106 protein-coding genes and 1 tRNA gene (2 of these 107 running past the window's edge) are annotated in these 115,343 nt (G+C 65.0%); 36 read left to right on the top strand and 71 right to left on the bottom strand.

Going from position 1 to position 115,343, the window contains the following annotated elements; all coding sequences use genetic code 11:
* The 11 genes from hypA to BLW40_RS08780 form a co-directional block, all read right to left on the bottom strand.
* On the bottom strand, positions 1–70 hold the beginning of the coding sequence (gene hypA / locus BLW40_RS08730; RefSeq protein WP_074767634.1) for a hydrogenase maturation nickel metallochaperone HypA. It extends 272 nt beyond the left edge of the window; the window shows 70 of its 342 coding nt (coding positions 1–70); its start codon is at positions 68–70; its stop codon lies off the left edge, out of view.
* Positions 63–1,106, bottom strand: coding sequence for a nickel-dependent hydrogenase large subunit (locus BLW40_RS08735; RefSeq protein ID WP_074767636.1), 1,044 nt, complete (start codon positions 1,104–1,106; stop codon positions 63–65). The genes hypA and BLW40_RS08735 overlap by 8 nt, the downstream gene beginning before the upstream one ends.
* The gene (gene hybE / locus BLW40_RS08740; RefSeq protein WP_074767638.1) at positions 1,103–1,588 is read right to left on the bottom strand and encodes a [NiFe]-hydrogenase assembly chaperone HybE; all 486 of its coding nucleotides are present in this window, start codon (positions 1,586–1,588) and stop codon (positions 1,103–1,105) included. Before hybE ends, BLW40_RS08735 begins: the two co-directional genes overlap by 4 nt.
* The gene (locus BLW40_RS08745) at positions 1,585–2,391 is read right to left on the bottom strand and encodes a hydrogenase expression/formation protein (protein WP_074767640.1); all 807 of its coding nucleotides are present in this window, start codon (positions 2,389–2,391) and stop codon (positions 1,585–1,587) included. Before BLW40_RS08745 ends, hybE begins: the two co-directional genes overlap by 4 nt.
* A gap of 22 nt (positions 2,392–2,413) precedes the next feature.
* Complete coding sequence (gene hypC, locus BLW40_RS08750; RefSeq protein WP_074767949.1) at positions 2,414–2,725, bottom strand: HypC/HybG/HupF family hydrogenase formation chaperone; 312 nt, start codon at positions 2,723–2,725, stop codon at positions 2,414–2,416.
* Between the two features lie 5 nt (positions 2,726–2,730).
* Entirely contained in the window at positions 2,731–3,315 is a 585-nt protein-coding gene (locus tag BLW40_RS08755; RefSeq protein WP_244511111.1) for a HyaD/HybD family hydrogenase maturation endopeptidase, read from the bottom strand.
* A gap of 4 nt (positions 3,316–3,319) precedes the next feature.
* The gene (gene cybH, locus BLW40_RS08760) at positions 3,320–4,045 is read right to left on the bottom strand and encodes a Ni/Fe-hydrogenase, b-type cytochrome subunit (protein WP_074767642.1); all 726 of its coding nucleotides are present in this window, start codon (positions 4,043–4,045) and stop codon (positions 3,320–3,322) included.
* A gap of 65 nt (positions 4,046–4,110) precedes the next feature.
* Positions 4,111–5,901, bottom strand: a complete 1,791-nt coding sequence (locus tag BLW40_RS08765; protein ID WP_074767644.1) for a nickel-dependent hydrogenase large subunit — start codon at positions 5,899–5,901, stop codon at positions 4,111–4,113.
* 17 nt (positions 5,902–5,918) lie between these two features.
* A complete protein-coding gene (locus tag BLW40_RS08770; RefSeq protein ID WP_074767646.1) occupies positions 5,919–7,040 on the bottom strand; it encodes a hydrogenase small subunit in 1,122 nt (373 codons plus the stop codon).
* 296 nt (positions 7,041–7,336) lie between these two features.
* Positions 7,337–8,779, bottom strand: coding sequence for an SDR family oxidoreductase (locus tag BLW40_RS08775; RefSeq protein ID WP_244511112.1), 1,443 nt, complete (start codon positions 8,777–8,779; stop codon positions 7,337–7,339).
* Positions 8,780–8,850: 71 nt separating this feature from the next.
* Positions 8,851–9,159, bottom strand: coding sequence for a hypothetical protein (locus BLW40_RS08780; protein WP_074767648.1), 309 nt, complete (start codon positions 9,157–9,159; stop codon positions 8,851–8,853).
* A 133-nt stretch (positions 9,160–9,292) separates the two neighbouring features.
* On the opposite strand from BLW40_RS08780, the gene BLW40_RS08785 reads away from it, so the two are divergent.
* Together BLW40_RS08785 and BLW40_RS08790 are read left to right on the top strand one after the other, a co-directional pair.
* Entirely contained in the window at positions 9,293–10,042 is a 750-nt protein-coding gene (locus tag BLW40_RS08785) for an MgtC/SapB family protein (protein ID WP_074767955.1), read from the top strand.
* A 12-nt stretch (positions 10,043–10,054) separates the two neighbouring features.
* On the top strand, positions 10,055–10,378 hold the full coding sequence (locus BLW40_RS08790; RefSeq protein WP_074767650.1) for a hypothetical protein: 324 nt from the start codon (positions 10,055–10,057) through the stop codon (positions 10,376–10,378).
* Here the strand turns inward: BLW40_RS08790 and BLW40_RS08795 are convergent.
* From BLW40_RS08795 to BLW40_RS08815, 5 genes are all read right to left on the bottom strand, one after another.
* Positions 10,375–12,813 (bottom strand): mechanosensitive ion channel domain-containing protein, encoded by a 2,439-nt coding sequence (locus BLW40_RS08795; RefSeq protein ID WP_074767652.1) that lies wholly within the window; start codon positions 12,811–12,813, stop codon positions 10,375–10,377. The genes BLW40_RS08790 and BLW40_RS08795 overlap by 4 nt on opposite strands.
* Before the next feature lie 103 nt (positions 12,814–12,916).
* On the bottom strand, positions 12,917–14,059 hold the full coding sequence (locus tag BLW40_RS08800) for an ABC transporter permease (protein ID WP_074767654.1): 1,143 nt from the start codon (positions 14,057–14,059) through the stop codon (positions 12,917–12,919).
* Positions 14,056–15,012 carry an ABC transporter ATP-binding protein gene (locus BLW40_RS08805; RefSeq protein WP_074767656.1) on the bottom strand — a complete coding sequence of 319 codons (957 nt, stop codon included), beginning with the start codon at positions 15,010–15,012 and terminating at the stop codon, positions 14,056–14,058. The genes BLW40_RS08800 and BLW40_RS08805 overlap by 4 nt, the downstream gene beginning before the upstream one ends.
* Positions 15,009–15,968 carry an HlyD family secretion protein gene (locus BLW40_RS08810; RefSeq protein WP_074767658.1) on the bottom strand — a complete coding sequence of 320 codons (960 nt, stop codon included), beginning with the start codon at positions 15,966–15,968 and terminating at the stop codon, positions 15,009–15,011. The genes BLW40_RS08805 and BLW40_RS08810 overlap by 4 nt, the downstream gene beginning before the upstream one ends.
* Entirely contained in the window at positions 15,965–16,633 is a 669-nt protein-coding gene (locus tag BLW40_RS08815) for a TetR/AcrR family transcriptional regulator (RefSeq protein ID WP_074767660.1), read from the bottom strand. The genes BLW40_RS08810 and BLW40_RS08815 overlap by 4 nt, the downstream gene beginning before the upstream one ends.
* Before the next feature lie 108 nt (positions 16,634–16,741).
* Between BLW40_RS08815 and BLW40_RS08820 the strand changes: the two genes are divergently transcribed.
* The 5 genes from BLW40_RS08820 (at position 16,742) to BLW40_RS08840 (ending at position 24,575) form a co-directional block, all read left to right on the top strand.
* Entirely contained in the window at positions 16,742–17,803 is a 1,062-nt protein-coding gene (locus BLW40_RS08820) for a hypothetical protein (protein ID WP_244511113.1), read from the top strand.
* A gap of 130 nt (positions 17,804–17,933) precedes the next feature.
* Positions 17,934–18,608 carry a DUF2760 domain-containing protein gene (locus BLW40_RS08825; protein ID WP_244511114.1) on the top strand — a complete coding sequence of 225 codons (675 nt, stop codon included), beginning with the start codon at positions 17,934–17,936 and terminating at the stop codon, positions 18,606–18,608.
* Between the two features lie 24 nt (positions 18,609–18,632).
* A complete protein-coding gene (locus BLW40_RS08830; protein ID WP_074767666.1) occupies positions 18,633–20,465 on the top strand; it encodes an Hsp70 family protein in 1,833 nt (610 codons plus the stop codon).
* 41 nt (positions 20,466–20,506) lie between these two features.
* Complete coding sequence (locus tag BLW40_RS08835; RefSeq protein WP_074767668.1) at positions 20,507–23,269, top strand: hsp70 family protein; 2,763 nt, start codon at positions 20,507–20,509, stop codon at positions 23,267–23,269.
* A 76-nt stretch (positions 23,270–23,345) separates the two neighbouring features.
* Positions 23,346–24,575: an MFS transporter gene (locus tag BLW40_RS08840; protein ID WP_244511115.1), complete on the top strand. Its 1,230-nt coding sequence runs from the start codon at positions 23,346–23,348 to the stop codon at positions 24,573–24,575.
* Here BLW40_RS08840 and BLW40_RS08845 read toward each other — a convergent pair.
* Both BLW40_RS08845 and BLW40_RS08850 read right to left on the bottom strand, forming a co-directional pair.
* The gene (locus BLW40_RS08845; protein WP_074767672.1) at positions 24,570–26,270 is read right to left on the bottom strand and encodes a DEAD/DEAH box helicase; all 1,701 of its coding nucleotides are present in this window, start codon (positions 26,268–26,270) and stop codon (positions 24,570–24,572) included. The two genes, BLW40_RS08840 and BLW40_RS08845, sit on opposite strands and share 6 nt — an antisense overlap.
* Before the next feature lie 208 nt (positions 26,271–26,478).
* Positions 26,479–26,829, bottom strand: coding sequence for a hypothetical protein (locus BLW40_RS08850; protein ID WP_074767674.1), 351 nt, complete (start codon positions 26,827–26,829; stop codon positions 26,479–26,481).
* A gap of 247 nt (positions 26,830–27,076) precedes the next feature.
* Here BLW40_RS08850 and BLW40_RS08855 point away from each other — a divergent pair, with 247 nt between their 5' ends.
* On the top strand, positions 27,077–28,228 hold the full coding sequence (locus tag BLW40_RS08855; RefSeq protein WP_139305544.1) for an acyltransferase family protein: 1,152 nt from the start codon (positions 27,077–27,079) through the stop codon (positions 28,226–28,228).
* Between the two features lie 85 nt (positions 28,229–28,313).
* A tRNA-Gly gene (locus tag BLW40_RS08860) sits at positions 28,314–28,387 on the top strand.
* A gap of 1,076 nt (positions 28,388–29,463) precedes the next feature.
* On the opposite strand, the gene BLW40_RS08865 is transcribed toward BLW40_RS08860, so the two are convergent.
* Together BLW40_RS08865 and BLW40_RS08870 are read right to left on the bottom strand one after the other, a co-directional pair.
* Positions 29,464–30,027 carry a MerR family transcriptional regulator gene (locus tag BLW40_RS08865; protein WP_074767678.1) on the bottom strand — a complete coding sequence of 188 codons (564 nt, stop codon included), beginning with the start codon at positions 30,025–30,027 and terminating at the stop codon, positions 29,464–29,466.
* A 69-nt stretch (positions 30,028–30,096) separates the two neighbouring features.
* Positions 30,097–30,798 (bottom strand): hypothetical protein, encoded by a 702-nt coding sequence (locus tag BLW40_RS08870; RefSeq protein WP_074767680.1) that lies wholly within the window; start codon positions 30,796–30,798, stop codon positions 30,097–30,099.
* A gap of 160 nt (positions 30,799–30,958) precedes the next feature.
* Here BLW40_RS08870 and BLW40_RS08875 point away from each other — a divergent pair, with 160 nt between their 5' ends.
* From BLW40_RS08875 to BLW40_RS08905, 7 genes are all read left to right on the top strand, one after another.
* Positions 30,959–31,180 carry a transcriptional regulator gene (locus BLW40_RS08875; RefSeq protein ID WP_074767682.1) on the top strand — a complete coding sequence of 74 codons (222 nt, stop codon included), beginning with the start codon at positions 30,959–30,961 and terminating at the stop codon, positions 31,178–31,180.
* Between the two features lie 156 nt (positions 31,181–31,336).
* On the top strand, positions 31,337–31,699 hold the full coding sequence (locus tag BLW40_RS08880) for a helix-turn-helix domain-containing protein (protein ID WP_074767684.1): 363 nt from the start codon (positions 31,337–31,339) through the stop codon (positions 31,697–31,699).
* The gene (locus BLW40_RS08885) at positions 31,696–32,886 is read left to right on the top strand and encodes a phage protease (RefSeq protein ID WP_083386709.1); all 1,191 of its coding nucleotides are present in this window, start codon (positions 31,696–31,698) and stop codon (positions 32,884–32,886) included. The genes BLW40_RS08880 and BLW40_RS08885 overlap by 4 nt, the downstream gene beginning before the upstream one ends.
* 6 nt (positions 32,887–32,892) lie before the next feature.
* Entirely contained in the window at positions 32,893–33,822 is a 930-nt protein-coding gene (locus tag BLW40_RS08890; protein WP_074767688.1) for a Mu-like prophage major head subunit gpT family protein, read from the top strand.
* 34 nt (positions 33,823–33,856) lie between these two features.
* The gene (locus BLW40_RS08895) at positions 33,857–36,400 is read left to right on the top strand and encodes a phage tail tape measure protein (RefSeq protein WP_074767690.1); all 2,544 of its coding nucleotides are present in this window, start codon (positions 33,857–33,859) and stop codon (positions 36,398–36,400) included.
* A 299-nt stretch (positions 36,401–36,699) separates the two neighbouring features.
* The gene (locus tag BLW40_RS08900) at positions 36,700–37,020 is read left to right on the top strand and encodes a type II toxin-antitoxin system RelE/ParE family toxin (RefSeq protein ID WP_074767692.1); all 321 of its coding nucleotides are present in this window, start codon (positions 36,700–36,702) and stop codon (positions 37,018–37,020) included.
* A gap of 7 nt (positions 37,021–37,027) precedes the next feature.
* Complete coding sequence (locus BLW40_RS08905) at positions 37,028–37,390, top strand: HigA family addiction module antitoxin (RefSeq protein WP_074767694.1); 363 nt, start codon at positions 37,028–37,030, stop codon at positions 37,388–37,390.
* A 637-nt stretch (positions 37,391–38,027) separates the two neighbouring features.
* Here the strand turns inward: BLW40_RS08905 and BLW40_RS08910 are convergent.
* On the bottom strand, positions 38,028–38,924 hold the full coding sequence (locus BLW40_RS08910; protein WP_074767957.1) for an AraC family transcriptional regulator: 897 nt from the start codon (positions 38,922–38,924) through the stop codon (positions 38,028–38,030).
* A 149-nt stretch (positions 38,925–39,073) separates the two neighbouring features.
* On the opposite strand from BLW40_RS08910, the gene BLW40_RS08915 reads away from it, so the two are divergent.
* Positions 39,074–40,093, top strand: coding sequence for an aldo/keto reductase (locus tag BLW40_RS08915; protein WP_074767696.1), 1,020 nt, complete (start codon positions 39,074–39,076; stop codon positions 40,091–40,093).
* Positions 40,094–40,145: 52 nt separating this feature from the next.
* Here BLW40_RS08915 and BLW40_RS08920 read toward each other — a convergent pair whose 3' ends face one another.
* From BLW40_RS08920 to BLW40_RS08965, 10 genes are all read right to left on the bottom strand, one after another.
* The gene (locus tag BLW40_RS08920) at positions 40,146–41,267 is read right to left on the bottom strand and encodes a ParA family protein (protein WP_074767699.1); all 1,122 of its coding nucleotides are present in this window, start codon (positions 41,265–41,267) and stop codon (positions 40,146–40,148) included.
* Positions 41,267–41,785 carry a hypothetical protein gene (locus tag BLW40_RS08925; RefSeq protein WP_074767701.1) on the bottom strand — a complete coding sequence of 173 codons (519 nt, stop codon included), beginning with the start codon at positions 41,783–41,785 and terminating at the stop codon, positions 41,267–41,269. Before BLW40_RS08925 ends, BLW40_RS08920 begins: the two co-directional genes overlap by 1 nt.
* A 64-nt stretch (positions 41,786–41,849) precedes the next feature.
* Entirely contained in the window at positions 41,850–42,902 is a 1,053-nt protein-coding gene (locus tag BLW40_RS08930) for a protein-glutamate methylesterase/protein-glutamine glutaminase (RefSeq protein WP_074767703.1), read from the bottom strand.
* A gap of 8 nt (positions 42,903–42,910) precedes the next feature.
* Positions 42,911–43,546, bottom strand: a complete 636-nt coding sequence (gene cheD / locus BLW40_RS08935) for a chemoreceptor glutamine deamidase CheD (RefSeq protein ID WP_074767705.1) — start codon at positions 43,544–43,546, stop codon at positions 42,911–42,913.
* Positions 43,543–44,352: a CheR family methyltransferase gene (locus BLW40_RS08940; RefSeq protein ID WP_074767707.1), complete on the bottom strand. Its 810-nt coding sequence runs from the start codon at positions 44,350–44,352 to the stop codon at positions 43,543–43,545. The genes cheD and BLW40_RS08940 overlap by 4 nt, the downstream gene beginning before the upstream one ends.
* A gap of 101 nt (positions 44,353–44,453) precedes the next feature.
* Entirely contained in the window at positions 44,454–46,883 is a 2,430-nt protein-coding gene (locus BLW40_RS18060) for a methyl-accepting chemotaxis protein (RefSeq protein ID WP_280139902.1), read from the bottom strand.
* 60 nt (positions 46,884–46,943) lie between these two features.
* Positions 46,944–47,423, bottom strand: a complete 480-nt coding sequence (locus BLW40_RS08950) for a chemotaxis protein CheW (RefSeq protein ID WP_083386710.1) — start codon at positions 47,421–47,423, stop codon at positions 46,944–46,946.
* A gap of 40 nt (positions 47,424–47,463) precedes the next feature.
* Positions 47,464–49,626 (bottom strand): chemotaxis protein CheA, encoded by a 2,163-nt coding sequence (locus BLW40_RS08955; protein ID WP_074767711.1) that lies wholly within the window; start codon positions 49,624–49,626, stop codon positions 47,464–47,466.
* A gap of 27 nt (positions 49,627–49,653) precedes the next feature.
* Entirely contained in the window at positions 49,654–50,019 is a 366-nt protein-coding gene (locus tag BLW40_RS08960) for a response regulator (protein WP_074767713.1), read from the bottom strand.
* Positions 50,012–50,338, bottom strand: coding sequence for an STAS domain-containing protein (locus tag BLW40_RS08965; protein WP_139305545.1), 327 nt, complete (start codon positions 50,336–50,338; stop codon positions 50,012–50,014). The genes BLW40_RS08960 and BLW40_RS08965 overlap by 8 nt, the downstream gene beginning before the upstream one ends.
* Positions 50,339–50,463: 125 nt before the next feature.
* On the opposite strand from BLW40_RS08965, the gene BLW40_RS08970 reads away from it, so the two are divergent.
* On the top strand, positions 50,464–50,844 hold the full coding sequence (locus tag BLW40_RS08970; protein WP_074767717.1) for a hypothetical protein: 381 nt from the start codon (positions 50,464–50,466) through the stop codon (positions 50,842–50,844).
* 28 nt (positions 50,845–50,872) lie between these two features.
* Here BLW40_RS08970 and meaB read toward each other — a convergent pair whose 3' ends face one another.
* A complete protein-coding gene (gene meaB / locus BLW40_RS08975; RefSeq protein ID WP_074767719.1) occupies positions 50,873–51,862 on the bottom strand; it encodes a methylmalonyl Co-A mutase-associated GTPase MeaB in 990 nt (329 codons plus the stop codon).
* A 7-nt stretch (positions 51,863–51,869) separates the two neighbouring features.
* Positions 51,870–52,196, bottom strand: a complete 327-nt coding sequence (locus tag BLW40_RS08980; protein ID WP_074767721.1) for a hypothetical protein — start codon at positions 52,194–52,196, stop codon at positions 51,870–51,872.
* Positions 52,197–52,380: 184 nt separating this feature from the next.
* On the opposite strand from BLW40_RS08980, the gene BLW40_RS08985 reads away from it, so the two are divergent.
* From BLW40_RS08985 to secF, 6 genes are all read left to right on the top strand, one after another.
* The gene (locus tag BLW40_RS08985) at positions 52,381–52,812 is read left to right on the top strand and encodes a PAS domain-containing protein (protein ID WP_074767723.1); all 432 of its coding nucleotides are present in this window, start codon (positions 52,381–52,383) and stop codon (positions 52,810–52,812) included.
* Position 52,813: 1 nt separating this feature from the next.
* The gene (locus BLW40_RS08990; RefSeq protein WP_074767725.1) at positions 52,814–54,766 is read left to right on the top strand and encodes a DNA translocase FtsK; all 1,953 of its coding nucleotides are present in this window, start codon (positions 52,814–52,816) and stop codon (positions 54,764–54,766) included.
* 209 nt (positions 54,767–54,975) lie between these two features.
* Positions 54,976–55,569: a class I SAM-dependent methyltransferase gene (locus BLW40_RS08995; protein ID WP_074767727.1), complete on the top strand. Its 594-nt coding sequence runs from the start codon at positions 54,976–54,978 to the stop codon at positions 55,567–55,569.
* Between the two features lie 196 nt (positions 55,570–55,765).
* The gene (yajC, locus tag BLW40_RS09000) at positions 55,766–56,137 is read left to right on the top strand and encodes a preprotein translocase subunit YajC (RefSeq protein ID WP_074767961.1); all 372 of its coding nucleotides are present in this window, start codon (positions 55,766–55,768) and stop codon (positions 56,135–56,137) included.
* Between the two features lie 46 nt (positions 56,138–56,183).
* Complete coding sequence (gene secD, locus BLW40_RS09005; protein ID WP_074767729.1) at positions 56,184–57,752, top strand: protein translocase subunit SecD; 1,569 nt, start codon at positions 56,184–56,186, stop codon at positions 57,750–57,752.
* Between the two features lie 107 nt (positions 57,753–57,859).
* Positions 57,860–58,804, top strand: a complete 945-nt coding sequence (gene secF / locus BLW40_RS09010) for a protein translocase subunit SecF (RefSeq protein WP_074767731.1) — start codon at positions 57,860–57,862, stop codon at positions 58,802–58,804.
* A gap of 186 nt (positions 58,805–58,990) precedes the next feature.
* On the opposite strand, the gene BLW40_RS09015 is transcribed toward secF, so the two are convergent.
* The 12 genes from BLW40_RS09015 to BLW40_RS09070 all read right to left on the bottom strand — a co-directional run bounded on the left by BLW40_RS09015 (position 58,991) and on the right by BLW40_RS09070 (position 75,299).
* Positions 58,991–60,664, bottom strand: coding sequence for a tetratricopeptide repeat protein (locus tag BLW40_RS09015; protein WP_074767733.1), 1,674 nt, complete (start codon positions 60,662–60,664; stop codon positions 58,991–58,993).
* Positions 60,665–60,760: 96 nt separating this feature from the next.
* Positions 60,761–62,797: a flagellin N-terminal helical domain-containing protein gene (locus BLW40_RS09020; protein ID WP_083386712.1), complete on the bottom strand. Its 2,037-nt coding sequence runs from the start codon at positions 62,795–62,797 to the stop codon at positions 60,761–60,763.
* A gap of 201 nt (positions 62,798–62,998) precedes the next feature.
* Positions 62,999–63,412, bottom strand: coding sequence for a DUF4167 domain-containing protein (locus BLW40_RS09025; protein WP_425283706.1), 414 nt, complete (start codon positions 63,410–63,412; stop codon positions 62,999–63,001).
* 217 nt (positions 63,413–63,629) lie between these two features.
* On the bottom strand, positions 63,630–64,484 hold the full coding sequence (gene prmC, locus BLW40_RS09030; protein ID WP_074767739.1) for a peptide chain release factor N(5)-glutamine methyltransferase: 855 nt from the start codon (positions 64,482–64,484) through the stop codon (positions 63,630–63,632).
* A gap of 1 nt (position 64,485) precedes the next feature.
* Positions 64,486–65,562: a peptide chain release factor 1 gene (gene prfA, locus BLW40_RS09035; RefSeq protein ID WP_074767741.1), complete on the bottom strand. Its 1,077-nt coding sequence runs from the start codon at positions 65,560–65,562 to the stop codon at positions 64,486–64,488.
* 48 nt (positions 65,563–65,610) lie between these two features.
* Positions 65,611–66,864, bottom strand: coding sequence for a glutamyl-tRNA reductase (gene hemA / locus BLW40_RS09040; RefSeq protein ID WP_074767743.1), 1,254 nt, complete (start codon positions 66,862–66,864; stop codon positions 65,611–65,613).
* Positions 66,861–68,117, bottom strand: coding sequence for a histidine--tRNA ligase (gene hisS, locus BLW40_RS09045; RefSeq protein WP_074767745.1), 1,257 nt, complete (start codon positions 68,115–68,117; stop codon positions 66,861–66,863). Before hisS ends, hemA begins: the two co-directional genes overlap by 4 nt.
* Positions 68,118–68,122: 5 nt before the next feature.
* On the bottom strand, positions 68,123–69,241 hold the full coding sequence (gene ispG, locus BLW40_RS09050) for a flavodoxin-dependent (E)-4-hydroxy-3-methylbut-2-enyl-diphosphate synthase (protein WP_074767747.1): 1,119 nt from the start codon (positions 69,239–69,241) through the stop codon (positions 68,123–68,125).
* 112 nt (positions 69,242–69,353) lie between these two features.
* The gene (locus tag BLW40_RS09055) at positions 69,354–70,577 is read right to left on the bottom strand and encodes a helix-turn-helix domain-containing protein (RefSeq protein ID WP_074767749.1); all 1,224 of its coding nucleotides are present in this window, start codon (positions 70,575–70,577) and stop codon (positions 69,354–69,356) included.
* A gap of 74 nt (positions 70,578–70,651) precedes the next feature.
* Positions 70,652–72,919 (bottom strand): phosphoenolpyruvate--protein phosphotransferase, encoded by a 2,268-nt coding sequence (gene ptsP, locus BLW40_RS09060; protein WP_074767751.1) that lies wholly within the window; start codon positions 72,917–72,919, stop codon positions 70,652–70,654.
* 28 nt (positions 72,920–72,947) lie between these two features.
* The gene (locus BLW40_RS09065) at positions 72,948–73,994 is read right to left on the bottom strand and encodes an NAD(P)H-dependent flavin oxidoreductase (protein ID WP_074767753.1); all 1,047 of its coding nucleotides are present in this window, start codon (positions 73,992–73,994) and stop codon (positions 72,948–72,950) included.
* Positions 73,995–74,078: 84 nt separating this feature from the next.
* Positions 74,079–75,299: an aspartate kinase gene (locus BLW40_RS09070; RefSeq protein ID WP_074767755.1), complete on the bottom strand. Its 1,221-nt coding sequence runs from the start codon at positions 75,297–75,299 to the stop codon at positions 74,079–74,081.
* 179 nt (positions 75,300–75,478) lie between these two features.
* Between BLW40_RS09070 and ubiG the strand changes: the two genes are divergently transcribed.
* The 4 genes from ubiG (at position 75,479) to BLW40_RS09090 (ending at position 79,530) form a co-directional block, all read left to right on the top strand.
* Positions 75,479–76,222, top strand: coding sequence for a bifunctional 2-polyprenyl-6-hydroxyphenol methylase/3-demethylubiquinol 3-O-methyltransferase UbiG (ubiG, locus tag BLW40_RS09075; protein WP_425283707.1), 744 nt, complete (start codon positions 75,479–75,481; stop codon positions 76,220–76,222).
* Between the two features lie 166 nt (positions 76,223–76,388).
* A complete protein-coding gene (locus tag BLW40_RS09080) occupies positions 76,389–78,077 on the top strand; it encodes a methyl-accepting chemotaxis protein (protein ID WP_074767759.1) in 1,689 nt (562 codons plus the stop codon).
* Positions 78,078–78,147: 70 nt separating this feature from the next.
* On the top strand, positions 78,148–78,945 hold the full coding sequence (xth, locus tag BLW40_RS09085) for an exodeoxyribonuclease III (RefSeq protein ID WP_074767761.1): 798 nt from the start codon (positions 78,148–78,150) through the stop codon (positions 78,943–78,945).
* A 15-nt stretch (positions 78,946–78,960) separates the two neighbouring features.
* Positions 78,961–79,530: a hypothetical protein gene (locus tag BLW40_RS09090; protein ID WP_074767763.1), complete on the top strand. Its 570-nt coding sequence runs from the start codon at positions 78,961–78,963 to the stop codon at positions 79,528–79,530.
* Positions 79,531–79,549: 19 nt separating this feature from the next.
* Here BLW40_RS09090 and cydC read toward each other — a convergent pair whose 3' ends face one another.
* The 8 genes from cydC to BLW40_RS09130 all read right to left on the bottom strand — a co-directional run bounded on the left by cydC (position 79,550) and on the right by BLW40_RS09130 (position 89,603).
* Positions 79,550–81,199, bottom strand: a complete 1,650-nt coding sequence (gene cydC / locus BLW40_RS09095) for a thiol reductant ABC exporter subunit CydC (RefSeq protein ID WP_074767765.1) — start codon at positions 81,197–81,199, stop codon at positions 79,550–79,552.
* Positions 81,196–82,890, bottom strand: a complete 1,695-nt coding sequence (gene cydD, locus BLW40_RS09100; RefSeq protein ID WP_074767767.1) for a thiol reductant ABC exporter subunit CydD — start codon at positions 82,888–82,890, stop codon at positions 81,196–81,198. The genes cydC and cydD overlap by 4 nt, the downstream gene beginning before the upstream one ends.
* Positions 82,887–82,997 (bottom strand): cytochrome bd-I oxidase subunit CydX, encoded by a 111-nt coding sequence (cydX, locus tag BLW40_RS09105; protein WP_074767769.1) that lies wholly within the window; start codon positions 82,995–82,997, stop codon positions 82,887–82,889. The genes cydD and cydX overlap by 4 nt, the downstream gene beginning before the upstream one ends.
* A gap of 19 nt (positions 82,998–83,016) precedes the next feature.
* Entirely contained in the window at positions 83,017–84,171 is a 1,155-nt protein-coding gene (gene cydB / locus BLW40_RS09110) for a cytochrome d ubiquinol oxidase subunit II (protein WP_074767771.1), read from the bottom strand.
* A 17-nt stretch (positions 84,172–84,188) separates the two neighbouring features.
* A complete protein-coding gene (locus BLW40_RS09115) occupies positions 84,189–85,766 on the bottom strand; it encodes a cytochrome ubiquinol oxidase subunit I (protein WP_074767773.1) in 1,578 nt (525 codons plus the stop codon).
* Positions 85,767–85,912: 146 nt separating this feature from the next.
* Positions 85,913–86,548 (bottom strand): response regulator transcription factor, encoded by a 636-nt coding sequence (locus BLW40_RS09120; RefSeq protein ID WP_074767775.1) that lies wholly within the window; start codon positions 86,546–86,548, stop codon positions 85,913–85,915.
* A gap of 633 nt (positions 86,549–87,181) precedes the next feature.
* A complete protein-coding gene (locus tag BLW40_RS09125) occupies positions 87,182–89,275 on the bottom strand; it encodes a methyl-accepting chemotaxis protein (protein ID WP_074767777.1) in 2,094 nt (697 codons plus the stop codon).
* A gap of 16 nt (positions 89,276–89,291) precedes the next feature.
* Complete coding sequence (locus BLW40_RS09130) at positions 89,292–89,603, bottom strand: STAS domain-containing protein (RefSeq protein WP_074767779.1); 312 nt, start codon at positions 89,601–89,603, stop codon at positions 89,292–89,294.
* A gap of 176 nt (positions 89,604–89,779) precedes the next feature.
* Between BLW40_RS09130 and BLW40_RS09135 the strand changes: the two genes are divergently transcribed.
* Together BLW40_RS09135 and BLW40_RS17950 are read left to right on the top strand one after the other, a co-directional pair.
* Positions 89,780–90,574 carry an undecaprenyl-diphosphate phosphatase gene (locus BLW40_RS09135; protein WP_074767781.1) on the top strand — a complete coding sequence of 265 codons (795 nt, stop codon included), beginning with the start codon at positions 89,780–89,782 and terminating at the stop codon, positions 90,572–90,574.
* Between the two features lie 232 nt (positions 90,575–90,806).
* Positions 90,807–91,163: a DUF4870 family protein gene (locus BLW40_RS17950; RefSeq protein ID WP_074767783.1), complete on the top strand. Its 357-nt coding sequence runs from the start codon at positions 90,807–90,809 to the stop codon at positions 91,161–91,163.
* 68 nt (positions 91,164–91,231) lie between these two features.
* Here BLW40_RS17950 and BLW40_RS09145 read toward each other — a convergent pair whose 3' ends face one another.
* Together BLW40_RS09145 and BLW40_RS09150 are read right to left on the bottom strand one after the other, a co-directional pair.
* A complete protein-coding gene (locus BLW40_RS09145) occupies positions 91,232–92,920 on the bottom strand; it encodes a cation acetate symporter (RefSeq protein WP_074767785.1) in 1,689 nt (562 codons plus the stop codon).
* Positions 92,920–93,270: a DUF485 domain-containing protein gene (locus BLW40_RS09150; protein WP_170834553.1), complete on the bottom strand. Its 351-nt coding sequence runs from the start codon at positions 93,268–93,270 to the stop codon at positions 92,920–92,922. Before BLW40_RS09150 ends, BLW40_RS09145 begins: the two co-directional genes overlap by 1 nt.
* 454 nt (positions 93,271–93,724) lie before the next feature.
* Between BLW40_RS09150 and BLW40_RS09155 the strand changes: the two genes are divergently transcribed.
* Positions 93,725–95,167, top strand: coding sequence for a DUF294 nucleotidyltransferase-like domain-containing protein (locus BLW40_RS09155; RefSeq protein ID WP_074767789.1), 1,443 nt, complete (start codon positions 93,725–93,727; stop codon positions 95,165–95,167).
* A gap of 63 nt (positions 95,168–95,230) precedes the next feature.
* Here the strand turns inward: BLW40_RS09155 and grxD (BLW40_RS09160) are convergent, their stop codons facing one another.
* Both grxD (BLW40_RS09160) and grxD (BLW40_RS09165) read right to left on the bottom strand, forming a co-directional pair.
* Positions 95,231–95,599 (bottom strand): Grx4 family monothiol glutaredoxin, encoded by a 369-nt coding sequence (gene grxD, locus BLW40_RS09160; protein WP_074767791.1) that lies wholly within the window; start codon positions 95,597–95,599, stop codon positions 95,231–95,233.
* Between the two features lie 416 nt (positions 95,600–96,015).
* Positions 96,016–96,348, bottom strand: coding sequence for a Grx4 family monothiol glutaredoxin (gene grxD / locus BLW40_RS09165; RefSeq protein WP_074767793.1), 333 nt, complete (start codon positions 96,346–96,348; stop codon positions 96,016–96,018).
* Positions 96,349–96,851: 503 nt separating this feature from the next.
* Here grxD (BLW40_RS09165) and BLW40_RS09170 point away from each other — a divergent pair.
* Positions 96,852–97,127, top strand: a complete 276-nt coding sequence (locus BLW40_RS09170; RefSeq protein ID WP_074767795.1) for a hypothetical protein — start codon at positions 96,852–96,854, stop codon at positions 97,125–97,127.
* A 271-nt stretch (positions 97,128–97,398) separates the two neighbouring features.
* On the opposite strand, the gene pufC is transcribed toward BLW40_RS09170, so the two are convergent.
* The 10 genes from pufC to BLW40_RS09220 form a co-directional block, all read right to left on the bottom strand.
* Positions 97,399–98,433 carry a photosynthetic reaction center cytochrome PufC gene (gene pufC / locus BLW40_RS09175; protein WP_074767797.1) on the bottom strand — a complete coding sequence of 345 codons (1,035 nt, stop codon included), beginning with the start codon at positions 98,431–98,433 and terminating at the stop codon, positions 97,399–97,401.
* Positions 98,430–99,407, bottom strand: coding sequence for a photosynthetic reaction center subunit M (pufM, locus tag BLW40_RS09180; RefSeq protein WP_074767799.1), 978 nt, complete (start codon positions 99,405–99,407; stop codon positions 98,430–98,432). Before pufM ends, pufC begins: the two co-directional genes overlap by 4 nt.
* Positions 99,408–99,422: 15 nt before the next feature.
* A complete protein-coding gene (pufL, locus tag BLW40_RS09185) occupies positions 99,423–100,247 on the bottom strand; it encodes a photosynthetic reaction center subunit L (RefSeq protein WP_074767801.1) in 825 nt (274 codons plus the stop codon).
* Positions 100,248–100,364: 117 nt separating this feature from the next.
* Positions 100,365–100,550 (bottom strand): light-harvesting antenna LH1, alpha subunit, encoded by a 186-nt coding sequence (gene pufA, locus BLW40_RS09190; protein WP_002727459.1) that lies wholly within the window; start codon positions 100,548–100,550, stop codon positions 100,365–100,367.
* A gap of 15 nt (positions 100,551–100,565) precedes the next feature.
* The gene (pufB, locus tag BLW40_RS09195; protein ID WP_040566219.1) at positions 100,566–100,796 is read right to left on the bottom strand and encodes a light-harvesting antenna LH1, beta subunit; all 231 of its coding nucleotides are present in this window, start codon (positions 100,794–100,796) and stop codon (positions 100,566–100,568) included.
* A 107-nt stretch (positions 100,797–100,903) separates the two neighbouring features.
* Complete coding sequence (bchZ, locus tag BLW40_RS09200) at positions 100,904–102,358, bottom strand: chlorophyllide a reductase subunit Z (RefSeq protein WP_074767803.1); 1,455 nt, start codon at positions 102,356–102,358, stop codon at positions 100,904–100,906.
* 2 nt (positions 102,359–102,360) lie between these two features.
* Entirely contained in the window at positions 102,361–103,794 is a 1,434-nt protein-coding gene (gene bchY, locus BLW40_RS09205; RefSeq protein ID WP_074767805.1) for a chlorophyllide a reductase subunit Y, read from the bottom strand.
* A 14-nt stretch (positions 103,795–103,808) separates the two neighbouring features.
* Complete coding sequence (locus BLW40_RS09210; RefSeq protein WP_074767807.1) at positions 103,809–104,810, bottom strand: chlorophyllide a reductase iron protein subunit X; 1,002 nt, start codon at positions 104,808–104,810, stop codon at positions 103,809–103,811.
* Positions 104,807–105,745, bottom strand: a complete 939-nt coding sequence (bchC, locus tag BLW40_RS09215) for a chlorophyll synthesis pathway protein BchC (protein ID WP_074767809.1) — start codon at positions 105,743–105,745, stop codon at positions 104,807–104,809. Before bchC ends, BLW40_RS09210 begins: the two co-directional genes overlap by 4 nt.
* A 370-nt stretch (positions 105,746–106,115) precedes the next feature.
* Complete coding sequence (locus BLW40_RS09220) at positions 106,116–106,982, bottom strand: polyprenyl synthetase family protein (protein WP_074767811.1); 867 nt, start codon at positions 106,980–106,982, stop codon at positions 106,116–106,118.
* A gap of 346 nt (positions 106,983–107,328) precedes the next feature.
* Here BLW40_RS09220 and BLW40_RS09225 point away from each other — a divergent pair, with 346 nt between their 5' ends.
* Positions 107,329–108,414: a carotenoid 1,2-hydratase gene (locus BLW40_RS09225; protein WP_244511118.1), complete on the top strand. Its 1,086-nt coding sequence runs from the start codon at positions 107,329–107,331 to the stop codon at positions 108,412–108,414.
* A gap of 48 nt (positions 108,415–108,462) precedes the next feature.
* Here BLW40_RS09225 and BLW40_RS09230 read toward each other — a convergent pair whose 3' ends face one another.
* Together BLW40_RS09230 and BLW40_RS09235 are read right to left on the bottom strand one after the other, a co-directional pair.
* Positions 108,463–109,620: a pyridoxal phosphate-dependent aminotransferase gene (locus BLW40_RS09230; RefSeq protein ID WP_074767813.1), complete on the bottom strand. Its 1,158-nt coding sequence runs from the start codon at positions 109,618–109,620 to the stop codon at positions 108,463–108,465.
* Entirely contained in the window at positions 109,620–111,245 is a 1,626-nt protein-coding gene (locus tag BLW40_RS09235) for a gamma-glutamyltransferase (RefSeq protein ID WP_074767815.1), read from the bottom strand. The genes BLW40_RS09230 and BLW40_RS09235 overlap by 1 nt, the downstream gene beginning before the upstream one ends.
* On the opposite strand from BLW40_RS09235, the gene BLW40_RS09240 reads away from it, so the two are divergent.
* A complete protein-coding gene (locus BLW40_RS09240) occupies positions 111,232–112,599 on the top strand; it encodes a M48 family metalloprotease (RefSeq protein ID WP_074767817.1) in 1,368 nt (455 codons plus the stop codon). The genes BLW40_RS09235 and BLW40_RS09240 overlap by 14 nt on opposite strands.
* A 68-nt stretch (positions 112,600–112,667) precedes the next feature.
* Here BLW40_RS09240 and BLW40_RS09245 read toward each other — a convergent pair whose 3' ends face one another.
* A complete protein-coding gene (locus tag BLW40_RS09245; RefSeq protein WP_074767819.1) occupies positions 112,668–113,387 on the bottom strand; it encodes an SIMPL domain-containing protein in 720 nt (239 codons plus the stop codon).
* Positions 113,388–113,558: 171 nt separating this feature from the next.
* Between BLW40_RS09245 and BLW40_RS09250 the strand changes: the two genes are divergently transcribed.
* On the top strand, positions 113,559–114,065 hold the full coding sequence (locus tag BLW40_RS09250; protein WP_074767821.1) for a hypothetical protein: 507 nt from the start codon (positions 113,559–113,561) through the stop codon (positions 114,063–114,065).
* 1 nt (position 114,066) lies between these two features.
* Here the strand turns inward: BLW40_RS09250 and BLW40_RS09255 are convergent, their stop codons facing one another.
* On the bottom strand, positions 114,067–114,744 hold the full coding sequence (locus BLW40_RS09255; RefSeq protein WP_074767823.1) for an extensin family protein: 678 nt from the start codon (positions 114,742–114,744) through the stop codon (positions 114,067–114,069).
* Between the two features lie 181 nt (positions 114,745–114,925).
* Here BLW40_RS09255 and BLW40_RS09260 point away from each other — a divergent pair, with 181 nt between their 5' ends.
* Positions 114,926–115,343, top strand: the beginning of a protein-coding gene (locus BLW40_RS09260; RefSeq protein WP_074767825.1) for a class 1 fructose-bisphosphatase. It continues 602 nt past the right edge of the window; only the first 418 of its 1,020 coding nucleotides appear in the window; the start codon lies at positions 114,926–114,928; the stop codon falls past the right edge of the window.

A 115,343-nucleotide genomic window follows, 5' to 3' on the forward strand; every position in this document is an offset into this window, starting at 1 on the left:
TCACCCCGTTGGCGCGGGCGGCGTCCTCGACCAGATCGACCACGCCTTCGGCCAGGGCCATCTCATGCATGGCTCACCTCGATCTCGCAGGCGACACAGGGGTCGAACAACGTCGCCAGCCGGGCGATGCTGCGCTCGGCGGGGACGCTCGCGCTTGGACGCAGACGGGTCAGCGCGGCGGCGAACGGCCCGTCGGGGGCAAAGGTCCATTCGGTGGGGGCCAGGATCAGATAGCGGGCCAGCCCGCCGTCGCGGTCGAGGGCAACAAGGTGATGCAGCCGCCCGCGCGGGCTTTCGACGGCGGCAAAGCCGATGCCGGGGCCGACCCGATCCGACCGCAACCAGGAAGCCTCGGGTGGCTCCTCCCCGGCCAGCAACCGCCCCGCCTGGGCGATCTCGGCGAAGCGAGCCGACAGCGGCGACCGGAGCGGGCGGGCGGCCAGAACCGAGCGGGCGAGTGGGCCGGTCTGCACCCGACGACCGGGCAGAGCGGGACGCGCCGCGAACGCCTCGCCCGCCTGACTGAGCGCGGCAACCACTGCCTGATCGTCGGCGGGGCCAAGCGGATCGACCGGGGCGTCCTCGGAAACGGCGATTTCGGCGGCACAACAGGCGATGCGGGCCGCCCACGAGCCCGGCGGCGGAGCGGCGGCAACCCCCAGCCGGTCCAGCCCCGCCGCAATCGCGGCACCGTCCCCTTCGGCCGCCCTCCCGGCCAGACGGACCGCCCCGGCGGCCAGGATTTGACGCAGCGCCCCGGTTTCTTCCGCGTCGGGCGTCACCACGTCGGCAAAGCCAATCGCGGTCGCCCGCAGCAATTCGACCAGACGCTCGGCGGCGAGACGGGGCTGCACCGCCAGGGCATCGACCGGGTCGAGTCCCGCTCCCGCCGCCGCCAGCGCCGCCCGCGACGCCAGCGCCTGCGACACCGCGCACAACGCATGGAGACGGCCGACCAGATCGGGAATCTGGTCGAGCGGGTGGCGGGCGAACAGGGCTCCCAGGCTTTGTGGACGCTCGCAGGCGACGCGGGCGGCGGCAACGGCTCCATCATCGGCCAGGGTGGCGGCGATACGGACGCAACCGGCGGAAAACGGCGCGGTCACGACGCGGCGGCTCCCCGCCCGAACAGAAGGTCGCGGCGGTTGCGGGGCGCGGCCAGGGTCGCGGCGGTGCCGGACGGCACCGGTTCGAACAGCGCCGTCACCGCCGCCGCCGCCGTCACCCGCGTTACCGCCGGATCGTCGAACGAGGCCATCGGCGAGAACAGCGACAGCGAATCCAGCCGCCCGAATCCCTCGACGTCGCCGACAACGAACTCAAGCGACCCAACCGGCAGATCGAGAGTGTGGGACTCGCCCGGCCCGGCGGCGGGGAGCGGCGGCCCGGCCGGGATGGCGGCCAGCACCAGATTCATGAACCACGGAGTCACCAGCGCCCCCAGCGCCCAGCCCCGATAGGGACGAAAACCGACCGTCTGCACCTCCAGGCACGGATTGTGGATCGGCAGGCCCCGCATCGCCCGCGCATCGATGGCGCGATAGAGCGTGTCCAGCCGCTCGGCCACCTCGCGCGCCGGATCGGTCATGTGAAATAGGTCCGTTCGATCTCGGCCAGCCGCAAGGCCGAATCGGCAATGTCCTCGTCGGTCGCCGCCGCCGCCGCCGGGACGTCGCCGACCTCCAGCGTATCGAGCATCACCGCGCCGTTGGGATCGAGATATTGCACCGACCAGACATGGCGGGTCGCGGTCGAGACCACCCGACATCGGGCATAGCCGCGCGACAAGATCTGGACCGGGCCGGTGCCGAGCCGGTCTTGCAGAAAGGTCATGTCCTCCTGCGGCACCGGCAAATGCGAAATGGTGACAATCCGGTTGGGCTGGCCCGGACGCCAGGTTTCGAGATGGGCGCGCAACTCGGCGATCAGCACGGCGGCGGTGGACAGACCGTCGAGCGGAGCCTCCAGCCAGATATTGGGCTGGGTCAGCATCAGCGCGGCGCCGCGCACCGCTTCGGGGATCGCCGCGACGTCGAGGCTATCGGCGACAATCCGCCCGTCGGCATCGACGCAACGGACCCGCCACAGCCCGGCCATCACCGCTTCCTCGATCTGGACGACCAGCCCGTCGGGCAGGGTGACGATGGCCGAGACCTCGCCCTCGCCCAACACGTCGGCGATCAGGGTCAGTTCCAATTCGTCGAGCCCGGCCAGATCGAAACGGTGATCGGCCTCCCCCGCCCCCCGCGCCGCCAGCGCCTCGGCCAGACGGGGCAACAAAGCAGCGACGCGGGGACAGCGCGCCACCGCCTCCTCGGCTCCGGCTCTGGACAGAAACGCCAGCGATGGGGCGCGGTTCCCCGCGCTTTCCTCCAACCGATCCAGCATCATCCGTGTCTCTCCAGGATCGTTGTTACGCACCCGAAGCCGTCTTGGGGCGCAGGAAGTCGGGCAATTGCGGCTCGCGGTCGATCAGATCGGCGAACAGATGGTCGAACGGCAGCCCTTCGGCGGCGGCGGCGACTCCGTCCAGGGCGTCGTCGATCAGCCGCGCCTCGTCGTCGTCGAGCACCCGCACCGCCGAGCCGAGATGGACCAGCAGCGCCGTCCCGGGCGGCTGCGGCCCGACCAGCATCAGCGAAACCCGCTCGGAGGCGCCACGGCGGTCGCATTCGGCAAAGTACGCGTCGCCCCCCACCACCCGCATCGGCAGTCCGATACACATCCCCATTACTCCCCGGCGCGGCGTTCGAAATTGACGGAATCGATATCGTGGGACAGCAAGCCCGGCCCCTCGTCGCCCTCCGGACGCGGGCTGGCGACGATGCCCCATTCGGCCAGGATCGACAGCGCGGCCTTGAGCGCAGGCTCCAGCGCCGCCCGCACCGGGGGCGTCAGCGGCCCGCCCCAATCTTCGAGATCGAGCGGCTGGCAGCCGACCAGGGCAAGATGGCGCGGGTACGAACCGAGCAGGTCGGCCGCGCTCAACACCTCCTGAAAGCCGGTCTGATGCAGGCTCATCTTCTTCGCGCCGGTGAATTTCGGCACCTCGTCGTCGCGGACGATCTTCACCGTACCGGGCTCGAGCCCGTAATCAATCGCGTCGAACACCAAAAGCCGGTCGGCCTCGCGGACGAACTGGACGAGATACAGCCCCTGCGTCCCGCCATCGAGCAAGGTAACCCCGTCCGGCAAGGCATAGCGGCGGTGGAATTCCTCCACCGCCCGCACTCCGAACCCTTCGTCGGCCCACAAGATATTGCCGATGCCAAGAACCAGAATCCTGGCATCGGCGGTTTGAATCGTCGTCTCCACCGCTTTAGTTCCGGAAATCGTCGCGGAACACGCGCTCGCCCGAGACGATCGACGAGATCGTGCTTTGACGCGACAAGATGTCTTCACGAATTGCGGCATAGACGTGGATGATCGCAAAGATCACGATCGACCACATCCCGAGATGGTGCCAGGTATGGACGTCCTGGGCGTTGGGCCAGATGCTGAACACCCAGCCGAACAGCGCGAACTGCCAGCTATCGTTGCCCGCCCCTTGCGAATACAACGCAAAGCCCGAGCAGATCATAAAGATCAGCACGACGACGAAGCTCGACATCGCCGCATGGCCCAACGGATTGTGCCCGATATACTTTTTCGGGTCTTTGACCAGGAACAGATACCATTTCAGCTCATAGACCAGTCCCCACCGCCACAGCTTGTTCCACACCGGCGGAACGAAGATCTGTTTGGAATAGCGGTTACCGACAAAGGCCCAATACAGCCGGAACAAGAACCCGATCGCGAGCACGTATCCGGCGGAGAAATGAGCAAAGCGGATATAGCCCATCAGATAATAGGCGCTGGCCTCGCCCGGCACCGATGGCGGCGGCGAGCCGATCAGATAACCAGAGATGCAAAGCACGGTAATCGCCAGCGCGTTGATCCAGTGCCACAGCCGAACCGCCGTTTCATAGACATAGACGGTTTGGCGGCTGACGGCGCGCTCGCCCTGGCTGTCGATCGCCCCTTGGAGTTTGGTCACTTCCTGCATGGCCGTTCCCCTTCCGACTTGGGTTGATGTCGTGACGGTGGATGGTACGGGGGTCACCGTGCGCCTCAGCGCACGGTGACCTTGGCCATTTCCTGTCCGTCCGGGCTCATCACATGGGTCGAGCAGGCAAGACAGGGGTCGAAGGAATGCAGCGTGCGGATGATCTCCAGCGGCTGGTTGGGATCGGCCACCGGGGTGTCGAGCAACGAGGCCTCGAACGCGCCGATATTGCCCTTGGGATCGCGCGGACTGCCGTTCCAGGTGGTGGGAACGACACATTGGTAATTGTCGATCTTGGTATCCTTGATCCGGATCCAATGGCCGAGCGCGCCGCGCGGCGCTTCGGTGAAACCAACGCCCTTGGCCTCTTTCGGCCAAGTGGTGGGGTCCCATTTATCGACATTGGCGGTCGACAGATTGCCCGCCTTGATGCTGCCGATCAGCTTGTCCTGGAAATAACGCATCTTGTGCGCCGCCCACTGGCATTCCAGAGCGCGGGCAGCGGTGCGGCCCAGCGTCGAGAACAGCGCCGTCAGCGGCAAACCGAGATCGGACAAAAGCTTGTCGGTCGGTTCCTTGAACTCCGCCTTGCCCTGGGCATAGCCGATGATGTAGCGGGCCAGCGGGCCGACCTCGACGGCGTTGCCCTTCCAGCGCGGCGATTTGATCCAGGAATATTTGGCGGATTCGTCGATCGACTGGATGTCGGTCTTGCTGCCCTTCGATTTCGGGCCAAGCTGGTAATTGGGCTCGGTCACCCCGTCATAGGGATGCAGGCCGACCGTCTCGTCCGGATATGTGTACCAGGAATGGGCGACGAATTCCTGGATCTGATCCGGGGCATTGAGGTCGATCTCGTGGATTTCCTTCAGATTGCCGTTCAGGATCACGCCGCGCGGCAACAGCAGGCTTTTATCGGTGTAATCGTTGGCATATTCGGGAATGTCGCCATAGGACATCACCGATTTCGACGACAGCCCGCCACCATACAGCCAGTCCTTGTAGAACCCGCCGATCGCGACGACATCGGGCAGATAGACCTGCTCGACGAACTCCAGGGCCCGGTCGATCACCGACGACACCAGATTGAGCCGCTCGATATTGATCGCGCCGACCGCCCCGGTCCCATCGACATTGATCGAACAGGGCACGCCGCCGACCAGCCAGTTGGGGTGCGGGTTCTTGCCGCCATAGATCGTGTGGATCTTGACGATTTCTTTCTGGAAATCGAGCGCTTCGAGGTAATGGGCCACCGCCAGCAGATTGGCCTCGGGCGGCAGTTTATAGGCGGGATGGCCCCAATAGCCGTTCTTGAACGGACCCAACTGGCCGGATTCGACGAACTTGCCCAGCCGGGTCTGAAGATCCTTGAAATAGCCGGGGGACGACATCGGCCAGCGCGAGATCGATTGCGCCAACGCCGAGGTCGCCTTGGGATCGGCCTTCAACGCCGACACCACATCGACCCAGTCGAGGGCGTGGAGGTGATAGAAATGCACCAGATGGTCGTGGACCTGAAGGGCCAGCTGCATCAGGTTGCGGATGGTGTTGGCGTTTTCCGGGATGCTGATCCCCAGCGCGTTTTCCACCGCCCGGACCGAGGTCAAAGCGTGGGTGCCGGTGCACACGCCGCAAATCCGCTCGGTGAAGGCCCAGGCGTCGCGGGGATCGCGTCCTTTCAGGATCACTTCGATCCCCCGCCACATCGTCCCGGTCGAAACGGCATTGCGGATGACGTTGCGCTCGTCGACGTTGACTTCAACGCGCAGATGACCCTCGATCCGGGTCACGGGATCGACGACGATCCGCTTGCCGGACGCGTCGAGGGAAAAGCCATTCGGTGTCTGGGCGCCCATGACGATGTATCCCCCTGTCAGCCGGCGTTCGGATTGGTCGGATCGGACGATATTGTCTTGATATTGTCCCGAGGCTTGGTGGTCAGCTGGCGCACGGCGGTAATCCCGGCATGGACGGCGATACCCGCGCCAACCACGCCAACCGCGGCCAGACCGATCTGGTCGGCATTGCGCTCGACCCCAAAGGCATTGATCCCGGTCAGGCGGTCATAGAACGACCCCTTGTCCCAGAATCCGTCCTCGGAACACCCGATACAACCGTGCCCCGACTGGATCGGGAAAGACACCCCGCCATTCCACCGTGTCGTCGAACAGGCGTTGTAGGTGGTCGGCCCCTTGCACCCCATCTTGTAGAGACAGAAGCCCTTGCGCGCGCCATCGTCGTCCCATTCCTCGACGAACTGACCCGCGTCGAAATGCGGGCGGCGGTAACATTTGTCGTGGATACGCTGGGAATAGAACATCTTCGGCCGCCCCTGGCGGTCGAGATCGGGCAAACGCCCGAACATCGTCACAAAGGTGATGACGCCGGTCATCACCTCGGCGATCGGCGGGCAGCCGGGGACTTTGACGATCGGCTTGTTGCGGATCACCTTGTCGATCGGCACCGCATGGGTGGGATTGGGCTTGGCCGCCTGGACGCAGCCCCACGAGGCGCACGTCCCCCAGGCCACCACCGCCATCGCGTCGCTGGCCATTTCGGTCAGCCGTTCGACGAAGGGACGGCCGCCGTCGATACAGAACATCCCGTCCTCGTTCAAAGGCGGGTTGCCCTCGACGGCCAGGATGTACTGGCCTTTGTACTTCTGCCGGGTTTCCTGCAAAATCGCCTCGGCCTGATGACCGGCCGCAGCCATGATCGTGTCGTTGTAGTCGAGCGAGATCATCGACAGCACGACATCCTTGGCCAACGGATGGGCCGAGCGGATGAAGCTTTCGGTGCAGCAGGTGCACTCCAGCCCATGCATCCAGATGACCGGCACGCGCGGCTTGGTTTCCAGCGCCTGGGCCACCGAGGCCGCACCGGTGGGACCAAGTCCAAGGCTGGCCGCCGTCAGACTACAAAATTTCACGAAGCTTCGACGGGTAATACCCTGACGACGGATCAACTCGTAGAACGTCTCGATCTGAGCGCTCATCGGCTATCTCTCCTCGACGTGTCGTGCCTACCAATCTTTTTTTATTATTAGAGCGTGCGAGCGACCCATTTTGCCTCGGGAAACCGCCACCCGTCTGAAGGGTAACGCACAATCCGCGTCGCTGCAAAGAGGGGAAAGTTATCTCGATCACGAATTCTTACACAGCACGGCCCCATGCCGCACCGCCATGATGCGACAAAGTAGACCGTGTCCGGGATATTCTGTAATTTCAATCGGAGTGCGCCAGACTTGCGTTTCTCCTAATATTCATCTCGGTTCAGCTTGGCCTGGAGCGGTTACGACGAGGCAACGGCCCGACGGGCGATCTCGCGCACCAGCCCATGGAAAATGGCGGCATGGACCGGAAGCAGCGCATTCCAATAGGTGATGCCCAGCGACCCGGCAGGATGGAAATAGGCCGTCACCGTAATCAGAACCCGGCCCGGCCCGGCCGGACTGATTTCGAAATCAAGCGTTGCCGATCCGGGAAGACGCATCTCGGCCAGCAAGGTCAAGCGCTTGAGCGGTTGAACGGTGATCACCCGCCAGAAATCGATCACGTCGCCGACCACGACCGTCTCGGACGACGGACGTCCCCGGCGCATCCCGACGCCCCCCAACAGGCCGTCGATCATTCCCCGCGCCTGCCACAGCGAATCGAGAAAGTAATAGCCGTTATCGCCACCGATCCGGACGATCTGGGCCCAGACATCCTCTGCCGACGCCGTCGCGGTCGCCTCGGCCCGATAGAATTTGGCGTAATAGGCGAAATCGGGACGGTTTTGCCGATGCCGCATTGATCCTTCGACCCAGCGGGGCGGCTCGCTGGCGGTCCGCTCGGCATCCAGGGCCGCCTGGGCCGCGTCGCGGTACGCTTTCAACGGAAGCGGGATTAGGGCGCGGATCGCCGCATCGTCGGCCAGCACGTCGTGTTCCAATCCACCGATCAAGGCGCGGGCGATATTGGCGGGGACCGACGTCACCAGAGCCAGCCAATAAGACGACAGACGCGGCGTTAAAAACGGAACCGGGACAATCACCGGATGACGGCCGACCAGATCGCCGAACTCATGCATCATGTCCTGATAGGTCAAAATCTCTGGCCCGCCCGCATCATAGATTTCACCGGCGGACTGGGCAAAGTCGGGGAGCTTGATCAGATAGGTCAAAATATCGTCGAGCGCGATCGGCTGCGAGCGGGAATGAACCCATTTGGGGGTTACCATCGCGGGCAGATGGAACACCAGATCGCGGATCACCTCGAACGCCGCCGAGCCGGGACCGATAATGATTCCCGCCCGAATTTCGGTGACCGGCACCGAGCCGCCTCGCAGCACATCGCCGGTTTCCGAGCGCGACGCCAGATGGGTCGAACGCCCTCCTTTGGGCTGCAACCCGCCCAGATAAATGATCCGCCCCACCCCCGCTTTTGCCGCCGCGTCGCGAAAGGCAAGGGCGGCCCGGCGGTCGATCTCGGGGAAATCACTCCCCGCCGCCATCGAATGAACCAAGTAATAAGCGACATCGATATCGACCAAGGCCGCCGCCAGAGTCTCGGGACGCAAGGCGTCGGCCTGGACACACTCGACACCGGGCCATTCCCGCGCCTCGATTGCCTCAAGGCGGCGGGCGGCGGCACGGACGACGTGACCGGCGGACACCAGAGCCGGAACCAGATTGGACCCGACATAGCCCGAGGCACCAAACACCACTGTACGCATCGCCAGAACCCCGCTCATCAAGAGGGACGTCCGGAGAGCATACGCCTATTGATAGGCTTAACCTCTTGCCTATTTAACGCATTTGGGAATCAGTTGGCCCGACGACCGGGCGGCGGCGCGGACGGGCGAGCGGCGGGATGGTGGTCGTCCTCGTCCTCGGTACTGCGGACCCGGACGACGAAGCCCTGCAAGGCCCAGCCGATCAGGAAGAAGCCGAGGCCGAACAGCCAAGCCCCCGACACCGCGAACACGATGGCCCGTTTCAGCGCAACGTCATCAACGCCGAACAGTCCGAACGACCACAGAATCGGGGTGAGGAACAGGCACAGCACCGCCCCGGCCAGACCCAGACGAGTCCAGCCCGAGGAACGGATGAAAGAAACGCGGTATCCGGTCATCAAGCTCTCCCGTCGGTCGGCATCGTCTAGCTTTACGCCGCCGCTACGATAGCACACAGAGCGGCGAAATCAGTTCATATCGCCGACGCTTGATCGCACAATGGACCCGACCTCGCTTCAGGACACCCCGCGGATGACCGTACAGAGCCTGACCGACCTTGCCGTCGTTTACTGGTCCGACCGGGTGGTGCAGGACAATCTGCTGGCCTGCCTCACCATCGTCGGCGCGCTGCTGCTCGGACTGGTGGTCGGCTACGAGCGCACCTGGAACGGACGCGCGGCGGGGATGCGCACCTATGGCTTCGTCTGCATGGCCTCGGCCGCGCTGACCGTCGTCGTCGGCCATCCCGCCTCGTGGTATGGGGGCAGCGTCACCAATGCGCTGGTCGGCGATCCGACCCGGGTGATCCAGGGCATCGTCACCGGGATCGGCTTTCTGTGCGCCGGAGTCATCATGAAGGATGGCTTCACCATCAGCGGCCTGACCACCGCCGCCTCGATCTGGACGGCCTCGACGATCGGGATCGTCGTCGGCATCGGCTATTACGCCACCGCCTTCGTGCTGACCCTGCTCGCCACCGTCGGCATGCTGGCGTTGCGGCAGGTCGAATGGCGGTTGCCGTCGAATCACGAACTGGCGGTGCGGCTGCGCTGCACCACGGCCGGGGCGTTGTCCGAGATCGAGTTGCACCAACTGATCGCCGCCCACGGCTTTGCCTTAAGCCCGGAATCCCTGTCGATCGAGCTCGCCCCGGATTGGACGGAATGGCACTTCCTGGCCTCGTCCCGCCATACCGGAATCCCCTCGATCGACCGGCTGGCCACCACCCTGGCCGCCCTGCCCGGCCTGGAGGGGCTGCAAATCTCCCATGCCAAGAATTAGAACCCAACCGCGATGAGCCACGCCCCCCTGCTCCGCACCCGCATCCTGGCCTTAGACGCAGAAGCCGATCCGGCAACCCTGGCGCGGATCGCGTTGATTCCAGGCGTCACGGAGGTCCGCCCCCAAGATTGCGGGCATCGGATCGCACTCTGCTACGACCTGCAACGCGCAACGCTGACCGAGTTGGAGCCACACCTGACCGCCGCCGGGCTGGTGTTGTCCCGCCGCCGCCTGCACCGCCTCAGCCGGGGCTGGGCCGCCTTCCAGGACGACAATATCCGCTCGAACGCCCGGCTGCGGCACCAATGCTGCTGCACGCCGCCCGACGCGCCCTAACCCGCCTCGGGAGCGGACACGGGCTCTTTCTGCTTCGCCAGAGCCGGAACAGACGGTTTCTCCGGAGCCGGAGCCGGAGCCGGAGCCGGAACCGGAACCGGAACCGGCTCGTCCGGGAGTCGGTGAAGATGCACCACCCGCTGCGGGTAGGGAAGCGAGATTCCTGCCTTGGCGAGGTCGGACGCCATCATGAAGCGGATTTCCGAGGCGATTTTCGAACTGTCGGCTCCGCTGGCATAATCAATCCAGTAACGCAGGATGAAATTGATCGAATCCGCCCCGAAATTGTCGAGCAGAACGCAGGGCGGCGGGTCTTCCAGCACCGATGGATGCTTGCGCGCGATCGTCATCAGCACTTCGGCGACCTTTTCCGGCGGCGAAGCGTAATCGGTTCCAACCGCGACCGAACGGCGGACCTTGGCATTGCTGTAGGTCCAGTTGGTGACGTTGTTTTCGATGAAGGTCGAATTCGGCACCAGGATCTCGATCCCGTCCGAGGTCCGCACCGTCGAGGAGCGAATGTTGATATGGGTCACCGTGCCGCTGACCGCGCCGACCTCGACGATATCGCCGACCCGCAGCGGGCGTTCGAACAGCAAGATGATGCCGCTGATGAAGTTCTTCAGGATCACCTGGGTGCCAAAGCCGACGCCGATCGCCAGCGCACCACCCAGGAAGGCGAACACCGTCAGCGGGATGTTGGCGACATAAAGGGCGACGATGAACAGCATCGTGACGATGACGATGTGCAGCCAGCGGACCAGGGTGTTGGCGTGGTCCTTGGGCAGACGGAACTGGCTGACCGCGATCGCGCCCAACATGTTGAGGAGGCGGCGGCTGAGAATCGCCCCCAACACCACCAGCAAGATCACGCCCAGGCTTTTGCCGATGGTGACGCTGCGGACGGCGGTGATGCGCCGTCCATCGACCTCCATACTGTCCTCGGCCGAGAACAGTTCGAAATCCCACACCATGCGGACGGTATGGACCACCGAGGACCAGCCCTCGCGCGCGACGGAGGACAGCGGCTTTTCGCCGTCGCGGACCTGAAGATCCTGCTCCCAACTGCGGAAGGTGTGGAGCAGGGCATCGACCAGCTTGACCGCGTCGCGCAGGATCACCGCCCGCTGGCGCGACGCGTCGCGCAAAGCGGCGTTGTCCTGGGCATCGGCCCTCGATTGCGCCGCCGCCAGCGGCGTGCTGTCATCGCCGCCGAACGGCGTGGTGCGGGCGAGTTCGTCGCGGAGGTAATGCTGCCAGTTCTCCAGCTTCTGCACCGTCAGGGCCAGATTGGCCTCGGCCTCGCGCAGCTTGTCGCGGTCGTCCTTGCCGTTGAACAGATACCAGCGGAACTGCCACCCCGCCCGCTCCCAGCCGCGCGCCTCGATCATCCGGCGCAGGGTATCGTCGGCCAGATCGTCGGTATCGACCTGAAGACGGCGCAGCGCCACCTCGCGCTCCAGCTTCTTCAACCGCTGTTCCATCACGCTGCCCTTGGCGGGGATCGCCGGGTTGGCGGCCTTGAACGCGGCCAGCGCCCGCTGGGCTTGATCGAACTGACGGTGCGACTGGGTGCTGACCGATTGCTGGCGGATCAGCCGGGTCTGCAACGGCGCGATCTGGCGGTCGAGATCGGCCAGCACCGCGTTCAGTTCGGCCTCGGTGAAATGCTCGTTGCGGCGCATTTCGGCCAGTTGCAATTCCTGCACTTGGGCCAAGGCGCGCAGTTCGGCGATTTCGGCATGGTCGATGCTTTTGGCCGCCTTGGCCTCGGCCATGCTGGCGGCAGCCGAGCGCGAGCGCAGCCGGGCCACATCGCGCAGCCAGGTTTCGCGGGTCTTGTCCGCGTCGGTCTGGGCCGCGTCGATCCGTTCCCCCTGCTGGCGGACGAGAATCTCGTTGGCCTTCAGTCGCTTTTCCTCGCCCGCGATCTGCTGGTCGCGAAATCCCTCGCGCTGGGTCGCCGCCTTCAGCCGGGCGCGGGTGTCTTCGAGCAGATCGCGCTGGTGATCGACCGCCAGGATCGACACCGGCGGCGGAGTCGGGTTGGCGGTCCAGGCGCGGGTCTTCTCCTCCTGATCGGCAACCCGGCGCAACGCTTCGGGCAGACGGGCGATGATGTCGAGATGGCGTTCCAGCGCCGCCATCAGTTCACCCAACAGGTAATCGCGTTCGACCACTTCGGCGGGCAGCGCCGCCGCCGGAGCGGTGGCTTTGCCGAGGCGGGCGTAATCGACCCGGGCCTCGTCCAGTTCGGCCTGAAGCGAGTCCACCTGGGCTTGGGAATCGGCGGCGGCATCCTGGGGCGTCGCCGTCGCCGCGGGCGGAGCCGAGGCCGCTCCACCCAGGGAGGGCAGCCCCTGCGCCACGGCACCGCCATTGAACAACAGCAGCAGCAGGGCGACCAGGGCGACGATCGGGCGGGGGGAGGTCATCGGGCGGGGAATCCTGTTGGCGAAGATCGAGCGGTTAAACTTAGGCGAAAAGTACCGATGCGCCAGCCCCGGTCAGGGATGCCCTGGGCGCAAGGTCATAAGGTCAATCCAGCGTCTGGCGATAGCGCCGCACCGCGACCACGCTGACCACCAGCAAGATCACCGCCAGGGCGGCGACCTCGGCGGCGATCTCGCCCGGTCCGTTGCCTTTCAGCATGATGCCCCGCACCACCCGGAGGAAATGGGTCAGCGGCAGGATTTCGCCCAGATATTGCGCCCATAGCGGCATGCCCCGGAACGGAAACATGAAGCCCGACAGCAGGATCGAGGGCAGGAAGAAGAAAAAGCTGAGCTGCATCGCCTGGGTCTGGTTCTTCGCCACCGTCGAAAAGGTAAAGCCGATCGCCAGATTGGCGGCGATGAACACGACGCTGGTCAGGGTCAGCAGCCACAGACTGCCGACAATGGGGACAGCGAACACCAGCCGGGCCGTAATCACGATCACCGCGACCTGGATATAGCCGACGACGACATAGGGCGCGATCTTGCCCAGCATCACCTCGATCGGGCGCAACGGCATCACCAGCAGGTTTTCCATCGTGCCGCGCTCGCGCTCGCGGGTCACCGCCAGCGCCGTCATGATCACCAGGGTCATCGTCAGCACCACCCCCATCAGACCGGGGACGACGTTGTACTGGGTATCGGCTTCCTGGTTATAGCGGCGATGAATCCTCAACTCGAACGGCGGGGCCGAGGCTTTCAGCCCGGCCAGCGAGCCGGTGAGGTCGCGGTCGAGCGCGGTGCGCGCCATCGTCTCCAGCGCCCCCAACGCGCCCAAGGTCGCCGCCGGATCGGTGGCGTCGGCTTCGACCAGCAGCGCCGGGCGCTCGCCCCGGGCGACGCGGCGAGAAAAATCGACCGGGATCGAGACGACGAACTGGACCTTGCCCTCGGCCAGCAATGCGTCGGCTTCGTCCTCGGAGGCGACAAAGCGGACCAGATCGAAATAGCGCGACGTCTGCATCGACGCGACCAAAGCGCGGCCGAACGGCCCCCGGTCGGAATCCAACACCGCCATCGGCAGATGGCGAGGGTCGGAATTGATCGCAAAGCCGAACAGAATCAACTGGATCAGCGGAATCCCGACCATCATCGCGAAGGTCAGGCGGTCGCGCCGCATCTGGATGAATTCCTTCAAGATCATCGCCCACAGCCGGTGGGCCGAGGCACCGAAGCGGATTGTCATCGCGCCCCCCCGGCGAAATTGTCGGTCGAGCGTCCCATCAGATGGATGAAGACGTCTTCCAGGGTCGGCGCATCCTCGCGCCAGACGAAATCAGGGTTGGCGAGGAAGGGGGCAAGGCTGTGGCGCAGCAAGGCGGCATCGCCGCCGCCGACATGAAGCGCCGACCCGAACGGCGCGACCAGATCAAGCCCCGGCAGCCCGGCGAGCGCGCGGGCCAGATCGGCGATCCGCATCGCTCCGGTGCCGGAATCCTGGGCGGTAAAGGTGGTCAGCCCGGCCGCCGCGATCACCTCGGCGACGGTGCCGCGCGCCAGCAGGCGGCCATAGGCGAGATAGGCGATTTCGTGGCAGCGCTCGGCCTCGTCCATGTAATGGGTCGAGACCAGCACGGTCAGCCCGTCGGCGGCCAGGGCGTGAATCTGCTCCCAGAACTCGCGCCGGGCCTTGGGATCGACCCCGGCGGTCGGCTCGTCGAGCAGCAGCAGGCGGGGTTCGTGCAGGATGCAGGCGGCCAGGGCCAGACGCTGTTTCCAGCCCCCCGATAATTGCCCGGCCAGTTGGTCGCGGCGGTCGGCCAGCCCCAGCCGCTCCAGCGTCGCGGCGACCTTGCGCTTGCGGTCGGCCAGATCGAACACGCGGGACACGAAATCCAGATTCTCGACAATCGACAGATCCTCGTAGAACGAGAATTTCTGGGTCATATAGCCGATCTGACGGCGGATTTCGGGCGATTGGGTCAAGATGTCGAGGCCAAGACAGGTTCCCCGCCCGCTATCGGGGGTCAACAGCCCGCACAACAGCCGGATCGTCGTGGTCTTGCCCGATCCGTTGGGGCCGAGAAAGCCCATGATCTTGCCCGCCGGAACCGTCAGCGACAGCGCATCAACCACCGTTCGCCCGCCGAACGATTTACTCAATCCCTCGACCGCGATGGCAGGAGCGGCGGCGGTCATTTCGCCGCACCATTCGACGGCGGCAGGGTGACCGAGACCGGCTGGCCCGGCCGCAGCCGGTCGGCCGAGGCGGTCGGCCGCGCCTCGACCAGGAAGGCCAGTTTGTTCTTGTTATCGCGGGAATAGAGGATCGGCGGAACGTAGCTGGCCTCCCGCGCGATGAAGCTGACCGTCGCGGTCTGGTCGTCGGCACAGCCGGTGCAGGACAGCGCCACCACCGCCCCCATCCCGATCCGCCCGACCTGATCGGGATGAAGATAGAAGCGGACCAGGATATTACCGGGCGGCAGCAGGCTGACCACCGGCTGACCGGCGGCGACGGTCTCGCCGGGGCGGAACAGCACGTCCTCGACCCGCGCCGCCTGGGGGGCCTCGGCGCTGCGCTGGCGCAACCGGGCCTGGGCCTGATCGAGCGCGGCCTCGGCCGCCCCCATCGCTGCCTCGGCGGCCAAAATCTCGCTGCTGCGCCCGCCCTCGCGGGCAAAGGCCAGTTGGGCCGACAATTCGCCGACCCTGGCCCGGTCGCGCTCGACGATGGCGCGGGCATTGTCGAGGCTGGCCTGCGAGGTGGTTTCGGTGCGGATCAGCGCCTCCTGCCGCCGCACCTGGATTTCGGCCAGCCGCAGATCGGCTTCGGCCTGGGCGCGCTGCGCCTCGATTGCGCGCAATTCCAGCCGCCGCTTGCCGGTCAGCAGATTGTCGCGCTGATGACGGGCCTGCTCCAGCCGGGCCTCTGCCTCCGCCACCGCCGCCTGTTCGGCGCTGCGGTCGAGCGAGAACAACGGGTCACCCGGTTCGACCCAGCCGCCGCGCGCGACCTTGATCTCGGCCACCTGCCCGGCGGTAGGCAGGCCGATCCGCAGGTAATCGCCCTCGGCATAGCCCTGGACCGAGGCAGTTTCGTCGCCGCAGCCCGCCAGCAGCATCAGACCGACGATCAGACCAAGCCGTGTCATCTTGCTTCCTCCCGCACCCGGATTCCGTCGAGCAGAAACCGCGCCGCCTCGGCCGCGATCATCTCGGGATCAAGTGGCCGTCCCACCGCCGGGCCGATCGACTGGTTCCACAGCGCCAGCATCAGCATCGGCGAGAACAGCACGATCACCGCCTCGGCCCGGACCGGGGTGAACTCGCCCGCCGCGACACCGCGATCAAGGATTGAGCGCATCACCGCAAAGGCGCGCTCGACCACCTCGCCGATCCAGAACTGGGCCAGTTCGGGAAAGGCGGTCGCCTCGCTGATGATGATCTTCGGCATCCGCCCCACCCGGTGAGTCGAAAAGAGCCGGGCGATCCGGGCCAGCAATCCCTGGAACATCTCGGTCGCCGAGCCGTCGAACGCGGCGGCCCAACGCTCCATCTCGCCGACATTGGGCAAAACGGTCTGGCGCACCATCGCCTTGAACAGCTCTTCCTTGCTGGGGAAGTAGAGGTACAGCGTCCCCTTCGAGATGCCGGCCAGCGCCGCGATCTCGTCAGGCCGTGCCGCCGAAAATCCCTTAGCGCTGAACACCTCCAGCGCGGCGTCGAGAATCTCACCCGGCCGCGCCTCCTTGCGGCGGCGGCGACGGGGCGGAACCACGGACGGCTCGGACCCAAGGGGGACGGAAGGGACGGGCATGGCGAGACTCGAATTAATGACTAACCAGTCAGTAAGTTGCGCCCGTCACCCCTGCCCTGTCAAGAGCGGCCCCGGCCCGCTATAGTGCCGCTCCAACCGGGACAGCGGATGAAATTACAGATGTATACCGACCAGGATATCGACGCGGCGGTCGCCGCCGGAGCGATCAGCCCCGAAGCGGCAGCGGAATTGCGAAACTTCATCGCCCGGCGCGCCGCCGCCCCTGCCGCCGACGAAGAGCATTTCCGCCTGCTGACCGGCTTTAACGACATTTTCGTCGCCATCGCCCTGTTGCTGATGCTGACCGCCGCCGGATGGCTGGGCGGTCAGACCGATGCCAGCGGCGGCGGGCTGCTGGTCGCGCTGTTAAGCTGGGGACTGGCCGAATATTTCACCAGACGGCGGCGGATGGCGCTGCCCAGCATTCTGTTGCTGCTGGGCTTTGTCGGGGGCGTGTTCTTCGCCGCCGCCGGGCGGGTCGCCTCGTCCGATCTGCTGTTCGGAACCGATATGGGCTATCCCCTGGCCGGATGCGCCGCGCTGGCCGCCGGAGCCGCCTGGCTGCACTGGCGTCGCTTCATGGTGCCGATCACCGTCGCCGCCGGAGCCGGGGCCGCGATCCTGACCGCCGCCGCCTTGCTGCTGGCCTTGGTGCCGCCGCTGCGGTTGCATGGGGGAATGCCGCTGATGCTGGCGGGCGGTCTGGCCGCCTTTACCCTGGCGATGTGGTGGGATACCAGCGACCCCACCCGCACCACCCGCCGCTCCGACGTCGCCTTCTGGCTGCATCTCGCCGCCGCCCCCCTGATCGTCCATCCAATCTTTTCGATGCTGGGCGTGATTGATGGCGGATCGGGCGAAGCGGTCGCGGCGGGAATCGCCCTGCTGGTCTATCTCGTCCTCGCTTTGGTTGCCCTGGCGGTCGATCGCCGCGCCCTGTTGGTCTCGGCGCTGGCCTATGTGTTCTATGCGATCAGCGCCCTGCTCGAAGCCGCCGGAACCCCCGGCGCGACCGAGGCGATGGCCGCCCTGGTGATCGGCTCGGCCCTGCTGCTGTTGTCGGCGTTCTGGCAGCGGGCGCGCCGCCCGGTTCTCGCCTTGCTCCCCGCCGCGATCCAGGCGCGTCTGCCGCCGCTGGCCGCGCCAAGCGGGGCCAGACTCCGGCGTTGACAGCGGTGACGGGGGGAAATATGGATGAGCCCAGGGAATTGAACCACAGCCCCCGTCTCGCAACTCTGCCAGTTTACCCCGCATCGTCGCGGAAGGGTCGTGCCGGGGGCTAGAAGGGGGGTCGGGGTCCGTGCGAATACTTATTATCGCTGTCGCGTTCATCCTCGTCGTCTTAACCACGCTCGGCCTGGTGCCCGCCGCCCTGCTCGCCCCCTATGACGGGGCGATCCACGGTGTGCTGCCCAAGGCGATGTCGCTGGCGGCGTCGGTGCTGTTCCTCGCTTTGTTGGCCGAACGGGTGCGAATCGCGCCGGTCACCGTCGCCTCGCGGGCCGAGCCCGAGCCGGAACCGGCTCCCGAACCGGCCCGGCCGCTGCCCGCCGCAGCCCCCCTGCCGCCCGCGCCCGCTGCCGTCAACAGCGATGCCGAAATCGTCAGCTTCCTGGCTTTGTTGCAGGACAAAGGCCGTCTGGTCGATTTCCTGATGGACGATGTCACCCCCTATAGCGACGCCCAGGTCGGCGCCGCCGCCCGGGTGCTGCACCAGGGCTGCCGCGCCGTGCTGTCCGAGCATTTCACCATCCAGGCGATCCGGACCGAGGCCGAAGGCGACCGCGTCACCGTCCCGGCCGGATTTGCCGCCGACGAATATCGTCTGGTCGGGCGGATCGGCGGAGAAGCCCCCTTCACCGGCACCCTGGTCCATCACGGCTGGCGGGTCGAGGCGGTGCGGCTGCCGCGTCTGGTCCAGGCCGATCCGGGCCGTCTGCCCGCGATCGCTCCGGCCGAAATCGAGCTTCGCTAGTCTTCCAACGATACGGCGGATTCCATGACCCAGCGTTTCAGCCTCGGCATCGATCTCGGCACCAGCAACAGCGCGGTGGCGCGGACCGGGACCGACAGCGCGGACACCGAGATCCTGGGCATCACCCAGGTGCTTGGCCCCAACCAGATCGGCGAGCGCCCGACCCTGCCGTCGGCGCTGTACCTGCCCCATCCCGATGAGTTCCCCGCCGGGGCCTTCCCGCTGCCCTGGCCCGAGACCGCGCCGGGGAGCGCCATCGTCGGTCAGTTCGCCCGCGATCATGGCGCGCTGGTGCCCGACCGGCTGGTGAGTTCGGCCAAATCCTGGCTGTCGAACCCGCATATCGACCCGCGCCAGCCGGTGCTGCCCTGGCTGTCCGAGAGCGTCGAGGCCAAGCTGTCGCCGTTCGAATGTTCGCGCCGCTATCTCGACCATCTCCGCCGCAGCCTGTCGCAGACCGTATCCGAGGCCGCGCTGGCCGAGGGTCTGGTGGTGCTGACCGTCCCCGCCTCGTTCGACGAGGTGGCGCGCACCCTGACCGCCGAAGCGGCCGAAGCCGCCGGTCTGGGCCGGGTCACCCTGCTGGAGGAGCCGCTGGCCGCCTTCTATGCCTGGGCCGATCAGGCCGGGCGGGACTGGCGCGGCCAGATCGGGCCGGGCGATATCGTCCTGGTCTGCGATGTCGGCGGCGGCACCGCCGATTTCAGCCTGATCGCGGTATCGGAGACCGAGAGCGGCGAACTTGACCTCGACCGCGTCAGCGTCGGCGAACATATCCTGCTCGGCGGCGACAATATGGACCTCGCTTTGGCCTATGCGCTCCGCGCCGGGCTGGAGGCCGAGGGCAAGCAGATCGGCGATGTTCAGTTCCTGTCGCTGGTCCATTCCGCCGCGCGGGCCAAGGTCGCGCTGCTCGAAGACGAGTCGTTGGCCGAGGTGCCGATCACGGTGCCGTCGCGCGGCTCCAGCCTGTTCGGCGGCTCGATCTCGACCCGGCTGGATCGCGCCACACTCCAGGCGATCGTGCTGGACGGCTTCTTTGCCCGCACCGGGATCGACGACCAGCCCAAGGCGGCCCGCCGGGCCGGGTTGCAGGAATTTGGCCTCGCCTACGCCGCCGATCCGGTGATCAGCAAGCATCTCGCCCGCTTCCTGGTCCGCAGCCTGGAAAACGTCCGCGCCAGCGAGGCGCTGTCGGCGCGGATCGGGTCCGAACGTCTGACCGGCCGTTTCCTCGCCCCCACCGCCGTTCTGTTCAATGGCGGGGTGTTCAAGGCCCAGCCGATCCGGGTCCGGGTGCTGGACTTGCTGCGCGAGTGGAGCGGCGGGGCGGCCGTGCGCGAACTGGCCGGGGCCCAGCCCGACCTTGCCGTTGCCAAAGGGGCGGCGGTGTTCGGCCGTATCCGCCTGACCGGCAAGGGTATCCGGGTCAAGGCCGGGGCGGCACGGTCCTATTACATCGGCCTCGAATCCTCGATGCCGGCGGTGCCCGGCTTCACCCCGCCGTTGAAGGCGCTGTGCGTCGTGCCGCAGGGGATGGAGGAAGGCAGCGAGATCGTGATCGAAGGACGCGATCTGGCCCTGCTGACCGGCCAGCCCGCCGAGTTCCGCTTCTTCGCCTCCGACATCCGCAGCGGCGACGTCCCCGGCACCGTGCTGCCCGATGCCGAGCGCGAATTGCAGGAGGTCAGCCTGCTTGAAATCGTCCTGCCCGAGGTCGATGGCGTGCCGCCCGGCCAGCCGGTGCCGGTTCAGGTCAATGTCGTCGTCACCGATGTCGGCACCCTGGAAGTGTGGATGAAGCACACCCGCTCCGACCGCCGCTGGAAAGTCGAGTTCCAGGTCCGCACCGAATAGCGGACATTCGTCCTTTTCCTCCTGTGCGGTGTGTTCGTGTGATGGCCCAGCCTCGTTTCAGCATCGGGATCGACCTCGGCACCAGCAATTCCGCCCTCGCCTTCTCGGCCCTGGACGGCGACGGGACCACCGAGATTTTGCCGGTTCCGCAATGGGATGGCGAGACGACCCGGACCGAGGCGGCGACGCTGCCCTCTGCCCTCTATTGGCCGGAAACCCCGCCAGACGGTGCGGCTCCGGGCTGGATCGTCGGACGGCTGGCCCGGCGCAAGGCGGGCGAGGTGCCGGGACGAGTGGTGCTGTCGGCCAAATCCTGGCTGTGCCACCACGCCGCCGACCGCTCGGCCCGCTTCCTGCCCTGGGGCGGCGACGAGATCGCCATTGCCGACAAGATTTCCCCGGTCGAAGCCTCGGCGCTGATCCTGCGCCATCTGTGGTCGGCCTGGGATGCCCGCTTCGCCGCTCAGGGGCCGGATTATTGCTTCGAGGCCCAGGACATCACCATCACCGTTCCGGCCTCGTTCGACGCGGTGGCGCAACGCCTGACCCTTGACGCCGCCCGCGACGCCCGCTTCCCCGAGCGCACCCGCCTGCTCGAAGAACCCCAGGCCGCCTTTGCCTGGTGGCTGGAACAGCGTCACGGCGGCGGCGACATCTGGGCGGCGCTGCCCGATCCCGACAACGCCCGCCACCATGTCCTGGTCGTCGATGTCGGCGGCGGCACCACCGATTTCAGCCTGTTCGAACTGCGTCGCGACGAGGACGGCTCCGCCGCCCCCCGCATCGTCCGGGTCGCGGTCAGCGACCATATCCTGCTCGGCGGCGACAATATCGACCTTGCCCTGGCCCATCTGATGGAACCGCGCCTGACCCGGGGGCTGGCCCCGCTGTCGGCCGGGCAATGGGATCATCTGGTGTCGTCCTGCCGTGCCTTGAAAGAGCGGGCGTTGAGCGAGGACGGCGGCCCCGACGAGGTGTTTACCCTGTCGGTGCCGGGACGCGGTTCGGGCCTGATCGGCGGCGCGCTGACCGCCGATTTGACCCGCGCCGATCTCGACACGCTGTTGTTCGACGGCTTTTTCCCCGCCTGCGGCCCCGACGATGGACCCCAGCGCGCGGCGACCGCGATCAAGGAATGGGGGCTGCCCTACGCCTTTGACGGCGCGGTCACCCGCCACCTTGCCGACTTCCTGCGCGACCGCCCCCGGATCGACGCGGTTTTGTTCAATGGCGGCTCGCTGACGCCCCGGCGGCTGCGTGCTCTGCTGTGCGAGCGGATCGCGGACTGGCAGGACGGTCAAGCGCCCCAGGTGCTGGAGAACGGCCAGCTTGACCTTGCGGTCGCCCGCGGTGCCGCCTATTCCGGCTGGCTGCGCCATCGACAGAGCGGCGCGATCGAGGCCGGAGCGGCCCGCGCGGTGTTCATCGAGGCCCATCGCGGCGAGGACAGCGATGGCGAGCGCTCGCTGGTCTGCCTGCTGCCCCACGGCGCGGCGGTCGAGCGCGATTTCGAACCGTCGGGGCTCGATCTCAGCTTGCGGCTCGACCGGATGGTCAGCTTCCGCGTCCATACCTCGACCCGCCATGACCGGGTCCGGCTGGGCGAGATCGTCGCGCTCGATCCCGACCGCTTCCGCGCCCTGCCCCCGCTGGAAACGGTGTTGCAAGCCCCGGAGGGAAGCAACGCCGAGACGATTCCGGTCGGGCTGGTCGCCCGCGTCAACGAATTGGGGCTGTTGCAGGTGTCGATCCGCAGCCGCGCCCCCGGTCTCGACCAAGTCTGGCCGCTCGATTTCAACCTGCGTCAACAGGACCGCCCCGATGCCTCGGCCGACGCCCCGGTTCAGGCCGAGGCCAACGCGCCCTCCGACAAGATCGAGGCCGCCGCCGCCCGCATCCGCGCCGTGCTGGGCCGCCCCGCCGCCAAGGGCGACAAGCTGACCGCGCCCCGGCTGCTGCAAAGCCTGGAACAGATTTTGGGGATACCGCGCGGCACCTGGAACGCGGTGCTGCTGCGCAGCTTGTGGCCCAGCCTGGACGCCTGCGGCGACCAGATCGGCCTGTCGGTCGAGCATGAAGAGGCGTGGCTGACCCTGGCCGGGTTCCTGCTGCGGCCCGGCTTTGGCGTCGCCCAGGACGAGTCCCGGATCGACGCGCTGTGGCGGCTGCGCGAAGTGGGTGCCCGCTTCCCCGGCAAGCGCATCCGGGTCCAGGAACAGATTTTGTGGCGGCGGCTGGCGGGCGGATTGTCGCGCGAGCGGCAAGAGGCGCTGGCCCGCTCCGAGATGGAGCGGATCGTTCAGGCCAAATCCGCCGCCCCCGAACTGATCCGGATGGTCGGCGCGTTCGAGCGGCTTGGCCCCGATTTGAAGGCCGATCTGGTCCGCCGCTTCATCGACAGCGCGGCGGCGCTGGCGGCCGAGCGCAAGCATTGCGCCCCCTATCTGGCGGCGCTGGGATCGCTGCTGAATCGCACCCCGTTCCATTCCGGCCCCGAGGCGGTGATGCCTGCCGCTTTGGTCGAGCGGGCGTTCGAGGCCCTGCGCGGCTTTGACTGGGCCGACCCCGAACTGGTCGAGGCCCAGACCCTGTTCCTGCGCGCCGGTCGTGCCGTCGCCGACCGCACTATCGACCTTGGCGAATCGCTGCGGTTCAAGATCGCCAACCGACTGGAGAAATGCGGCATCGCGCCTTCGCGGACGGCGCGGCTAAAATCGGTGGTGCCGGTCGAACGCGCCGACCTGATCGGCTATTTCAGCGACGACGTCCCGCCCGGCCTGATCCTGACGCCCCCCGCGCGATAACCGCCAACGGGTCAAATCGAGGATTGGCCGAGAGTACGCTCGCTCGGGCGCGGGTGGGTCTTTGACGGAGACTGCCTTGTTCGACCTCCTGATCGGAAACCGCAACGTCCGGGCCTTTGCCGGAATCCGGGCCTGCCTCGCCTTAGCCGGGCAGATGCAGACCGTCGCCATCGGCTGGTATGTCTATACCCTGACCGGCAGCGCCTGGCATCTGGGCTTCATCGGGCTGGTCCAGTTCCTCCCCGGCGTGCTGTTGTTCCCGCTGATCGGCCATGTTGCCGACCATTATGACCGCCGCCGCGTTGTCGCCGCGACGCTGTGGACCCAGTCGCTGGCCAGTCTGGCCCTGATCGTGGTGGTTGCCCTGCCAGATCCCAGCCTGTGGGCGCTGTATCTGATCATTGTCGTGATCGGCGGGGCCAGGGCGTTCACGATGCCCGCTTTGTCGTCGCTGCTGCCCAATCTGGTCGATGCCGAGACCTTTCCCCGCGCCGTCGCCACCGGCTCGTCGGCGTTCCAGGTCGCCACCATCGTCGGACCGGCGATCGGCGGATTGCTCTACGTCCTCAACCACCTCGTCACCTTCGGCCTTGCCGCCGTGATCTATCTGGCGGCGATCCTGCTGGTGCTGGGGGTAAAAACGGTGCGGGGCGATGCCACCCCGGCCCGCGCCGCGCCGGGCGAAGACGACGGCGTGCTGGCCGGATTGCGCTATATCCGCACCAATCCGGTCCTGCTCGGCGCGATCTCGCTCGACATGTTCGCGGTGCTGCTGGGCGGAGTCACCGCGCTGCTGCCGATCTATGCCAGCGATATCCTGAAGGTCGGGCCGACCGGTCTTGGCCTGCTGCGCAGCGCTCCGGCGATCGGGGCGACCGTCGTCGGGCTCTATCTCGCCCAGCACAGTATCGAGCGGCGGGCGGGCGCGCTGATGCTGGCCTGCGTCGCCGGGTTCGGCGTCGCGACGATCGTCTTCTCGCTCTCGACCTCGCTGTGGCTGTCGGTGGCGGCGCTGATCGCACTCGGCGGCTTTGACATGGTCAGCATGGTGATCCGCCAGACCCTGGTCCAGCTCTCGACCCCCGACGCGATGCGGGGACGGGTCAGCGCCGTCAGTTTCCTGTTCATCGGCGCGTCGAATCAGTTGGGGGAGTTCGAATCCGGCGCGACCGCCGCGCTGATGGGAGTGATCCCGGCGGCGGTGCTGGGCGGAGTCGGAACCTTGGTGGTGGTGGGGCTTTGGACGGTGCTGTTCCCCAGCTTGCGCCGGATTGACACGCTGTCCAAAGCCCCCGACCGATTATGACGTCCGGGGCGGAGTCCGGGGCCGCGAAGCGGGCCGTTCGCTCCGCTCGGTCCGAGCCGGGCGGCCTTCGCCGCCTTCGGCCGGGCCGGAATCGCCCAGCGGTTCGATGCGGACGTCGCCCCGTTCGATCCGCGCGACCGAGGCGAGGAACTTGTCCGCCGCCGCGACGTCGATCTCGAACCGGGTCTCGCGCTCGAAGATGCGGATCGCGCCGATCTCCTGCTTGGTGATCTTGCCCTGGCGACAGATCATCGGGATCAGCCAGCGCGGATCGGCGTTCTTCTGCCGACCGACATTGAGGCGGAACCACACATGCTGTCCCGGCGTGCTTTCGCGCCGGGGACGGCGGGGTTCGGCGGGATCGCGCGGCGACGGCCCGCCCTCGCCCGGATCGAACACATCCTCGGCGGCAGGCAGGTGCGAGCGGTACATCCGCACCAGCGCGGCGGCGATGTCCTCGGGCGAGCGTTCGGCCAGCAGGGCCTTGGCCATCGCCAGATCGTCCTCGGTCAGATCCTCGGTGACGAACGGGCTTTGCAGCAGCCGCTCCTGATCGAGCTTGCGGATGTCGTCGGCCGACGGGGCACCGCCCCAGATGGCATGAACCCCGGCCGACTGAAGCAATTGCTCGGCCTTGCGACGGCGCGACAACAGCACCAGCAGGACGCTGATCCCCTTGCGCCCGGCGCGGCCGGTACGGCCGCTGCGATGCTGCATCGTCGCGGCGTTCTGCGGCAGTTCGGCATGGATCACCAGCCCGATATTGGGCAGGTCGATCCCGCGCGCGGCGACGTCGGTGGCGACGCAGACCCGGGCCCGGCCGTCGCGCAGCGCCTGAAGCGCCTGATTGCGCTCGTTCTGGCCCAACTCGCCGGACAGAGCGACGGCGGCGAATCCGCGTTCAAGCAAGATCGCCTGGAGATGGCGGACCGAATCGCGGGTGTTGCAAAAGACCAGCGTCGCCGGAGATTCGACATAGCGCAGCAGATTGACCACCGCGTGCTCGACCTCGTTGGGAGCGACGCGGACGGCGCGGTATTCGATGTCGGCATGGCCCTGTTGCCCCGCCGACACCGCGATCCGCCAGGCGTCGCGCTGGTATTGCTTGGCCAGAGCGACGATCGCCTTGGGCAGCGTCGCCGAGAACAAAAGGGTGCGGCGATTCTGCGGCGTCGCCTCCAGGATGAATTCGAGATCCTCGCGGAAACCGAGATCGAGCATCTCGTCGGCTTCGTCGAGCACCACCGCCTTCAACCGGGTGATCCGCAGCCCGCCGCGCTCGAGATGGTCGCGCAGGCGGCCCGGAGTCCCGACGACGATGTGCGCGCCCTTTGCCAGCATCCGCTGTTCGGCGCGCGGGTCCATCCCGCCGACGCAAGACACCACCCGGCCGCCGGCATGCTGGTACAGCCACGACAATTCGCGCTGGACCTGAAGCGCCAGTTCACGGGTGGGGGCGACGATCAGGGCGATCGGTTCGTCGGCCGGTTCCAGCGTCAGGGCATCGCCCAGCAGGGTATCGGCGATGGCGAGACCGTAGGCAACCGTCTTGCCCGATCCGGTCTGCGCCGAGACCAGCAGGTCGCGGCCCTTCGCACCGGGGTCGAGCACCGCCGTCTGGACAGCGGTCAATTCAGTATAGTCGCGCTCGGTCAGAGCTTGGGTGAGCGGGTGGCCCACAGGAAAAAAGACCATGTTTGGAGCGTTGCTTTCGTGCGTTGGGAGCATCAATGCCTAGTGCGGGACCGGCCCGACGCCGGTGCCTCTGGACCAGGAACGAGTCGACCGCGGCGCGCGATGCCGACCCAAGCGATTGGATAGCACGTTTCCCGCCGCCGTCACCCGAAATTCACCATTCCCCGAGCGGGAGACCGATCCGATCCGCCCCTCCGCCCTTCGACGGTCACGGCACCGAGCGCATTTTCTCGATCCAGCCGTGGCGGGCGAAGCAGCCGCGCACGACCTGATCGCGCAGATCGGCGTTGGCGTCCTCCTGCCGATAGGATGGCGGGGTCACGGTGTCGTAGGTGGTGCAGTTGCGGCGGCTTTTGTCGCAATAATGCGAGGTACGCGAACTGCCGGGATCGAGGACATAGACGGGAACAACCGGAACCTTTCCTGCCCCTTCAAGCATGCAGGCCGCCTTGACCTGCTCCCACTCGCCCGGAGTACCGCCGGGCTTTTCCCAATAGCGCTCGACGCACCCCGCAAGCAGAAGAGCCGATCCAACCGCAACAAAGATTGGCCTTACCATCGCCGACACCGCCTCGTCATCGTCTTGTCCCGCAACCCAGCCTACACGAGCGCCCCCGTCGTGAATACGGCGCTATCGCCGTCCCGAAACGCCATCGCCCGCATTGCGGTTTATACGGATGTCGGCGTATGGTTCGCCTCCTATGCGATCGGATTGAATCCTGTCCGATCCAGCCCCGATTGCCCTCGCGCTCCGACGGCCCCGGCGGGCGTTCTGTTGCGAGCGGGATCGGTTGACCCGGATGAATATGACGCTAGTCTCCCTGTTGCCCACCCTGCCCACCCTGGCGGGATTGGGCTCGGTCGCCCTGCTGATTTTCCTGCTGGCGGGGGGATTGCTGAAAGCCTGTCCCCGCCTGTCCGAGGCGGTCCTGGGCAGTGCGGCGGGCCGCGCGGGCGAACTGGACGGGCTGCGCGGCGCGCTCAGCCTGCTGGTGGTGCTCCATCACAGCCTGATCGTCCAAGCCTACTGCGCCACTGGGCGGTACGAGCCGCCGCCCGGCAATTTCAACAATCTGGCGGGCGAAGCCGCCGTGGCGTTGTTCTTCATCATCACCGCCTCGTTATATTGGAAGCGGCTGCTCGGCGGGGCGCGGTTCGACTGGCCCCGGCTGCTGCTGGGGCGGTTGCGCCGGTTGGGGCCGATGTATGCGGTGGCGGTGGCGATCCTGGTGGCGATCGTGATGGCGGAAACCGGCTTTTCCCTGCGGGTGACCCCGGCCGAACTGGCCGCCGAGATCGGGCAATGGCTCAGTTTCGACTTCCTGTCGCTGCCCGACATCAACGGCCGCCCCGAGACCTATTTCATCGAAGTGGTGGTGTGGACCCTGCGCTATGAATGGCAATTCGTGCTGTGCCTGCCGCTGCTGGCCCTGTTCGCCCGCGGCCGCCGTCCCTGGCTGCTGTACGCCGCCGGGGTGGCCCTGGCCGCGTTCGGTTCGGCCGATACTCTGCTCTACGCCTATTTCGCCGCCGGTCTGATCGCCGCCGACCTCAATGCTCGCAAGGTGCTGCCGCCCCGGGTCTGGGCCGGGCTGGGACTGGTGGCGCTGGGGGTGCTGCTCGCCTGCTATCACGATATCTACGGCCTGCCCCAGGTCGGGCTGATCACCCTGATCTTCCTCGGCGCCTCCTCCGGATGTGGTCCGTGGGCGATCCTGCGCGCCCGCCCGCTACGCTTTCTCGGTCTGATCAGCTACAGCATCTATCTGCTGCATCACATGGTGTTGCATCTGGTCGCCGAGCAGATCTTCGGTGCCGACCGCTTCGCCGCCCTCGACGGCTGGGCCTTCCAGGGCGCGGTGCTGATGGTCGGAACCACCGCGATCCTGCTCTCGATCCTGACCTATCTGACGGTGGAGCGCCGCTGGCTCCACCCCGCCCCGGCCCGGGCCGCTTAAACGACGGACTTGCCATCCGCCGCCGTTCTGGCATAATGCCGCTCCTTCCGCGGGAAAGCGCAGAGATGTCCTTTCTCGCCCGGTCGCGGGTGTAGCTCAATGGTAGAGCAGAAGCTTCCCAAGCTTACGACGAGGGTTCGATTCCCTTCACCCGCTCCAACGACTCACCAATAAATCAGCTCGTTAGCGCCCCCGCAGGAATACCGGGGCATGCCGCGTTGTGCCTGCAAATGCCGGATGATCGCTTACAGGGGCGGTTACAACGGGGGATTCGCCATGGCTCGCATTCGCCTTACCAAGCGGTTGGTCGATGATTTCTTGTGTAACCCGGCATTGGGTTTTGGACGAAAGGATGGATGTGGGATGAGGCCGGATAAGCCGGGACAAGCCGGGATAAGGCCGGATAGAATCGAGGAAATACGCCGGTTTCGGGGGGCTAAAAGGGAACGATTTTCCTCAGCGCGCGGAGAATCGCCTTTTGGACGGATTCTGCATAATTCAGGGGAATCGGCTGTCGATTTTGGACGAATCTATTTATCTGGACTTCCCCCCAATTTCGCAAGCTGGCACGGGTGTTCCGCCTTGCGCTCTCGATTCCATCTTGTGTAAAAATCAATACAAATCAAATAGATGTGTCGCTTCCAATCTTTGCTGAGCGGCATCGCAGGATGGAATCAAGGGAGTTAAAGCGACGACATTCATCGCTTAAACCCCATATTTAAGCGAAAACGCCACATTAAAGCGAACACTATCTTTTTGATAATAAAGGTGTTTTTGGTAAAAAACGTGATCGGGTTCTCTGCCGATCACTTAAACACAAGATCGAGAACAAAGCCCTCTTGATACCTCCAGGTGGGAGGAGTGGAAGCCCTGTGATGAGAGTCCGACTTCCGGAGGGCAAGTCGGACTCTCGCGTCCGACCTATCGGGTAGCGTCTGACTTAAGCCAAGCTATTGATTAATATTACAAATCAAACCTGTGAGGCCCTGGCCTGCACAGCCACAGGTCGGACTCAGGCTGGTATTCGTCTAAATGAAACAGTGCCATACAAGGGCATTATATTGTCGTTTCAGCGACAAGATTTTTCGCTCAGACAGGATGTACGACCGAAGCCCCCGCGTACGAGCGAAAGCAAGCCATTGATGTATTTTTACAAATAGCGCAAATGCGTCGCGCCCGTTCCGGCGTTCGCTCGAACGGGCGCGCATTACGCGAATCATGGATATTACGAGTGTTTACCCCACCATGCCCAGTCGCCGCAGGGCGACGGTGGCCTCTTCCAGTGTCGGGCAGGACACCCCCTTCGGCAGGTAACGCGGTAGTAGCTCCATCGCTTCGTTGACGGTGGCCGGGGCCTCCGAGCGGATCACTCGCATCAGTGGCAACAGCCAGGGCGGCGCCGTGTCGGTTTCGGGTGCCTCGGGCGGAAGCGGAGGCGGCGCGAAGGCGGGGACTTGGTTTCCCGGATCCTCGGGGGTCGCTGGGGCGATTACCCGGTCGATCAGCGCCTCAAACGTCCGCCGGGGCAGGGTCGAGAAGTGGTATTCGTTGCGGCCGCCCGGTCGTGTTGTCCATCCCTGCTGGCGGGCCTGCCGGGTGATCGCTCCCTTGCCCAGGGACAGGCCGGGCAACCGTAGTTCCGCCAACTCGGCAGCAGTAAACCATTCCTTGATCCCCCGCTGACCGCGCAGCACCTGAACCAAGGTCGCTTCGAGATAGGTGACTCGGCGGCGTAGCGCCCCCAACTCTGCGGCCGGAAGTGAGACAGTCAGGGAGAATCCATCCTTGTCGGTTGTCATGTCGATTCCCTTCCGTGGATCGGACACGAAAAGGGCGGACCTGTCGGCCCGCCCCTTCGTGCGTGATGCTCAGGCACTGGCGGCGATGCCGCCGTGCTCGGCCTCGGTAAGGGGCTCGGTCAGGTCCGGAATGGGGCCGGTGTCGGCGGGTGGTGCGTCGTCGTCGCGGCGATCCGCGCCATCCTCGTTCAGGATAGGGGGGTGAAGGGGGGCGATATCCGTCGGAAAATCATAAGCGACATCGACCATTCCTTGCGCCAAATCAGAGATATCGCGGTAGGCATCTTCATTATGAATTCCATGCCTTCTGAGACCACGGCGATAGCCGATGGAGCATCCCATCCGCGCCCACCATTTAAGAGTCTCACGCCCGACGGGGGAGCCGCTGATCGGAGCCGACTGCGTCCCGATTGAGAAGCCGTCGCCGTAGCCACGCCGATAGGCTTCATCGACCTGTTCGGCGCTGGCGTTGGCCTCGGCCAGTTCGTTCTGTGCCTGCTCGAGGCCGATCGTCGCCTCTTCCATGCTCTCGCGCAAGAAACCGATGATCTGGGCCATCCCATCGGCACCGGACGGCGAGAGCCGAAAATCGATGGACGTGTCGCGGGAGAGGATCAGATCGGATAGCAGACTTGCCAGGGATTGCGCTGTATCAAGGGTATCCAGACGGTTGGGGCTGGAGCTGGTCAGGGCCGCTTTGAACCCGCTTTGAAGATTATCGGGAGGGTTGGTGCGGTTGGTGAACGTCGTGCTATGAATCGTCTCAGCCATTATCCGATTCTCCGTATCGGGTTGTGGTCAGGCCGGGCGGGGTGTTGCAAGCGCCCCGTTCGGCCGTTTTTGTTTGCCCCATTATCGCAACACAGTTACCATTACCGGGTCAAGTAGAAACCGCAACAGGGTTGCGAAAGTGCTGCCAGTTCAATGTCGCATGGCCAGGATTGCCGTTGAATGGGGGGTCCGGGATTTAGCCGCAGCGGCGTGCCTGTCCACCAACACCGTTGCGCGGTTTGAGCGGGGAGAAGAGTTGAAGCCCGCAACCGTGGAAGTCATTCGCGCAGCCCTTGAGGCGGCGGGGGTCGAGTTCATTGAGCGCGGTGTTCGGTTGCGGGAAGACATCCAGCCCTCGGCCAAACCCGAGACCGCCGCGTAGGCGGCAGGCACCGCCTGCCCCGACCAAGCCCGCGCCGAGAGTCATGCTCTTCCACAGAAGACATGACCGCCCCTGAAATCCTTCAGGGTTTGAAATTCATCATGGTTGACATAACCTTCCCTTAACATTTCTTCGCGAAATGAACGGGATGGCGACATGAGCGAATACATTCAGTTCTCAGAATTAAAATCTATTATCGGGATTGATGCCGCTCTCTTTCTTTCCTATGAAGTCGGTGGGACTGAACTTTATATTAGCTCCCCGCAACGCATGACCGATCGATCGAAGCTGGCGCGGTTGATCGGGCTGGAAATGGCGGTGGCGTTGGCCACGACGTTTGGCTCCGGACACGTCATTATCCCCAGTGGACCGGGGCGCCGGGCCTTGATCTGGAAATTGCACGAAGAGGGCCGGTCCAAGAATGCGATCGCCTTGAAGGTCAAATGTTCGGTACGAACCGTCTATAACGCCCTCAATGGTGCACGCCCCAGTTTTCTTGGGAGCGCGGCCCCCAAATGACCGAGACCCCGAATTTCCCGAGAGGCGATTTAAGTCCCGCTGAAGGCATTTCCCTCTCTTCGGCTACAGGGGTGGCCGGAAATTTCTTAAACGCCAATTTGAACGTCCTGGCGGGGAATGGCGGGCATCCGAATACCCGCTCAATGGCCTCTGAACTTACGGCCACATGCTCGGTTGCCCTGGCCGATGGCGCGGTGGGGAGTGTGCACCTCATGCCGTTCGGCCGGAACACCGGCCGCGACGGACGCGGCCCTTTCGTCTTGCGGGACAAGGTGCATGCTGCCCAGGTGATCAAAACCACCGTCGCATATCAGCGCGGGGCGGACTTGCCGATTGATTACGAGCACCAGACCCAGCGTGCCCCCCGCCATGTCCAGCCCCGTCCCGCCGCGGGATGGATCAAGGCGGATGGATTGCACGTTGGTCCAAACGGCATCTGGGGCCGGGTGGAATGGACCACCACCGCGTCGCAGCACCTCAATCGGCGGGAATACCGATATCTGTCGCCGGTATTCCAACATGCCATGGACGGGTCCGTTCTACGGATCGTCGGTGCCGCCCTGACCAACCTCCCCAACCTCGAATTGACTGCCCTCGCCAGCCAAGGAGCGACCATGGATACCCTCACCAGCGCCAAGACCCTGTTGGGCCTGGATGGTGCCGACGATGCCACCTTCCTGAAGACCTGCGACGACTTGGCCAAGCTGACGCAGGCTTTCGTCAAGCACCTGGGCTTGCCCTCGGGGACCGGTGCCGCCGGGGTGATGGACGCGCTGATGAAGCGGACAACGGCGGATACCACCGCCACCGCATCGCAATCCCCCGATCTATCCGCCAGCGTCGCCGCGATCCAAGCCGTTGCCAGCCAAGCCGAAACCTATCGTCAGCAGCTTTCTCAAGCGCAGATCGACACGGCGGTAGCTGCGGCGATGCAGGCCGGGAAGATTTCCCCGGCGATGCGCGAGTGGGCAACGGCGTTGGCCAGCCAATCGCCCGAGTCGTTCCAGGCATTTACCTCGTCAATGCCGCCGGTCTTCTCCCATTTGTTTGCCTCGGATTTCTCCGGACGTCCCCCGTCGCCGCTCAAGGATGGCGATGCCAATGACGGGCTGGCTCCCGGTCAGATTGCCGTGTGTTCACAAATGGGCTTGTCGCCCGACGACTATCGCAAGACCCTGAAAGGCTGATTGCCCATGCTCGTCTCTCGCTCCGGCGCTTCGCTCGCCGACATTTTCACCGGCTACAAAACGACCTTCAACAAAGGTTTCGAAGGAGCCAAGTCCACCATCTCCATCATCGCCATGGAGGTGCCCAGCACGGCGGAATCGGAAACCTATGCGTGGCTGGGCAACTTCCCGATGGTTCGGGAATGGGTCGGTGAACGCATCATTCAGAATCTGTCGGCTTGGAAATACACCATCGCCAACAAGAACTTCGAGATGACCGTCAAGGTCAACGGCAACCAGATCGAAGACGATCAGTACGGCTTGTTCACGCCGCTGATGCAGGAGATGGGACGCGAGGCGGCGATTCATCCCGACCGCTTGGCCTACGACTTGCTGAAGAAGGGATTCTCAGAACGCTGCTACGACGGCCAGTATTTTTTCGACACGGATCACCCCATCGAGGGCGAGAGCGGCCAGACCGCCAGCGTTTCGAATATGCAGGCCGGGTCCGGTCCCGCATGGTTCCTGATCGACGCCAGCCGCCAGATGCGGCCTCTGGTATTCCAGAAGCGGCGGCCCTATCGCTTTGTTAGCCTGGACAAGGCCAATGACGAGCGCGTGTTCTGGCAAAACGAGTACATCTACGGCTGCGACGGGCGGTCAAACGTCGGCTTCGGCTTGTGGCAGCTTGCCCATGGAAGCAAGGCCGACCTGACCCACGAGAACTACGAGGCGGCGCGGGCCGCCATGGCGTCGCTCACTCGCGACGGCGGCGCCAAGCTGGGCATCACCCCGACGCACCTGGTCGTGCCGCTGGAACTGGAAGGCGCGGCCCGTCGGGTGGTCAAAAACGACACCCGCGTCATCACCATCGGCACCGCCTCCGACACCACCACCGTAGTCATTTCCAACGAATGGAAAGATACCGCCGAACCGATCGTGTCACCGTACCTGTGATGTTCCTTACGATTTGTCTCTCAGCGGAGGCCCCATGGAACGCAACCTCGCCCTCTCTCTGGTTATTGGTGCCACTGTCGGCAGCAGCATGCGTACCGCTGTCGGCTCCACCATTTCCGAGGTGGGTAGGTTGGGGGCCGCTGTCCGCGACGCGGAAAAGGGCAAGGCGGACGCCCTGAAGGAAACCGCCAAGGTCGAGCGGACACAGCAGCAGCTTCAAGCCTACCGAACGCTGGGGCGCGAGGTGCTTGCCGCTGGACGCGCGCACCGGGACGCCCAAGAGAAGGTCAAGGCGTTGGCGCGCGAGATCGGCGCCAGCGCCGCGCCCACCAAGGCTCAGGAAAAGGCGTTGGAGGACGCGCGCAAGGTGGTGACGCGCTCGGCGGCGGCGGAAGAGGCCAAGAAGCAGCGTCTCATCGCCCTGCGCGGCGAACTCAAGGCCGCTGGCGTGGATACGACCAAGCTGGCGGACGCGGAACGCAAGCTCACCGCAGACCTCGGCAGCGCCAAGGCCAAGGTCGAAGACACCACCCGTTCCATCGGTCGCTTGGGTGATGCCATTGACCGGGTGGAGAAGCGACGCGAGATCGGCACCGAACTGGGGAAAACCATCGGCACTGTCGGGGCTGCCTACATGGCGTTGCGCCAGCCGGTGAAGGAGGCGGGCGACTTCGAACACCACCTGCGCGCCTTCGGCAACACGGCCAACATGACTGCCGGGGAACTGGAGGGCGTGCGCAAGAAAATCCGTGCCATGTCGTCGGAGGTGCTGCAATCCAATGAGGCGCTGTTGAGCGGCGTCGAGGTGCTGGTGGGAAAGGGCATGGACGCCCGCGAGGCACTGACAGCTATCGGGAGCATTGGCCGTGCCGCCACCGGTGCCAGCATGGACGACATGGCCAACTTGTCCTACAGCGTCATCAGCAACCTGCATGTGCCCGTGGATCAACTGGGCAAGGCGCTGAACATCATGGCCGCCGCCGGTAAGGAGGGCGGCTTCGAACTCAAGAACATGGCGCAGCAGTTCCCCCAGTTGACCGCCGCCGCCGCCAGTCTGGGGTTGACCGGAACCGAGGCTGTCGCTTCGCTCGGCGCCGCGCTACAGGTTGCGATGAAGGGTGCCAGCGACCCCAGCACAGCCGCCAACAATCTGGCGAACTTCCTGGGTAAGATCGCCAGCCCGGAAACGGTGAAGAATTTCGAGAAGCTGGGCATCGACATCAAGCAGGCGTTGGCCGATGGCGCCGCCTCTGGCGAGAACCCCATGGAGACGGTCATGCGCCAGATCGCCGAGGCGACTGGCGCCGACCTGGACAAGGCGATGGCCGATGCCTTCGACGGCAACGGCAAGATGGTGGAAGGCGCTGCCGACAGAATTGCCGAGCGGTTCAAGCTGGGGGAACTGTTCGGAGATAAGCAGGTTCAGGACTTCCTGGCTCCGATGTTGGCCGGTTATCAAGACTACCTGAAGATCAAGCAGAAGGCAGCGGGGGCCACCGGCGTGGTCGATAAGGATTTCGCCAACATGGCGGGAACCTTCAACAAGGCGTCGGAACGCCTCGGTTTGGCATGGTCCAACATCAAGGAAGGCGTAGGCGCCTCCCTGCTTCCGGTCCTTACGCCACTCACCAATAGCCTTGCCACCGCCGCCGAAGGCGTTGCCGACCTCACCGAACAGTTCCCCTTGCTCACGGCTGGCGTCGTCACCGTTGGCGGCGGGTTTCTGGCATTTCGCACGGCTGCACTGACGGCCCGGTATGGCGCGACTTTCCTGCGCGGTGGCTTGCGCGCCGTGGTGGGCGAAACCGTCAATGCCGGTCGGACCTCTGGCACCGCCGCCGGCGCTGTCGGCAGGCTCGGAGCCGCCATGGGGGCCACCGGCGGGCGCATGGGCACCACCATCACCCGGCTGCGCCAGTACACCGCCGCCGCCAATGCGGCCGCCACCGCCTCCGGGCGGCTGGCGAACGCCCAAGGCGGTGTGGGTGAAGTGGGAGGCATCGGTGGCGGCGCTGGCAGGCTCGGCAAGGCCCTGCGCTTTGGCGGCAAGGCGCTGGGTGCCGCCGGGCTGATCGTCAATGCCGGGTTCGCGGCCAAAGACCTGATGGACCCCGCCTTGTCCAGGGAGAATAAGGGCGCATCGGTCGGCAATCTGGCTGGTGGGCTGGGAGGTGCCGCCGCTGGCGCCGCCATCGGCTCGTTCGTGCCCTTGGTGGGTACGGCTATCGGCGCCCTTATCGGCGGCGCCCTGGGGGCGTTCGGCGGCGAGAAGTTGGGCGCCCTGGCGGGGCGGACCGGCGTGGGCCAAACCGTTGGCGGCATCATGGCCGCCACGGCGGCGACGACGCCTGCCCTGGCCGCGAACGTAATGCCGCCGCCTCAGGCGCCGCCTGCCATCGAGCGGGCCGGGCCGGAAAGGAACATCCCCGCCGCCGCGACTACCTACAACACCTTCCACATCACCATTCAGACCCAACCAGGCCAGGATACCAAGGCGATTGGCGAAGAGGTGCGGCGCCAACTCGAAACCCATATCAGGATGGTCGGCGAGCGTCAGCGCGGGGCCTTATATGATTAAGCTGATCCAGGCAGAAGCAAGTAGTCAAAGTATTCGCTTCTGTCCAAAATCAAACGCCGATTTATCCAAAATCAGCCGCCGCGCTACATCTTGCCGTCCGAAACAGGGCGGCAAAGCCTGGATCGTCCAGCCGCAAAGACATCGAGGACACGCACAACGCGACATCGGAGCGCCAGCTTCAATGATTGGATCAAGGTGGGGGCGGGCGCAGCAAAGCGAGCCTCGGCCCCCTTGACGTAGAACGGATATAGAAAGCGGGGCTCTTGACTGTTACGCTTTCCGTAACACATAATGAGCTCATGCCGATCAGAACTTATGCCGATCGCCGCACGGCGGACTTCGCCGCAGGTATGCGGATCAAGGAATTCCAGGCGTTTGAGCGTCAAGCGGCGAAGGGACTGACCAAGCTGAATGCGGTCGGTCGGTTGATCGAACTCCGCAATCCTCCCTCAAACCGTTTTGAGGCCTTGGGTGGAGATCGCGGCGGCCAATACAGCATTCGGATCAATGATCGCTGGCGCATTTGCTTCCGCTGGTCGTTCAGCGAAGATGTGGCCGGGCGAGACCCATTGATGGTGCCTGGCGACGCGGTGGACGTTGAGATCGTCGATTATCATTGAGGATGCCATGAGCTACGCCGCTACCGATCATTTGCCGCCGATCCATCCCGGTGAGATTTTGAAAGACGAATTGGACGCGCTGTCGATGAGCGCACGCAAATTCGCCGAACACATCCGTGTGCCCCCTAACGCCGTGACCGCTATTCTGAATTGCGAGCGCGGGGTGACGGCGCAGATGGCTTTGCGGCTTGGGCAGGCATTCGGCACTGGGCCAGGATATTGGATGCGTTTGCAGGATATATATGAGGAGAAGCGTGCCCGAGAGGAATTGGGGGGCGTGCTGGAGGGCATCGAACTGCTGGAAGCCGTAGGGCAATCAAAGACGCCGACGACATCGACGGTTACACCGCATTTCGACCAATCGAATTAGACGAACGAAATCAAGTCTCTACCAGAAATTTTTCTAAGCTTCCCACGCTTACGACGAGGGGGCGATTATCTTCACCCGCTCCAACGACTTACCAATAAATCAACTCGTTAGCGGTTCCGCAGGAATGCCGAGGCATGCCGCGTCGTGCCCGAAATGCCGGGTGGGGCTGCGTGAAGCGGATGACCTTAATCTTGACGAAACGAATCTATCTAGTAATTATCCATACTGGAAGTAGATATTTTTACATTTAAGGGGCCTAACAATGGGTAGCTTTTCTTTTCTTCACTGGCTTGTTCCTCCCGCAATATTTATCGGAATTATTTATCTAATTTTCCGCTTTGCACGAGCTATTCTCCGTCGATAAACGACGGTTAAAATATCCGCGTTGGTCCAGCGGTTGTTCGAATCCAGAGACGCCCTGCTTTTGAGCAGGGCGTTTACCAGAATGGCGAACTCTCGCATGATGGCGGTGATGACGACCTTGGCGGGTTTTCCGGTTGCGACGAGGGCGGGCATGTAGAGTGCCAGAGGGACATTGGCCCGTCCGCCGTGTCAACTCGACGTCGGCCTGGATGCGATTATTGATTTTGGCCTCAATGCGGCAAAGCGCTGGCGGCGGACCACGATCGCGACCCGATCACGGCAGCAGCGGTTCCGACGCCAGCGCCGCCCGCAGTGCCACTCCATCCCGTCCGGGCGATGTGCCGAACAGGCGGCGATAGTCGCGGCTGAATTGCGACGGACTTTCATAACCGATGGCGTAGCCGACACCCGCCACGTCTTCGGCGTTGACGAGACGCCGCCGCGCCTCCTGAAGGCGGACCTGCTTTTGGAACTGAACCGGCGTCATCGTTGTCACCGCCTTGAAATGGCGGTGAAAGCTCGGGACACTCATCGCCGCCAGCGCGGCGAGATCGGCCACGCGCAAGGGCTCGGCGTAATGGCTGCGAATAAAGGCGGTTACACGTTGAATGCGGGCGGCATGACCGTCAGCCAGCCCGATCTGACGGAGCGTGACGCCAAGCGGCCCGGACAACAGACGCCATGTGATCTCTTGCCGGATGAGCGGTGCCAAAACCGCAAGATCGCGCGGTATGGCGAGGAGCGATAGAAGCCGGGCAAGAGGATCACACAGGTCGGGATCGAGGGAAACGACCCGCAGCGGCTCGAACGGCGGCGGCGGCAAGACCTCAGCCTGGGCGGACAGAAGAGCCGCGACGGTCGCGGGGTCGATGGCGAGGCTGAGCGCCAGATACGGTTCCGCCGCGCTGGCCTCAGTGATCCGGGCCGTCACGGGCAGGTCCATTGAGGCCAGCAATCCTTGACCCGCTCGGTAGCGAAACGACCGATCGCCCAGCATCGTAGTCTTGCCCCCTTGCACGACGACACAGAACGAGGGGCGATAGACCGAACGGATCACCCCGCTCGGCCGATCGGCGCGAGTGAGCAAAAGACCGTCCAACGGCGTCTCCCGCCCATGGGCGCGCCAGTGCCGGTCAACGAGTTCGGCTAAGTCAACCAGGGTTGCTGTCATGAGCTGCACTCTATCATCCTTCCGCGCCACGGGCACCGGCCGGAACGTCGTCTTGATAGGATCGGGCAAGAGGATGAGAGGATCGCGGACGCGCGCCGGACCGGGATCCCATAGGATTGGGGCACCCCATCCCGATAGGAGAACACGCCATGCACATGCGTCAACTCGGCCACAGCGGTCTTTTCGTCTCGGAGCTCTGCCTCGGCACCATGACCTTCGGCGGAGGGGAAGACGGCTTCTGGGGCCAGATCGGCCGACTCGATCAGGAGGAAGCCGACAGTCTGGTCCGGACCGCGCTTGATGCGGGGATCAATTTCTTTGACACCGCCAACGTCTATTCGGCCGGACGCAGCGAGAGAATTCTTGGACAATCGTTGAAAAATCTCGGGATCGCCCGCGACGAGGTCGTGATCGCGACCAAAGTTCTGGGGCCGATGGGCGATGGTCCGAATGCGCGCGGGGCCTCTCGCGGTCACATTCTCAGCCAGTGTCGGCAAAGCCTCGAACGGCTCGGTCTCGACCATATCGACCTCTACCAGATCCACGGTTTCGACAATGCGACGCCGATCATGGAGACGCTCGAGGCGCTTGATACGCTCGTGCGCCAGGGGCACGTCCGTTACCTTGGCCTGTCGAACTGGGCGGCGTGGCAGGTCGTGAAGGCGGTCGGTCTCGCCGAGATGCGGCGGCTGGCACCAATCGTGTCGCTGCAAGCCTATTACACCCTCGTCGGCCGCGATCTGGAGCGCGAAATCGTGCCGATGCTGCTCGCCGAGAAGATCGGGCTGATGGTCTGGAGTCCGCTCGCCGGAGGCTATCTCTCGGGGAAATATGACCGTGACGGCCAGTCGGCGGACGGGCGGCGCGCGACCTTCGACTTCCCGCCCGTCGATCGCACCCGCGGCGCCACGGCCCTGACCGAGATGCGCCGCATCGCCGAGACCAAGGGATGCACGGTGGCGCAGGTGGCGCTCGCCTGGCTGCTGCACCAGCCGGTCGTCACCAGCGTCATCGTCGGTGCCAAACGGATCGACCAGCTTGCCGACAACATTGCGGCAACACGGGTTTCGCTCGACGGCGACGATCTGGCCGCGATCGACGCCGTGACGAGGCTGCCGCCCGAATATCCCGGCTGGATGCTGGAACGCCAGGGAGCCTACCGATCGTAAGCAAAGGCAGACCCCCCGCTCCACGCCGCGAGGAAACGGCTGGAGCGGCGGATCAGCGGGTCATCTGCCCCAGGAATTCGACCAGCGCTTCGACCGCCATCCCCGCGACGAAGGTGGCGGTGAGCAAGATGACCTGATTGAGCGTGACCGCCCGCCACCACGGCCGCTGCGGCACCGTCGGCCCGGCGGCCGAGGCGGTCGGCGGCATCGCCCGGCGGTCGGCCGTGGCCCGCGACCGCGTTTCGGTCGGCTCGGGATCGACGGGGAGACGATTCAGCAGATCGGCATGAAGGGTGGCCCGCCATTCGCGCAGCCGCTCCAGCGCGGTTTCCAGGCTGGCCGCCTGGGGCAGATGAGCCCAATGGCGATTCTGCCGCGCCAGCAAGGCCAACATCTCGCGGGTGGCCTCGACATAGCTCAACCCGGCGGGACCGTCGGGATCGAGCACCGTCACCGGCAGTCCCAGATGCGCCGCCTCGGCCACTTTCACCTTGGCCGGAATCTCGACATCGAGAACCTGATCGCCGAATTCGGCGCGGATGACGCGGGCGACGTCGGCCCCGGTCGGGTCGGGCTCGGTCATCGTCAGCAGAATTCCGGCAACGCCCAACTGGTAATTGACCGTCTCGCGGACACGACAGATTTCGTACCAGGTGTTGACCAGCCCGTCATGGGCGAAGGGGTCGGGATGGACCGGCATCAGCACCGCCGTCGCCGAGGCCAGCGCGGTCGAGGTCGCGGCGGCCAGCGAGGGCGGGCAATCGACGACGACGATATCGACCCCGGTTCCGGCCAGCCGGGCTTCGAGCAGTCCACGTCGCCGCCCGGACGGTGTCAGCAGATGGTCGTTGTCGCGCAGACTTTGGGTCGCGGGCAGCAACCACAGCCCTTCATAGGCGGTGTCGAGCGCGACATCGGCGATATCGGCCCGTCCGGTGATGACCTCGAACGCCCCTTCGGTGGGCAGGGGGGCGACGCCGAAGCTGGCGGTGGCGTTGCCCTGGGTGTCGAGATCGACCAGCAGCACCCGATACCCGAACGCGGTCAGGCTGACGGCCAGATTGCAGGCGGTGGTGGTTTTCGCCACGCCGCCTTTTTGGTTGAAGACGGCCACCATCACCGGCGGAAGCGGCGGGGCGGAAGCGGCGGCAGGGGTGGATTCGGTCTCGTCCATCAGAAAAACAGTTCTTCGTCACAGGTTTCAGCCGGGGCGGGATTGCGCGGCCCGGGGTCGCGGCCGTCCAGCGCGGCGGCAAAGCGCCGTCGCCAGTCGGACAGGGTAACACTCTCGCTCAATTGTCGGCTCCAGGTCTCCATCACGACCTGGATCGGCGGCAAGGGCGGATGGCGTTGGGTTTCTTCGACCAGTTCGGCTTCGAGCCGACGGAAGGTCTCCAGCACCGAGGCGACCTGCTCCAACCCCTGGCGGGAGCGGTCGGCCGATTGCAGACTCTGGATCACGGAAAAGGTCTCGGCCTGAAGCTGGGCCGGGTCGCTTTGGGCGACGGCGCAGCCCATCTGCCCCAGCACGGCGGCGGCCCCATCGGTCGAATTCTCGAATTCCTCGCCGGTGGCGATCGCTTCGGCGGCGAGAAAGGTAAAGGCGCGCTGCTGCAACTCGGAAAAGGCCTGCCACCGGGCCAACAGGCCGAGAAGGGCCGCGTTCTCCTCTCCCTCCTTGGATATGGTCATTGCCTCGAGCCCCCTGCTGCGCCGATTCGCCGCGTCCCCACTGTGGCCTATGCGCGGCCCGGCATCAATCATCGCCTTGAGCCCGGCACAAGCGCAAAATCTCATCGGCGATCCGCGACAACGGCAATTGACGTTGAACCGCCCCGATCTCGTGGGCCGCCTTGGGCATCCCATAGACGACGCAGGAGGATTCGTCCTCGCCCAGCGTATCGGCCCCGGCCTCGCGCATCGCCAGCAAACCGTCCGCGCCGTCGCGGCCCATCCCGGTCAGAATCACCCCAACCGCCTTGGCGGCGCACGCCTGCGCCACCGAGTGGAACAGAGCATCGACGCTGGGCTTATGCCCGCTGACCAGCGGCCCATCCTGGACATGGGTGACCAGAGCCGCCCCCGAGCGGCGCACCCGCAGATGGCGGTCACCCGGAGCGATATAGACATGCCCGGCCAGAATCCGTTCGGCATCGACCGCTTCCTTGACCCGGACCGCCGACAATCCGTTGAGCCGCTCGGCGAAGCTGGCGGAAAAGCGCGGCGGAATATGCTGGGCGATCACCACCGGCGGCGCATCGGCCGGCAGGGCGACGACAATGTCGCGCAACGCTTCGACCCCGCCGGTCGATGATCCGATCGCCACCAACCGGTCGCTGGACCGGTAGATCTGGGTCACCGACAGGCGCGGCGCGCTGCGGGCGGCGGCATCACGCGGCGGCCGCAACCGTGCCACCGCAGCGGCCTTGATCTTCTCGACCAGTTCGGCCCGATAGGCGTTTAAGCCCCCCGCGGCGGCATCGGCGGGCTTACAGAACACATCGACCGCGCCCAGTTCCATTGCCCGCAGAGTGACGGCGGCCCCCTGGCCGGTCAGCGACGACACCATCACCACCGGCATCGGCCGTAGCGCCATCACCCGCTCAAGGAAGGCCAGCCCGTCCATCCCCGGCATTTCGACGTCGAGCGTCATCACATCGGGGTTAAGGGTCTTGATCTTTTCCCGCGCGACCAGCGGATCGGGCGCGGTGCCGACCACCTCGATCGCCGGATCGGAGGCCAGGATCGTCGACAGCATCTGTCGCATCAGGGCGGAATCGTCGACGATAAGAACGCGAATACGGGCCATGGGCAATCTCACGTGAACAGTTCGACGTCGCCTTCGACCGGCACGTCTTTGAGTCGAGAGCGGTAGGACATTTCGCGGGTGAGCACCGCCCGCTCGACGTCTTTTTTCAGAAACAGGCGGATGACCTTGCCGATACGGGGAAAGAAATGGATGCGACGGGGATAGGGACCGCCCAGATCCTCGGCGGCGAGACGCAGCCCTTCGTCGCCCAGATAGCGGCGGACAAAGACGGCGTTGCGGTCGCCGACCGAGGTCGCGCCGCCGGTCATGCCGGGGATCACGTTGCCAGCGCCAAAGACCTTGATCTCCAGCGCCTCGCGCCTTGCCCCCCGGCGCAGCAGGTCGTTGATCAATTGTTCCATCGCATGGTTGCCGTACCGCATCGCCTTATCAATCGGAGCATACTCGGCCCCGCTGTCGGGCAACATGAAATGGTTCATTCCGCCGATCTTCATCCGAGGGTCCCAGACGCAGGCGGCGACGCACGATCCCAGCACGGTGACAATCATCTCCTGACCCGCCGTTGAAACGTAATGTTCACCGGGCAGAACCTTGACCGCCATGATCTTGAAGGTAGGGTCGAACCAGCGACGACGTTCCGCTTCTTCCGCCTGACTGCCCCAAACCTGATCCGTCGCTTTCATTTTCGCCTGTAAACGGTCTTGTCGGACATCTCGAACCGATCGGTCAGTCCGATCAGCGATTCCGCATGCCCAAGGTATAGCATACCTCCGGGAACCAGAATGTCCGCGTAACGGTTGAACAGGGTATGCTGCGTTGGTTTATCGAAATAGATTGCAACATTGCGACAAAAGATGACGTCGAACAGGCCCTTCATCGGCCAGGGCTCGTGGAGATTGAGACGGCGGAAGCGGATCAGACGGCGCAGATCGTCACTCATCTGCACCCGGTCGTGGTCGCCGTGGACGCGGCGGACATAGCGCTTGCGGTAGGTTTCGGGGATCGTCGCCCCCTCTTCCACCGAATAGAGCCCGGCGGCGGCGCGGGCCAGCATGTTGGTGTCGATGTCGGTGGCGAGAATCACCGCGTCCCACCCCTCGATCGGCCGCAGCGTCTCGGCCACCATCATCGCGATGGTATAAGGCTCCTGCCCCGACGAGCAGCCCGCCGACCAGATTCGCAGGCGGGGACGACGCGGCAGCTCGGCGGCGCGGGGCATCAGAACGCGGGTGCGCAGATGCTCGAAATGATGCGGCTCGCGAAAGAACTGGGTGATGTTGGTGGTGAGCGCGTTGACCAGATTCTCGATCTCGGAATGGCCATCCGGCCCCTCGATCAGATCGCAATAATCGGAAAAGCTGCGCAGACCCAGCGCCCGCAGCCGCTTGACGAGTCGGCCCGACACCATCTGGCGTTTGTGGTCGGTGACGACGATCCCGGTTTCGCGGGTCAGAAAGGCGGCAAGATAGCGGAACTCGCGGTCGCCCAATTCGAATTCGCGCCGGGGCGGCTCGTCCTCACCGCCGCCGTCCCCGCCTCCGACATGGGTCCGGCCACGGGGGCGGCCGGACCCGATGCGGGGTTTAAGGCTCAGAACTCAGCCCAATCCTCATCCCCGCTCTTGGCGGACGACGTGGCGGACGGCTTGGGCTGTTCGGCACGGGCGGGCGGAGCCTTGGCCGCGTGCGGGGCGGCGGGCTTACGCTGGACCGGCTTGACCCCCGGCTTGGCGGCGGCAGGACGAGCCGGAGCCCGGCTGACAGCGGCACGCGGCGCGGCGGCGGCGGCCTCGCCGGTATTGAAGAAGGCCATCACCTCGCCCAGATGGCGCGACTGCTCCTCCAACGAGTGGGCGGCGGCGGTGCTTTCCTCGACCAGGGCAGCGTTCTGCTGGGTCATTTCGTCCATCTGGGTGACGGCTTCGTTGACCTGATCGATACCGCTGGCCTGCTCGGCGCTGGCCGCCGCGATCTCGGCGACGATATCGGCAACCCGCTTGACCGAGCCCAGAATCTCTTCCAGCGTCCGCCCCGCCCCCTTGACCAGATCGGCACCGTTGCGGACCTGGGACGAGCTTTCGGCGATCAGGCCCTTGATCTCTTTCGAGGCCTGGGCCGAGCGCTGGGCAAGGTTGCGGACTTCCTGCGCGACGACGGCGAAGCCCTTGCCGGCATCACCGGCCCGGGCCGCCTCGACCGCGGCGTTCAGGGCCAGCAGATTGGTCTGGAAGGCAATTTCGTCGATCATGCCGACGATATCTTCGATCTTCTGCGAGCTGGATTCGATCCGGGCCATCGCCCCGATCGCGTCGGTCACCACCTGACCGCCCGAGGCGGCGACTTCGCGGGCACCGGCGGCGAGCTGGTTGGCCTGCTGGGCGTTGGCCGAGTTCTGGCGAACGGTGGCGGCCAGTTCTTCCATCGAGGCCGCCGTCTCTTCCAGCGCGCTGGCCTGCTGTTCCGAGCGTTCGGACAGATCCTGGCTTCCGGCGGCGACTTCCGAGGCGGCGCTGGTGATCTGGACGGTCGCTTCGTTGATGTTGCTGACCACCTCGAACAGCTTGTCAGCGGTGCGGTTGACGTCGGCCTTCAACTGGCCAAACACGCCAGCGTAATCGCCATTGATGCGCCGGGTCAGGTCGCCATCGGCGACGGCGGACAGCACTCCGGCGACGTCCTTCAGCGCGGCTCCGGTCAGCGCGATCAGGTTGTTGACGCCCTCGCACAGATTGAGCAGGAAGCCATCCTTGCCCAACAGGTCGATGCGGCGGTCGAGATCGCCCGAACTGGCGGCCTTGGCCACCTCGGCCACTTCGGCGACGATCGCGGTCTCGCGCTTGCGTTGCACCTCTTCCTGGGTGCGCTGCGCGTCTTCGGCCGCCCTCTGGTCGGCCTCCATCCGCAGCTTGTCGATGGCGTTCTGCTTGAACACCTGGACCGCCTTGGCCATCTGGCCGATTTCGTCGTGATTCTCCAGCGCCGGAACGGTGACGCCGTTGTCGCCCCCGGCCAGCCGGGTCATCGCCTCGGTCATCGCCTGGACCGGAACGGTGATGCCGCGCGCGATCACCCAGGCAAAGATGATGCCCAGCAGAACCGCCAGACCAGACACGAGCAACAGAATGGTGATCGCGGTGGCGTTGGCGGCATCGGTGTCATCGGTAAGCTTGAGCAAAGTGCGGTCGAGTTCGGTCGACAATTGGTTGGCCAGATCGGCAAAATCGGCCGCCATCTTGGGCATCGTCTCGTTGATCAGAGACTGGGCCTTGGCCGTGTCGGCAACGGTGTCATTAAACGATTTCAGATATTGCTGAGTCAGGTCGGTCGCCGTGCGAGTCTGGCGGACAAGCTCGGGGCTTTTGGCCTTGGCGCCGAACGCGGTCAACATTTGCGTCAACTTTTCGATCTGGCGGACGGCGGCGACGGCGGCGTCGGTACTGGGATCGAGCAGGTATTTGGCGGCGATCAGCCGCGATTGCGCCCATTCGGCCCGCAGATCGGTCAGGTCGATCATCAACTCGGTTTCGTGTGAGGCGCGAAGCGTATCGATCAGCCGCCCCAGTTCCTCGAACCCAACCGCGCCGTTCCGGCTCATCGTCGCGATGTTGGCGTCACGAGCGCGCTCGAAATCCTTCAATTTCTCGGTCGCGGCGCGGTAATCCTCGGCCAGCCGGATCATCCGGGCGGCGGTCTCGCGCCGGGATTCGGTCAGGAACAAGCCCTGAGCAACCTTCAACGCCTCGATCAGCGTCGCGTTCGACTCGCGGACCTTGGCGAAATCGGCGTCATCGGCGGTTTTTTCGTAAGCCCGGACCAGCCGCCGCAGATTGGCGACGTCGGTCTCGATCTTGAGAATGTGCTGCGCCTGGGTGGCCAGACGGGCATATTCGCGGCTTCGTTCGGCGGCTCCGTCCAGACTCTGCCACCCGGTGACGCCCAGGACGCACAGCAGGGCCAGAACCAGGATGAAGCCAGCGAAAATGCGGCTTCCGATCTTGAAGTTGGCCATCCAGGTGATCATCGCACACTCCATATGTCTGCGCGCGCCGGGCGCGGGCGGTCGGGTTGGCCGGGCGGAGGATCAGGCCGCCGCGACGCCATCGGTCAAATCCAAATCATCGAACGCGAAGACGTGATCGAGGTCGAGCAGAGCGACCATCCGTCCATCGACGGTGACCAGTCCGGTCAAAAAGCCGATATCCGACCGCTCGATCTGGGGCGGCGGCTGTATTTCGTCGGCCGATACCGCCAGGATGTCGGCGACGGCATCGACCAGGATCCCCGCGACCCGGCTGCCCACCGCGACGACGATGATGACATGACGGGGGGTGGTGACGGTGACGCCCCGGCCGAAGCGGGCTCGCAGATCGAGAATCGGCACGATCGCGCCGCGCAGGTTGATGACACCCCGGATATAGGCCGGGGTGTTGGGGAGTTCGGTACTGGCGGTCCACCCCTTGATCTCGCGGATCGCCATGATATCGACGCCGTATTCCTCGTCGCCGATGGTGAACGAGATGAACTGTCTGATGCTGCTTTCCGACATGCTGCTCTCCGACACGTCTCCCTCCCCTTCGCGCCGTTGATCCGGCCTGGTTGCTCTATTCCGCCGCGACGGTGGCGTCGTGGGTCAGGCGTTCGCCCATGATCCGGAGCGCTCCGGCATCCAAGATCAGAGCGACCCGTCCATCGCCCAGGATGGTTGCGGCCGAGACGCCCTCGACCGGATGGAAATTGGAATCGAGGCTTTTGATCACGACCTGCTGCTGTCCCAGCAATTCATCGACCAGCAGGCCGATCCGGTCACCGCCCTCGGTCTCGACCACGACGGCCAGCGCGCGGGTGGTATCGGTGATCGCGCCCTTGATTCCGAACAATTCATAGAGCCGGACCAGCCGGATATAATCGCCGCGCAGGGTCAGCACGTCGCCGACATTGACCAAAGTCCGGGTCTGCTGCGACGTCGGGCGGAGCGATTCGACAATATTGGTCAGCGGCAGGACATAGCGTTCGCCGCCGACCGCGACCAGCATCCCGTCCATCACCGCCAGCGTCAGCGGCAGCGACAGCACGAAGCGCGCGCCCTGACCGGGGGTGTTCTGCACCACCACCCGACCGCCGACATCCTGGATGTTCTTACGGACCACATCCATTCCGACGCCACGGCCGGAAACATCCGAAACCTGCTCTGCGGTCGAAAAGCCAGGAGCGAAGATCAACTGGTCGATCTGTTCGTCCGATAATTGGGCATTGCGATCGACCAGGCCGCGCTCGACCGCCTTGTTGAACACCCGCTTGCGGTCGATACCGCGCCCGTCGTCCGACACTTCGATAATGATGCGGCCGGAACGATGGGCGGCCCCGAGATGAACCGTCCCTTCGACCGGCTTGCCTGCGGCCAGCCGCTCCTCGGGCGTTTCCAGCCCGTGATCGAGCGAATTGCGGATCAGGTGGGTCAGCGGGTCGGACAATTGTTCGATCACCGTCTTATCAACCTCGGTGGTCTCGCCGCTCATCACCAGACGGGCTTGTTTGCCCAGCTTCAGCGACAGATCGCGGACCAGACGCGGCGCGCGCGAGAACAGCGCCTTGACCGGTTGGGCGCGGATCGCCATCACGCTTTCCTGAAGCTCGCGGGTGTGATGCGACAGTTCCTGAAGGCCCTGGATCAGTTCGGGATGGGATTCGACCGAGAAGCCGGTGGTTTGCTGGCCCAGCATTGCCTGGGTAATTACCAACTCGCCGACCATGTTGACCAGCCGGTCGATCCGATCGAGATCGACCCGGATCGACGAGGTATGGATGCCGCTGCCGCCACTGCCGCCGACACTGGCGGGGGCACCGGCACCGGCCCAGGCCGGGGGGGGAGCGGCGGGAGAGGATGGGGTCGGGTGGTCGGCCCCGACCGGCCGGGCCGCAGTCTGCGCCGGAGCCGCAGACGGAGCGGGATCGGGCGACGGCTCGAACAGCCCCCATTCCACCCCCTCGCCGCCGATGTCGCTGCTGTCCGGCTGATCGGGGGCAAGCGGTTCGATCACCACCTCGGCGCTGTCACCCGCGACGAATTCGAACACCTCTTCGATCGCGGCGCGACCCCGGTCGGTGATCAGTGTCGCGCTCCAGGACAGATAGGCGTCGCTGGGGGCGATCTCGGCCAAGGGGGGCAGCCGCGACACATCGGCGGTCACCGCAAGGTCGCCCAGCGCGGCCAGTTCGCGAAACAGCAATTGCGGGTCGTTGCCGGTCATCAGCATCCCGGCGGCGGGGCGCAACAGAATGCTCCACCCCGTCGGCTGCGGAGACGGCGGCACGGGCGGAGGCGGTGGCGGCGGGGCGGCCGAGGCGACGACGGGCGTTTCCGGCGCACCGGTCAGAATCGTTTCGAGCAGGGCAGTGACCTCGGCGCCATGACCGGCGGGCAGGGCCGTCTCTTCCTGGGCGGCGCGGACGAAATCGCCCAGCATATCGGTGCCGCGCACCAACAGGTCGGCGACATGGGGGGTCAGGGCGACCCGACCCGAGCGCAACGCGTCCATCGAGGTCTCGAACACATGGGCGAAGCGGACCAGATTCTCGAAGGCGAAGGCACCCGCCCCGCCCTTGATCGAATGAACGCAGCGAAAGACCGCATTCAAATCCTCAAGATCGCCCTCGCCCAGTTGCAGACGGGCGATCGTCTCCTCGGCAGCGGCGAGAAGCTCGGCGCATTCCTCGAAATAGGTCGCTTTGAACCGCGACAGGTCGTAGGACTGGTCCTCGCTCACGCGCGCCTCTCCCGTTCTGGCCTGTTTCTAGGGGCAGACTTTCGCCACGATCTGAAGCAGCTTTTCCGGACTGAACGGTTTGACGATCCATCCGGTGGCCCCGGCGGAGCGGCCCGCATCCTTTTTCGCCTGCTCGCTTTCGGTGGTCAGGATCAGAATTGGCGTTCCGGCATGGGCGGGCAGAGCCCGCAGCTTGCGCACCAGGGTGATCCCATCCATCTCGGGCATGTTGACGTCGGTGATGATGACATCAATCTTTTGGCCCTGAATCACCCGCAGGGCGGAAACACCGTTTTCGGCTTCCAGCACGGAATAGCCTGCTCCGCGCAAGGTGAACGAGACCATGTCGCGCATCGTCTTCGAATCATCGACCGCCAGAACGCACTTACCCATTCCGTTCTCCCAAATCTCTGGTCATATTTTGCAATTGGTCGTTGAGCCCGAGCCGTCCGAACGCTTCGACCACCGGAGGGGCGGGCGCATCCAGAATCAACCGACGGGCGGCCTCGGCAAAGCCGGGAACGGCGGACAGAACGACCTGGATCGCAGCCGTCGATAGCCGGGCGACCCGCTCGGCCTTCAAAACGACTTCGCCGCCGCTCTCTTGCCCCAAAGCGTCAAGGAGGGCCTCACGCAACTCCCCTGCCGCGAGCAGATCGACAATTTCCGGCAATTCGATGTCCAGGCGGCCTTGAGACTCTTTGGTTTCCATCGCACGGTTGCCAACTTCCCAGTGGACCAGACGGAGATAATACGTCAAATTCCAGACTTAAGTAAGTGCCGAACCGCCTAGGCCCATGAATGCCCAAAATAACGACTGAAGCCGGTCCGTGGAACATGACGGTGTTCGCCTTTGACCAGAGCGACCCGGAAAATCCGCTTGGATCGCTGAAAGACGAAGATTTACGTAAAATCCCATATGGTGCGGCGGAACTGAACGCCGAGGGTCGAGTCATTTCCTATATCGATACCGAACCCGAGGGAAACGACAACGGCAAGGGTTCGCCGATCGGCCGGGATTTCTTCGGCGATGTCGCCCGCTGGACCGGCAGTTCGATCATCGCCGCCGAATTTCGCAAAGGGATCAACGGCGGCGCCCTCAACGTCGTGTTCGATTGCGCCAGCGCCCGCCTGCCCCACAAGGTTCGCGTGCACTTCAAGGTCAGCCCGATCCTCGGTACCTATTGGGTCTTCGTCAAACGGCTGCACCGGACCTAGGCTTCGGCGCAGCCCTGGGCAGAGACGATCACTCCCCCTTGAACAAAGCGACCAGCCGCCGCGCTGCCGCGCCGGGGGGAACCCGACCCGACGCGACCGATTGCTCCATTTCGGGCAGCAGGGCAGCGACGCGGGAATCCTCGCGCAGGCTCTGCAACAAGGTCTCCGACACCTCGTTCCACATCCAGGCGCGAGCCTGTTCGGCCCGGCGGGCGGCCAGCGCGCCGTTGGCCCCCAATGCGTCGCGGTGCTCGCACACGGTCTTCCACACCGAATCGATCCCGGTCCGGGTCAAAGCGGAACAGGTCAGCACCGGCACGCGCCAGCCGGTCGCGGCGGGAGCGAGCAGATGCAGCGCGTTGCCGTAATCGCGCGCCGCCCGCGCCGCGGCGATGGCCAGATCGCCGTCAGCCTTGTTGACGATGATCGCGTCGGCCAGTTCGACGATGCCTTTCTTGATCCCCTGCAATTCGTCGCCGCCGCCCGGCACCAGCAACAGCAGGAACATATCGACCATGTCGGCCACCGCCGTCTCGCTCTGGCCGACGCCGACGGTTTCGACGACGATGACGTCAAAGCCCGCCGCCTCGCAGACCAGCATCGCCTCGCGGGTCCGCCGCGCCACGCCGCCCAGGGTGCAGCCCGACGGGCTGGGGCGGATAAAGGCGCGGGGATCGCGCGACAGATCCTCCATCCGGGTCTTGTCGCCCAGGATCGAGCCGCCGGTGCGCGGGCTGGACGGATCGACCGCCAGCACCGCCGGGCGGCCGCCTTGGGCCAGGACATGCAGGCCGAAGCTTTCGATAAAGGTGCTCTTGCCCGCGCCGGGCACCCCGGTGATGCCGATCCTGACCGCGCCGCCGGTAAAAGGCAGCAATTCGTGCAGCAACGCCTCGGCGCTGGCGCGATGATCGGGACGGGTCGATTCGATTAAGGTGATGGCACGGGCCAGGGCGCGGCGTTCCCCGGCGCGGACGGAGCGGGCCAGGGCGGCGGGATCAAGCGGGGACAGGGTCACGGGCGGGTTATTTCCGGGTCTTGGGGTCGGGCGGCGGCGGCTCGGTCCCCTGGTTCAAGAAGGTCAGGATCGCCATCGATACCAGTTTGGCGCGATCCTCGTCAGACAGGGCGTCGAGAATCTTGCGCTTGGCCCGGTGGATTTCGGCGGCCTCGCGCAGCAGCTTGACGCGATCGGCGGCGGCGGCGACCGCGGGCTGGGTCTTGGTCGCGGGCGAAGACGGACGCGCCGCCGTCTTGGTGGCAGGAGCACCCGGGCGAACGGGGGTTTTGGCGCGGGACGGCGTCTCGCGCGGCGTGCCGCCTTGGAACAGAGCTTGCAGCCAACCGAACATCGTTCGACACTACCCCGGAATCCCCTTCGCTGTCATCGGCGAGGGATACCGTCCGACGATAACCATGCCCGGCGATAACGATGATTGAGCGGGGGGCCGAGGTTGGCTACAGTCCGGGCCGCGGGCGGCTGGTGGAGACTTTCCGCCGACGGAATCCGCTTTCCTTCGCTTCGGGCGCACCGACATGGATATGAACCTGCTTCACCATCCCCAACTGATCTCGCTGCGCCGCTGGTGGCTGGCGCAAGGGGGCAGCGCGGGTCTGCCGTCCGCGGCCGATCTCAGCCCCGCGATGCTGCGGCCCTGGCTCGACAATCTGGTCGTGGTCGATATCGACCCGGCGGGCGAACCGCGCTATGCCTATTACGGGGCCAATCTGGCCGCCGCCTTCGGCACCGACATGGTCGGCCGCTCGATCGATCAGCTTCCCAATACCCAGCGCGCCATCCTGGCCCGCGAGTACGACACGGTTCGGCGCGATTCGACCACTCTGGTCCGCCGCTACACCGCCGATTTCGACGGGCAGACCCAGACCTGGGAACGCCTGCTCCTTCCCTTCTTCGACGGCGACGGCGCGGTCGAGAAGATTATTGTCGCCGTCTACCGCCTGGAATGACATGAGCCCCGTCCAAGACGACACCATGACCGCCGCCGATTTCAATTTCTGGTGCGCGGTCAACAGCAAGCCGTTCCGACTGACGCGTCACCGCTGGCCCGACGGGTCGGTCGAGTGGGATGTCGAGGTCTTTCCCGGCCGCCCCGAGGCGACCGTCGCCTATGGCACCGGCCAGATCCTCGAAGCCCCCGCCGCCGCCGCCGCCTTTGCCTTCGCCGCCGGAGTCGAGTGGGGGGAAAGCTTCGCCCGCCCGGCCGGAGCCGAAGGCTGGGACGACGAGTCGGACGAGGACGCGCCCGCGATCCCGCTGCCGCTCGCCGCGCGCCCGGCCCCGTCTCCCGCCGCCGCGCCGCCACCGCCATCTGCCGCGATCGCGGCCGACATCCCCGACGACGGTGAGGCCGACGAGGACACGGACGAGGATAGCGGGGACGCGCCCCCCCGCCGCGAGGGCTATGCGCCGCCCTCGATCAGTCTGTTGCAGCCGCCGCCGCCGCGCAATCTGGTCGAGGAAGACGAGGAATCGCTGGCTGGTAACGCCCGGATGCTCGAAACCGTCCTGCGCAACTTCAAGGTGCGGGGCGAGATCATGGAGGTCCGCCAAGGCCCGGTGGTGACGCTCTATGAGTTCGAGCCGCTGCCCGGCACCAAATCCTCGACGGTGATTAACCTCGCCGACGACATCGCCCGCTCGATGAGCACGATCACCACCCGCATCGCGATCGTGCCCGGCCGCAGCGTGATCGGGATCGAGATGCCCAATCCGATCCGCGAGACCGTCTATCTGCGCGAGATTCTCGAAAGCCCGGCCTTCCTCCAGCACACTGGACGGCTGCCGCTGGCGCTGGGCAAGGACATCGCGGGCGACCCGGTCGTCGCCGATCTGGCCCGGATGCCGCATCTTCTGATCGCGGGCACCACCGGCTCGGGCAAGTCGGTCGGCATCAACGCGATGATTCTGTCGCTGCTGTACCGCTTCCGCCCCGACGAATGCCGCCTGATCATGGTCGATCCCAAGATGCTGGAATTGTCGGTCTATGACGGCATCCCGCATCTGCTGACCCCAGTGGTCACCGACCCCGACAAGGCGGTCCGGGTGCTGAAATGGGCGGTGCGCGAGATGGAAGCCCGCTATCGGGCGATGGCTCTGCTCGCGGTGCGCAATATCGACGGCTACAACGCCCGGCTGGGCGAACTGGCGGTGTCGGGGCAGAAGGTCACCCACCGGGTCCAGGTCGGCTTCGACCGCACCTCGCGCGAGCCGGTGTTCGAGGAACAGCCGATCGACCTCAAGCCTTTGCCGCACATCGTCGTCCTGGTCGATGAAATGGCCGACCTGATGATGGTCGCCGGACGCGATCTTGAAGTCGCGATCCAGCGGCTGGCCCAGATGGCCCGCGCCGCCGGGATTCATCTGATCATGGCGACCCAGCGTCCCTCGGTCGATGTCATCACCGGAACGATCAAGGCCAACTTCCCCACCCGCATTTCGTTCCAGGTCACCTCGCGGATCGACAGCCGCACCATTCTGGGCGAATCCGGGGCGGAACAATTGGTCGGCCAGGGCGACATGCTGTTCATGTCGGGCGGCGGCCGGGTGTCGCGTATCCACGGCCCGTTCGTCTCGGACACCGAGGTCGAGCAGGTGGTGGCCCATCTGAAGGCCCAGGGCGAGCCGGATTATCTTGGCTCGATCACCGACGATGACGACGACGAGGATTTGCGTGGTTCCAGCGACGACGGTGGCGGGATCGGCAGCGGAGACGACCTCTACGATCAGGCGGTGGCCCTGGTGACCCGCGAGCGCAAGGTGTCGATCAGCTTCATCCAGCGCCAGCTTCAGATCGGCTATAACCGCTCGGCCCGGCTGGTCGAGCGGATGGAGACCGAGGGAATCGTCTCGCCCTCGAACCATCAGGGCAAGCGCGAGGTGCTGGGGCGCACCGCCGGATAAGCAAACGAGGGTCTCTCCTCTCGAAAAGCGTCGGCCTCCGGCTTGCGATCCGGCCTCGTTCCCTTACCTAAAAGGGCGAAGCCGCATCGCTGGTCGGGGGGATCGTCCCATGCGGGGGACGCATGGGCCGGAGGGCTGCGACGGGTGTACCGTGCACGGCCGATATCGGCAGGCCGGGTCCGGGTCCGCCTGCGGACCGGAGGGGAAAAATGAACTACGAAACGATCATCAACAATTTCCACGATTCCCTGTTCGCCCGCACCGGACGCAACGGCGGCAGCCTGGGCTGGCGCTCGAAGGAATCGCAGCAGGCCCGCTTTGACGCGGTGCTGTCGCAGGGAATTCTGGACGGCAAGACGGTGCTCGACGTCGGGTGCGGCTTTGGCGATCTCGCCGACACCCTCCAGGCCAAGGCCCCGACCGCGCTCTATACCGGCTACGACATCAACCCTCAATTCATCGAGGTGTGCCGCTCGAAAGCACCCGAACGGGCCTTCGAACTGCGTAACATCCTGACCCACCCGCCCGAAACGCCGTTCGACGTGATCGTTTCGGTCGGCCCGATCAATATCGAGTTAGGCCATAACGAGGATCTCGTCCGCGAGATGCTGCGGACGATGTACCGATCCTGCACCCAGCATTGCGTGATGAGCCTGGCCAGCAGCGAGTACCGGGGAACCGACCGTGGCTTTCATTATTACGATCCGGTCGAAATCCTCGATTTCGCGCTGTCGCTGACCAAAAGCGTGATCCTGAAGCACGATTACCTTCCCCACGATTTCAGCATCTTCATGTTCCGCTGACCCGCCCCGCCGAGTTCGCCCCGTCCGGGCGGCGGCAGCCAGGGGCACCGATGCGCCCGCTTGAGGCTGAGGGAACAATGAGGTGGGGCACGTCTTTGCCCCACCGGGATGAGAGGGCGTTTGCAACCGCGTCCGGGACCGGTATAGTCCGGCATCATTTCGTTCGAATGGGTTTTTCTCCCGAGGAGTAGTGAAGATGTTCGCCTCGCCAGCCTTCGCCCAAGCCGCCGCCAGCCCCGCTGCCACCGGCACCATGGGCATCCTGGAACAGTTCCTGCCTCTGGTCCTGATCTTCGTGGTGTTCTACCTGCTGCTGATCCGTCCCCAGCAGAAGCGGATGAAGCAGCACAAGGAAATGTTGAACCAGTTGCGCCGGGGCGACCGGGTGGTGACTGCGGGCGGCATCATCGGCACCATCAACAAGCTGGTCAACGACACCGAAGTCGCCGTCGAGATCGCCGACGGCGTCCGTGTCCGCGTCCTGCGCGCCACCATCACCGAAGTGCTGGGCAAGGGCGAGCCGGTCGCCGCCGAAAAGGCCGAAACCGACAAGCCGACCGAGAAGTGATCTTCCCGGCTCTTCACGCGACAACCTTTCGAGCACGGGCCGGGACATGAGCTATTTCCCCAAATGGAAAATCATCGTGGTGGTCGTGGTGGGGCTGTTGGGCTTCACCTTTGCCGCCCCCAATCTTCTGTCCCGCGAGAATGCCGACAGGTTGCCGTCGTGGTTGCAGCCGGTCAGTCTCGGCCTCGACCTCCAGGGCGGCTCGTACCTGCTGCTGGAGGTCGATACCGGCTATGTCGTCCGTGAGCAGATTGCCGGGCTGGTCGAATCGATCCGCACCACGCTGCGCAAGGAAAAGATCAAATATTCCGATCTTGGCCTGCGCGGCGATACCGTCGGCGTCCGCATCATCGACGTCGCCGACCGCGACCATGCCGAATCGCTGCTGCGCAAGATTGATACGTCCGCCACGGTGGAAACCAAGGAAGACGGGCTGGTTCAACTGCGCTATTCCGAGCAGGCGCTGACCAAGCGCAAGCTTGCCGCCGTCGAGCAATCGCTTGAAATCGTGCGGCGGCGCATCGACCAACTCGGCACCCGCGAGCCCTCGATCCAGCGTCAGGGCCAGGACCGCATCGTCGTCCAGCTCCCCGGCGTCAAAGACCCCGACCATATCAAATCGCTGCTGGGCAAAACCGCCAAGCTGACCTTCCACCTGCTCGACGACAATGTTTCCGCCGAGGATGCGGCGCGCGGCCGGGTGCCGCCCGGCTCGATGGTGTTGCCCGGCGCCGATCACGAGCGCGGCCAGCCCGAGCAATATGTCGTGCGCAAGCGGGTCGAGGTCGGCGGCGATATGCTGACGGATTCCAGCGCCACCTATTCCGAAGGCCGCCCGGTCGTCAGCTTCCGCTTCAACTCGGCCGGTGCCAAGAAATTCGGCGACGCCACCCGCGACAATGCCGGCCATTTCCTTGCCATCGTCCTCGACGAAAAGGTGATCAGCGCGCCCCGCATCAACGAACCGATCCTGGGTGGCTCGGGCATCATTTCGGGCAGCTTCACCCTGCAACAGGTGCAAGATCTGTCGATGCTGCTGCGCGCCGGTGCCCTGCCCGCCCCGCTGCAAGTACTCGAAGAGCGGACCGTCGGTCCCGATCTCGGCGCGGATTCGATCCGGGCCGGGGCGGTCGCCTGCCTGATCGGCCTGATCCTCGTCGTCGTCACGATGCTGGTGGTCTATGGCTCGCTCGGCCTGCTGGCCGATCTGGCGATGGTGTTCAATCTGGTGCTGCTGCTGGCGGCGCTGTCGGCCCTGGGGGCGACCCTGACCCTGCCCGGCATCGCCGGTGTGGTTCTGACGATGGGGATGGCGGTTGACGCCAACGTGCTGATCTACGAACGCATGCGCGAGGAGCAGCGCAACGGACGCACCCTGATGTCGGCGTTGCAGGCCGGATACGACCGCGCCTTCGGCACCATCTTCGACGCCCACGTCACCACCCTGGTTGCGGCGGCGCTGTTGTTCCAGTTCGGCTCCGGCCCGGTGCGCGGCTTTGCCGTTACCCTGTCACTGGGTCTGCTGGCCTCGCTGTTCACCGCCGTCCTGGTCAACCGGATCCTGGTGGTGTGGTGGGTGCGGTTCCGCAAGATGAAGACCCTGCCGCTGGCTTGAACCCTTTGGTGTAACCATGGCCGCCGTGCCCCGGCGGCCATCAAGGCGGCGGCCCCGCAAGCGGATCAAGCGCAAAGGCCGAAGGCGCCGTGACTTAGGACCGACCCATGCAACTGATCGATCGTTTCCTGCCGCACGGCACTCATTTCGACTTCATCCGCTATCGGCTGGTCGCCTTTGGCATCACTGCGGTTCTGATCCTGGGCTCGATCTCGCTGATCGTGGTCAAGGGCTTTAATTTCGGCATCGACTTCGCTGGCGGCATCTTGATCGAGGCCCAGACCACCGACGGCAAGGCCGATCTGCACCAGATGCGGACCAGCCTCGCCGAACTCAATCTCGGCGAGGTCAGCCTTCAGGAATTCGGCACCACCGGCCGCGACGTGATGATCCGCATCCAGCGTCAGGACGGCGGCGAGAAGGCGCAGATGGAGGCGCTGGGCAAGGTCAAGGACAGCCTCGGCGCGGGCTATACCTATCGCCGGGTCGAAATCGTCGGGCCAAAGGTCGGCGACGAACTGGTCCGCGATGGCATCCTGGCCGTCGTGCTGTCGCTGGCGGCGATCGCGATCTATGTCTGGTTCCGCTTCGAATGGCAGTTCGGGGTGGGCGCGCTGGTCTCGACCTTCCACGACGTCATCACCACCTTCGGCCTGTTCGCGCTGACCGGGCTCGAATTCAACCTCACCACCGTCGCGGCGATTTTGACGATTGCCGGTTATTCGGTGAACGACACCGTCGTCGAATACGACCGGGTGCGGGAAAATCTCCGCAAATACAAGACGATGTCGATCTACGACCTGCTCAACCTCTCGGTCAACGAGACGCTGGCCCGTACCATCTTGACGGTAACCACCGTGTTCGTCACCGTGTTGGCCCTGCTGTTCTTCGGCGGCGAGGTGCTGCGCGGCTTTGCCATCGCGATGCTGTGGGGGCTGATCATCGGCACCTATTCCTCGATCTATGTCGCGATGCCGATGCTGATCTATTTCAACCTGCGCAACGGCAAGGACCGCGAGAAAGACGCCGATCCGGCAGCGCAGATGCCCTGACGGACTGAGGGTCCAGTATCACGATCTCGACAGGGGGGCGTTCAGCCCCCCTTCTTTATTCCAACCGGCCAATGACTTGGCCGGTTGTATTGTCCCTCTGCCTAAGCGCTCGCCTCCGCTCGCTTGGCCGCCGCCACAATGGCGGCAAGATACCGGCCAACGGGTTAAATCGAGGGTTGGCCGGTATTATTTCCCCGCCAAATCCCGCAACGCCGCCGCCAGAGCGGCCAGCGGACCGGCCCAATTGCCCGGCGCGGGTTGGCGGAACAAGCGGGCGGTGGGATACCACGGGCTGTCGTCACGGTCGAACCAGCGCCAGCACCCGTCAAAGCGGGACAGAATCCACACCGGCTTGCCCATCGCCCCGGCCAGATGCGCCACCGAGGTATCGACGCTGATCACCAGATCGAGCTGCGACACCAAAGCGGCGGTGTCGGCGAAATCGCCGATCTCCTCCATCCAATCGAGCAGACGCAACCCGGCGGGCGGCGACTTGGTCTGAGCCGCCGGAGCGCCCTTTTGCAGGCTGACGACGGACAATCCGGGGATGTCGGCCAGCACGCCGAACTGGGCCAGCGTCAGGCTGCGGCGACGATCGACCAGAGTGGCGGCGCGGTCGTCGGGACGGGGATCGCCCGCCCAGACCAGACCGATTTTCAACCCCTCCTCCCCGGCCAGCCGCTCGCCCCACCTCCGCGCCAGAGCGGGATCGGCGCTCAGATAGGGTATCGGGGCCGGAATGGTGTCGCGCGTGGTGCCGAACCGCAGCGGCGCGGAGAGCAGCGGCAGATGATAATCGGCGGTCACTGCTCCCCCCAACGCCACCACGTCAGCAACGCCGGGGACCGAGCGCATCAGACCGAGCAGCGGCGGCTGCACCGCCAACACCACCCGCGCCCCCTGCTCCGCCGCCATTGGGGCATAGCGGGCGAAGTGCAGCGTGTCGCCCAACCCTTGCTCGCCATACAACAACAAGGTCTTGCCCGCCAGTGGCTCGCCCCGCCATTCCGGCAGGGTGGTATCGAGCTCGGGAAAGCCGAACAGACGCCGCCGCCATTCGTACTCGCGCCACCCTTCCGCCAGCTTCCCACTGCGGAGCAGGGTCGCGGCCAGATTGAAATGGGCCAGCACGTCGTCGGGGTCGAGCGCGATTGCGACCCGGAAACTCCCCTCGGCGGCCAGCACCTCTCCACAATTATAAAGAGCGATGCCGAAATGGGTGTGCACCCCCGGCCCCTTGGGATCGAGCCGCAACGCTTCGGCGTGAAAGGCGACCGCTTCGTCCCACCGTCCCAAATCGCAGGCGACCTCTCCCAACGCGTCATAAGCGGCGGCATAATCGGGCCGCAGCAGGATGGCCTGACGCAAGGGCTCGATTGCCGCTTCGGGGTCTCCAGCCAGATGGAGGGCGCGGCCCAACCCGAACGGGGCCTCGGCCTGTGTCGGAGCCAGCGCGATCGCGGCACGGAAAGACTCGGCGGCCTCGGCCCCCGCCCCCAGATCGAGCAGGGCGTTGCCGAGATTGACCAGCACCACGATCGAGGCCGGGTTGAGCGCGAGGGCGCGGCGATAGCTGGCAGCGGCCTCGGCCGGTCGGCCCAGCCGCCGCAACGCCGCGCCCTGGGCACCATGGGCTTCGGCCCGCTCGGGATCGACGCCAAGAGCGGTACCGATCAGGTCGAGGGCGGCTTCGGCCCGCCCCGTCTCGGTCAGCAATTGCCCCAGCATCACCAGCGTTTCGAAATGAAGGGGCTGCGCGGCGAGGATCGCCCGGTACTGCCGCTCCGCTGCGGTCAGGTGTCCGTCGCGATGGGCGCGGATCGCCGCGTCGAATGCCGCGATGATCGGGGGTTCCACCATCTTTCCAATCCTGTCGCTCTGCGCCCGCGCGGGCGAAGTTCATAAAAAAAGGGGCGGCCGAGGCCGCCCCTTCTTCGTCCGGGTTCGTCAGTCGGTTTAGCCGAACAGACGCATAACCGCCTGGTTGGCCTGCGACGCCAGCGACAGAGACTGGATGCCCAGCTGCTGACGGGTTTGCAGGGCCAGCATGTTCGCGCTTTCCTCGTTCATGTCGGCCAGGGTCAGATTGTCCGAGCCGGTCTTCAAGGTCGCAATCATGTTGTTGGTGAAGTCCTGACGATTCTGCACCGTGGTCAGGTTCTGACCCAGAACGGCCGAGGTCTCACGCAGGGTGGTGGCCGCGAGGGTCAGCTGGGACAGCGAGGTCTGGATGCTGGTCGCATCCTTCCAGTTTCCGGTCGAAGCCGACAGGCCGAGACCCTTGCTGGTCAGATCGACCGCGTTGACGACCAGCTTGTTGGCATTGAACGCCGCTTCGTTGAAGGTAACCGAAAGCGGGTTGTTGCCGGTGCTGCTGATCAGGTTGATGCCCTTATAATTGGCATCGGCAACCTGTTGGTCGAGCTGCTTGGCGAGATCGTCATACTGCTTGATGTAGGTCGCGGAGACGCCCGAGCCGCTGATGCTGGACTGACCGGCGGCCACGCTCGGCGGCAGGGACAGCTTGTTGGCGGCACTTCCGGCGAAGGTGATGGTCTTGCCGTTGGTGCTGCGGATGTCGAGCTGGCCGGTGGTGTTGTCCAACGACGCGGTGATGCCGGAAATCTTACCGAGAGCGGTCATCAATTCGGCGACGGTGCCGACTTCGCCCTTGGTCGCGTCCGGCGAGGTGGTCTTGACGCTGAGCGTGGTGGTGACGCCGTCCATCGTCAGCTTCAACTGATCGCCGTCAACGAGACGGGACTGACCGGCCGGGGCCTGGAGGTTGGTCAGGTTGGTGGTCGGCAAATTGGTCGCCGACACCTTGCCATAACCATGATACAGCGTGGTGCTGACCGAAGCGTTGGCACCGATCGACCCCTGAGCCGTACCGAACAGACCAGACGCGGTGCCGTTGATGCTGACGGCGGTCGAGTTGTTGTTGACGACCTTCAGAGCACCGGTCGAGTCGAGCGACGCGGTCATGCCATCAATGCTGTTGATGGTGTCCATCACGTCTTGGACAGTGGTCGTCGCGGTGATGTTGAGGGTGGTGGTCTGGCCGCCGGAGACCGCGAGGGTGAAGAAGGAGCCCTGGCCAGTGCTGGTACCGGCGATGGTCGGAGTACTGTTGGTCAGAACCTTGCCGTTGGCATCGCTCAGTTCGGACAGCAGGGTCGAACCGGTTGCCCCGGCCTGACCGGTATAGGCCACCGTGTCGATTTCCAACGCCGTCGACAGCGCGCCGCCAGCGGTTGCCGTCGCAGCGCTCAGGCCGAGGGTGGTGGCGAGGGTGCCGGAGAAGGTCAGGGTCGCACCCAGGTTACCGGCAGAAGCGAACACACCGGCGGCAAGCGACACGGCGTTGGCAGCACCGCCACCCGCAGCCTTGGTGATCGTCGACATCCAGTCGGTCAGATCCTTGGCGGTGGTGCCGCCACCATTGCCGAGGGTCGCGTTATTGACGGCGCTGGCGCCGACGGTGAAGGTGTAGGTGGCACCGGTGCCGATCTGCACCGTCAGCGAATCGCCGTTCAGCACGTTCAGCGAGGCACCGGCGCTGCTGACCAGATTGGTCAACGCGTAATCACCCGCAGCGGCGGAAGCCAGCTTGGTGTAGGTGGTACCCTTGGTCCCCAGCGGAGTGTAGGCCACCACGTTGGTGCCCGACGCGTTGCTGGCGGTGGTGATGCTCTGCGCCGCCGAGTTGGCGATCGACTTCATCTGGTCAATCGTCTTCTGGGCGGAACTGATGCCCTGGCTGGCGGTGGTCAGCGCCTGAATCGCCTGTCCCATGCCATCCAGCAGCGCGCTAAGATCGCTCGCCCGTTGGGTCAGAGACTGCGCGGCAAAATAGCTGTTCGGATTGTCGAGGGCGCTGTTGACCTTCTTACCGGTCGACAGACGGCCCTGGATGGTTGACATCAACGACGCGGTTCCCTGCAACGAGTACAGGTTCGAACGCATTGCGGATGTAAGGGTGACGTCAGCCATGGGGTTCTCCTAATTCTAGAGACTATATGTCACTTTCAATGACAGCCTTACCCTACGCTGCCGCCCTCCCGAACGCAACCCCTTTTTCGCCCCCTCGTCCCGGACGGACGACAGGAGCCGAAACGCAAACCCCCTCCCCCGCACACGACGCGGGGGAGGGGGTGGCAATAAAATCCGTCGGGCAAACCCGCCAAAGCGGGATCAGGCGGCGTCGGACCCGGGTCCGACCAGTTCGCCGTCCTGGGAGTCCGACGAGTCGCCGTCGCCGTCGTACCCGTCTTCGCCCTCTTCGCCGGTCTGATCCTCGGCCGGGGTCGGCAACGCCTGACGCGGGCGGCCGTTATTCTGGTTCTGGGTGTTGATCAGCCGGAAATAGTGCTCGGCATGCTGGTAATAATTCTCGGCGGCAACGCGGTCGCCCTGAGACGAGGCGTCGCGAGCCAGCGCCAGATACTTCTCCAGCACCTGATGGGCGTTGCCGCGAATGCGGCCGTCCGGACCGTTGCTGTCGAACACATGGTTGCGGCCGGGAACGCCGCCGCCACCACCGCCGCCACCGCTGTGCTTCTTACCCCCATTGGGACCACGGCCGCGGGAGCGCTGCTTGGGATTCACGGGACCAGTCTTAATATTCATCATGAGTCTGTCACATCCATTCCGCCGACGTCTCGGTCAGGCCAGTCCGCATCCGTACGAGGGGGCGGCTATGGGGGAGTTACCACGCCCGGTCGAGGAGGGGGGGAGCCCAATGGGTTCGACGCGATCCCTCGACACCGCTGGCGCGTGTGGGCGTCACCCTAGTCGGGGCGAAACGTCTTTCCAACAACTTTTTTCAAGAGTCCGGCGCGAAAGCCACGACACAGCGCTCAATTCCGCCCAGATCGCACCGCACCATTTCCCGGCCGGGTCCGGCATCGGTCAAAAGCGCAGTCACCGCCCCGGCCTGCCCCTGCCCCACCTCTAGCGCCGCCACCCCGCCAGGGCTCAGCAAACGAGCAATGTCGGGGATCAAACGGCGATAACACTCCAGCCCGTCCGCCCCGCCCGACAGCGCCGAACGCGGCTCGAACCGGGCGACTTCGGGAGCCAGGCCGTCGATCTCGGCCTCGGGGATATAAGGCGGGTTCGAGACGATCACGTCGAAACGCCCCCCGATCCCCTGGCCCCAATCGCCCAGGCGGAACTGGGCGCGCTCGGCCAGACCGCACGCCTTGGCATTGGCCACCGCCACCGCCAGCGCGGCGGGGCTGGCATCAATGCCAAGGCCGGTCGCGGCGGGCAGTTCCGACAGCAGCGCCAGCAGGATGCAGCCGCTCCCGGTGCCGAAATCGAGCAGACGGAGCGGGGCCTTGCGGTCGGGCAGCGCGGCCAGCACCGCCTCGACCAGCGTCTCGGTATCGGGACGGGGGTCGAGCGTCGCTGCGGTCACCGCGAGATCAAGGGTCCAGAAGCCGCGCCGCCCCAGGATGTGCGACATCGGCTCACGCCCCTCGCGCCGGGCCAGCAGAGCCTCGAATCGGGCCGCCGCCTCGGGCTCCATCACCGTATCGCCGCGCAACGAGACCATCGGGGCCGCCAGCCCAGTGACTTCGGCCAGCAACAGGCGGGCGTCGAACGTCGCAGTGTCGATCCCGGCCAGACCGAGCCGTCGCCCCCCCTCGCGCAGAGCCTCGCCCAGGGTGGGCATGTTACTGCATCTCGGCCAGCCGCTCGGCCTGATCGGTCGCGATCAGCGCCTCGACCACCTCGTCGAGGGCATCGCCCGCCATCACCGCCTCAATCTTATAAAGCGTCAGATTGATGCGATGGTCGGTCACCCGGCCTTGCGGGAAGTTATAGGTGCGAATCCGCTCGGAGCGGTCGCCCGAACCGACCTGACTCTTGCGGTTGGCGGCGCGTTCGGCGTCGAGCGCGGCGCGCTGGCGCTCGTACAGACGCGAGCGCAACAGCGTCATCGCCGTCGCCTTGTTCTTGTGCTGGCTCTTTTCCTGCTGACAGGCGACGGCCAGACCGGTCGGAATGTGGGTGACCCGCACCGCCGAATCGGTGGTGTTGACGCTCTGCCCGCCCGAGCCCTGCGAGCGGTAGACGTCAACGCGCAGATCCTTCTCGTCGATCTGAATATCGACCTCTTCGGCCTCGGGCAGCACCGCGACGGTCGCGGCCGAGGTGTGAATCCGCCCCGACGCCTCGGTGGCGGGGACGCGCTGGACCCGGTGCACCCCGGATTCGAACTTCAGCCGGGCGAACACGCCGCGCCCGGTGATCTTGGCACTGGCCTCGCGCACACCGCCGATGCCGGTGTCGTTGGCGTCGAGCACCTCGAACCGCCAGCCCTTCAGACCGGCATAGCGCTCGTACATCCGAAACAGTTCGGCAGCGAACAAAGCCGCCTCGTCGCCGCCGGTTCCGGCGCGGACTTCCAGGATCGCGTTCTTCTCGTCGGCTTCGTCCTTGGGCAGCAGCATGATCTGCACCGCCCGTTCCAATTCGGGCAGCCGCTCCTTCAGGGCGAAGAATTCCTCTTCGGCCATCGCCCGCATGTCGGGATCGGCGCTCTGATCTTGCATCATCACCGCCGCCTCGGCCATCTCGTCACGGCCCTTGCGGAAGGCGACGATCGCCTCGACCACCGGATCGAGATCGGACAATTCCTTCGACAGCCGTGGAATCTGGGCGGACTCAAGCCCCTCGCCGCTGGAGAGCAGCGCCCGCAGCTCATCGTGGCGGTAGAGAACCTTATCGAGGTGGGTTTCGAGAATCATCAATCGGAATCCATCTGGCTGGGGCGCAACCGGCCGTCCTGCCGCACCCTAGCCTTCGAGGTGAAACAGCTTGCGCAGCGTCTTTTCCATCGTCTGCCATTCATGCCCCTCGGCGGCGATTGATTTCATCGTCTCGGTGGGGGTGTGCAGCAGCCGGTTGATCAGCAGCCGGGTCGCCTCGGCCGGATCGACGTCGGGACCGATTTCGGCCAGCACCTTGTCGCGGGTGGTTTCGAACTGTTCGCGCAAGGCGACGATCGCCGGTACGGCGGCGCGGGCGGCGCGGCCGCGCAAGAAGGCCGTTGTTTCGGTCTCGACGATGGCGCGGGCGGCGCGGGCGGCCTGCTCGCGGGTGGCACGGCCCTCCAGCGCCACCTTTTCCAGGTCGGCGAGGTCGTAGAGAAACGCGTTCTCGATCCGGTTGACCGCCGGTTCGACATCGCCGGGAATCCCGGCATCGACCAGGAAGATCGGCTGGCGACGCCGACGCTTCAGCGCCAGAGACACCGATTCCGCAGTGACGATCGGAGTCCGCCCGCCGACGCAGGTCAGCACGACATCGGCCCCGGCGATCGCCTCGCGCATGTCTTCGAACGGCATCACATGGCAGCCCAGGGTCCGAGCCAGCGCTTCGGCGCGGGATTCCTTGGGAGCGGTCACCAACATATCGGTCAGACCGGCGGCGAGCAGGCTCTCGCCCACCAATTCGCCCATGTCGCCGGTGCCGATCAGAAGGGCGCGGCAACTGCCGAGATCGCCATGCAGGTCGCGGGCGACCTGGACGGCGGCGGCGGCGATGCTGACCGGCCCCTCGCCGACCGAGGTTTCGGTCCGCACCCGCTTGGCGACGGCGAACGCAGCCTGGACGAAGCCATCGAGTTGGCCGCCGACGGTTCCCGCCTCGCGGGCGAGACGGTGAGCGGCCTTGACCTGGCCGCCGACATGGGGCTCGCCGATCACCAGCGAATCCAGCGCCGAGGTAACGGTGAAGCCGTGCCGCACCGCCTCGACCCCGGACAGGGTGTAAAGGTGGCTGGACAGCCCCTCGGCGGTCAGACCGGCTTTGGCGGCGAAGGCGGCCCCGACCAGGGCGGTGGCGTGGCTGGCCTCGGCGTCGGCGCACCACACCTCGACCCGGTCGCAGGTCGATAGCACCAGCGCCTCGGCCAGACCGGCCTGCTTCAGCCCGTCGAGAAAGGACGGCGCGGTGGCGTCGTCGATATAGAGGGCATCCCGCAATCCCAGCGAGGACGACCGATGATTGGCCCCGACGATGACCACGCGTTGGGCTGACGGGCTCACCCGGCTGTCTCCCCTTCGATCCGCTGGAGCAGGAGGGCGTCAAGCCCGGCCAGCGGCACCTCGTCCTGAGTTCCGGCATCGAGATCGCGCAGGGTCACCGCGCCGCGCGCCGCCTCGTCCTCGCCCAAAATCACCGCGAACCGGGCGTTGAGCTTCACCGCGCGGGCCATCCGCTTTTTCATGTTGCCGGAATAGCCCAGTTCGGCGACCAGACCGGCGCGGCGCAGCGTTTCCGCGACGATCATCGCCGGGCCGGGTTCGCCCATCGGCACCACCGCGATCGGACGAACCGTGTCGGGCGGATCGCCCGCCAGCATCGCCAGCCGCTCGATCCCGGCGGCAAAGCCGATACCGGGAGTCCGCTGCCCGCCCATCTGGGCGATCAGTTCGTCATAGCGCCCGCCCGCCAGCACGGTTCCCTGCGAGCCCAGGGCGGTGGTGGTGAACTCGAACACGGTGTGGCAGTAATAATCGAGCCCGCGCACCAGACCGTCGCTGATCGTGTAGGGAATCCCCAGGCTGTCGAGCCCGGCGGTCAGCGTGGTGAAGAAGGTGCGGGAATAATCGTTGAGATAGTCGCCGAGGCGGGGGGCACCGGCGACGATGCGGCGGTCGCCCTCGTCCTTCGAATCGAGCACCCGTAGCGGATTGCGCTCAAGCCGGTTACGGCTGTCCTCGGACAAATCGGCGCGATAGGCCGAGAGGTATTTGGTCAGCGCGTCGCGGTACTCGGCGCGGCTGTCGGCATCGCCCAGGCTGTTGATCTCCAGCTTGACCTTGTCGGCCAGCCCGAGGTCGGACAACAACCGCCACGCCAGCGCGATCACCTCGATATCGGCCAGCGGAGTCTCGACCCCCAGCAACTCGACACCGACCTGATGGAACTGGCGCAACCGGCCCTTCTGCGGCCGTTCGTGGCGGAACATCGGGCCGCGATAGAACAGCTTCAGCGGCAACGACTGGGCCAGACCGTTCGAGATGAAGGCGCGGGCCACCCCGGCGGTCCCTTCGGGTCGCAGCGTCAGCGAATCGCCCGAGCGGTCGGTGAAGGTGTACATCTCCTTGGTGACGACGTCCGACGTCTCGCCGAGCGTGCGCGAGAACACCTCGGTGAACTCGAAGATCGGAGTCAGGATCTCGCCAAAGCCGTACCGCCTTGCGGCATTCAGCGCCACCTCTTCGATACGGCGATGGCGGCGGCATTCCTCGGGCAGCAGATCGTGCGTACCGCGAACCGGTTGCAGGTTGGACAAAACCTCTAAACCTCCCCCTGCCCGGCCGTCTCGATCTCGGCGGCCTTGGCCTCGACCAGTTCGACGATGTGGTCGATCATCTCGGCGCTGCCGACATTATGGTCGGACACGCCGCCGATATAGACCCGGTTCCGGTCGGCGCCGACGCCGCCCCCGGTGATCCCGATCATCGTCTCGCGCGCTTCGCCCGGACCGTTGACGACACAGCCCAGGATCGACACCGTCACCGGGGCACTGATGTGAGCCAGACGGGTTTCCAGCGTCTCGACCGTCTTGACGACGTCGAAGCCCTGACGGGCGCAGGTCGGGCACGAGACGATCTTGACCCCGCGGTGACGCAGATCAAGCGCCTTCAGGATGTCGAACCCGACCTTGACCTCCTCGGCGATGTCGGCGGTCAGCGAGACGCGCAGGGTGTCGCCGATCCCGTCCCACAGCAGCGCGCCGATCCCCATCGCCGACTGCACCGTGCCGCGCCGCAACCCGCCCGCTTCGGTGATGCCGAGATGGAGCGGATAGTCGCAGGCGCTGGCCAGACCGCGATAGGCCGCGACCGCCATGAACACGTTGGAGGCCTTGACGCTGATCTTGAACTCGCGGAAGTCGTTGTCTTCCAGAATCCGGGCGTGTTCGAGCGCGCTTTCGACCAGAGCCTCGGGACACGGCTCGCCGTATTTTTCGAGCAGATGCTTGTCGAGCGACCCGGCATTGACCCCGATCCGCATCGAGCAGCCATGATCGCGCGCGGCCTGGATCACCTCGCGCACCCGTTCGGGCGCGCCGATATTGCCGGGATTGATCCGCAGACAGGCCGCTCCGGCCTCGGCGGCCTCGATCGCCCGCTTATAATGAAAGTGGATGTCGGCGACGATCGGCACCGGCGATCCCCGCACGATCTCGCGCAGCGCCTGGGTGGCGGCCTCGTCGGGACAGGAGACGCGGACGATGTCGGCCCCGGCCTCCGCCGCGCGGCGAATCTGCTCCAGCGTCCCCTCGACGTCCGAGGTCAGGGTGTTGGTCATGGTCTGGACCGAGATCGGGGCGTCACCGCCGACCGCCACCGGGCCGACCATGATTTTCCGGGACGTGCGCCGGGTAATATTCCGGTAGGGCCGCAGACTCATGGTTTTATTCTCGCACTGATGCTCATGACCGTCCGGGCAGCCGCCAAGAAAGCCCGAAGCGTCGGGTTATAGCGCATTGCGCCGGGAACGAGGAAGGGGCCTCGTGTGGGGATCACCCACCCGCTCCCAGGCGGTCGGGATCGAGCCGGATGTCGCGCCGCACTTGGCCGACCGCACCGAGAGGAGCGATGCGACGACCATCGACCGTGACCTCCAACGCGCCGGAATTGCCCGCCATCAACGACAGGCCGGGACGGTTGGGCAGGCGCAGGCTGTCGCCCCGCCGCAGCAGACGCGAGGTCAGGATCGACCCGTCCATTTCGCGCACCTGGACCCAGCAATCGTCGGCGACGGCACGCAGACTGACGCGAGAATCCGCATATTCAGCCCCGAACACCTTTCCGGTCGGCGAGGCTGCGTCGGGGGCCTTGACCTCGGGCGCGGCGGTCGTGGCCGACGTCGCCGGAACGGCGGCGGGAGCCTGCGCGGACGCGTCGGTCTTGGAGGGCTCGGGCTTGACCGGTTCGACCTTGGGCGGCTCGGTCTTCAGCGAGTCCGGCTTCACCGCGACCGGCTCGACCGGCGCGGGCGGCAGGGCCGGAGCCGCGACCGGAGCGGGCGGCGGCGCAACCGGGGCCGGGGCCGGGCTGGTCTGAACCGGCTCGGGGGCCTTAAGATCGGGAGCGGCAGGTTTCGCATCGTCGTCGGATTCGGACGGCGGCACCACGTCTTCACGGGTACGCGTCGGGTCGGCGGCGGCGGCGGTGTCGGTCGGAGCGGAAGCGGTGGCACGGGGCTCGCCGGTCAGCGCCGCCTGACGGTTCAGCATCGTCGACAGGCGCTCGGGCAGCGGCGGCACGATCTCGGCCACGTCGGCCTCGCGCGACGACAACAGATACCAGCCGCCATAGGTCAGACCGGCCAGGACCAGACCGAGAAAGATCACCGCGCCGCCGGGAATGCGGCCCTCGGATACCGGCGAGGGAAAGGCCAGTTCGGTGCGGTTGGTGAAGCCCCCCGCCCCTTCCTGCCGAAAGCGCCGGACCAGTTCCTCGCCGTCGAGTTCAAGAAATTCGGCATAGGTGCGCAGGAACCCGGCGGCATAGGCCCCACCGGGAAGATCGCGGTGACGACCGTCTTCCAGCGCCTCGAGGAACGGCAGGCGGATGAATAATTGCTGCGAGCATTCGGGCAATGTCCGTCCGGTCCGTTCACGTGCGGCGCGGAGGGTCGGCCCGACCGCCAACTGGTCGGCAATCCGCACCGGCGCGGGGGCCACGGGAGGAATGCCGGAATCGACCGGCGGCGTCTGGTCGTCAGAAGCGGGGCTGTCCACGGCGGCGGACCCTTCTCGTCAAGCGGTTCCCTGGTTTAGCAATTCCACCGGGCCGGGGCAACCCCCGCCCAAGATCACAGCAGGACGCCGTGATCAATCGCGAAGCTGCGTAATTTCGATCGCAGCGAATGATCGCGCGAGTCGAGCAGACTGTGCAGATACGGCTTCAGCACCTCGACATCGAGGCTGCGCACCATCGTCTTGACCGGACCGATGGCGGGCGCCGCCACCGACAGCGAGCGGATGCCGATCCCGATCAGGGTCATTGCATCGACCGGCCGACCGGCCATCTCGCCGCACACCGACAGATGGACGCCGTATTCGCGGCATTTGTCGGCGACATGGCCCATGAAGCGGATCATCGACGGCGACAGCGGGTCATACCGCTCGGCGATGCGGGGGTTGCCGCGATCGACCGCGAACAGGAACTGGGTCAGGTCGTTCGACCCGATCGAGACGAAATCGACCAGTGGCAACAGCGCGTCGAGCTGGAACGCCAAAGCGGGAACTTCGAGCATCGTTCCGACCCGGACGCGGGTCGGCGGCACGCCCCCCAACGTCTTCTCGCGGGCGATCTCGATATCGAGGATTTCGCGGGCGTGGACCAGCTCGGCCACCTCGGCGATCATCGGGAACATCACCGACAATTCGCGTCCGGCGGCGGCCCGCAGCAGCGCCCGCAATTGCTGGCGCATCACCGCCGGACGGTCCAGCGTGATCCGGATCGAACGCCAGCCCAGCGCCGGATTGTCCTCGTCGGAGGGATTCCAGTAGGGCAACACCTTGTCGCCGCCGACATCGAGGGTGCGGAACACCACCGGCTTGCCCGCCGCCTGATCGAGAATTTTGCGATACAGCAGGGTCTGGGCATCGACGTTGGGCAGCGCCGAGCGGGCCATGAACGGCAGTTCGGTGCGGTACAGCCCGATCCCGTCGGCCCCGGATTCGTGGAGATGCTGGAGGTCGAGCAGCAAACCGGCATTCATCAAGATGCCGATGCGGATGCCGTCCTTGGTCTCGGCGGGCAGGTCGCGCAGCTTGGCATAGACGGCGAGGCGCTGCTGGCGCTGGCTCATCGCCTCGACGAAGGATTCGCGGATGTCTTCGGGCGGGCGGATGAACACCTGGCCGTTGTCGCCGTCGCAGATCACCGGGTCGAGCGGCTCGATCATGTCGAGCACGTCCTTAACCCGCCCCACCACCGGGATGTCGAGGGCGCGGGCGACGATCGCGACGTGCGAGGTGGTCGAGCCCTCCTCCAGCACCAGCCCGCGCAATTGCTTGGGATCGTAATCGAACAATTCCATCGGCCCGATATTGCGGGCGATCAGGATCGCCGATTCGGGCAGCTCGCCGCGCGGGCCGTCCTCGTCGTCGCCCGACAAATGCTGCAACAGCCGGTTGGCCAGATCCTCGAAATCGTGCAGCCGCTCGCGCAGATAGGAATCGGTGATCGTCGCCATCCGGGCGCGGGTATCGTCATGGACCTTCTGCACCGCCGCCTCGGCGGTCAGACCGGTGCGGACCGCCTCGCCGATCCGGTTCAGCCAGCCCTTGTCCTCGGTGAACATCCGATAGGTCTCAAGGACGTCGCGATGCTCGCCGTCGCGCATCTCGGGACGCGAGAACAATTCTTCCAGTTCGGTCTTGATCGCCGCCAGCGCCCGGTCCAACCGGTCGATCTCGATGTCGGGATCCTCGGCGACGAGACGGCGAACGGTGATGCGGGGACGATGCAGCACCGCGATCCCGACGCCCACCCCGGCATTCAGCCGCACCCCTTCGAGCCGCAGCGGCAGCACCGCATTGCCATCGACCGGGACCAGTTCCGACCGGTTGACCAGATCGCCCGAGGCAACCAGTTCGGCCAGCACCATCGCGACGGTTTCGAGGGTCTCGACCTCTTCCTCGGTGTAATGGCGCATGGTGCGGTTCTGCACCACCAGCACGCCCAGCACGCGCGAGCCGCGGATGATCGGCACGCCCATCAGCGAATGATAGATTTCCTCGCCGGTCTCGGGACGATAGGCGAAACGGGGATGCGCCTGGGCATCGGCCAGCGCCAGCGGCCGGGCGTGGGCGGCGATGTCGCCGACCAGACCTTCGGAGACGCGCAGCCGGGTCTGGTGGACCGATTCGCTTTTCAGCCCCTCGGTCGAGAACAGTTCCAGCACCTCGCCCGCCCGCATCACGTAGCACGAGCAGACCTCGGCGACCATGTCGGCGGCGATCAGCGTCACCACCTTGTCCAGCCGCTCCTGGGCGGTGCCCGCCCCGGCCATGACGTCGCGCAGACGCCCCAGCAGCCGCCGCGAGACCGATGTTGTTCCCGACGTCAGCATCGCCGCCCCCCCGACGCCAGTGTCCGGATCACTGCCCGACCAGGGACAGCGACGGGCCTTCCCGGGCGGATAGGGCGTCGATCGCCTGGTCGACCACCTCGCGCAGAATCTCGGCGGTAGGCTGCTCGCGCGAGACCAGACCGACGCTCTGACCGGCCATCAGCGAGCCGTTCTCGGTGTCGCCGTCGATCACCGCCCGGCGCAGCGCCCCGGCCCAGTAATGCTCGATCTGAAGCTGCGCTTCCTTCTGGCTGATCTCGCCGGAGCGGCATCGGGCGATCACCTCGTGCTGGAATTCGACGAAGCGGCGGGTGGCGTTGTTGGCCAGGGCGCGGACCGGAATCACCGGGAATTGCGGATCGACCTGGGTCGAGGGAACCGCGTCGCGGGCCGAGGCCTTGATGAAGGATTGCTTGAAATTGGGATGGGCGATGCATTCGGTGGCACAGACGAAACGGGTGCCAAGCTGACAGCCCGATGCCCCCATTTCGAGGAAGGACAGCATCGCCTCGCCCCGGCCGATGCCGCCAGCGACGAACACCGGCACCTCGGTAACCTGGGGCAGGATTTCCTGGGCCAGCACGCTGGTCGCGACCGGGCCGATATGCCCGCCCGCCTCGGTGCCTTCGATCACCAGGGCGTCGATCCCGGTCCGCACCAGCTTGCGGGCGAACGGCACCGTCGGGGCAAAGGCCATCACCCGGGAGCCGAGATCCTTGGCCCGGCGGATCGAGGTGCTGCTGGGCAACCCCCCGGCCAGCACGATATGGCCGACCGACAGACGGCCGCAGACGTCGATCAACGCCTCCAGCTCGGTATGCATCGTGATCAGATTGACCCCGAACGGGCGGGTGGTCAGCGCCTGGGTCGCCTGAATTTCCTCGGCCAGCCGGTCGGGAGTCATCGTACCGCAGGCCAGAACCCCGAACCCGCCGCCATTCGAAATCGCGGCGACCAGATTACGCTCGGATATCCACGACATCGCGCCGCCCATGATGGCGTATTCGGTGCCGAGAAAGTCACGGCCGCGACGCCATAAGAGCTCAAGCCGCTGTCTTGCCTTAGCCTTGTTCATCAGATCCCCTGGTCCGTTCTCTCCGCCCACCCGCCGCCGTGGCGGGTGCCACGGCCCAGGAGACGGTCCCGCGCCGGCCCGGTGTCAGGCGGCGTCGAGACCATAAGCGGTATGAAGCGCCCTCAGCGCCAGTTCGGTGTACTTTTCCGCGATCAGCACGCTGATCTTGATTTCCGAAGTCGAGATCACCTGAATGTTGATCCCCTCCTGCGCCAGAGTCTGGAACATTTTCTGGGCGATACCGGCGTGCGAGCGCATGCCGACGCCGATCACCGAAACCTTGACCACATCGGGATCGTCGCTCAACCGTTCGAAGCCCAACGACGATTGGGCGGCATTCAGAACCTCACGCGCCCGCTCCAGATCGGTGTGGGCAACGGTGAAGGTCAGATCGGTAAAGCGCCCGTCCTCCGACACGTTCTGGACGATCATATCGACATTGACCGACGCATCGGCAAGCGGCCCGAAGATCGAGGCCGCCACGCCGGGGCGGTCGGGCACCCGGGTCAGGGTCACCTTGGTCTCGTCGCGGCTATAGGCGATGCCGCTCACCAGTTCCTTTTCCACGATCTCATCCTCGTCGCAAACAAGAGTCCCGGGCTTGTCCTCGAAGCTCGACAGAACCTGCACCCGCACCCGGTGTTTCATCGCCATCTCGACCGAGCGGGTCTGCAACACCTTGGCCCCGACCGAGGCCAGCTCCAGCATCTCCTCATAGGTGATGCGGTGCAGCTTGCGCGCCTTGGCCACGATGCGGGGATCGGTGGTGTAGATCCCATCGACATCGGTATAAATGTCGCAACGATCGGCCCCGAGCGCCGCCGCCAGCGCCACCGCCGACGTGTCTGACCCGCCGCGTCCCAACGTGCTGATCCGCTCGTCCGGGCCGACGGCCTGGAAGCCCGCGACCACCGCGACCTGTCCTTGCGCCATCGCCGCCGACATCCGGGCGGTGTCGATCGAGTCGATCCGCGCCTTGCCGTGCACGCCATTGCTGCGGATCGGAATCTGCCAGCCGCACCACGAGCGCGCTTCCAGCCCCAATTCCTGCAATCCGATCGCCAACAAGCCGATCGTGACCTGTTCGCCGGTCGCAACTACGGTGTCATATTCGCGCGGATCAGGCAACTTGGCCATCTGATTGCACCACGCAACCAGTTGATTGGTCACGCCGGACATTGCCGACAGGACCACCGCGACTTGATTACCGGCATCCACCTCACGCTTGACGCGGTTCGCCACATTCTTGATGCGGTCGATATCGCCGACGGAGGTGCCGCCGAACTTCATTACGATGCGAGCCATTCAGGAGACCCTTTTGCCCCGGGCGCCCAGCCTGAAAACCCAGGGACGACCCGGCCTGATACAGGAAATCTTTAACATGCCCGGTTGCCGCCGGAAGGGCGCGTATACATACTCTGTCGAAGGTTCGGAAGCAAGAGCGGCCCAGCCCGAATGGGCGGGCCTCGCTTTGAAGGAGGTTTTTGTACATGACTCAGCCGGGCACCGCATCGCCGGAGGAAATCGCCCGTTTCACCGCCATGGCCGACGCCTGGTGGGATCCCACCGGGAAATTCAAGCCGCTGCACAAGTTCAATCCGGTGCGGATCGACTTCATGCGCCGCCATTTCGCCGAAGCGTTCGGCCGCGATCCCTCGCTTGATCGGCCGTTCGAGGGTCTGACCCTGCTCGACGTCGGCAGCGGTGGCGGCCTGCTGTCCGAACCGATGGCCGCGCTGGGCTTCACCGTCACCGGGATCGACGCGGGCGAGAAGAACGTCAAGATTGCCAGCCTGCACGCCGAAAAGACCGGCGCCAACGTCACCTATCGCGTCGCCTCGCCGGAACAACTCGACCCCGCCGAGATGTTCGACGTCGTCTTGTGCATGGAAGTGGTCGAGCACGTCACCGATGTCAACCTGTTCCTGCACGCCGCCGCCGCCCACCTGAAGCCGGGCGGGGTGTTCGTCGGCGCGACGATGAACCGCACCCCCAAGGCGTGGCTGCTGGCGGTGGTGGGCGCCGAATACGTGTTGCGCTGGTTGCCGCGCGGCACCCACGACTGGCACAAATTCGTCCGCCCGTCCGAGTTCTCGCGCATCCTGTGTTCCGCCGGGATCGAGGTCGCCCGCTTCGTCGGCGTCGCCTATAACCCGATTTCCGACGAATGGCGCGAGACCGACAGCCTCGACGTCAATTATCTGGTGGTGGGCGGCAAGCCCGCCTGACCGCTTTGCCTGAAAGGGGGGGCGCGCTGTCGCACGCCCCCTTTTGCAAACCCAAACAATCTACCCGTCTACTAGATAGTTATATTGACCCTTCCCCACCCCGTTCGCTAGGCTTGCCCGTCATCACAGGGGCACGAGTGCCGAAAACGAAGGGAACGGGACGATCATGGGTGCCATCTTCACAATTCGGGGACGGCTGATCGCCCTGGCCCTGGTCAGCGTGGTCGCCACCGGAGCCATCGTTGCCGGATGGTGGAGCGTCTTCAACGAACTGAAGGTCGGCGGCCCGGTCTATGGCCGCGTCGTTCAGGCCAAGGATCTGCTGGCCGACGTCAATCCGCCGCCGGAATACATCATCCAGGCCTATCAGACGATCTCGCGCGCGCAGAACGCCGATCCCAGGGACCTCGACGGGTTGAAACTGACCCTGCTTCAGCAAAAGTCTCTGTATCTGGAGCGTCACGCTTATTGGGAAAAGGCCGGTCTGAAAGGCGAGGTCGCGGACCTCTTGCTCGAGCGTTCGTTCAAACCGGCGGCGAAGTTCTTCGAGGTCGCCGACACCGTCTTCTTCCCCGCTTTGGCGCGCGGCAGCAGCTTCCGCGCCCAGATGGCCTTTGCCGAGATGGAAATTCTCTATGACGAGCATCGCGCCGCCATCGACGCGCTGGTCGCCGCCGCCAACACCCTGTCCACCACGACCGAAGCCGAAGCCGCCGACCGCGAAACCCACCTCAAAGGGGTTGTGCTCGCCCTCACCCTGCTGGCGACCCTGATTGCCCTGATCGCGCCGCTGCTGGTGTCACGCTCGGTCACCCGCCCGCTCGACCGCCTGATCGGCGCGGTGCGCAATCTCGGCGCGGGCCAGACCGAATCCCCGATCCCGGACACCGACCGCCGCGACGAACTGGCTCCGCTGGCGGTCGCGCTGGAGCAATGGCGGCAAAGCCTGATCGCCGCCGCCGACACCGCCCGGCGCGAACAAGCCGATCTGGCGTTGCGCGACCAGCGTCAGCGCAAGATCGAGACGACCACCCAACAGTTCGACAGCTCGGTGAAGCTGTTGCTGGAAAAGATCAAATCCGCCGCCAGTGAACTGCATCTATCGTCCGATACCCTGACCAACAATGCCGATCAGACCCAGCGGCAAAGCGCCGACGTCTCGACCGCGACCGAGCAGGCGACCGCCAATGTCGCGACGGTGGCGACGGCGGCAACCCAATTGAGCAGTTCGATCGGCGAGATCTCGCGTCAGGTCCATCAATCCGCGGCAATCGCCCGCACCGCCACCGCCGAGGCCGAAGCGGCCAACCGGACCATCGCCGGATTGTTGGAGGCGGCGCAGAAGATCGGCGCGGTGGTCAACCTGATCAACGACATCGCCAGCCAGACCAATCTGCTGGCGCTGAACGCCACCATCGAAAGCGCTCGGGCGGGCGAAGCAGGCAAGGGCTTCGCCGTCGTCGCGGGCGAGGTCAAGACCCTGGCCGGTCAGACCGCGCGGGCGACCGAGGATATCGCCCAGCAGGTGACGGCGGTGCAGCAGGCGACCGAGGCGGCGGCCCGGACCCTGGATGGGATCGGCCAGACCATCCGCACCCTCAACGAGCTGTCCACCGCCATCGCCGGTGCGGTCGAGCAGCAAAGCGCCGCCACCTCCGAAATCTCCCGCAATGTCGAGGAAGCCTCGGCCAACACCTCGCGGACCTCGGGCAACATTGCCGGAGTCGCCCAGGCGGCGGCGGAAACCGGCCGGATGGCCCAAGGCGTGTTCCAGGCCGCTAACGGTCTGTTGTCCGAGACCGAAACACTCGAAACCGAGGTCCAGCGTTTCCTGAACGAGGTTCGAACGGCATAATGCCGGACGCTCCGCACCCCGCGTCAGTTGGTCCGCGGGGGCAGACGAATGGCATAAGGCTTTTCAAATCATGGGATTACGGCTGGTTACCTGGAACGTCAACTCGCTCCGGCTCAGGATTGATCTGGTCGGGCGGATCGTCGCCGAGATGGCCCCCGACATCCTCTGTCTTCAGGAAATCAAGGTCGATGACCCGCTGTTTCCACTCGAGGCCTGCCGCGAGCTTGGCTTCGAGCACGTCGCTTATCATGGGATGAAAAGCTATAACGGCGTCGCGGTGCTGTCGCGCCGCCCGATCCGCGCGGTGCGGACGCCGTCCTGGTGCGGCAAGGACGATCGCCGCCATCTGATCGCCGAACTCGACGACGGGCTCCAGGTCCATTGCCTGTATGTCCCGGCGGGCGGCGACATTCCCGACCCCGACATCAATCCCAAATTCGCCCACAAGCTCGACTTCCTGCGCCAAGTGACAGAATGGATGCAGGCCGAAATCCGCCCCGAGGACAAAGTGATCCTGGCCGGTGATTTCAACGTCGCCCCTCTGGTCAATGACGTGTGGTCGCACAAGCAGCTTTTGTCGGTGGTCAGTCACACTCCAATCGAGGTCGAGGCGCTGACCGCGCTGCAAAACAGCGTCCCCTTCGTCGATGCGGTCCGCCACTTCGTTCCCGAATCCGAAAAGCTGTTTACGTGGTGGAGCTATCGCTCGCCCGACTGGACCCGCAACGATCGCGGCCGCCGACTCGACCATATCTGGGTCACCCCGGCGTTGAAGGACAGCCTGCGCGCCACCCTGGTCGCCCGCGAGGCCCGCGCCTGGCCCCAGCCGTCCGATCATGTGCCGGTGATGGTCGATTTCGATCTGTAGAAAGGAACGGGTGTCGTGACGCTGACACCAGAGCAGGTGCGCCACACGCTGATAACGGTGCTGGGCCGGGTGAAACAGGAAGGCGGCTTCCACTCCTGCCTGATCGGCACCGCCGCCGACCTGCTGCGCGGAGTACCGATCAAGCCCGGCGACGTCGATTTTCTGGCGAGGACGCGCGCCGATGTCGATCGTTTCGCGCGGGCGCTGGCCGCCTACCGCTGCCTGACCCCACCGACATGGATGCCCTGTTGCGTGCAATATTACGCGGCGTTCGAGGTGGACGGCGTTCAAGTCGATATCAGCACCGTCGAGTCGCCGTCGCAATCCACATTCATCGAAGCCTTCGGCAGCGGCCCCTGGACGCATTTTTCCGAGATCGCCGTTGGCGACACGCGGGTTGCCGTGGTGGCCCCCGAATTGCGGCTGGCAACCGAGCTCTGCCGCGACCGCAAGGACCAAGCCGAGTCCATCGCCGCCTGGATGCGCGATCATGGCTACGACGCACCGCTTCTGAGGAACGCCATGGACGCGCGCGGCATCGACGCGGCAACCCAATCGTCGGTGATGGCGAGCATCACCGGCTGAGAGCGCGTCCGCCCCGCGCCTACCCCCCGAACCGCACCACATGCTCCATCCGCGCCAGCCCGGCCGAGCGGTGGGTAATCAGCAGCAGCGACCGCCCGTCCAACTGGTCGATCACCGCGTCCAGCAACGCCTGTTCGGCTTCGGAATCCAATCCCTCGCCCGGCTCGTCGAGAATCAGCACCGGGGCCGGACGCAACCACGCCCGCGCCACCGCCAGCCGCCGCGCCTGCCCGCCCGACAGGGTCAGGCCGGCGGCACCGATCCAGGTGTCGAGCCCCTCGGGCAACGCCGCGACGAAATCGGCCAGCCCAACCAGGGTCAGACTGCGCCACAGGGCAGCATCGTCGGCCTCGGGATCGGCCAGCCGCAAGCTCGCGCGCAACGTACCGCTGAACAGCCCGCAGGATTGGGGGGCGACGGCGAAACAGCGCCGCCGCGTCTCGTCGTCCAGCGACGTGATCGGACGGCCACCCAGCAGGATCGTCCCGGCCTCGGGCGTCACCAGCCCGGTCAGCAACAGCACCAGGGTCGATTTGCCGCTGCCGCTGGGACCGACCAGGGCGACCCGGCCGCCCTGGGGCAGATCGAAATCAAAGCCATCGAACAGCGCCGCCCGCTCCGCCCCCCAGCGATAGGTGATCCCGCGCAGCGACAGGTCGCAGCGGGTGGGGCAAGGCTGGGGGACCGTCTCGGCCTCGGACGCATTAGGCGCGGCATCGGCGAGGGCGAACACCCGCCGGGCGGATTCGATCACGCCCCCCAGCGCCAGGAAGGCGGCGGGCAGCGGGGTCACCGCCTCGAACAAGGCCAAGGCGAGCAGGACCAGCATCGCCAGATCGGGACCGCCCAGCCGCCCCTCGGCCAATAGCGGGACGGTCAGCACCACCGCCGCCCACAGCGCGAGATGGCCGCACAGCAGCCCGGCCGCCTGGGACAGCGCGATCAAGCGGCCCAGGCCGATCTGTTCGGCGATCAGGTCGGATGACAGCGCCTCGATCCGCTCGCGGTGACGCCGCTCGGCGCCAAACACCAGCAATTCGGGCAGCCCCTGCACCGCCTCGACCGCTGCCCCCGACAAAGCGGTCAGCAGCGTCACCTGACGCACCCCCCGCCGCGCCGCCGCGCGGGCCACCATCACCGGCACCGCGACCCCGGCGGCCAGCAGCAAAGCCGCCTCGGCCAGCGCCAGGTCGGGCTCGAACCGCCCCATCCACAACACCCCCAGCCCGCCCCCGACCAGGGCCACCGCCAGCGGCGCGATCAGGCGCAGAAACACCGTCTCCAGCCGGTCGAGATCGCCGCGCAGCCGCTGGGCCAGATCGGCCCCGTCATGCGCGCCCCGCACCGCCAGCGGCAAACGCTCAAGGCGGCGATAGAGCCACACCCGCAACCGGGCAATCAGGCGGAAGGTCGCTTCGTGCCCGACCAGCCGCTCACCATAGCGCCCGGCGGTCCGCACGATCGCGGCGGCGCGGATCAGCGCCGAGGGAGTGAAGTAATTAAGCGAGCTTCCCGCCACCCCGGCCAAAGCCATCGCGGCGATGAACCAGCCCGACAGCGCCATCAGTCCGGTCTGAGCCAGCAGGGTCAGCAGGGCCAGGAAAGCGGCCAGCGCCAGCCAGCCCCACACCGGGCGATAGAGCAGCAGCAATCGCAGCAGCAGGCTCATGCGTCGTCTCCCGCCACCCGTCCCTGCTCCAGCCGGACGATCCGGTCGGCGGCGGCAATCGTCGCCGGGCGATGGGCGATCACCAGCACCGTCCGCCCCCGCGCCAAAGCGGGCAACGTCTGGGTCAGCGCCGCTTCGGACTGGGAATCGAGGCTGGCCGACGGCTCGTCGAGGATCAAGAGCGGCGCATCGCGCAGGGCGGCACGGGACAGCGCGACCAGCCGGACCTGCCCCCCCGACAGACCGGCTCCGTCTTCGCCGAGGCGGGTGTCGTATCCCTCGGGCAAGGCGGCGATGAACCGATCTGCCCCGACGGCTTGCGCCGCCGCGATCACCGCCGCCGCATCGGCCTCGGGATGACCCAGCCGGATATTGTCGGCAATGCTGCCCTGGAACAGATGCGGCCGCTGCGGCACCCAGGCGATCCGCCGCCGCCACTCTTGGGGATCGAGCGCCGACAACGAGGTTCCGTCGATCAGAATCTCGCCGCCCGTCGGCGCGGCAAAGCCCAGCAACAGATTGACCGCAGTACTTTTCCCGGCTCCGCTCGGGCCGATCAGGGCGGTGATCCGCCCGGCCTCCAGGGTGAACTCGGCCCCGTCCAGTCCAATCCGCCCGCCGCCGTAATCATGGCGGACGGCGCGAAAGACGATCTCGGGCGCAGTGGTGGGGGCAATCGCGGTCGCCGCCACGGCGGGCGGCGGGGGTACCGGGCGGGCCAGCAACTCGGCCAGCGTCCCGGCGGTGCCCAACGCCTCCATCCGGGCGTGATATTGCGTCCCCAATGTCCGCAGCGGACCATAGAATTCAGGCGCCAGCAGCAAGATGAACAGCCCGCGCTCGAACCCGATCTCGCCCGCCAACAGGCGAAAGCCGATCAGCACCGCGACCAGGGCGATTCCCAAGGTGGCAAAGAATTCCAGCGCCAGCGCCGACAGGAAAGCGACCCGCAGCACCGCCATCGTCGCCAGACGATACTCGTCGGCGATGCGGGCGACGGTGTCGGCCTCGCGTTTCGAGGCATTGAACAATTTCAGTGTGGTCAGTCCCTGGACCATCTCCAGGAAATGCGCCCCCATCCGGGCCAGCCGCGCCCATTGGCGGCGGTTGAGCCGCTCGGCACCCGAGCCGATCAGGGCCATGAACAGCGGGATCAGCGGCGCGGTCAGCAGCAGGATCAGTCCCGATACGCCGTCCAGCGGCATTACCACCGCCAGCAACGCCAGCGGGATCAGAACCGCGTTGCGCATCGCCGGAAGAAAGCGGGTGTAATAGGCCTCAAGCGCCTCGATGCCATCGACCAGCAAGGCCGACAGCGCCCCAGCCTGCTCGCCGCCCAGCCGCACCGGACCCAGCGCAAACAGCTTTTCGGCCAGTTCGGCACGCACGGCCCGGCGCACTCCGGCCCCGGCCTCCAGCGCCACCGCCTCGGCGGCCCAGGACAAAGCCGCCCGGACCAGGATAATCGGCGGCACCCAGCCCAGCCACGGCCACAAGGCGGCCAGATCGGCCCCAGCGGAGATTGCCCGGTCGATCGCCGTCGCCAGCAGGGAATATTGCAGGATCATCAGAGCCGCATTGGCCATCTGGGCCAGGGTGGCCAGGGCCAGCGGGCGGCGGACCGAAGCGACGCGGCGACGGAGAAACCCCGTCGCCGCCGCCGCCTCGGCGGCCGATCTATCGACCGTCACCGGTCGTGGCTGCGATCGAACGCATTTTCCGCTTCATACCACAGGGCGTTGATCAGCCCGATGGACAGCGCGGCAGTCACGCCCAAAATCCAGGTGAAGTACCACATCAGCGTTCTCCTTCACTCTTTAATAGGCCGTATGGCTCCCGGCGCGAATCCCATCGACGGTGACCTTGCCCCACATCCGCGTATAGCACCACGCGGTATAGGAGAGCACCAGCGGCAGCAACAGCACCACGGCCCAGAACATCACCGTCAGGGTGAAGTGGCTGGACGGCGCATCCCACACGGTCAGGCTTGAATTGGGATCAAGGCTGGACGGCAGGATGAAGGGGAACATCGACAGACCGGCGGTAGAGATAATCCCGGCCATACCGAGGGCGCTGGCGATGAAGCCCAAGCCCGGACGGCGCAGAACCGAGAGCAACACCGCGAGCAAGATCCCACCGAACCCGATGATCGGGGCAAGGATCGCGACCGGAACGGTGTGGTAGATCGACAACCAGGCGCCGCGTTCGGCCACGACGGTCTTCGCCAGCGGGTTCGACGGCGCGTCCAAGGCGGGTTGGGTCACCACCCGGAAGCCGTCGATGCCATAGGCCACCCACAGACCGGCACCGGCAAAGGCAAGAACGACAACCAGCCCGAGCCAGATCGCCACCGAGCGGGCCCGGTCGGACACCGGGGCCTCGGTGCGGATTTGCAGCCACATCGCCCCATGCATCACCAGCATCGCCAGACTGATGATCCCGGCCAGCAGGGCGAAGGGGTTGAGCAGCGGCAGCAATGCGGTCAGCAGCGAGCCCTGGTAATGCGAGCGCAGGAACTCGTCGAACTGGAACGGCACCCCTTGCAACAGGTTGCCGAAGGCGACGCCGAAGATCAGCGCCGGAACCAGACCGCCGACGAACAAAGCCCAATCCCAGCTGTTGCGCCAGCGGGGATCTTCGATCTTGGAGCGATAGTCAAAGCCGACCGGGCGGAAAAACAGGGCGAACAGCACCAGCAGCATCGCCATGTAGAAGCCCGAGAACGCGGCGGCATAAACGGCGGGCCAGGCGGCGAAAATCGCCCCACCCGCGGTGATCAGCCACACCTGATTGCCGTCCCAATGCGGGCCGACGGTGTTGATAATCACCCGGCGTTCCTCGTCGGTCTTGCCGAGGAAGGGCAGCAGGACGCCGACGCCCATATCCATTCCGTCGGCGATGGCGAACCCGATCAGCAGCACGCCGATCAGAATCCACCAGATGAACTTCAGGGTTTCATAATCGAGAATCATGATCCTCGTCCTCCCCTTCAACCGGCAGCGTGAGCGGCGGCGGCATGACCGTTTTCGCCGTGATAGCGACCGGTGCCCAGGCTGGCCGGCCCCAGGCGGGTGAATTTGATCATCAGGAACAGCTCGATCACCAGCAACACGGTATAGAAGGTGATAAAGCCGGTCAGGCTGAAGATCAGATCGCCGCTGGTCAGACTCGAGGTGGCGAGGAAGGTCGGCAACACCTCGCCGATCGCCCAGGGCTGGCGGCCGAACTCGGCGACGAACCAGCCGGTCTCACAGGCGATCCAGGGCAATGGCAAGCTCCACACCAACGCCTTCAACAGCCAGCGCTGCCGCTCGATCGTGCGGCGCATCGAGAAATAGAGCGACGCCGAGATCAGGAAGAACATCAGCACCCCGGCCAGCACCATCAAACGGAAGGTGACGAACAGCGGGGCCACCGGCGGGATGGTGTCGCGGGCGGCCAGAGCAATCTGTTCCGGCGTCGCATCGACCACCGACGCGGTGTACTTCTTCAACAGCAGGCCATAGCCCAGATCGGTCTTGTGCAGATCGAAACGGGCGCTGATCTCGTCGCTGCGTTCCCCGGCGCGCAGACGCTGAAGCGCGTCATAGGCCTCGATGCCAGAGCGGATGCGTTCTTCATGCTTAACGACCAGATCCTTGATCCCGGTGACCTCGCCGGTGGTCGAGCGGGTCGCGATCAGACCCAACGCCCACGGCAGCTTGATCGAATAGCTGTTCTCCATCGCCTGCTCGTCGGGAATGGCGAACAGGGTCAGACCGGCCGGAGCGGGATGGGTTTCGTATTCGGCCTCGATCGCGGCCAGCTTGGTCTTCTGGACGTCGCCCAGCGTGTAGCCGCTTTCGTCGCCCAGCACGATCACCGACAGAATCGACGCCATGCCGAACCCGGCGGCAATCGCAAACGAGCGCTTGGCAAAGCCGAGGTCGCGGCCTTTCAGCATGTACCAGGCGCTGATCGCCAGCACGAACATCGCCCCGGTGACATAACCGGCGGCAACGGTATGGACGAATTTGACCTGAGCCACCGGATTGAACAGCACTTCGGTGAAGCTGGTCATTTCCATCCGCATCGTCTCGGGCGAAAAGGCCGAGCCGACCGGGTTCTGCATCCAGCCGTTGGCGACCAGAATCCACATCGCCGACAGGTTCGATCCCAGCGCGGTGAAGAAGGTCACCGCGAGATGCTGACGCTTGGTCAGCTTGTCCCATCCCAGGAAGAACAGGCCGATGAAGGTCGATTCAAGGAAGAAGGCCATCAGGCCCTCGATCGCCAGCGGAGCGCCGAACACGTCGCCGACATAATGCGAGTAATAGGCCCAGTTGGTGCCGAACTCGAATTCCATGGTGAGGCCGGTGGCAACGCCAACGGCGAAATTGATCCCGAACAGCTTTCCCCAGAACCGGGTCATATCGCGATAGACCACGTTATCGGTCAACACGTAGGCCGATTCCATCATGAACAGCATCCAGGACAAGCCCAGAGTCAGTGGCACGAATAGAAAGTGATACATCGCGGTGGCAGCAAACTGCCAACGCGATAATTCGACGAAAAGCGGGTCAATCATGGGCGCACTCCCCTCTCCAGGTCGGCCGGGCGGCCGCCCGGACCGGGACCTTGCGACATGATGTCAGGGAAATAGCTTAGGCGCGTGAACGGTCAGCCGCCAACATTTTAATTATCATAAGGGGGGTTCCAAAAAGCAGACCCCGCCTACAGCCCCATTTTGGCCGCCAGAATCGCGGCCTGGGTCCGATTTTCACAGCCCAATGAGCGCAAGATCGCGGTGACATGCAGCTTGACCGTTATTTCGGCCAGATTGAGATCGCGCGCGACCTCCTTGTTCGATTTTCCCTGACGCAACATTGCCAGCACGTCGCGCTGGCGCGGCGTCAGCAAAGACCGCAGACGCTCGGCATCGAAATCGCCGGGCTTGGCGGGCGCGACATCGGCGGCAGAGACCGGCGGCGCGACGAAGATGTCACCGTCCAGCACCGAGCGGATGCCCTTCATCATTTCGGCGCTGCCCGCCGATTTGGAAATATAGCCATGGGCACCGGCGTCAAGGGCGCGGCGAACCACCTGGGGATCTTCCGACGCCGACACCACCACCAGATACAAATCGGGCGCGGCACGCCGGATCGCTCCGATTGCCGACAGGCCATCCATTCCGGGCATCGCCAGATCGACCAGAGCGACATCAATGTCGTTCGAGGCACGAACCCGAGCCAGTACCTGGGGAAAGTCGCTGGCTTCGACCACCGTCAAGGGTTCCCCCGCCAGGCTTTCCAGCACCATCCTGATTCCCTCGCGGAACAGGGAATGGTCATCGGCCAGCAGTAATTTCATTTTCGCTTGTCCCCAAATCAAGCCGCCGATTGTCTCGGCGCAAGCATGAGCCTCCCTGCCCCGTTGCGCATGCGCAGCAACGGACGTTGTTTCGCCCAAACCGTTTCAACCACCCCCAAGCGGCGAAACGGTCCTTATCCCTTAACCCCGTAATACTTTAAGCATGGATTGATTAAAACGGCAACTTTTGAATGGCGAAACGGCCACAAGGATCTGAATAATGCCCCGATTACCTTTCGGGGAATTGTCGATGATCACGACGCCGATATCGATGAACATCGCAGTTTGCCCCAGCATTCGACAGAACACCGAAGTTATTCGGCCGTGTATTTCATGACATAATTCCACGACCATGAGTCGCCCGCTGTCATTTCGGGTTATCGAAAGATAATGATCTTCCCGTTTCCAAAGGTTCCGTTTCGCCTCATCCTGTCACATAGTGACCAAATCCACAGATCATCCTTTCCCGTCATTCTGCCGAAGAGTGGTCATGGCACGGCTTGGGCGTGTCCTTCTGGTTGATACCTCGAAATCGTCTCAACGGCTTTCGCCGTTGTTGCGGTCGATCGTCGCGATGAATCGGTGATGATGCCCCACACAGTCCGACCGCCCGCGCGGTCGTCTGGGTCCGCCCTATCCCGCGACCGCCCGATCCGGGCCGCCGCGCACGGTGGCCAGGAAGTCGCCGACCTCGGAATCAAGTCGTTCGGCGGGAGCGGCAAGATCCTGGGCCGCCCACATCACCCCGATCGCGGCCCCGCAATAGCGGGCGGCGGATTGGGTGACCGCGACGACTCCCTCGCTGACCACCTTGGTATCGAGGATCACCTCCTCGACGCAGCGGCCAATCCGCGCGGTCGCTTCGGCCTGACGGCCAACCGCATGCGAGACCTGACGGGCGATGCCGTCCATCCGGCCAATCGCCGCGCCGATACCGTCGATGGCGGCAACGGTGTCGGCGGTGGCCGACTGGATCGCGGCGATCTGGGCGGTGATCTCGCGGGTCGAGATCGCGGTCTGCCCCGCCAGTTGCTTGACCTCGTCGGCGACGACGCCAAATCCCTTGCCCGCCGCTCCGGCGCGCTGGGCCTCGATCGCGGCATTCAGGGCCAGCATGTTGGTGCGCCCGGCAATTTCGGTGATCATGCCGACCACCCGATCGATTCGCCCCGCCAGTTCGGCCAGTCCGTGGATGCGGTCGGTGCTGCGGTTCAGTTCCTCGACCGCTCCGGCGACGATCTCGGTGGCCGACACCGCCCCCTGGGCGATCTCGCGCACCGAGATATCCATTTCGGCGACGGCTTCGACGACATGACCGACGGCGGCACGGGCCTGCTCGGCCGCTTCGGCCACCGCCAACGAGCCAGAGCCGACCGCGTCGGTACGGGCCGCCATCCGCATCGCGGTGTCGCGGATCGCCAGCGAACTCTCGGACACCAGATCGACACTCTGCTTCACCTCGCGTTCGAAGGTGTCGGCCAGCCCCAGCAGATGGGCGCGATTGGCGGCCTCGGACTCGGCGCGGATCGAATCCTGCTCGGCCCGCAGCCGGACCATCGCGATCGCGTTTTCCTTGAACACGCCGACGGCGCGGGCCATATCGCCGATTTCGTCGCCCCGCTCGCCCCCCGGCACGCCGACGGTGTGATCGCCAGCGGCCAACCGCTCCATCGCCCCCTGGATCAGCCGGATCGGCTGGGTGACGCTGCGAGCCAGCACCAGAGCGGCGGCGATGAACATTGCGGCGGAGAGCAACCCGACCAGCGCCACCATCTTGTTGGCGGCGCGGCGTTCCTCGTCCTGGGCGGCGATCGCCTGGGCCATCCCCTCGCGGGCGAAGGTCGCCACCTGCCCGATCGCCGGTTGCAGCACCTTGACGCCGTCGCGCACCCGACCGATTTCGCGCTTCAACGCCTGACTGCCCTCGGCGAAGGCGGCCAGATCGGCGGCATAGAGGGTGAGGAGGCGACGGAACTCCTCGCGGGTCGCAGGCGGCAAAGGCGACGAATCGATCGCCATATCGAACTGGGTCGCGGCGGCGCGATGGCGCCCCAGCGCCGACGCCAGCCCATACAGCATGTAATCGCGCTCGGCGAGGCGCATCCGCGCCATCAACAGCGGCAGGTCGCCGGCATTGGGCCATTCCGCCAGTTCGCGTTCGATCGCCCGGGTCGAGTCGTTGAGTCGGACACGCAGCCCCTCTTTCTCGCTTAAGCCCAGCCGCCCGGCTTCGCTTTCCAGCGCGGCGAAGGCATCGGCGACCGCGCCCAGACCGTTGCGGGCTTCGACCACCGCCTGGGCCATCGGCCCGGTTCCGGCCAGACCGGCCATCGCATCCAGCCGTTCGCGCAGTCGCGCGATCTCGCGACGAAACGCCTCGGCGGCGGCAAGGTCGCGATCCCGGACGAATTGTTCCTGCCAGTTCTCGGCCGCCGCCGCGCCCGACCGCATGTCCGAGGCGAGATCGTTGAGGCGGCGAAAGCCGTCCTGGGCCACCACCATCGCTTCGATACGGGCTCCGGCCAGTTGGAGCACGGTGCCGAAGGTCACCGCCGCCACCAGCGCCAGCGCCACCAGCCCGATAAAGCGGACCCGAATCGACACCGAGCCGAGCAGGGGAACGTCACCCCGATGCCAAAGATCGGCCAAACGGGACAGGAGGACAGCCCCGGGCCAGGAAGCGCCAGGGAGCGGTCGGGCCTCAAGCGCCACGACATCGTCAGTCACACCAGAATTCCTTTTATCAGGCCGCGGAATCGAACAATTCGGCGAATCGGGCCAGGGTCAGCATCCGATCGACCTGACCAACCGCTCCGACGAGAGCCACGGTTCCGGATCGGCGGCGGACCCAATCCCGGGTGTGCAGCAGCAGGCCCAGCCCGGCCGAATCGATGAAATCGACTCCGCCCAGGTCCAACACCACCCCTCCGCCGGATCGATGCGCCGCCAGCACAGCCGCCAGCATCCGGCGAAAGGAATCGTTTTGGGTAAAGGTCAGCCGTCCGCGCAGGATCACGCGCAGCCCCGTGGCTGTCATCTCGATGTCGAAATCCATGGCATTGTCACCCGAGGGTTATTGATCCGCCCCCTCTCCGTCCACGCGACCCAATATCAGACCGTAACGCCAAGACTCCAGTTGCGGTTTTGTGTCACAACAGGGCCGGGATTGCGCTCCACGCCCGTACCGCGCATTATCCGCTCCCACTCGCCACCGCTCGTCACGGAGAGACGATGTCCGCTTATCTCGACGCTTTGATCCTTGGTCTGGTCGAGGGTCTGACCGAATTCCTGCCGATTTCCAGCACGGCCCACCTTCTCCTTATTGGAGACATGCTCGGCTTCGAGGGACCGCCCGGCAAAACATTCGAGATCGTGATCCAGTTGGGCTCGATTCTGGCGATTTGCGTCGTCTATTGGGGCAAGCTGTGGTCGGTCGCCTCCAGCCTCCACCAGCCCGCCTCGCGCGCTTTCGTCCGCAACATCCTGATTGCGTTCCTGCCCGCCTGCGTCGCCGGAATGTTCCTGTACAAATATATCCGCCAGTTGCTCGACACCCCGATCGTTGCCGCCATCGCCCTGATCGTCGGTGGCGTCGTCATCCTGGCAATCGAGAAAATGGTCCACACCCCCCGCGTCCATACCATCGAGGACATCTCACCCCGCCGCGCCCTGGCGATCGGGATGTGTCAGGTGCTGGCGATGGTGCCCGGGGTGTCGCGGGCCGGAGCGACGATCATGGGGTCGCTGCTGTTGGGGGTCGATCGCCGCGCCGCGACCGAATTCTCGTTCTTCCTCGCCATCCCGACCATGATCGGGGCGTCGGTCTATTCGATCTACAAGAACTGGGCGGATCTGTCGTTCGACAATGGCACCTTGATCGCCGCTGGCTTCATCGCCGCCTTCCTGGCCGCCCTGCTGGTGGTCAAAAGCCTGGTTGTCTTCGTCAGCCGTCACGGCTTCGCCCCCTTCGCCTGGTATCGCATCGCCTTTGGCGGAACGATGCTGGCGTTGCTGCTGACGCGGTAACGCGCCAGCGATCCGGTCGGGCAGCGGGAGCGTTCGCCGCCCCGCCGCCCGCCGTGATCGCACCTTCCGATAGACCAATACACAATCGGATGTATGATTTACCCGATTCACCTCGGGCCGATCTCATGCCCCGATCGCTCTGACACTATCTTCATCACGGTCCTAGCAAGGCATGACCCGACACGACGTGACGTCACCCGGCAGGCGAATGCCGGACTCATGGAGTGGACAGATGAACACAGAGGTCGAGAAAAGCCCCAATTTCCTAACGACGATCAACATCGTTTATCTTCTCTATCTCGTCGGTCTTCTGCTGCCGGTGACCGGTCTGATCGGCGTCGTCGTCGCCTATGTCAACCGGGACCGGACCAGCGACGACTGGACCCAAAGCCATTACCGCTTTCAGATCCGCACCTTCTGGATCGGGGCTTTGTGGCTGGCGATCGGTCTGGCTCTGGCGACAATCATGATCGGCTATGTCATCGTTCTGTTCTGGGCGGTGTGGCTGATCATCCGCGCCGTCAAGGGAATCAAGTTCAGCAACCTGAAACAGCCGCTTCCCGACGAAGCCTCGTGGATGTTCGGTTGATAATGCCGAAACGATAAGGGCCGCCGGTTTCCCGGCGGCCCCCTTCGCTCGATCCCGTTGCCGGTCTCTTAGTGAGCGGCAGCGCCTTCGGCTCCCAACCCGGTCTCGGACCGGATCGACTGAGCCTCGAACGCGGCGCGCTCCTTGGCGGCACGCGGGCTGTTGTCGAGAACCGAGAACAGCCAGGTGAAGAAGAACGCCGCCGGCATCGAGAAGATGGCCGGATAGGCGAACGGGAAGATCGGCTCGGCATAGCCGAAGCTCTGCACCCACACCGTCTTGCTGAGCACGACCAGAACGACCGAGGAGACGAGACCGATCGCCCCACCGATGACCGCGCCACGCGTGGTCAGGCCGCTCCAGAACATCGACAGCACCAGAACCGGGAAGTTAGCCGACGCCGCCACCGAGAAGGTCAGCGCGACGATGAACGCCACGTTCTGCTTCTCGAAGACGATGCCGAGCAGCACCGCGATCACGCCAAGGCCAAGGCTGGCATACCGCGACACGGTGACTTCCTTGCCCTCGGTGGTCTTGCCGTGCATGAACACGCTGGCATAGAGATCGTGCGAGATCGCCGAGGCTCCGGCCAGGGTCAGCCCCGACACCACCGCGAGGATGGTGGCGAAGGCCACCGCCGAGATGAAGCCGAGGAACAGATCGCCGCCGATGGCGTGGGACAGATGGATCGCCGCCATGTTGTTGCCGCCGCGCAGGTTCAGACCGCCCTTGACGATGTCAAGATAGGCCGGATTGGTCGCGACCAGGCAGATGGCGCCAAAGCCGATGATGAAGGTCAGGATGTAGAAGTAGCCGATGAACCCGGTGGCGTAGAACACCGACTTGCGGGCCTCGCGCGCATCGGGAACGGTGAAGAAGCGCATCAGGATATGCGGCAAACCGGCGGTGCCGAACATCTGGGCCATGCCGAGCGAAACCGCGTCAATCGGATTGCTGACCAACGTACCGGGCGACATGATCGCCTGATGCTTGGGATGCACCTCGATGGCGCGGGCGAACAATTGCTCGAACGAGAAGTTGAACTGGAACATCACGCCGAAGGCGATGACGGTGGCACCCGACAGCAGCAGAGCGGCCTTGATGATCTGGACCCAGGTGGTCGCGACCATGCCGCCGAAGGTGACGTAGATCATCATCAGCGCGCCGACGATGATAACGGCATAGATGTATTCCATCCCGAACAGCAGCTTGATCAACTGACCCGCGCCGACCATCTGGCCAATCAGGTAGAAGATCACCACCACCAGCGCACCGGTCGCGGCGAACGAGCGGACCGGGGTCCGGCTCAGCCGATAGGTGGCGACGTCGGCGAAGGTGTACTTGCCCAGATTGCGCAGACGCTCGGCGATCAGGAACAGGATGATCGGCCAGCCGACCAGCCAGCCGACCGAGAAGATCAGGCCGTCATAACCGGACCCATAGACCAGGGCGGAAATTCCCAGGAACGAGGCCGCCGACATGTAATCGCCAGCGATCGCCAAGCCGTTCTGGAACCCGGTGATGCCACCGCCGGCGGCATAGAAATCGGCAGCGGTCTTGGTCCGCTTCGCCGCCCAATAGGTGATCCCCAGCGTTCCGGCGACAAAGATCACGAACATCACGATGGCGTGCCAGTTGGTCGCCTGTTGCGCGGCCTGGCCGAGATCGGCTCCAGCGGCCAGCGCCGCGGTTCCGGTGGCGAGCAGCGTGCCGAAAGCGGCAAGCGCGCCCGCGAGAGCGGTCATGGTCGTCCTCATCAGCGCGATTCCTCGATGATCTGGCGGTTAAGCTCGTCGAACTCGCCATTGGCGCGATAGACGTAGATTCCGGTCAGGATGACGGCGGTCAGAATCACGCCGACGCCAAGCGGGAAGCCGACGGTGGTGTTGATGCCGACGCCGAGAGGAGTCGCGAGCAGCGCCTTGTTGAAGGCGATGAGAGCGATAAACCCGAAATACATGACAAGAACGATTGCAGACAAGGTCCAGGCGAACCGCGTCCTCTTGCTGACCAGCTCACGGAACTTCGGATTGTTCCGGATCTTCTCAGCACTGGCTAAATTTTGTGCTGTGTTGCTCAATTTACCCTCCACTATTCGTCGCGCCATCATGGTGGCTGCGATCATTGTTTGCATTTCCGGTCTTGGCGCCGTTTTTTGGTCCTCACCCTGTCGCGCACGAGCCACGGATATGCATGGCCGCTATGCGCTCAGGGCTTGTCTGAGGTGCTATTCCTCATTAACACTCGACAATGGTCGCGTCAACACCATGCGAAGGCATTGCATTAATAAGTTCGATCATACTTGGGTCGGTCAGGTATTCGCCGGAATCTGGTCAGCGGTGTGAATAAGTACTCACGAAAATAGCCGTTAGTTTTTGCTTGATCCGGCAAATCGAGTTTTAGCCTTCGCCGTAGCACCCCCCGTCCCCGGATCACGGAATGCGAGTACACATCGGTTACTATTCACGCATATTCTATGCGTGATCCTGTATACGAAACCGACCGATCTTGGGAACAAAGAAATCCGTTGAAAATTCCCGAACGGCCACTATCGTGATCACATGGTGGAGGATCTTGCCCCTCTCGCACGGATCGACAGCTTCCCGTATCGCCATCGCATCCGCGAGGTGATGAGCGCCCCGGTCTTGACCGCCCCAACCGACCTCACCCTCGCCTTGGCGGTACAGCAGATGTACGCGGCGAAGGTGTCCTCGATCGTCGTCATCGACGAATCCGGCCGCACCGCCGGTATCTTCACCGAACGCGATCTGTTGCGACTTCTCTCCACCGTCGGCCCCTCTGGACTCGAATCGACGCTGGCCGAAACGATGACCCGTTCGGTCGCCTCGGTCCCGGTTGATGCCTTTGTCTACGTCGCCCTCGCCCGGATGGCCCGGACCGGCCTGCGCCATCTGGTGGTGGTCGATCCCGACTCCCGCCCACTTGGCATGATCACCGGGAGTGCTTTGCTGAAGGTGCGTGCGACCGAAGCGCTGGTGCTGGGCGATTCGGTCGAATCCGCCCGCGATGCTGACGAAATGGGCGCCATCGTCGCCAATCTGCCCCGGCTCGCATCGGGGCTGCTGGCCGAAGGTGTCCCCGCCCACAACATCGCCGCCGTCATTGCCCTGGTGTTGCGCGACCTCACCGCTCGCGCCGCCGAACTGGCCGAACTCTTGATGCAAGATGACGGCTGGGGCCCCGCCCCCGCCCGCTATGCCGTGTTGGTGCTGGGCTCGGCCGGACGCGGTGAAAGTCTGCTTGCCTTCGATCAGGACAACGCCCTGGTCCATGACGGCCGTCCCGCCGACGATTCCTGGTTCGCCGAACTTGGTCGTCGGCTCAACGCCACCCTCGCCGCCGCCGGGATTCCGCTCTGTAACGGCAAGGTGATGGCGGGTGAACCCGGCTGGCGCAAAAGCCTTGATGAATGGCGCGACGAAATCGGTCGCTGGGTCTATTCGGTCGAAAACCAGACCGTGATGTATTGCGACATCTTCTTCGATTTTCAACCGGTGTGGGGCGACCGGGCCTTGGCCGAGGATTTGCGGACGATGGCGATTGAAACCGCGTCGCGCTCCGCCTTCTTCATGCGCTATCTCGCCCAGAACGTCGCCGGGATGGACGGGTCGATCGGCCTGTTCGGAACCCTGGTCACCGTCAATGGCCGCCTCAATCTGAAGAAGTTCGGCCTGCTCCCGCTGGTCAGCGCCGCCCGCCTGCGGGCCATCCGTGCCCATCTGCCCCAGACCGGGACCGACGAACGATTCATCGCCCTCCACGAGGCGGGAATCCTCCATCCCGACGATCTGCGCGACTTCATTGAGGTGCGCGAAATCCTGCTGCGGACATTGCTCGAACAGCAACTGACCGACATCGGGATCGGGATCGCCCCTTCGCCCCGGATCGAGCCCAAATGTTTCGACAAGCGCACCCGCACCCGGCTGCGCTGGGCCTTGAAGCGGCTCCAGACCCTCAAATTCGTTTGTGGTGTTGGCGGTTAGGCCGTCTGCGTCGTGATTGTGGGAGCGATGAGTTCAGCCGTCGCTGATCGGCCGCCTTCCGCCTTAAGCCTGAGCGGGGCATGCCTTTCCCGTCCCTTCGTGGTTACAGGCGATGCCTTGCGAGGTCAGGCACTCTTCCAGTTCTCCGCTCTCTTCCAGCTCCTTCACGATATCGCTGCTACCAAGGTACGATCCTTTGACATACAACTGGGGAATGTCCGGCCAGTTGCTATATCGCCTGATCCCGGCCAGGACGCTCGGGTCGGACAACACATCGACGCCCAGGAAGGATACACCCAGTTCCTTTAACGCCCTTACCACGCTCGCGGAATAGCCGCAGCACGGCGCGGACGGAGTCCCCCTCATATACAGGACCACGTCATTCTCGGCGATCTCCTTTTGGATCTTCTGCAAGACCAGATCTTCACCCATGGCGCGCCTCGGATCTCTCTTTGAAAACCGATCATAGGTACCCCTGGAACGCGGCCCGGTACAACCCCCTTCTGGCAAGGGACATTTCGCCTTGAGCGCATTCCACTCAAACGAAGTCAGAGTGACATGCGCGATAAGCTCGAGCGGCGCTTGAGCCACGCCAGCCCCGGAAGGGCTGCGGCCTTAAACGAACAGAATCCGGAAACGCTGTCCCGCTCTCAATTTTTGGATTTGTTGCCTGGAAACGGTCTGAGCCGCTGCTGGAGCGAGTTCTCCGCCTGCCTTCCGGGGGGAGGGCCACCAAGCCGATCTCATTTAGCCTTGATGAGGCATGCCCCGCGTGTGATGCGGCGGAAGGCAAGGGATAGCGTGAAACCCGCCTTCCGCCTCAAGGCCCCTGTCGATGCGCTTGGCTCTTAGCTTTTACAAGCGATGCCCTGAGCCGTTAGATGCTGGGCCAACTCGCCACTGGCGGCCATTTCGCGAACGATGTCGCAGCCACCGACGAACTCCCCTTTGACATAAAGCTGAGGAATCGTCGGCCAGTTGGTGAATTGCTTGATCGCCTCGCGCAGGCTGGGATCGACCAGGACGTCGATGCCTTTGAACGTGACCCCCAAGCCCGTCAGAACCTGAACCACCGCTGCGGAAAAGCCGCATTGGGGAAACATCGGGGTGCCTTTCATGTACAGCACCACGTCGTTCTCGGTGATGTCCTGGCGGATGCGGTCGAAGACAGGATTGTTCATGGTGGAGCACGTCCTGGGCTTTGTTTCTGGAACCTTTAAAAGTTAACCCCGATAGCCATCCGGTACAACTCTTTTGGGGATGACGACGACTCATCTGGTCTGACTGTGCGCCGATGTGCGTCGCCCCGATTGGGAAGAGTCGATTAACTATCTCTTATAATAAATGGCCCATTGCCAACGCCACAGACGATAAACTCGCCACCCTAGATCATGTTTTTAGAATCTATTATCAAACAGAAACACTGCGACAGCAGTCAATTTATGAAAAATATTTGAAGGTTATATACGCAATAATTTTACGGCTATTCATCACCTTCAATCCCAATCATCATTTTTCTCACCGATCATTGACATAAATGATCACGTTCCCAAATGTTGTGTGGGTGGGGGGATCAGTTAAGTTCGAACGGAGTCTCCACTATGGCAATTTCCGGTCCGCACTCCACCCCCCTTCGCCTCTCCCATCTGCCTGCATCTCGGCGTGTTGGTGGGGAGGTGCGTTCATGACCTGGCTAACCCACCAGATCACCAGTGGGTTTGCGATCGAACTGATCGTTGTCCTGATGGTGGTGGAAGGTCTTGCCTTAGCCTGGTGGCATGGGCGCACCGGCCAAGGCCCTGGCCTTACCGATTTCGCAGCGACCTTGGTGTCCGGCCTCTGCCTGATGATGGCGTTACGCGCCGGTCTTGTTGGCGATGGTCCACTGTGGATCGGTTTTTGGCTCGTTGTCGCCTTAATCGCCCATTTGACCGATTTGCTGCGGCGTTGGCGTACCTAACATGTCGCACCCCGTCGCCTCCGCATCGGCTCAGGCAGTTACCGCCTGGTCCCCCTTATGTCAGGGCTGGAACCAAATGCACGAGGTGTCGTCCCTAAAAAGCACTTCGGCGCGGAACTCGGGTCACCCCGCTTTCCGCGCCGATAATGTTCTGTCTCCCGGTCTGCTCCGTCTCGGCTCGAGAACGAGGTCTCGACGGAGCCAAACCGGACTGGGGCCTTGGCCCCACCCACGCCGACAGATGAAAGCTCATCTGCCGGCCTGGGGTCTTTTACTTCTTCGCCGTCAGAGTGGTCGCCAGCTCGGGATAATCCTTCAGCTGAGACACACCCAGCAGGGGCTTGAACACGCCCTGGTGGCAGGTGGTGCAATTGATCTTCGGAGCGTCGCCGAGAGCGCCCAGACGATTCGCGGGCAGGATCGGAGCCAGCGGATCGAGATAGGTGTTGTTCAGCTCACGGACGTGACGGATGGCGTACCACGCCACCGCACGCTGCGGCGAGCTCTGGCTCCATTCGGTGAAGGACCGGGTGTTGTGGCAGTAGGTGCAATTCACCCCGAGACCATCGGAGATGTGCGCCATCGCGCCATAGGTCCATTCAGCCTGCATGATCGACTTGCGCGCACCGGCATCCCGCTGCGGAAGAGCGGTCTGCGAGATGATACGCAGGTCGTTGGCTTCCTTCAGGAACGGCGTGAACACGTCGTAGGGAAGGGAGGTGTAGCCAACAACCGCCGCAGCCTTGTTCTGACCGGTCGGAGCCTGCGCATACCCGGAGGCATGGCTGAGGTTCGGATCGGTGTACCAGATGTAGCCGGGGACCGGCTGACCACGGTGGCAGGTGTAGCAGGTCACGCCGGTATTGGCGACGTGGGCCTTGTACTTGGTGTTGATGGTGCTGACCATCTCAAGCATCCGGCGGGCCACCACTTTGGTGTACAGCTCGTCCGACGCCATGTTTTCCGGGTTGTGGCAGTAGTTGCAGCCTGCATCCGGCGACACCCAATTGGTGATCGCCATCATCAAGCGGTCAAACTCAGCCTTATCGAGATCGCCCAGAACCTTGAGGTTCGTGTAGCCGACCGAAGCCTTCTGGCCTTCGGGATCGACCGCAGGAATAACCTCGGGAGCCTGATTGGCCGCGGTGAGGCGGGTGTAGGCGCGATCCTGGTACGACTGGATCTGGCCCGTGCCGCGATAACCGCGCTGAACGCTGTCAAGAGGCGGAGTGGTGAAGGTGGTAGCGACGAACACCGCACCGACAATGGCGGTAAGCCCCACTACAGCGGAAAATCCGAGTCTCATTGCGGCACTCCCGAGATCAGGGCCGGATCCGTGACTGGCGGGAATACCGGCGGATAGGACGGAGCAACACCGTGCTTGACGGCCCACAGATACCAGTTGTCAACGACGGTGCCGGTCAAAAGGATGCCAATGCCCGCAGTAATCACGGTCAGAACGGCGAACCAGTAACCCCAGCGATGGAAAGACTCGATCGTCGCATTGAAACCGATCTGCCAGCGCCAGAACAGCATCGCACGCTCAACCGCGGTGCCGCGGTCGACGATCTGCTCGATCTCGCGCTCGCCGCCGTAACGGCTGACCGCCAGAAGAGTGCCGGCATGCATGGCGAACAGAACCGCCGACCCGTAAAGGAAGGCGATCGACAGCATGTGGAACGGATTGTAGTAGAGATTACCGAAGCGAATCGAAATCGCCGCGGTCCAGTCGAGATGCGGGAAAATGCCAAACGGGACACCTTCGCCCCAGCTACCCATCAGAATCGGGCGGAAGAAGCCCAACGACAGATAGAAGAAGATCGCCGCGGCGAACGCCCACGAAACGTGGGTGCCCAGGCCCAGGGCCTTAGCGCGGGTATACATCCGAGCCCACCAAAGCAGGATCGAAGCGGTCAGGAAGAAACCAGTGATCAACCACCAGCCGCCTTGGGCCAGCGGCGGGAAGGTCAGGCCGTACTGCGGCAGCGGCGGCTCGAGCGCCAGCCAGAAGAACTGGCGGACGAACTGAATCCAGTCCCAGTTGACCTGGGCCAGGAAGTTGAGGCCGACGACAGCCGCAGCAATACCAAAGCAAATGGCCGAGGCCAAGCCAAGGCCACCCAGGTAGATCGGGCCGATCTGCGCGTTGCCGAGCTTACCGGCCCAGTAGCTGAAGATGGGCTGCCCGAAACGATCATCCGTGTCCGGCGGCAAGGGCACGCCCGGATAAGTCTCACCGCGGATTTGCACGCGGTTGAAGATATTCTGATATTCGGTCATTACGGTCACCTTGCGTTAGCGCCAGACGGGCAGATTGAGCCACCAGCCCCACCACTCGGGCCACCCACGCGCCCAGAAGGGCCCGCTGATCACGATGCACACCGCGCTCCAGAAGGCAGCGGAAATGGCCAGGAACAGGCCCAGGCGGTGAATGCCCAGAGCGCCGATCGAGTAGCCAACCGCGTCGCGGAAGAAGGTGTCTTCGTGTTCGGCCGTCTTGATCTGCTCACCCTTGCCCGGATTGGTCGCGGACAGGATGATGCCGCCGTGCATTGCCAGCGCCAGCGCATTCGTGAAGAAGAAGCTGATCGCAATCATATGCGCGGGATTGTAGTGGAAGTGCAGGAACTGGTAGCCAACGTTCGACACCCAGTCGAGGTGGCTCATAATTCCGTAGGGGAAGCCGAATCCCCAGGCGCCCATCAGAATCGGGCGGAACACGACCAGAGTAACGTAAGCCAGAATCGCGAAACTGAACGCGAACGGGACATGAAGGCCCATCCCGAGCTTCCGAGCGATTTCCACCTGACGCAGTGCCCAAGACACAAAGGCGCCAATCGCGCAAATGGTGATGAACTGCCAAAGGCCGCCTTCATTCAGCGGCGCGAAAGCCAGTCCGTAGCTAAGATCAGGAGGGGCGATGCTGATCTGCCACAAATTCCACGTAGGACCGCGCGACGCGCCTAACACGATGAGGGCGACGCCGAGCAAGGTGAAGAAAGCAGCAGTCACCCCGAACAACCCGACGTAAAACGGCCCCACCCAAAAATCGAACAGATCGCCGCCCACCAGCGTCCCCCCTCGGACGCGGTATTTCTTCTCGAAACTGAGCATCGCCATGTTGAAGTCCACCCTTTAGAGAGGGAGCGAGGATCGGTTCCTCGCCGCCTCGCCTGAACATTGCCAGCTTTGGGCTAGGGGTGAACGATGCTGTTCATTCCCTAGCCCACGCCACTGCTACTTCGCCGGCACCGGAAGGGTCTGCTGGACCACGGATCCATGCGCAACCCGAGCGCCGTCAAGCCAGTTGAACCGATCGGTGCTGAGCAACAAGAAGTGGATCAGCAGACCGAGAACGGTCAGGAACACGAACAACGCAGTGAGAGCCCTTCTCGGATCATAGAGCGTCCAAATCTTCCACATTTTACGTAGCCTCCATTAGACCAGGGTCGAGAGAACCGACTGCGCGGTGGCGGTAGCGTTGTCGAGCAACGCGTAGCCCTTGGCGCTCGGCAGCCAGGGACGCCACTTCCAAGCGAGGAAGTGCGCGACGATGGCGACTACGATGAAGGAGATGAAGCTCGTCACGAAGATGCCGTGGAACTCCTGCGCTTCTGACTCAGACAGACCAGACAAGGTCCCGCCTCCTCTTTCTAATGAGTTAGCCATTCAATTGAACTCCCTAAGACAGGCCTTCCGGCCATAACCGCCTCTCCCCAGGCGGCGGGGCTTGCCGACGCGCGAACGCGGCGGCAAAAGGTGTTTCGTGTCGCGGACTACGCCGCCCGCCCCTTGCCGATCGCGGCAAGCGAGGCGGACACATCGTCCGCAGTGACCTTTTCTCCTCCGGCGATCCGTACCTCGTGCTCGACGCTGTCGCGGAGCCGCTTGGTAGCGGAAATACGCAGAAGAAACGGTTCCGTTTCCACATACTCCTCGAGCAAACGACTCGCATCGTCTTCCCAAGGCAAAGCATCCGTTCGGGTCAGGCGCGACAGGGTCGATTCGACCTTATCCAGCTCCGTCCCCAGCGGCAGGATATGGAACAGCGCATCGAACAGCGCGTTACAAAATTCCTGAACCACATAAGTAGCGCCACTATACCCCATAAAAGGGGTTCCGGTCGAGCGCCTGACGATGGCTCCCGGAAAAGAAGCGGGAATATACATCGAGCGCAGCCCCAACTCGGCCGCATACATCCGCTCATTATACGAACCGTACAGGACCAGAGGAGGGTGAGCCTTCATCGTCTCCCGCACCGTCTGGTTATCCGGCTTCACCCCCGCCTTGCGGGCGATGGCAAAAGCGCAGGGCATGCCCAGTTCGCCTTCAAGAAACCCGCGCAATCCTTTGGCATAGGTCTCGGTCGCAACAATGCCGAACGAGGCGGTCGCGAAAAAGTCCTGCGTCACACTGCGCCACAAATCCCACACCGGCTTCAGCGTGGTGTTCTTTTCCTGCTCGATGAACGGCTCGGGATCGAGACCGGTCAACTCGCCCAGCTTGGTCAGGAACGCCGTCGTCGAGAACACCCCGATCGGCGCCTGAAGGTAGGGACGGTCGAGTTCTTCGCACAATTTGCGGCCGAACTCGCGGTACATCACGACGTTGACGTCGGCATCGGCCAACCGCTTGATGTCATCGACATGGGTTCCCAGCGGGAACACCAGATTGACCTCGCAGCCGATCCCTTCGACCAGGCGGCGGATTTCCGCCAGATCGGACGGCATGTTGAAGGTGCCGTACATCGGTCCGATGATGTTGACCCGGGGCTTCTCCCCCTCCACCCGCACCCGCGGCTTGGCCTTCTTGGCCCCGAACTGGGTCCACAGCCAGTAGATCGCGCGGTCGGCGGCCTGCCACTGGTCGTCGTCGATCGTGCGCGGCACGAACCGCAGCAGATTCGAGCCTTCGGGAGTGACGCCGCCGCCGATCATCTCGGCGATCGATCCGGTCAACACCACCGCCGGCATCGACTGATCCTGGGTGGCACTGGCGCGCCGCAGCGCGTCCTCGGTGCCGCTCATCGTCAATTGCTCTTCCGACAGACCGGTAACGACGATGGGAAGTTCATGCGGCGGCAGGGCGTCGGTGTAATGCAGCACCGCCGTCACCGGCAGGTTTTCGCAGCCGACCGGCCCGTCGATCACCAGACGCAATCCGCGAATGGCGGCGAACGCGTAGACCGCCCCCCAATAACCGCCGGCCCGGTCGAGATCGAGGACGAGCATCGTTACGCCCTCCCCTTGCCGGACAGAGGAACATTGGGGCCATAGCCGGTCGCGGTCCCGGTTCCGACCTTGCCAAAGAACGCGAGCATCCGGTCGAACCGCGCCTTGCCCTGAGCCTGGGCGGCGACAATCCCCGCGATCGACCCGGCCCCGGCCGGTCCGAACAGCGGCCGCGCCGACACCATGTTGGTAAAGTACAGCGCCGGAATCGCCATCTCCTTCGCGTGTTGCACCAGCGGCGTGGTCCCGAGCGCGAGGTCGGGCCGCGCGTCGCGCATCGCCGCAATATCTTGTTCGAGCGAGGCGCGGAACTGGACGTGAACGCCTTTGGCCGCCAGCCACTCGCGATCGGCTTCGTTCCAGGCCGTCCGCGGCGTCGCGGTACCGACATAGGGAACTTCGGCCCCGGCTTCGACCATCAGGCGAGCCACCAGCAATTCCGAGCCTTCATAGCCCGACACCGTCACCCGCGCCTTGATCGGATGGGCGTCGAGCGCGGCGCGGATCGCGGGCAAGGCCCGGTCCTTGGCCGCATCAATCAGCTTTTCGCTGATTCCAACCGCTTTGCCGATTCCTTCCAGCCATGCCGCCGTACCTTCGAGCCCGACCGGACCGGAACCGACGACGGGACGCCCGGCGGTCTGGAATTCGCGCACCGTGGCGGCATAGAACGGATGGATCGCCGCCGCCACCACACAATCAAGCGAGGCGTACAGATCGCGCCATTCCCGCGAGGGCAGTTGCGGGGCCACCGCCAGCCCCATCGGCGCCAGCAGGCCGCCGATGACGACCGGATCGGCCGGAAACAATTCGCCGATCAACGACACCGTCGGCATCGAAGCGACACCGCCGCGCGGCATCGCCACCGGGCCGGATTCGGCTTCGAGCCGGGCATAGCGCAGCATCGCCCCGGCCAGGACGTCCTTCGCCTCGGCATGGGTCGGCACTCCGAACCCGGGAACCTCGATCGTGATGATACGGACGCCGTCGATTTCCCGCGGCAGCAATTCAAGCGGCACACCCGACGCGGTCGGCACACAGAGATTGATGACGATGACGGTATCGACCTGATCGGGCCGCGCCATCTGATAGACCGCCTGACGGACGTCCTCGAACACCTGTCCGCGCACCAGCGTCTCGGAATCGAACGGCACATAACCGACGGTCCGCCGCGCCCCGTAGAAATGGGAGGTGAAGGACAGACCGTAGACGCAACAGCCCGAACCGACCAGGATCGACGCGGTGCGGCGCATCCGCAAGCCCACCCGCAACGCCCCGAACGCCGGGCACATCGTCTGCGGCTGGTCGTGCGGCCCCTTGGGATAATCGCTGGCCAGCCGGTCCTTCACCGCGTCCGACACCCCACCGCTGGCGCAGCCAGCCGCTTTCGGCGCGACGCCTTGGGCCGGAGGAGTGGCAAGGGTGGATGACGACATCAGACAGCGGCTCCCTAGGGGGTTTCGTAAATGACTTCGAGCGACGGCTTGCGGGCCGCCAATGCGCCACCCATATCCTCGGCGGTGGCAGGCACCAGAACCACGTTGCGGCCGACAGCGTCGCCCTTGAACAGATTGAGGAGGCCTTCCTGGGACAGCGGCGTGGGTTGAATCGGCGGGGCGGAATCGACCTGATCGGCCAAGGCCGCGAACAGCGGTCCCCACTCGCCGTCCGGCTGCGCCACGATTTCATAGGCGGCGGACAGACGGCGGATGCCGTCATTGGCGGGAATGGTCGCCAGGATCGGAATGCCGACCTGCTGGGCGAAGGCCTGCGCCTCGCCGGTACCGTCATCCTTGTTGATGACAATGCCAGCGACGCCGACATTGCCGCCGAGGCGACGGAAATATTCGACCGCCGAACAGACGTTGTTGGCGACGTAAAGCGATTGCAGATCGTTGGCGCCGACGACGATCACCTTCTGGCACATGTCGCGCGAGATCGGCAAACCGAACCCGCCGCAGACGACGTCGCCCAGGAAATCGAGCAGGACGTAATCGAAGTCCCAATCGTGGAAGCCCAGCTTCTCCAGAATCTCGAAGCCGTGAATGATGCCGCGACCACCGCAGCCGCGACCGACTTCCGGCCCGCCCAGCTCCATCGCGAAGACGCCGTCGCGCTTGAAACAGACGTCGCCGATCTTCACTTCCTCGCCCGCCTGCTTCTTGCGGGCCGAGGTCTCGATGATGGTGGGGGTGGCGCGGCCGCCAAACAGCAACGAGGTGGTGTCGCTCTTTGGGTCGCAGCCGATCAGCAGCACTTTCTTGCCGCGCTGGGCCATCATGTAGGAGAGGTTGGCGAGCGTGAAGCTCTTGCCAATGCCTCCCTTGCCGTAGATCGCGATGATCTGCGTCTTCGGAGTCGCTCCGGTCCCGCCGCCAGGCTGCGCTCCCGGCGTCGGCGGAGTCGAACCTCCCTTTCCGGCAGGAGGAACGCCATCGAGCGGCGCGGTCATGAGCAGGCTCCCCAATCAAGAATCATCTTCAGGCACGAGGCGTCGCCGAACGCGGTACGATAAGCGTCGGCCGCCTGGGCTGCATCAAAGCGATGTGTGATGAGCCCGTCAAGCGAGAGCTTGCCCTCGCGGATCAAAGCCAGCACCGCCGGCATGTCGGGACCACGCCATTCCGCCGCGATACGCAGCCGCGCCTCGCGCATGAAGGCGGGGGGAAAGGCAAAGCTGATCGGCTCGTGATAGAACCCGGCCAGCACGATCTCGCCCCCGGGGGCAAGGCGACCGATCAGGGTGTCGAGCAGTTTGGCGTCGCCGCTGACGTCGTAGATCGAGCGGTAATCCTGACGGGTGTCGGCCGACGGCGCGATGACGCTATAGCCGACGCCCCCGCTGGTCCGGTCGGGATTTTGCTCCCACACCACCGGCGATCCGCCCAACGCCACCGCGATCCGCGCGACAAGGCGGCCGAGAACGCCATGGCCGATGATCAGTTCAGGGGGACGCGCCCCCTCTGCCGCCAGGGCATGATAGGCGGTCGCCGCCAGCGCCAGCAGGACCGCCTGCTCGCCCAACGCCTCGTCAACGAGGTAAACCCGTGCGCCGGGCACCACCACCCGCGCCGCCGCGCCGCCGAACAGGCCGCGCACGTCGCCATAACAGCGCGCACCGGGAACAAAGACACGGTCGCCGATTGCACGACCGGAGGCCGAACCGGCCTCAACGACGCGACCGACGGATTCATAACCGGGAACCAGGGGATAGCCCATGCCGGGGAACGGCGGCATCTTGCCCGTATAGAGCAGCCGCTCGGTCCCGGTGCTGATGCCGCTCCACTCGATATCGACCACGACGTCCTCGTCGCCGGGCGGCGTCAAGTCGAGTCGACAGAGCTCGAGGCGCTCAGGCTCCGTGAGCACTACGGCAATCGTGTTCATCCACTTCCCCCAGCGGATTCCAGACGGGCCGATATGACCCGGCGCCAGTCTATTCTGCCCGACCATCGTGTCAATCGTTTTCTACAGCCCGGACCCGCCTCGAAATCGGCTCCGAACCCCGGTCGTTCCCGCCGTGCTGCCGCTGACAGCGCCTTGATTTATAACTTAAATCTAGGCGTGCATCGACAACCGCTCCGGCTGAGATATCCGCAACTTAAAAACGAAACACATGATGTTCGGGCAACTAATAAGGCTTTATTTGTGACAAATAGATACCGTCACAAACGAATATGCCTCAACCCAACACCCGCAAAAGAAACCAGACCGAGTTCGACCCGAAGCGTCTCCCCCGCTTCGGGTCGAAATTCGATCAGGCGGCGCGGCGCAGCTTCTTGGGCAGCAGGCTCGACACCTGCTCGTGGATCATCGTCTGAAGCGCGGCCCGACCCGGGCATTCCGGAATCGCGGCGATCGCGGCGGCCGACAATTCGTCGAGGCGACGCAGCGCCCCGGCCAGTCCGAGCTGCAACGCGGCGCTGGGCCGGTCGTTGGCGCGATCCTGTCCGGTCGGCTTGCCGATCTCTTCCGGCTTGGCGGCGACGTCGCGGATATCGTCGAGCACCTGATAGGCCTCGCCCAGCCGCTCGCCCAACGCCCGCCACGCCTCGGGATCGGCCCCGGCGGCGGTGGCACCGGCCATCGTCGCGGCAGCGAACAGAGCGCCGGTCTTCTGCTGGTGATATTCGGACAGATTGATCTCGTCCTCGCACTCCCAGGCCTGCCCGGCGATGATCCCGGTCGGCGCACCGACCGAGCCGCCGACCATCAGCAGCAACGGCGCGATCCGCTCGGGACGGCTGATGCCGGCCTGGGCCAATTGCTCGAACGCCACCACGATCAGGGCATCGCCGACCAGCAGGGCCAGCGGCTCGCCATAGGCATGGTGGACCGAAGCCCGCCCACGCCGCATCTCGGCATTGTCGAAACAGGGCATGTCGTCATGGACCAGCGACGCGCAATGCAGCAGCTCGATCGCCGCCGCCGTCGCATCGGCCAGACCGGGCGCATCGTCGCCACAGGCGGCGGCGACGGCAAGGCACAGACGGGGACGCAGTCGCGACCCACCGGGAAACACTGCATGCCGCACGGCTTCCGCCAGCCGGGGCGGGCATCCCGGCCCACTCATCCGTTCCAGCGCCGTGGTCAGAGCCCCCTCGACCCGAGCCATGGCATCCATGTTCCCCCCCTCTGTTACAGGTTACCGAATGGTCATTCTTTGCAATATGTCAAATTCCCGATGCGGATGGAAGCGGATCGAACCGCGGCCCGCATCCAAGCCGTCCACATCGGCCCGCCGCGTTTTTTTCCCGTGACAGGCAGAGCGAATTCGACCACACCTTCCCCCCGGGGTCGGTCGCCGCCTGCGCCGACTTAAAGGTATTCGTGCGCCCGGTGCCGGACGGCCCCGACAGTAACGCCCGGGGGAGATTCGATCTATGAACACCATTGGCCTTCGACCGTCCGGAAAGATGCGCCCGTCGCATCAGACGACTGGCGGAGACCGCCCGGCCGCCGCGGATGGGGTGGAGCCTTACCCGAGCGACGGCCCGATCGGCGGAGGCCTGATCCGCCCGTCGGAATTGGGGATGCCCGATCCCGGCCCCCTCCCCTGCGGCCGCCGCTTCGTGGCGGCCCCGGCCCCGACCGGAAACGTCCCGCTGGGCGTCGCCAACGATCGCGGCCCCCGCTTCGACCGCCCGATTCCCGGCTCGGGCTATTCCTGGTGGTATATCGACGCGCTGAGCGACGACGGCAAGCACGGCCTGACCCTGATATTCTTTATCGGCAGCGTGTTCTCGCCCTATTACGCCTGGGCGCGGCGCAAGGGTGGCCCGGCCGAGCCGTTGGACCATTGCTCGGTCAATGTCTGCCTGTACGGAGCCACCAAACGCTGGAGCATGACCGAGCGCAACCGCAGTGCCGTCAATCGCAGCATCGACACCCTGGTGATCGGGCCGAGCGCGCTGCGCTGGACCGGCAGCGCGCTTGAAATCCGCCTGTCCGAGCGCACCTTCCCCCTGCCCGGCCGGATTCAGGGCACGATCCGGGTTCACCCCCGCGCACTGACCGGTCATTCCGTCCGCCTCGATGCCGAAGGCGAGCATTTCTGGTCGCCGCTGGCGCCGGATTCGCGGGTCGAGGTCGAACTGAGCCATCCCCGCCTGCGCTGGTCCGGCCCCGGCTATTTCGACACCAATTCCGGGATCGTGCCGTTGGAGAAATCCTTCGTGCGCTGGACCTGGTCGCGGGCGCCGCTCCAGAACGGCACCGCCGTCCTTTACGACGTCACCCGCCGCGACGGCAGCGACCTCGCCGTCGCCTTGCGGATCGGTCGTGACGGCAAGGTCGAGGAATCCGACTCGCCGCCGGTCTCCGCCCTGCCGCGCGGCACCTGGGGTGTCGAACGCATCACCCGCGCCGACAGCGGGCACGCCGCCCATCTGACCGAAGTGCTGGAAGACACCCCGTTTTATACCCGCTCGGTGATCGAAACCCGGCTGTTCGGCGAAAAGGTCACCGGCTTTCACGAAAGCCTGTGCCTCGACCGCTTCCGCACCGGCTGGGTCCAGGCCCTGCTGCCGTTCCGGATGCCGCGCCGGTTCCGCTAAGGCGATGCGCCCCGGCACGGACCGGCTCTGGTCCGTGCCGGGCAATCGCTAAACGCCCCGCCACGCTTTCAGCCGCCGCGCCGCCTCGGCCATGTCGGCAGTCGATCCGGCATAGGAAAAGCGCAAGGCGCGCCGACCCCGCACCGGATCGAAATCGGTTCCCGGCGTGGTGGCAATCCCGGTCTCGGCCAGCATCCGGGCGCAGAACAGGGCGCTGTCATCGGTCCGGTCGGACAGATCGGCATAGAGATAGAACGCCCCGTCGGCGGCGGCCAGCTTGTCGAACCCGGCCGACGGCAACTCGTTCAGCAGCAGGTCGCGGTTAGCGCGATAGACCGCGACACGGGCCTCCAACTCGTCCAGACAATCGAATGCCGCTTCGGCGGCGATCTGCGACAGGGTCGGGGGCGAGATGAACAGATTCTGTTGCAGGCATTCGACGGCGCGGGACAAATCGTCCGGCACCACCAGCCAGCCCAGCCGCCAGCCGGTCATCGCGTAATATTTCGAGAAACTGTTGACCACCACCGTATGCGGCGCGGCTTTCATCCCGGCGGCGGTGGCGGCGGCGCGGCCATAGGTGAGGCCGTGATAGATCTCGTCCGAAATCAGGCGGATGTCGTGCAACTCGCACCACATCGCCAGTTCGGCGACTTCGTGGGCCGACAACATGCTGCCGGTCGGGTTGGCCGGACTGGCGACGATAACGCCGTCGAGCGGCTGATCCAGCCCTTCGAGCACGCGGGCGGTCAATTGCCAGCGGCTGTCGGGACCGACCGGGACGTCGACACAGGTGATGCCCACCGCCTTCAGGATGTTGCGATAGGCGGGATAGCCGGGCGCGGCCACCGCGACCCGGTCGCCCGGCGCGAAGGCGGCGAGAAAGGCGAGCAGAAACCCGGCCGACGAGCCGGTGGTGACGACGATCTGCTCGGGCCGCACCGCGACGGAATAAGCGTGGGCGTAATGGCGGGCGATCCGCTCGCGCAATGAATCCAGCCCGTTGGCGACGGTATAGCCCAACGGCAGACGATCGAGCGCGCGGGCGGCGGCGGCACGCACCCCGGCCGGAGCCTGCCCCGAGGGCTGGCCGACTTCGAGATGCAGCACGCTTTCGCCCAACGCCTCGCGCCGGGTGGCCTCGCGCATCACGTCCATCACGATGAAGGGAGCGATCGCCCCCCGCTCGGCAACCTTGAACGCCATCAGTCTTTTCCCACCGAGGTGGCCAGACCCGACCCACGCGGGTCAGTGGCGGCCTCGCAATCCGGCGTCTGCAACAATCCCTCGCGGCAACGCAAGGCCTCGACCCGGCTGGGCATCGTCACCGTCCCGATCTGGTGACCGCGCCGGGTCAACGGCGCGGGATCGAGGGGATGGGCCCCGACCTCGACAAAAGCGGCGTCGGGGGTGCCGAGATGGACGACCCGAGGCCGCGCCACCGCCTCGGCCAGCGGCTTGTCCTCGGCCAGGGCGGCCAGCAGGGTTTGGGCCAGAGCGGCGGGAGCGGCGGCCCCGCCCGAAGACCCAGCGGCGAAAAAAACCCGATTGGTGTGGGGGTTGACCACCATCACCGTGGTGGCGCTGGGCGGAGCGCCCGGCCCCGGCGCGGCGGCCAGCACGATCCCGGTGCCGGGGGCGACCACGCCTTGACCGAACACGGCGCCGCTGCCGATGCCGCACACCACCGCCGAACCGGAACCGTCGAGCACAGCGAAACTGGTCGAGGCGTTGGCATCGGGCGGCGTCGCCGACGCACCCGCAACCGGACGGTGGCGGTCGGAAGTGTAATCGGCGATCAGGCGGTCGAGCTTTTCCGGAGCGATCAGCGCGCCGGGCGCTTCGTTGCTCCACCCGTTGCGCTGCATCCAGCGGGCGCGGTCGGCAAAGGCACGGGCCTGGGCCTCGGCGAGGAGATGGGGCCGTTCGTCCTCGCCCGCGCCGCTCCAGCGCGGCCAGACCATCCCGATCAGTTCGGCGGTCACCGTGCTGCCGACCGAAGGCGGCGGAGCAAAATGAGCGATTTCGCTTCCCACCCGCACCTTCAGCGTGTCGCGCCACACCGGACGCAGGTCGCGCAGATCGTCGAGGTTGAGGGTACCGCCCGCGCTTTTGACCGATTTAACCAGGTCGCGCGCCGCCATCCCCAGATAGAAATCGCCGGTATTGCGGCGCAGATTGGCGATCACCGCCGCCAATTCGGGCTGGCGCAGGATGTCGCCCTCGCGCAGGATCGCGCCATCGGGGCGGAAAAAGATCGCCCGTGCCGACGGGTCGCGCGACAGCAGCGGCACCACCCGGGTCAAATCGTTGGCCAGCGCCCGCGACACCGGGGTTCCGAGACGGGCCAGACGTTCCGGCTCGGCCACCAGACTTTCGAAACGCATCAGACCGAATTTGGCGTGCAGCGCGTAGAACCCACGCGGATTGGCGGGAACCGCCGTCGTCACCTGACCGGCCTCGCTCGAGGGCAGCGCCGGGAATTCCAGGATCTCCGTCGTCTTTTTCTCGACGTCATGTACAATGCAGGAGCCGCCACCGCCGAGACTGGCGGTTGACGGCAGGGTCACTGCCAGAGTGTAGTAGAGAGCAGTCGCGGCGTCGGCGGCGTTTCCTCCGGCGGACAGGACATCGCGGGCGACAACCGCCGCGCGCGGTTCGTCGGCGGCGACCAGACCGGCAAAACCGCGAACATGGCCGACCGTCCCGATCGGCGGCGTGGAATCGATGCAGCCCGACAGGGCCAGCACCACCGTCAGGGCGGCGAGTCGGCGTCTCCGCCCTGCGTGCAACCTTTCGACCGGCGAGGAATGATCCTTGTTCACACGCATCTTCCTTCTGGTGACGATCCTGATCGCGCTGCTGTCGCCTTCAGCTGAAGCCCAGCAGTCGAAACGTCAATTCATCCGCGACGCAGAAGTCGAAAATACCATTCGCGACTTCGGCACGCCAATCTTTCAGGCCGCCGGGCTCGACCCGCGGGCGATCCGCATCCTGCTGATCAACGATCCGTCGCTCAACGCCTTTGTCGCTGCGGGCCAGAATATTTTCTTTCACACCGGACTGATCATCCGCTCGGAAAATCCCGGCCAGTTGATCGGGGTCATGGCCCACGAAACCGGACATATCGCTGGCGGCCATCTGATCCGCAGCACCGACGCGGTCGCCGCCGCCTCGACCGAGGCAATTCTGGCGATGCTGCTCGGCGCCGCCGCCGGCGCGGTCAGCGGTAACGGTCAGGCCGCCGCCGGGGTGATGATGGGCGGCCAGGAACTGGCGATGCGCAACCTGCTGGCCTTTTCCCGCAGCCAGGAGCAGCAGGCCGACCAGATGGCAATGCGCTTCCTCGACGACACCCATTGGTCGGCCAAGGGATTGATGGAATTCTTCGACATCCTGGGCGACCAGGAATTGCTGGTCTCGACCCGCCAGGACCCCTATGTCCGCACCCATCCGCTGACCCGCGACCGCATCGCCTTCGTGCGCGAGCATGTCGAGAAATCGCCGTTCTCGGGCCAGCCCTGGCCCGCCGACTGGGTCGAACGTCACCGTCGCATCAAGGCCAAGCTGTTCGCCTTCGTCGAACCGCCGGTCAAGACGATGATGCGCTACAAGGACACCGACACCTCGATCGAGTCCCGCTATGCCCGCGCCGTCGCCCTTTACCGCAAACCCGACATCAACGCCGCCCTGGCCCTGATCGACGGATTGATCGCCGAGCGGCCCAAAGACCCCTATTTCTGGGAATTGAAGGGCCAGATGCTGTTCGAGAACGGACGCGGCCGCGAAGCGGTCGATCCCTATCGCAAGGCGGTCGAATATCTCCCCGACAGCGCCCTGCTGCGGATCGGTCTGGGTCAGGCCGAAATCGAGACCGACGACCCGGCCCTGCTGCCCGACGCCGCCACCAACCTCACCATCGCGGTGCGGCTGGAGCCCGACGATTCCTTCGCCTGGCAGCAATTGGCGATCGCGTTCGGTCGCGATGGCAAGGAAGGGATGGCCTCCTATGCCCTGGCCGAGCATTTCCTGCTGTCGGGCAAGCTGCCCGAGGCCAATTACCATGCCAACAAGGCCGAACAATTGCTGGGGCACCAGGGCTCGATCTGGCTGCGAATTCAGGACATCAAAGCCCAGGCCGTCCAGGTCAAGGCCACGCGCGACCGCGAAGGCTCGTCCTGGTAAGGCATTGTTCGGAAAAGAGGGGGGGAGCGAGCGGGACACCGCATCCTCCCCCCGTCCGCGTCAAGCCTTTAAGGGGCGTGGCGCGGTTCCAGCACCACCTCGGCATCGACATCGACCCGCACCGATTGGGCGGCCGCCTCGCCTTGAGGGGGGACGGCGCGGTCCATCGCCATCGCCATCCCGCGCGCGGCCTTCATCACCACCGGGGGCCTGCCCGAGGGACTGAGCGACAGCGTCTTGTAGCCGACGACGGTCAGCCCGGTTGCCCGCGCCGCCAGACTCGCCTCCTGACGCAGGGCGGCGAACGCCTCGGTCACCAGGGTTTCGTGAACGGCGGCCCGCGCTTCGGCGCTGACCATATACTCCATCGCGACCATCGCCAGACCGTCGCTTTGCAGGTCACCGGCCAGGGCGAGCAGAACGTCGAAGCGGCGCGACGTCAGCTCGATCGTCTGGGTCGCCCGCCACACCGGATAGGCCGCCGCCTTCGCCGCCGGTTCGGTGCGGTTGGTATAATAAGGTCCGGTGGCGATGGTGACGCCCTCGACCGCCCGCGCCTTGGCCAAGGCGGCGGCAACGGTCCGGTTCAGCGCCCGCTGGGGGGTGGCGACGTCGGTCCCATCGGCCTCGGCGCGCAAGGTGACGCTGACCATATCGGGCGCGACCAGCGTTTCCGCCGATTCATGCAGGGTCAGGAGTGTCTGCATCGGCTCGGCCGCCTGGGCGGCGGGACCGCTTATACCGACCAGACACAGGGCGAGTCCGCCCGCCATCAGCAATGCTCGCATCGTCGCCTTCCTCCCGCGTGTTTGGCTGAAAACATGCTCTTCTTTTTCGTCCTGAGGGACACCATATTTTTTTCAAGAGATCGGCGATAGGCCCCACGCCCTTGAATTTCCGGATATCTTGGCGCAAGGATGAACAACCGGAGGGGTAACCGCGATGACGGGGGAGGGAGAGTGACGGAAACCGAGATACCTCCCGACGAGCAGGAGCGGTTCGAGGCTTTTGCTGCCAGGGTCGATGGCACCAACATCAGCGCCCAGACCCTGCTCGCCACCGATTATCTGAACCATTTCAACGAGATCGTGATGCTGATCGACATGATTCCGGATATGCCGGACATGGTCGAGGATTGCAAGATGTGGGAACCCCGCTCCTACAAGGAGCATTTCGCCCAATCCAGCTTCAAGGACCGCCAATTCGCGATCGAAGCCTACGATCACGTCCCCACCAAGTACCGCCGCCCGTTCGAGGAAACCTTGTCCCAGTTGAACGCGCTGATCCTGGGGGGCGTCGCCCGGCTGGAAGAAGAGATCGTCGCCGGGGCCGACCCCGGCCTGATCGCCGAGCACGTCAAGGCGATCAGCCGGGCGGCTCAGGCCTTGATGGATTGCGCCAACGCGATCATCCACGGCTCGGACCGCGCCATGGCCCAGGTCGAAATCGATTCCCTGCTGGGATAGATCACACCCCGCACAAGCGGTGCGGCCCGATATCGAGATGGAGATGATCGGCGTGGACCGCGTTGTAATTGGGCGTCAACACCACGCTGAAATGCTCGCAGGCGGCGCGAGAAACCTCGGTTAGAAACGCGGCGTTGCGCCCGCCCCCGCGCCAGTCGCGCTTGACCGAGACGACGGTGCCGTCGGCCAGTTCGAACCCGCCGATGTCGATCGCCTGCCCCCGCGCATGTTCGGACAGACGCCCACCGCGCACCGGCTTGCCCGCCGCGGCGGCGGCGGCGGTCGCATCGGTGCGGCGGGTGCGGCATTCATAGGTGCCCATGTGGAGCAGACGGACGACGCGCTGGCCGAAATAACGCTGCGCCGCCGGTTGGACCGCATCGGCCTCGAACCGCTCGACCACCCGCATCGTCGTACAGGACAGCACGCCCGGACGGTTCCAGTTCATCTGGCCGTCGGCGGTAACCTTAACCGGATTGGGAACCTGACAGGCGGGCGAGGCCCCGACCGTCGCCAGCGGCTCGAACACGACGGCGCGGTCGCGCAGATCCTGGAGGCAGGCGGCATCGGGATCGAGCGCCACCGGCGGCGGCGGCGGCGCGGGCGGACGCGGCGGCGGCCCGGCGCACGCGCCGACCAGCAATGCGGCCGCAACCGTCAGATATCGGACAGACCTCAAAGACCGTCCCCTCGTCATCGGTGGAGAATCGCACTTGTAACGGAGCGGAGGCGATGAAGTCACGCCCATTCCGCCCCACACGACAACGCATTGGATTCACGCGGCCGAATCGGCTAACACATCATCCGACGGCCAGGGGGGAAAGATCCCGATCGCGCCGCGCACCAGGGAGAGACCGACCATGCCCTATCAACGGATCACGCTGACCCATTTCCTGCTTCAGGAGCAGCGCCGCCTGGGCGGCACCGGCTCCTTCACCGGGCTGATGACCGACATCATCTTCGCTTGCAAGATGATCTCGCGCGAGGTCAATCAGGGGGCGCTGTCCGGCAATCTGGGGAAGGCGGGGTCCGAGAACGTCCAGGGCGAAGAACAGAAAACGCTCGACATCCTCTCCAACGAAATCTTCATGCACATGAACGCGCTGGGCGGGGCCTATGCCGGGATGGCGTCGGAAGAGATGGAGGATGTCCGCCCGGTCCACGGCGCGGTCGATGGCAAATATCTGCTGTTGTTCGATCCGCTCGACGGGTCGTCGAACATCGACGTCAACATTTCGGTCGGCACGATCTTCTCGATCCTGCGCCTGCCCGAAGGGG

Source organism: Magnetospirillum fulvum, from assembly GCF_900108475.1.
Lineage (GTDB): Bacteria > Pseudomonadota > Alphaproteobacteria > Rhodospirillales > Magnetospirillaceae > Phaeospirillum > Phaeospirillum fulvum_A.

Excerpts from the sequence above, each read along its gene's own strand:
- hybE (WP_074767638.1), bottom strand. The coding sequence starts at position 1,588 with ATGACCGATCCGGCGCGCGAGGTGGCCGAGCGGCTGGACACGCTCTAT.
- BLW40_RS08745 (WP_074767640.1), bottom strand. The coding sequence starts at position 2,391 with ATGATGCTGGATCGGTTGGAGGAAAGCGCGGGGAACCGCGCCCCATCG.
- hypC (WP_074767949.1), bottom strand. The coding sequence starts at position 2,725 with ATGTGTATCGGACTGCCGATGCGGGTGGTGGGGGGCGACGCGTACTTT.
- cybH (WP_074767642.1), bottom strand. The coding sequence starts at position 4,045 with ATGCAGGAAGTGACCAAACTCCAAGGGGCGATCGACAGCCAGGGCGAG.
- BLW40_RS08765 (WP_074767644.1), bottom strand. The coding sequence starts at position 5,901 with ATGGGCGCCCAGACACCGAATGGCTTTTCCCTCGACGCGTCCGGCAAG.
- BLW40_RS08770 (WP_074767646.1), bottom strand. The coding sequence starts at position 7,040 with ATGAGCGCTCAGATCGAGACGTTCTACGAGTTGATCCGTCGTCAGGGT.
- BLW40_RS08775 (WP_244511112.1), bottom strand. The coding sequence starts at position 8,779 with ATGAGCGGGGTTCTGGCGATGCGTACAGTGGTGTTTGGTGCCTCGGGC.
- BLW40_RS08780 (WP_074767648.1), bottom strand. The coding sequence starts at position 9,159 with ATGACCGGATACCGCGTTTCTTTCATCCGTTCCTCGGGCTGGACTCGT.
- BLW40_RS08785 (WP_074767955.1), top strand. The coding sequence starts at position 9,293 with ATGACCGTACAGAGCCTGACCGACCTTGCCGTCGTTTACTGGTCCGAC.
- BLW40_RS08790 (WP_074767650.1), top strand. The coding sequence starts at position 10,055 with ATGAGCCACGCCCCCCTGCTCCGCACCCGCATCCTGGCCTTAGACGCA.
- BLW40_RS08795 (WP_074767652.1), bottom strand. The coding sequence starts at position 12,813 with ATGACCTCCCCCCGCCCGATCGTCGCCCTGGTCGCCCTGCTGCTGCTG.
- BLW40_RS08800 (WP_074767654.1), bottom strand. The coding sequence starts at position 14,059 with ATGACAATCCGCTTCGGTGCCTCGGCCCACCGGCTGTGGGCGATGATC.
- BLW40_RS08805 (WP_074767656.1), bottom strand. The coding sequence starts at position 15,012 with ATGACCGCCGCCGCTCCTGCCATCGCGGTCGAGGGATTGAGTAAATCG.
- BLW40_RS08810 (WP_074767658.1), bottom strand. The coding sequence starts at position 15,968 with ATGACACGGCTTGGTCTGATCGTCGGTCTGATGCTGCTGGCGGGCTGC.
- BLW40_RS08815 (WP_074767660.1), bottom strand. The coding sequence starts at position 16,633 with ATGCCCGTCCCTTCCGTCCCCCTTGGGTCCGAGCCGTCCGTGGTTCCG.
- BLW40_RS08820 (WP_244511113.1), top strand. The coding sequence starts at position 16,742 with ATGAAATTACAGATGTATACCGACCAGGATATCGACGCGGCGGTCGCC.
- BLW40_RS08830 (WP_074767666.1), top strand. The coding sequence starts at position 18,633 with ATGACCCAGCGTTTCAGCCTCGGCATCGATCTCGGCACCAGCAACAGC.
- BLW40_RS08835 (WP_074767668.1), top strand. The coding sequence starts at position 20,507 with ATGGCCCAGCCTCGTTTCAGCATCGGGATCGACCTCGGCACCAGCAAT.
- BLW40_RS08845 (WP_074767672.1), bottom strand. The coding sequence starts at position 26,270 with ATGGTCTTTTTTCCTGTGGGCCACCCGCTCACCCAAGCTCTGACCGAG.
- BLW40_RS08850 (WP_074767674.1), bottom strand. The coding sequence starts at position 26,829 with ATGGTAAGGCCAATCTTTGTTGCGGTTGGATCGGCTCTTCTGCTTGCG.
- BLW40_RS08855 (WP_139305544.1), top strand. The coding sequence starts at position 27,077 with ATGACGCTAGTCTCCCTGTTGCCCACCCTGCCCACCCTGGCGGGATTG.
- BLW40_RS08865 (WP_074767678.1), bottom strand. The coding sequence starts at position 30,027 with ATGACAACCGACAAGGATGGATTCTCCCTGACTGTCTCACTTCCGGCC.
- BLW40_RS08870 (WP_074767680.1), bottom strand. The coding sequence starts at position 30,798 with ATGGCTGAGACGATTCATAGCACGACGTTCACCAACCGCACCAACCCT.
- BLW40_RS08875 (WP_074767682.1), top strand. The coding sequence starts at position 30,959 with ATGGCCAGGATTGCCGTTGAATGGGGGGTCCGGGATTTAGCCGCAGCG.
- BLW40_RS08880 (WP_074767684.1), top strand. The coding sequence starts at position 31,337 with ATGAGCGAATACATTCAGTTCTCAGAATTAAAATCTATTATCGGGATT.
- BLW40_RS08885 (WP_083386709.1), top strand. The coding sequence starts at position 31,696 with ATGACCGAGACCCCGAATTTCCCGAGAGGCGATTTAAGTCCCGCTGAA.
- BLW40_RS08890 (WP_074767688.1), top strand. The coding sequence starts at position 32,893 with ATGCTCGTCTCTCGCTCCGGCGCTTCGCTCGCCGACATTTTCACCGGC.
- BLW40_RS08895 (WP_074767690.1), top strand. The coding sequence starts at position 33,857 with ATGGAACGCAACCTCGCCCTCTCTCTGGTTATTGGTGCCACTGTCGGC.
- BLW40_RS08900 (WP_074767692.1), top strand. The coding sequence starts at position 36,700 with ATGCCGATCAGAACTTATGCCGATCGCCGCACGGCGGACTTCGCCGCA.
- BLW40_RS08905 (WP_074767694.1), top strand. The coding sequence starts at position 37,028 with ATGAGCTACGCCGCTACCGATCATTTGCCGCCGATCCATCCCGGTGAG.
- BLW40_RS08910 (WP_074767957.1), bottom strand. The coding sequence starts at position 38,924 with ATGACAGCAACCCTGGTTGACTTAGCCGAACTCGTTGACCGGCACTGG.
- BLW40_RS08915 (WP_074767696.1), top strand. The coding sequence starts at position 39,074 with ATGCACATGCGTCAACTCGGCCACAGCGGTCTTTTCGTCTCGGAGCTC.
- BLW40_RS08920 (WP_074767699.1), bottom strand. The coding sequence starts at position 41,267 with ATGGACGAGACCGAATCCACCCCTGCCGCCGCTTCCGCCCCGCCGCTT.
- BLW40_RS08925 (WP_074767701.1), bottom strand. The coding sequence starts at position 41,785 with ATGACCATATCCAAGGAGGGAGAGGAGAACGCGGCCCTTCTCGGCCTG.
- BLW40_RS08930 (WP_074767703.1), bottom strand. The coding sequence starts at position 42,902 with ATGGCCCGTATTCGCGTTCTTATCGTCGACGATTCCGCCCTGATGCGA.
- cheD (WP_074767705.1), bottom strand. The coding sequence starts at position 43,546 with ATGAAAGCGACGGATCAGGTTTGGGGCAGTCAGGCGGAAGAAGCGGAA.
- BLW40_RS18060 (WP_280139902.1), bottom strand. The coding sequence starts at position 46,883 with ATGATCACCTGGATGGCCAACTTCAAGATCGGAAGCCGCATTTTCGCT.
- BLW40_RS08960 (WP_074767713.1), bottom strand. The coding sequence starts at position 50,019 with ATGGGTAAGTGCGTTCTGGCGGTCGATGATTCGAAGACGATGCGCGAC.
- BLW40_RS08965 (WP_139305545.1), bottom strand. The coding sequence starts at position 50,338 with ATGGAAACCAAAGAGTCTCAAGGCCGCCTGGACATCGAATTGCCGGAA.
- BLW40_RS08970 (WP_074767717.1), top strand. The coding sequence starts at position 50,464 with ATGACGGTGTTCGCCTTTGACCAGAGCGACCCGGAAAATCCGCTTGGA.
- BLW40_RS08980 (WP_074767721.1), bottom strand. The coding sequence starts at position 52,196 with ATGTTCGGTTGGCTGCAAGCTCTGTTCCAAGGCGGCACGCCGCGCGAG.
- BLW40_RS08985 (WP_074767723.1), top strand. The coding sequence starts at position 52,381 with ATGGATATGAACCTGCTTCACCATCCCCAACTGATCTCGCTGCGCCGC.
- BLW40_RS08990 (WP_074767725.1), top strand. The coding sequence starts at position 52,814 with ATGAGCCCCGTCCAAGACGACACCATGACCGCCGCCGATTTCAATTTC.
- BLW40_RS08995 (WP_074767727.1), top strand. The coding sequence starts at position 54,976 with ATGAACTACGAAACGATCATCAACAATTTCCACGATTCCCTGTTCGCC.
- yajC (WP_074767961.1), top strand. The coding sequence starts at position 55,766 with ATGTTCGCCTCGCCAGCCTTCGCCCAAGCCGCCGCCAGCCCCGCTGCC.
- secD (WP_074767729.1), top strand. The coding sequence starts at position 56,184 with ATGAGCTATTTCCCCAAATGGAAAATCATCGTGGTGGTCGTGGTGGGG.
- secF (WP_074767731.1), top strand. The coding sequence starts at position 57,860 with ATGCAACTGATCGATCGTTTCCTGCCGCACGGCACTCATTTCGACTTC.
- BLW40_RS09015 (WP_074767733.1), bottom strand. The coding sequence starts at position 60,664 with ATGGTGGAACCCCCGATCATCGCGGCATTCGACGCGGCGATCCGCGCC.
- BLW40_RS09020 (WP_083386712.1), bottom strand. The coding sequence starts at position 62,797 with ATGGCTGACGTCACCCTTACATCCGCAATGCGTTCGAACCTGTACTCG.
- prmC (WP_074767739.1), bottom strand. The coding sequence starts at position 64,484 with ATGCCCACCCTGGGCGAGGCTCTGCGCGAGGGGGGGCGACGGCTCGGT.
- prfA (WP_074767741.1), bottom strand. The coding sequence starts at position 65,562 with ATGATTCTCGAAACCCACCTCGATAAGGTTCTCTACCGCCACGATGAG.
- ispG (WP_074767747.1), bottom strand. The coding sequence starts at position 69,241 with ATGAGTCTGCGGCCCTACCGGAATATTACCCGGCGCACGTCCCGGAAA.
- ptsP (WP_074767751.1), bottom strand. The coding sequence starts at position 72,919 with ATGCTGACGTCGGGAACAACATCGGTCTCGCGGCGGCTGCTGGGGCGT.
- BLW40_RS09065 (WP_074767753.1), bottom strand. The coding sequence starts at position 73,994 with ATGAACAAGGCTAAGGCAAGACAGCGGCTTGAGCTCTTATGGCGTCGC.
- BLW40_RS09070 (WP_074767755.1), bottom strand. The coding sequence starts at position 75,299 with ATGGCTCGCATCGTAATGAAGTTCGGCGGCACCTCCGTCGGCGATATC.
- BLW40_RS09080 (WP_074767759.1), top strand. The coding sequence starts at position 76,389 with ATGGGTGCCATCTTCACAATTCGGGGACGGCTGATCGCCCTGGCCCTG.
- xth (WP_074767761.1), top strand. The coding sequence starts at position 78,148 with ATGGGATTACGGCTGGTTACCTGGAACGTCAACTCGCTCCGGCTCAGG.
- cydC (WP_074767765.1), bottom strand. The coding sequence starts at position 81,199 with ATGAGCCTGCTGCTGCGATTGCTGCTGCTCTATCGCCCGGTGTGGGGC.
- cydX (WP_074767769.1), bottom strand. The coding sequence starts at position 82,997 with ATGTGGTACTTCACCTGGATTTTGGGCGTGACTGCCGCGCTGTCCATC.
- cydB (WP_074767771.1), bottom strand. The coding sequence starts at position 84,171 with ATGATTCTCGATTATGAAACCCTGAAGTTCATCTGGTGGATTCTGATC.
- BLW40_RS09115 (WP_074767773.1), bottom strand. The coding sequence starts at position 85,766 with ATGATTGACCCGCTTTTCGTCGAATTATCGCGTTGGCAGTTTGCTGCC.
- BLW40_RS09120 (WP_074767775.1), bottom strand. The coding sequence starts at position 86,548 with ATGAAATTACTGCTGGCCGATGACCATTCCCTGTTCCGCGAGGGAATC.
- BLW40_RS09130 (WP_074767779.1), bottom strand. The coding sequence starts at position 89,603 with ATGGATTTCGACATCGAGATGACAGCCACGGGGCTGCGCGTGATCCTG.
- BLW40_RS09135 (WP_074767781.1), top strand. The coding sequence starts at position 89,780 with ATGTCCGCTTATCTCGACGCTTTGATCCTTGGTCTGGTCGAGGGTCTG.
- BLW40_RS17950 (WP_074767783.1), top strand. The coding sequence starts at position 90,807 with ATGAACACAGAGGTCGAGAAAAGCCCCAATTTCCTAACGACGATCAAC.
- BLW40_RS09145 (WP_074767785.1), bottom strand. The coding sequence starts at position 92,920 with ATGAGGACGACCATGACCGCTCTCGCGGGCGCGCTTGCCGCTTTCGGC.
- BLW40_RS09150 (WP_170834553.1), bottom strand. The coding sequence starts at position 93,270 with ATGGCGCGACGAATAGTGGAGGGTAAATTGAGCAACACAGCACAAAAT.
- BLW40_RS09155 (WP_074767789.1), top strand. The coding sequence starts at position 93,725 with ATGGTGGAGGATCTTGCCCCTCTCGCACGGATCGACAGCTTCCCGTAT.
- grxD (WP_074767791.1), bottom strand. The coding sequence starts at position 95,599 with ATGGGTGAAGATCTGGTCTTGCAGAAGATCCAAAAGGAGATCGCCGAG.
- grxD (WP_074767793.1), bottom strand. The coding sequence starts at position 96,348 with ATGAACAATCCTGTCTTCGACCGCATCCGCCAGGACATCACCGAGAAC.
- BLW40_RS09170 (WP_074767795.1), top strand. The coding sequence starts at position 96,852 with ATGACCTGGCTAACCCACCAGATCACCAGTGGGTTTGCGATCGAACTG.
- pufC (WP_074767797.1), bottom strand. The coding sequence starts at position 98,433 with ATGAGACTCGGATTTTCCGCTGTAGTGGGGCTTACCGCCATTGTCGGT.
- pufM (WP_074767799.1), bottom strand. The coding sequence starts at position 99,407 with ATGACCGAATATCAGAATATCTTCAACCGCGTGCAAATCCGCGGTGAG.
- pufL (WP_074767801.1), bottom strand. The coding sequence starts at position 100,247 with ATGGCGATGCTCAGTTTCGAGAAGAAATACCGCGTCCGAGGGGGGACG.
- pufA (WP_002727459.1), bottom strand. The coding sequence starts at position 100,550 with ATGTGGAAGATTTGGACGCTCTATGATCCGAGAAGGGCTCTCACTGCG.
- pufB (WP_040566219.1), bottom strand. The coding sequence starts at position 100,796 with ATGGCTAACTCATTAGAAAGAGGAGGCGGGACCTTGTCTGGTCTGTCT.
- bchZ (WP_074767803.1), bottom strand. The coding sequence starts at position 102,358 with ATGCTCGTCCTCGATCTCGACCGGGCCGGCGGTTATTGGGGGGCGGTC.
- bchY (WP_074767805.1), bottom strand. The coding sequence starts at position 103,794 with ATGTCGTCATCCACCCTTGCCACTCCTCCGGCCCAAGGCGTCGCGCCG.
- BLW40_RS09210 (WP_074767807.1), bottom strand. The coding sequence starts at position 104,810 with ATGACCGCGCCGCTCGATGGCGTTCCTCCTGCCGGAAAGGGAGGTTCG.
- bchC (WP_074767809.1), bottom strand. The coding sequence starts at position 105,745 with ATGAACACGATTGCCGTAGTGCTCACGGAGCCTGAGCGCCTCGAGCTC.
- BLW40_RS09220 (WP_074767811.1), bottom strand. The coding sequence starts at position 106,982 with ATGGATGCCATGGCTCGGGTCGAGGGGGCTCTGACCACGGCGCTGGAA.
- BLW40_RS09230 (WP_074767813.1), bottom strand. The coding sequence starts at position 109,620 with ATGGCGTTCAAGGTTGCCGAGCGGGGGGCGATCGCTCCCTTCATCGTG.
- BLW40_RS09235 (WP_074767815.1), bottom strand. The coding sequence starts at position 111,245 with ATGCGTGTGAACAAGGATCATTCCTCGCCGGTCGAAAGGTTGCACGCA.
- BLW40_RS09245 (WP_074767819.1), bottom strand. The coding sequence starts at position 113,387 with ATGCGAGCATTGCTGATGGCGGGCGGACTCGCCCTGTGTCTGGTCGGT.